Here is a 115,343-nt window from a genome sequence, read left to right on the forward strand (position 1 = left end):
TCGAAATATTTTTGGTATTCGTCCAAAGTCGTCGCTCCGATGGCACGCAATTCACCTCTCGCCAACGCCGGTTTCAGGATGTTCGCCGCATCCATCGCGCCCTCGCCACCGCCGGCCCCGACCAACGTATGGATCTCGTCGATGAACAAAACGATGTCGCCTTCACTCGTCGTGACTTCCTTGACGACCGATTTCAGGCGTTCCTCGAATTCGCCTTTGTATTTTGCTCCGGCTATCAAAGCGCCCATGTCGAGCGAATAAATGATTTTGTCCTTTAAGTTTTCGGGAACGTCTCCATCGACGATCCGGTGCGCCAAACCTTCGGCAATCGCGGTTTTCCCGACGCCGGGTTCTCCGACGAGCATCGGGTTGTTTTTGGTACGACGCGTCAAGATTTGCAACACTCGCCGAATTTCCTCATCGCGCCCGATCACGGGATCGAGTTTGCCGTTGCGCGCGAGTTCATTGAGGTTCTTCGCGTATTTGTTGAGCGAATTGTACGTTTCTTCAGCCGATTGTGACGTGACGCGTTCGCCTTTTCTAAGTTCGTCGATCGCAGCTTTAAGACCTTTTTCAGTTACGCCCTGATCTTTCATGATCTGTGCGACTTTGCTCGAAGACTTGAAAATGGCGAGAATCAAATGTTCGACCGAAACGAATTCGTCGTTCATGTTCTTGGCTATGATCTCTGCTTCGTTCAATGTCTTGGCGCCTTCGCGTGAGAATTGCAGATCGCCTCCCGAGACTTTTGGGAAATTTTGGATCGTCGCGTCCAGAATTTGCTGGAACAACGGCAAGTTTACGTTGAGCTTTTTGAGCAGGAAAGGAGCGACGTTCTCGTCGACCTCGAAAATCGCCTTGAGCAGATGTTCGTTCTCGATCTGCTGCTGGCCCAGCGACTGCGCGATCTGTTGCGATTGCTGCAGCGCTTCCTGAGATTTGATGGTAAATTTATTGATGTTCATATTTTCGTTTTTGTTTAACTAAGTGTCGGAATTAAATTGGTTACTTTTGGTTCGAACGCCTTTAGTCAACTTTTGTTCCGATACGGTTTTTCTGACAAAAATTCAGTTCCGAATGAAAACGAAATGACAAATTGGCTTAAATCCTGACGATATGAGTTTTTTCAATAAAGTGTTCGGAGATTCCGATCATAAAGATACGCGGCAAAACGCATTGGCGTGGAACGATTTAACAAGTTTGAAACAGTTGGAAGACATCCTTGAGGAGTCGGAGAACATTGCAGTCGTAATTTTCAAGCACAGTACGCGTTGCGGGATCAGCAAGATGTCGCTCAAAGGTTTTGAGAAAGAATATAACATCCCTGAATCCGACGCGAAATTCTATTTTCTTGATCTGCTGAACCATCGCGACATCTCGAATGCGATCGCCGAGAAATTCAACGTCTATCATGAATCGCCCCAATTGATATTGATCAGGAACGGAAAGGCCGTTTTCCATAGTTCGCATGGGGATATTTCGGCTGGGGATTTGGTGGAAAAGGTGAAGTAGGAAACGCTATGCTGGAAACGCTACGCTGGAAACGTTATGCTGGAAACGCTTCGCTTTAGAAACGCTTCGCTGGAGATTTGATACTGGATATGGAAAATCCCGCTTCGAATGAGAGCGGGATTTTTTATGTGCTTAAAAATCTACGTACGAAATTTATCGAAAATAAATCCCAGCGTAGCGTTTCCCAAATGAAGCCTTTCTAACTTCTAATTTTATTCCTCGTAATAACCGTCTTGAGTTTCCCTTTCAAATCCTCGCCCGTATCAAAAACCATCTGTTCGTTGTTCGGGAACGGCAACGCACGCTGGTTGAACATCGGCAAATAATCATTCCCGATCGCGCGTTTGTCGCCGCGGTACGTCGCGTATCGGTTCTCGAATACGAACTCGCTCGATACGGGGAATGTCTGCAGTAATTGATTGGTCTTAAAATCGATGTAATCCACTTTTGCGATGACTTGCGTCGCCTTTTGCTGCGTGAATTCGCGTACAGAGCATTTTACGGTCTTGAAAACATCGACATAGACCGGACGACCCAAACTGTCGAGCACGACGCGATTTCGGACCACTTTCTTTTTTCGGCCGACCTTGATTTCCTTTTCGCGCACGAATTGGCGTTCGGTGACCTGTTCGGGCGAAATATTGATCGTCCTGAAATTGATGATCACGCCGTAATCATAATCATATCCGGGTTGGCGGTTGCTGTGATAGATCGTCCATTGGTCGTTCAATCCGTATGTGCTGAAGTCGAGCAAATCGCTCTCGAGACGTTTCGGGATCATCATGTTCGTCTCGTTCTTCGTATAAACGCTCACGTAATCGCTTCCTTTTCGCTTAGCCGTATTGATGAGTTCGGGTACATCCTTGTAACCCGGCGTGATTTGGTTCAGGTAATTCAAATCGTCGAACGCTCGTCTGAAATTCATCTTGTCGTTCGTGGCGAGCAATGCCTTCGTATTGTCGTACAGATATTTCGAAAGCGCGTCCTTGCTGCTTTTTATCTGGTCGCTGTAATTTCCGAATTCGAATTTCGCTTCGCGGTTTTCCTTCAAAAGCTTTAAAGGCAACAGCGGACGGATCTTCTCCTGGCGGTTGTTGAGCTGTAAATATGTGTTGAAAATGCGCTCGAGATTTCTCGGACTCGCGTCTTTCATGAGCATGTCGATATCGCGCAAGTCACGTTCGCGCGCCTTCGCATAGGCTTCCTCCAAAATGTACACGAAATCCTGGTTGCCCTTTTTGTCCTTGTTGTTCCGGAGTCCGTAAACCGCATTGTCGATCGCGCTGTCGTAATCGCCGCTGCTCAGCATTTCCTTGGTTTGCTTGACCGCACAGGACGCGAGACAAAGCACGAAAAGCAGTATAGTAATTTTTTTCATTTTGTTTGTTTTGGTGATGTAAAAGTAAAGATTCCGTCTATCCGATTGACGATTCAGGCTCGAATTTGGTTGCACCGATCTATTTTTTTGCGCCTTTTCCGGCTGTCCGTTGCAAGCTCTTGCACAAAACCTTTGTTTGCAAGCGGCCCGCGGGGCTTCCGTCGGTCGCCCGCTTGCCGCGACAAACAATAGGTTTTCGCGCCGCGAGGCTTTTCACTGCCATCCGGGGCGAAATTTCAATACTGCTTCACGAGTTTTCTTGAAACGGAACCTGAGTCGGTCGAAATCCTGATGAAATATATTCGCGTGGAATGGAGGCGCATATCGTTACTCCAAATTCAGCCTCAACCGAACAAACGCGTTGTCCCGGCGTATTGAAGTCGAACGTTAAGTTCCGGGATGGAAGTAATTGCTACAAAAACGTGAATGTAAAAAGTAGAAATTTTCATAAGCCTGGCGTTTCAGCGAAATACGATTTGTCGTGAAATGGGAGCAAGGAGGTCGCTTGGTTGTGGTTTTTGTACGTAATGTTTTTAAAATTGTTTGTACAACCCTTTAAGAGTTTCAAACTCTTAAAGGGTTAAATATATCCCAGATTTTTCAAAGCTCATTACACATTTCCCTCAATATTTGTTAACTAAAAAACAACCATGTCTCAGCCTTTACCAATGAAAACTCTCACAACACCACAAAAAAAAACGTCCCGACATAATCGGGACGTTTTGCAACATAAGCGGTTTCTGCTGAACTGCTATTATTGTCCTTTTTGGTTTTTCATTTCTTTCTCGATCATGTCGTAGAACTGGTCGATCTTAGGCAAGATCACGATCCTGGTTCTGCGGTTTGTAGCGCGATTCTCGGCCGTATTGTTGTCGACCAACGGAATGTACTCGCCACGTCCTGCTGCGATCAATTGTTTAGCCGGAACACCCAAATCTTTCGTCAACACGCGAATGATTGAAGTCGAACGTTTAACCGACAAATCCCAATTGTCAAGCAAAGTTCCGTTGCTGATGTACGGCACGTTGTCAGTGTGACCCTCGACCATACATTCAAAATCAGGCTTGCTGTTGATGACTTTCGCAACTTTCGCCAAGACTTCTTTCGCGCGGTCGCTCACATTGTAACTTCCGGATTTGAAAAGTAATTTGTCTGAAATCGAAATGAAGACGACACCTTTCTCAACATTCACCTGAATGTCAGGATCATTCAACCCGACTTCGCGTTTCAAGCTCGTGACCAAAGCCAACGTTACACTGTCTTTACGCGTTAGCGCATCTTGCAAACGAGTAATTTTCAAGTCTTTTTCCTTGAGGCTTTCCAATGATTTTTCAAGATTTGCGGCACCTTTTGACGAAAGCGTCGTGATGTTGCCCACGTTGTTGATCAAATCGGAGTTGTTCTTTTTAAGGAACTCGATTTGCGTATTCAACGCTTCTTTTTCTGAAAGGCATGTGTTGAGTTTTACGGTCGCCGTGTTCAGCAAATCCTGAATTTCTTTATTTTTCGCTTCGCATTCCGCAAGCTTTTTCTTCGTTCCACATGACGTCATCAATACGCCAACGACAGACAATGCGATGAGGGCTTTTTTCATAAATTTTCTATTTTGTCATTTACACAAATTTAGCCCTTTCGATTTTTTAACACGGTTTGCCGAGGCATAAACTATTGTTAAAATAAAGAATCGAAAGTCTTTTTGCCATCGACGAAATACGCCTTCACGATGCTTTTTAACTTAAAATAATTCGTTTTTTGCAAGGATCTACGCTTTAAATAATTTATCCTGAATAATTTATAAAACATCAGATGCGCCTTCGCTACAGCCCAAAAGTGTTGGAACTTCCTTTGAAACAAAAACCGAAACGCGGCGACTCCATCGAGTAACATTCTTACAAATAACACTTGGAATAATTGGTTCGATGGTACGTTCTTAAGTAACATGAGCAGCGAATTCCTGAAATTCAGATGCGCCTTCCTCGGGCTGTCTTCGTTCAATGTCGCGCCACCGACATGGAATACAGTCGAACCCGAAACGTATTTTATTACATGGCCTTCATTGAATGCGCGCCAGCACAAATCGATTTCCTCCTGATGCACGAAAAAGTCGGCGTCAAAACCACCAAGCGAATCGAACACGTTTTTTCGGATAAAGAAACAGGCGCCCGAAGCCCATAAAATCTCACGATCATCGTCGTATTGCCCGTTGTCTTTTTCAAGCGTGTCGAACAATCGTCCGCGGCAGAACGGATAGCCGTACTTGTCCAGAAAACCTCCAGCGGCGCCCGCGTATTCAAAATATTCCCGGTTTTTGAAATCCCGGATTTTCGGCTGGATGATCGCCGTTTTCGGTTCGTTTTCAAATGTCGAAAGAATAGGAGCGAGCCAATTTTCCGTGACTTCGATATCCGAATTCACGAGCACATAAATGTCAGCTTCAATGTTTTTCAACGCTTCGTTATAACCGCCCGCAAATCCAAGATTGGTAGCGTTTCGCACGATTTTTACCGACGGGAATGCGGTTCTCGTAAACGCCACCGAATCGTCGGACGACGCATTGTCGGCAAGCCAAATCTCAGCGCCCTGCGAATGTTCGATCACCGACGGCAGGAATTGCTCGAGCAGGCGTTTCCCGTTCCAGTTCAAAATGACTATTGCGGTTTTCATGGGCGATATTCGATTAGGGAAACCATATCGGTGTCATTTCCGACAAGGTAATTCTCAAGTTTTTTATACACGCGCTTTTCAGGATAAATCATGATTTTTTTGTTCGTTCCGGCCCATTCTGAAAGCAGGATATAATCTTGTCCGTCTTTTTGGCGCAAGAACGGCTTGGCTTCGGTCGGTAACTTTTCGATGATTTTTTTGTCATTGAAGTAAATTGCCGCGTAAACCGGTTTTCCCGACATGATGCTGAACGACAGGAAATGATCGTACCATCCGAACAAGTTCAACGTCGGAAGCAACCAGGCCGTGGCTAAGATCGCTCCTTTCTTGAAATCGAATCCGTAAAAAATCGAAACATCGGAGCGATAAATCACGAGCAGTAAAATCGAAATCATCAAGAAATTCAACGGAATCACGTTATAACCGCCCGTTTCCTTTACCAGAGTGGCGATGATGATCAAATGCATCACGACGAGCACGATGCTTGCAAACCGTCGCGTTTTGAGCCGAAGCAACATCAAACCTGCTGCGGCTTCTATAAACGGAACCGCGTACGTGAAGGCGATCCGAAATTCGCGCGGCACGAACGGAATGCGTTTGTCCAGTCCGCCGAGCCATTTTTCGAGGAAATACGCGTTGAATTTGTGCGTTCCGCTCCAAAAGTAAATGCCCGCGAAAAGCAATATCATAAGCGTCTGCGGATGTTTCCTGCTCACCTGGCAAAGCAATATCAGCAGGAAAATATAATACGTCGGCTGCAACCGGTTGATATCGGTTTGGATGAGCACGCCGAACAGACACGCGATGGCCACGAACAACAACATATCCGGTTTGAAACTGAACGGCAAAAGCGAGAATGCGAGCAAGACCAACGCGATTTTTGAAATCGACGCAGGCAGGACGGGCAACGCGTCAATCGCGGGAATCAAAGGGAAACTTTCGTCGGGCAACCAAAGCCTGTACGAGATGAACAGCGTAACCAAGATACAGACCGCCGTAAAATAACGCGCGATGATCAAGTAGTTCTCTGTCGTCTTTTGGTTCATCTCGAAGGGATTTCAGGAAGGAAAACATAGCGTTCGTTTTCATAATCCATGCTGCAAAAATAGTGATTGCGGCCGTTGGTGACCATCAGGTATTGCGAGCGCATCGATAAATTATAACGAGCGATCTGATCGAACGTGGTCTGGTCGATCTTAATTTCGGGCGCTTTGCATTCCACGAGCAGGAAGATCGATCCATCCGAATTGAAAACCACGGCGTCGTACCGCTTCGTCAATCCGTTTATTTTCAACAGCTTCTCGACGTTTACGAGTGATTTCGGGTATTTCCTATCGTGCAGTAGAAATTGGACGACGTGTTGCCGAACCCATTCTTCGGGCGTACAAACCACGAATTTGCGCCTCGTCTCGCAGAATATCGAAACTTTTCCATCGGTGTTTTTAAACCGAAAATCATAAGCGTTAAAATTCAAGGATTGCATGGCGCAAAGAAACGAAATTTCAGGGCAAACTTGTCGTTGGTATGTTCAAATCCGCAACTGGTGTATTTTATATTATATTCAAGATTTTTATACTGCAAATTTGACCAAAAGCGCAAAAACCCAACTTTAAATATACCTAATAATAGGGATTTTTTAGTAGATGCCTAACTGTTACATTTGTCGCACACGGCTGTAATTGTGTGGTATCTTTTACAGTCGTTTTGACTCTCCGGCCTCGTCGGAGAGTTTTTTATTTGTGTCCGTTCCGCCGCAGGATTGCCCGAAACCACAGTTGGTTTATTTAATTCGTACATTTAAAACGACAATGTGTAGGTTTACTGCTCGTCTTACTCGAATGGATACCTTTTATCTTCAACGTCTTTTTGTGTTCTCGCTGCTGATTTGGCTCGTGCCCGCGCGTGCGCAGAAAGTCTGGCACGACGAGTTGATCCGTTCTTACCAAGGATTGCCGAGCGATATCGTGCTCAAGACCCAAACTGATGTGAACGGTTTCCTGTTCGTCGCCACGGCAAAAGGGCTTTCGCGTTACGACGGTTATCGCTTCATTGAGAGCAAATCGGTCAAATCGGGGATTACCGATGTTTTTCAATGCAAAGGCGACTTCTATTTCCACAATCCCGCTTTCGGCTTGGCATCTGTCGGAAACATTCACGCAGAACCGTCGGTCATACAGAAAAACCGCTATGAGGACGAAAATCCGAACAACGACCATTTCGAGAACATTTTCCTCGACTCGCGCGACAGGATCTGGTGCAGCGATTTTTCAGGCGTAAAATATTTTTCGTCCGACAAGAAAAAATTGACCGCTTTCCCGATCGGAAACCAAAAAGCCGAAAACCTCAAGGTGCAGCTCATAGAAACGACGCGCGGTTCAATCTGGGCGTTCACCTCATCGGGCGTTTTCGTATGGGACGAGAAATCGAATGCGTTGAGGAAACATGCGAATCCCGCAATCGCGAGCCTTTCGTGCGCGGCTTCGATTCGATTGTCCAAGAACCGAATCCTCGTTGCGACCAACGACAACCGCATTTTCAAGCTGGATCCGACAACCGGAAACCTTGAATTTCAATGCACGACCGACGAACGTGCTATCGGGTTCGCACGACTTCCGGGACGCGCGCCGATCGCGTATTCGCGCAACAAGATCTACGAATTGGGCACGACGGCTGTTTCATTCTACGTTCCCCAAAAAAGCCAGATCAACCACGTTTTAGCCGACGCGAACGCCGAAATTCTATGGGTTTCCACGAACAAAGGCCTCGTCAGGCTTTCTCCCGTCGACGCGGTTTTGAATTACAGATTACCGACACAAATTTCAAACAAGGTCGTGATTTCAATGGCGCAGGATGCCCAAAACACGACGTGGTTGCTCGACAATAAATATGGGATATGGTCGCAATCGACGTTCGGGATTTGGAAAAGCCATGATATTTCCGGCGTCCGTCCCAAAACAATCGGCGCTTGTGGAAATGTCGTTTTAGTCGCGACCGACAAAGGCGTGTATCGGATCATGTCGGACAGAATAGAGAAACTAAACCTCGAATCCTCTCCCGATGCCGCGATTAAAAAAGCATTGCTGACCAAAAAAAACGAGCTGTGGCTGCTGTGCGAAAATGCGCCTGTCCAAAGATATTCGTGGCCGGAACTCCAAAAGCTTACACCGCTTTCAAACAAGCCCGATTTCTGGACAAAAAATACATGGAACGATCTGTTCGAAGCGTCCGACGGCAAAATCTGGATGTGCGGCTGGGCGCCGAGCACATACGGAATCGACATTTTCGACCCGAAGAAGAACGCATTCGTCGAAATTTCCGATCTGCCGCTGAATAGGAACCGTGACAAATTTTTCGGCGATTACGTGAATCGCATTGCCGAAGACGACGATCACAACCTGCTTTTTTCAGGTTACGGCGGTTTTGCGATCGTCGCACCAAACGGAAATCTTCTCAAGAAAGTCGATGTCAATACGTATCCGATTTCAGACGGGCATTTTGAGGGAATCGCAAGCGACGAGCGCGGAAACATCGTGTTCGCGACGGGCGACGGCTTGCATGTCTACAACAAGAAACGCGATCAGGTGTTGCGGCTTTCTCAGGCCGACGGGCTCCCATCGGACGATCTGATCTACGGTTTTTTGAAACGGAATGACGGTAAAATCGCGGTCGGAACTGAAAGCGGCTACGCGGCGGTAAATCTCCAAAAACTACTAGAGCCACAAAACAAACGCGGGCTGCGGCTTAGCAGCGTGGTCGTCGATGGTAAAATGCGCGATCAGGAATCGGGCGTGATCGAATTAAATAAGGACGAAAGCGATGCGACGATCGCGTTCTCGGATTTGTCGTTTTCCGATCGGAACAAGGTTTTCTATCGGTACAGATTCGACGACGAAAACCGCTGGAACGAATTGGGCAACACGCCCGAAGTTTCGCTGAACCACATCTCGCCCGGAACGTACGAGCTGCTCATCCAGAAAGGAAATGGGCTCGGCGATTGGCAAAGTGAAACACTTGAGCTCACGATGATCGCACATCCGCCTTTTTACCGATCGCCTTTGTTTTATGTGCTTTGCGTCGCGCTCATGTTGCTTTGCATCACGGCGGTTTATTCGTATTTTCTGAACCGGCAACGCAAGGAAGCGCGTTACCTGCAAAAGATCCGAGAGGCCGAAATGACGACGTTGCGCGCCCAAATGAACCCGCATTTCATGTTCAACACGCTGAATTCCATCAACAGTTACATCATACAGAACCAGACCGAGGCCGCGAGCGATTACCTGACGACATTCTCCAAGTTGATGCGCAACATTCTCGAATACTCGAAGGAAGAACTGATTCCGCTCGAGAACGAACTGCAGGCGCTCAAATTCTATATGGAACTCGAGTCGATGCGTCTGGAACAGTCGTTCGATTATACGATTAAGATCGACAAGGAAATCAAGGGAAATCCGCTCGTAAAAATTCCGCCGCTCGTTATCCAACCGTTCGTCGAGAATGCGATCTGGCACGGATTGCTGCACAAGTCGGAACCCGGAAATTTGTTGATTTCGGCCGAACTGATTTCCGATGACAAATTCACGGTGCGCATCGAAGACGACGGCATCGGGCGTGAAAAAGCAGGATTGCTCAAGAAGAACCAAACGTCGCATAAGTCCTACGGCGTCGAAATCACGACCGAAAGACTCGCGATGCTGCATCCTGAAAACGCGATCGAAATCATAGATCTCAAAGATGAAAAAGGCCAACCCAAAGGAACGGCCGTGATATTGACCATAAAAATGTAAGCCATGATAAAAGTAATTTTGATTGACGATGAAAAGCACGCGATCGTGACGCTGCAACACATGATCGAAAAATTCGACGATGTTGAGATTCTCGCCACGACCCAAAAAAGTACCGAAGCCAAGGAACTCATCGAGAAGCACAAACCCGACTTGGTTTTCCTCGACATCGAAATGCCGTTCATGAACGGTTTCGAAGTCCTGGAACAATTCGCCGACATCAATTTCAAGGTTATCTTCACGACCGCCTATAACCAATATGCGATAAAGGCGTTGCGCGTGAATGCGCTCGATTACCTCATGAAACCCGTCGACAAGGACGAATTGCGCGAAGCGCTCGACAAGTTCGTGAACAACGAATTGTTTACGACGCACGAGCAGTTGCAGCAGGTCAGCCAGTTCTCGTCGGGGAAAATCCAGGACACGCTCGCGCTTTCGACCCAGGAAGGTTTGCATTTCGTGAAGGTCGACGACATCATGTATCTCGAGGCGAGCGGCTGTTACACGTATATCATCATGAACGACGGCGTAAAACATTTGGTGAGCAAGAACCTCGCGATCTTCGAGGACGTGCTCAAAGGGAATTCGCTGTTTTTCCGACCACACAAGTCGCACGTGGTGAAAAAACGTGCGGTGAGCGCCACCTCAGGGAGTGAAAATTATCCCTATGCTTACGTTAATGGTGAAAAAGGGCTTCCGGCTTCGGCAACTGTCGATGGCGCGACAGTTATCTACACCTATACGGATTGATGATCAAAAATCTGTTTGCAATAAGGTTCGGTTTACGCCGGGCCTTTTTTTATGGTCGGAACCCGGCGAATCTCTATGGGCGACGCATTTCCTTTATTGGTCTCCGCATTTGCTTTATCGGCGTTTCAAAAAACCGCACGTGTCAACTATTATTGCCGTGTATTAACTAACACAGCAAATCATGAAGAAATTCTTTTTACTCGCGATCACAATGGTTTTGTGGTCGTGTTCGGGCGACGACAGTTCGTCTGGCATCAAAACGCTTCCGACTTCAATTGCGATTACGACCAATATCGACGACGAGACCGAAACGCGTTCGTTTTCATACGACGAAACGGGCAGGCTTACCTCGGCGACGGTTTATGGCGTTACGTACGCGATCGGGTACGACAACAAAAGTCGGTTCAATGTGATCACATCGGCACAAGGATCGGCGACCTTCACGTACGGGTCAAACAATAAATTGTCAAGCGCGACGGGCGTTGACGGCGATGTGATTCCAATCGTTTGGACGTCGAACAACACGTTAGCGATAGATGGCACGACGTATACGTATGCGTCGAACAACGACTTTAGCGCCGTGGGTCAATCCCAGATCGCAAGGGGAAGCGGCAAAGGCGTTTTCGCCGATGTGCGAAGCTTCGATCCGTTAATCGTGGCGTTCATGGACACTTGGGCTCCGATCTATGCTTCCAAAAAAGTAGCGACTTCTTACACGAATCTTGGCGAACAGGCCGTCGTGGCGACAGCGACCGTCAATGAAGACGGATTTCCATCGACGTATGTCTTTGTCGATGTGGCGACGATGGCGATCACGTATATGCAGCAATAATCAACATACAACTCCTAAATCTAAAACCATGAAAAAGATCATCTTCATTTTCGCGACAGCATTTTCGCTGTTCTCTTGTTCCGACGACGATTCGTCAGGGTCGGCATTGAAACCGTCGACCGTTAATTTTTCAGTCGACGGTGTTACTGAACTGCGAGCCTTCACCTACGATACAAAAAACCGGATATCGACCTTTACAGCCGGCGGAGAAACCACGACGTTTACCTACACGAATAAAAACCAGGTGGAACGATTGACGGGCTCGGACAGCTTTCTCGAATTCTCTTATGATTCGAGCGGGAAATTGACGGGATTGGTCGATCAGGACGGAGTCGCCGTGAATATTACGCAAACAGGCGATTACAGCTATGTCGTCGAAGGCATCACATATTCGTTCAATCCCAACGGCGATTGGAATCTATACGAGTCCGTCACGTATACGTATTCTTCGTCAAAAGGCCCGTTTGCGAACGTCAGGCACCTGAATTTGCTCGCATTGTCATTCGTCGATAATTACACATATCTGTACGCTTCAAAAAAGGCGTTTTCGACCGCATTTAACCAAGGCCTTGAATTTTCATTCGCGATTACGACGGGCGATAACGGGCTTCCGCAAACATCGACCGTCGACACTTTCTCAGCAACTTACACCTATTCGAACTAATGAAGACACTAAAAATGATTATTGGCGCGATGCTCGTTTTGGCCATCATGTGGTCGTGCGGAGACGACGATTCCAGCTCGGGTTCCAAAAAACTCCTGAGTATGAACATGCAATCAGACGACGTCAACTATGACAACATCTACAATTTCCAATACGACGACAAAGGCCGGTTGTCACAACTCAATCGAGTCGGCGCGACTTCGTATGCGATGACGTTCAATTACGCGAGTGGCAACAAGCCGTCCACGGTAGACATCACGGGCGATCTCGAAGGCACGGTTTCGTTTACGTACGACAATAAAAAACGCATCACAAGCTATTCTTTTGACGGACAGACCGCGGCCATTACATATACCGACGCCGGTTTCACGATCTCAGGCCAAAGCTGCACGCTCACCTCAAACGGGGATTTGGCGACGTTCGGCACACTTGCATTTTCGCGAGACGATTCCAAAAAAGGCCCGATGGCCGACGTGAAAGGGTATGACGCTCTTGTACTGGCGATTCTCGACGGAGGTTCTCCGTTTTTCTATTCCAAAAAAGCGTTGACGGCGCTCACGAGTTCCTCTGATCCGAATACGTCGCTTACGGTTGCCAATATCTATTCGGGAAATTATCCGTCTCTGGCCACCATTTCGGGCGGGAATGACATCACGATCACGTACCAATATTCGAACTGAAATTTTGGGTTAGTTTTTTTGTTAGGCTCCGAGGGCAGAAACGTCTTCGGAGCTTTTGCATTTCAGTAAGCCAATCCCGCAGTTGGTTTATCGGCGTTACGACAATGATTTTTCGCGATGTAGATTTGTTCAAAACCACGACGATGAAAACTGTATCCCTACTATTAATGGCGTTGGCGGCGTTCTCATGCGGAAGCGACGACAAGGAAACGACCGCGTTCCAAGGCCGATTGCTCAAACACGTGACCGTCGATGCGAATTACGACGATCTCGACGAGCAACTCGACTTCACATATGATTCCAGGAATCGCATCGACAAAATCGTGCTGGCCGGCAATGTCGACGACACGTTCACGTATTCCTACAACAACCGTGATCAGGTCACGGCGATCAGCAAACTCAACGGCGACGATCTGACGTTCGAGTACGACAACGACGGCCGATTGTCGAAATATACGGAAGGCAATCTCGATCACGAAGTCACGTACAACGCGGCGACGGCGAGTTATGAGATTCTTGGAAACCAATTCGTTCTTAAGGAAAACGGCGATATTTTATCAGAAAGCGGGAAAGTCTATGGTTACGATACGTTCAATTCGCACGCGCTTAAAGGCCCATTGCGCGACGTCGCGGGAAATTCGTATCAGCTGACGACATATATCGCGTATTACGACGGCATCATCATCATGGCCAAAGATGCGTTCAACGGCCGAAACTTGCCCGGAAATCCCAACGACGCCACGAACTTTTCGTTCACGAACTCGTATGATTACGAGGATTACCGCGTCGGTTCACAATACAGCACGTACGGCGTGAATTATGTGTATTCGTATGAATATTTCGACAATCAATAGACAATTAGACAATTAGACGATTAGACGATTAGACGATTAGACAATTAGATAATTGTCGGGATAAAGAACTTGCTTTTTACAATTTTGAGTTCGGTGGTTCGTGAACGAGTTGTTTTTCGCGATAGTTCGGATTACCGAAAAGCCAATTTTCTAATTTTCAAATTAAGAAAAGCCTGCAGGTTGTTAATGCAAATTGAGTGAATGCAGGCCAAAACCCCGGATGCGTGGTGGCAATCCGGGGTTTTTATTATGTTTCAATATTAGATAATTAGTCAATTATATTAGATAATTGTCGGGGTAAAAGGACGAGCTTTTTTCAATTGTGGTTTACGTTGCGTGAACGCGTTGTTTTCTGCGAAAGTCCAGGTTACCGAAAAGCCAATTTTCTAATTTTCTAATCATCAAAATTCGTTGATAACTGTCGCCCGATAAATTGGCGCATTGCCATCCGAATTCCTATTTTTGACGTCAATCAAAACCACTATGGACGAAGCCGTCAAAATCGTAAACGACATCAAATCGGGCAAGATCGCGCCGTTGTATTTCCTGATGGGCGAGGAGCCGTACTACATTGACAGGATTTCCGATTATATCGAAGCTAACGTGCTGTCAGAAGAGGAAAAAGGATTCAACCAAACGGTTTTGTACGGGCGAGATGTTTCGATGGAAGACATCATCTCGTCGGCGAAACGATATCCGATGATGGCCGAACGCCAGGTCGTGATCATAAAAGAAGCCCAGGAACTCTACAAGACCATCGAAAAACTCGAGAGTTACGCCGACAATCCGACGCCGACAACGGTTCTTGTGTTCTGCTACAAATACAAAACCTTAGACAAACGCAAGAAAGTCACGAAAAATGCCGACAAGAACGGCGTGCTTTTCGAAAGCTCGAAATTGAAGGATTACCAAATTTCATCGTGGATCGAACGCGTCCTCAAGGGGAAAAGTTTCGGAATCGAACCAAAGGCTGCGGCGATGCTGGCCGAATTCCTCGGTACCGATCTGAGCAAAATCAGCAACGAGCTCGACAAACTCGCGATCGTGTTGCCCAAAGGAACTACGATCAACACCAAACACATCGAGGACAACATTGGATTCAGCAAAGACTTCAACGTGTTCGAACTCAGGAAAGCGATAGGTGAAAACAACCGTTTCAAAGCGTTCCAGATCGCCAAGTATTTCGCCGACAACCCAAAGGACAACCCTATGGTCGTGACGACAAGTCTGGTCTTCGCGTTCTTCTCTCAGTTGTTGCAATATCACGGCCTCAAAGACAAAAAAAGCGCACCCTCAGTGCTCAAAGTCAATCCGTACTTCATAAAGGATTACGAGACCGCCGCTAAGAATTATCCGATGAAAAAAGTGAGCGCAATCGTTAATTCACTGCGTTCAATCGACGTGAAAAGCAAAGGCGTCGGCGCGAATATCGGGCAGGATGATTTGTTGAAGGAGATGTTGGTTGGGATTTTTAATTAGAAAATTAGAAAATTAGCGGATTAGCGAATTGATTTTTGGTTGAGATGACGTCACGGATTTGATGGACAAGTGAATGTTTTCAGGTGTTAAGTCATCTTAGTTTTTTTAGTCGAACCAAAATTTCATCGCCTTAAAGAACAAATGTTCGCGTTATACGTAATAATCGAGTCGACAATCTAGTATGTTGATCGAGTTGGTTTCGACCAAACACTAAATCTTTTATGCCAATCGCGTCGTTTCTAGCCCGAACCGAAGAATATTCCTCTCCGGAAGACAAGCATTCAAATCAACAAATCAACAAATCAACGCATCAACAAAACCAAATCAACCACGGAAGGCAAGTATCCAAATCAACAAATCAACAAATCAACGCATCAACAAAACCAATTCAACCACGGAAGACACGCATTCAAATCAACAAATCAACAAATCAACAAAACCAATTCAACCACGGAAGGCAAGTTTCAAATAAAAAATCACTTCCTCAAACTAACAACCCCGCCCGCAACAACCAACAGCGCTCCAATTCCAGTCGCGAACATTCCGGTCGTGTCTTCTTTCCCGAAGAAATCCTTGATTTCAGATTCGGTCGATTCCATGTGGTTCAATCCGTAGATGATGAGTCCGATCCCGATGACGAGTAGTACGATGCCAAAAATTTTCTTGTCCATGATTTTATTTTTTTGGCAAGTTGCGACAATTCACAACCGTTTATGTTATAAACATTTTGGGAATACTTATAATATTGTGCGATGCAACGCTTCGTAAATTTCGATCGTGAAAGTCTATGCGAATAAGAAAGGTGATTCAGGCGTGCTGGCTTATGAAGTCGGGCGCGATTTCATCAGATTGCGTTTCCGTGATTCCGACAAAATTTACACGTATTCTAACGAATCGGCCGGAATGCAAAATGTGACATCAATGAAGCGACTCGCCGAATCGGGCAAAGGCCTGAGCACTTTCGTCACGCGGAACGTGCGCGACAAATTCGAAAAGTGAGCAGAAACCAAGACTATTTTTTATAAATTAGAACACCATATAAAACAAAATTACTTGCCACAACAACCAACAGATTATCGCACTATTTTCAGCGCCATGCCGGGAGCGAGCGGACTATTATTGCCCAACGATCCAAAATTCACGATCATTGCCGCGACAAAGGAATTCGCCGAATTTGCCGGTGCCGACATGGGCAAATTAATCGGAAGCAGCTTGTTCGAATATTTCCCCGACAATCCTGAAGCACCGATAAGTTCAGGCGATATCCGGAAATCGTTGGCCAAATGCATGGAAACCAAACAGGTAAACGAGCTCGAAATACAGCGATATGACCTGACTGACGCGAACGGCATTTTTCACGAGATGTATTGGACGGTAATCCATACGCCGATATTGGACGAAAGTGGAGACATATCATTTATCATCCACACGGCCGTGAATAAAACCGAGTCCGTGTTATCTGAAAAGAAAGATCTTAAAATCGAATCGCTTGAGTTCGCCGGAAATATTTTCAGGCAGTCGTCGATCGCCATCCACATTTTTTCAGGGCCCGATATGATCATCACGCTCGCCAACGACGCTACGCTCAATTTTTGGGGTAAAGACTCGTCGATCGTCGGTAAACCGCTATTGGAAGTTATGCCCGAGATTAAAGAGCAAGGCTTTCCTGAAATCATACGCGACGTCTATACGACAGGGAAACCGTTCGAAGCTAAGGAAAAGCGCGCCATTTTGAACCATCACGGTGAAGCCCGCGAGTATTTCCTCGATATCATCCTCCAGCCATTTTACGAATTCGACAACAGGCGTCCCGCGGGAGTAATGGCAATGGTGAACGACGTTACGCAAAGCCACCATTCGATGCGCACGCTCGCCGAGAAGGAAAAAGCGCTCGAATTGGCGGTAGAGATCGGTGACCTGGGCGTTTTCAACATCGACCTGACACAAAATGTCGTAAATTATTCACACCAAATCATGGAGTGGTTTGGAGTTGAAAGACTCAATCTTCCCTTGACGGAACTTTTCAAGAAAGTGCATCCGGACGACATCGCCCTTGTAAGCGACACGTTTAGAAATACGGCAAAAGGCAAAATAAACCACGATATAACATTTCGTGTGCCGCACGCCAAGACCGGAAAGAATCAATATTTGCGATCTATCGGACAACTTCAGACCGAGGAAGGAAATTACATTTATTTATCAGGTATAATCCAGGACATCACGAACGTCGTCCGCACAAGGGTCGAAGTTGAGGAAAGCGAGCAACGTTTACGCAGCTTTATCCAAAGTGCTCCTTTCCCGATCGGAATATACATCGGCCGTGAAATGCGTGTCGAGATGGCGAATCAGGCAATTATAGACGTTTGGGGAAAAGGTCCGGACATCGTCGGGAAAACGTATTTCGAAAACCTTCCGGAACTTGCAGGAACCGGAATCTATGAAAGCCTTGAACGCGTCTTCGATACGGGTGAAGCGTATCATGCCAATAATCAACGAATTGAACTTGTGGTCGATGGCATAAAAACACCATTTTATTTCAACTACAGTTTCACGCCATTGATCGACGGCGACGGCAAGATTTACGGCGTCATGAACACGGCAGCCGACGTTACCGATCTCAACATCGCCAAGAAAAAAGTCGAGGAAAGCGAGGACCGTTATCGGACGCTGATTGAGGAATCGACGGTCGCCGCGGCCTTATACCTCGGAAACGACCTTGTGATACAATACGCGAACGACCTCATGATTTCATATTGGGGAAAAGACAAATCGGTGATCGGTAAGACCTTCCGCGACGCGATTCCCGAACTGCAAGGACAGCCTTTCGAACAATTTTTGCAACACGTTTTCGAATCGGGCAAGACCTACAGCGGCCTTCAGGAAAAGGCGGTGCTCGACGTGGGCGACGGGCTCAAGGATTACTATTTCAATTATACGTATAAAGCGTTGCGCGATGCCGATGGCGCGGTTTACGGAATCCATCACATGGCCGTGGATGTCACGGCTGAGGTTCATGCGAAGCAAGCGATCGAAGAAACTGCGCGTAATTTCAGAAACATGATCCTGCAGGCGCCTGTCGCCATTTGCATTCTTCGGGGCGAGGGACTCGTTTTCGAGAACGTGAACCGAATGATGGAAGAAGTCATCGGCAAAAAAGCAGCTGAGGTAGAAGGCAAAAGCATATTCGAGGCGATGCCCGAACTCGAAAACGAAGGATTGCAGCCCGTTTTACAACGCGTCATGCGCGAAGGATTGTCGTATATAAGCGACGAACAGGAATTCCATTTGCTGCGCGACGGCAAGATCGAAGACGCTTACATTCGATATATTTACGAACCGATGATCGATTTATCAGGCCAGGTCGAAGGCGTGATGGTCGTCGCGACCGATGTGACGCAACAAGCGCTCGCCCGACGCAAGATCGAGGAAATCGTTTCGATGCGCACGCGCGAACTCGCCGAGGCCAACCAGCATTTGCAGCGCTCGAACGCCGAACTTGAACAATTCGCCTACATAGCGTCCCACGATTTGCAGGAACCGTTGCGCAAGATCAGCCTGTTCACGCAAATGCTTGAAAGCAGTCTGGGCGACGTCAGCGATCGCGCGAGAAACCAGATGGAACGCATCAACAATTCGGTCGGGCGCATGACGAATCTGATCCGCGACATTTTGGGATATTCGCAATTGTCGCGCAAGAACGACGTATTCGTAGAGGTCGACCTTGAAAAAGCGTTCGAGGAAGCCGTGGCCGATTTCGACCTGATCCTACAGGAAAAAGGCGGAACCATCGAACACATCGGGCTTCCCGTGATCGAGGCGATTCCGCTGCAGATGATCCAATTGTTCAACAATCTCGTGTCGAACGCGCTCAAATACAGCAAACCCGATGTCTCGCCGCGAATAATCATAAAAGGTGCGACGCTTACCGACGAGGAACTTTCCATACATAAATTGCCGACGAATGGAAGCGGCTACGTGAAACTCAGGTTTTGCGACAACGGTATCGGCTTCGCCCAGGAATACGCCGACAAGATTTTCCAGATTTTCCAACGCCTTCACGGTAAGATGCAATACGAAGGAACCGGAATCGGACTGGCGATGTGCCGAAAGATAGCCGAGAATCACAAAGGATTGATCTACGCCGTCGGACATGAAGGGAAAGGAGCGGAGTTCGTCGTGATCCTGCCTGTGAAACAACTTTAGATTTCTTGTTTTTATGGTTTGTAAAACAGCTGTTTATGAATGCTTCCGAATTTAAAAACATAGACGAATACATCGAAGGTTTTCCAAGCGATGTCCGGAAAATATTGGCGCAGGTCAGGCAAGCCGTTCACGAAGCGGCGCCAAAAGCGAAAGAGAAAATAAGTTATAAAATGCCGGCGTTCGAACTGCACGGGAATCTCGTGTATTTTGCCGCATTCAAGAATCACATCGGTTTTTATGCCTTGCCCTCGGGAAATGCGGAATTTCAAAAAGAACTCGCAAAATATAAAACAGGCAAAGGTTCTATCCAGTTTCCGATCGGCGAGCCGATGCCTGTCGAACTCATCAAAAAAATAGTAAAGTACCGCGTTGTCGAAAATATGGCGAAAGCTGAAAAAAAATCGAAATAGGTCGGTGAATCCGTGCACTTTTTCCTTCAGTTTTAATTCACGATATTTGCGGTCGAAACAGCAACTATGAAGACAAATAAAAATACGATATTAGGCTGGGCGACGCTGATCATGGTCATCATGGGATTGCTGCTCGTCGGTCTTGGGATTTTCCGATATGATGATGTTGCGGGCTGGGGATTCGGCGCCGTCGGATTGGGCTTTTTCGCCAACGCGTGGGTTTTCAGTTCGCTGAAAGGACGCGTATAATTTTATTGTATTGTCGGTCCCAACGCTTTTTGAAAAATTGCGGCCACGACTTTTTCCGGAAGCAGATTTTCATTGAAGTAAGCCAACGCATTTTTTTCGAGCGTTTCCCTTAATTCTTTCGACGATTGTAACGCTCGCAGGTGGCCCGCGATATTTTCCTCGGAACCGTCGGTATACAAAATATGGACGCCGTCCAAAAGCGGCTGGGGCAGTTCGCGCGTCAACGGAGTGGAAATGACTGCTTTTCCCATCGCCAAAAATTCTCCGATTTTCCATCCATGGCATTTTCCTACCGCCGGAGTGCTGAATGTCGTAATCGAACGTTTCGTCAGATCGAGATATTCGTCGAAATCGATTCGGCCAGCCATCGTAAGGTGCTCGAATCCCGGAATGTCATTTTGTATGCGCGGGGAGAATCCGCCGACGAAATCAATTTCGTTGTTTTTCTTCGCGGCGTTGATGAAATTTGCCCTGAACAAATTTGTTTCGGGTTCAAGTTTCCACAAAGACGAGGCGAAAAATACCATCCTGTCATTTGATTTCTTGTTGTTTTGGTAATCTTCGACCCGACGACGTTTGAGTTGCGCTTTGTAATCGGCGAAAAAATATCGCACATTTTCGATGCGTTTGCGGCCTTTGATGTAATTGCGCAAACTGAGCGCCACCGTTTCTGGGAATGAAAACACGCGAATTCCAAAACTCGGGCCGATGGATAACAACTTGTCATGACGCGCGAGGCTTTCGAAATCAATGTTGATTTTTGCGTAATGGTCGCACCATTCGTATCCTTTCTGATCGATTACGGAAACGTCGCCGAAATCAATGATTATTTTAGCCGACCGCTCGCCCTGTTTCACGATAAGCGCGACATGACGGCCATTGTGTTTGAACTGTGAAAAATATTTGGATGTAAATCGTATCGAATTCTTGCCATAAAGCCTGCGCATTCCTTCCAGATAATAGGATGCGTAATTCACATTGCAACAAGGATCGATAAAGATTCTAAGCCGATTTTGATTTTCCATGCGCGGTTTTCCAAATTGCCGACAGTCTTGACCGCGACAATCCTCGTTATTCGGTTGTGTTGTTTGTTTCGTCGGTGAAAATAAGCATTTGTCCAAAACCAGCGTTAATAAATATAAAACGAAGTGATTGGCTTGCCCGACATTTGGATTAAAGATTATCTTTGTAATCGTTCGATTCGGTTAGAGGCGAAAATAAGAAACTATCGCAACCCTATCGCAAAAATCCGATTAAATAGTAATAAACACCAATAAATACAGGTAGAATGTCAGACGATAAGAAAGTCATTTTCTCGATGTCAAAGGTTTCCAAAACCTATTCATCAAGTAACAAACAAGTCCTCAAGGACATTTATTTAAGTTTCTTTTACGGCGCGAAAATCGGAATTCTCGGTTTGAACGGATCAGGTAAATCCTCACTTTTGAAGATCATCGCCGGAGAAGACAAGAATTTTCAGGGCGATTTGGTCTTCGCACCGGGTTACACGGTCGGATACCTGGAGCAGGAGCCGAAACTCGACGAAACCAAAACCGTGATCGAAATCGTGCGCGAAGGCGTTTCCGAAACGATGGCGGTACTCGAGGAATTCAATAAGATCAACGACCTGTTCGGTTTGCCCGAAAATTATGAGGACGCCGACAAGATGCAGAAACTCATGGATCGCCAGGCCGAATTGCAGGACAAGATCGATGCGTTGGGCGCGTGGGAAATCGACAACAAGCTAGAAGTCGCGATGGATGCGTTGCGTACTCCGGATCCCGATACGCCGATTTCAGTACTTTCAGGTGGTGAAAAACGCCGAGTCGCCTTGTGCCGATTGCTGCTCAAACAGCCCGATGTCTTGCTTCTCGATGAGCCGACGAACCACTTGGACGCCGAATCGGTGTTGTGGTTGGAACAACATTTACAGCAATATCCCGGAACGATCATCGCCGTAACGCACGACCGTTATTTCCTCGACAATGTAGCCGGATGGATTTTGGAACTCGACCGCGGCGAAGGCATCCCGTGGAAAGGGAACTATTCGTCGTGGCTCGACCAAAAAGCCAAGCGTCTTGAAATGGAAGAGAAGACCGCTTCGAAACGTCGAAAAACTCTCGAACGGGAATTGGATTGGGTACGACAAGGAGCCAAAGGCCGCCAAACCAAGCAGAAAGCGCGTTTGCAGAACTACGACAAACTCTTGAACGAAGACCAGAAAGAACTCGACGAGAAACTCGAGATCTATATCCCGAACGGACCGCGTTTGGGAACGAACGTGATCGAGGCCGAAAAAGTCGCGAAAGCCTTCGGGGAAAAATTATTGTACGACAACTTGAACTTCACGTTGCCGCAAGCGGGAATTGTCGGAGTAATCGGGCCGAACGGTGCCGGAAAGACCACGATCTTCAAAATGATCATGGACGAACTGCAGCCCGATGGCGGGGAATTCAAAGTGGGCGACACCGTGAAAATCGCGTACGTCGACCAATCGCACTCGAACATCGATCCTGAAAGATCGATCTGGGAAAATTTCGCCGACGGACAGGAAATGATCATGATGGGCGGCAGGCAAGTGAATTCGCGCGCATATCTGAGCCGATTCAACTTCGGCGGATCCGACCAGAATAAAAAAGTCTCGATGCTTTCAGGTGGAGAGCGAAACCGCCTGCATTTGGCGATGACGCTAAAAGAAGAAGGCAACGTATTGCTTCTCGATGAACCAACGAACGACCTCGACATCAACACGCTCCGTGCGCTCGAGGAAGGTTTGGAGAATTTTGCGGGTTGTGCCGTGGTAATCTCGCACGACCGCTGGTTCCTGGACAGGGTTTGTACGCATATCCTAGCATTCGAAGGGAATTCCGAGGTGTACTTTTTTGAAGGAAGTTTCTCAGATTACGAAGAGAACAAGAAAAAACGTCTCGGCGGCGACCTAACCCCGAAACGAATAAAATACAGGAAGTTGATTCGAAACTAATTGAAAATGAAATCCCGGAAATTACTCCGGGATTTTTATTTGTGCATTATAAATGTATATTTGGGCATACCAAATCTGCTGAATGCCCATAATTCGAAACATTTTCCTACTGTCAATGATTTTCTCGGCTGTTGTTTGCACTGCCCAAAGCGAGCAATATACCAAGAAGTCGATCGCTGACCTCAATACGAAGGCCGACAAATACCTCGAGGATCTCAACTTCAAGGAATCGCTGAGGCATTCGCGAGAAGCGTTGAAACGCGCGATCGCGATCGACGACGATTATCTCATCGCGTATTCCTATAATACGATTGCGGGCAACTACGACGAACTTTCAGAAAACGACAAGGCCATATATTACTATGACAAAGGCTTATCGTACGCGATGAAAACCGAGAACGACACGCTCAAGAACTGGCTCAACAACAACCTCGGGAACATGTATTTTTTCGAGAAGAAACAGTATGAGAAAGGAATCGCGTATTATCAGACGTCGATAAAGTACAGCGAGAAGATCGCCGACACGTCGCAAATCCTGTTCACGAAATTAAATCTCGCGTGGGCGTATTTCGACATCAAGTTGTACGATAACGGAGGCGTGTATCTCGATTATGTCAACAAACACTTCGACAAGTACGGGCGCACGAACATTGCGGCCGCGCGATTTTTGCTCAACGGCATCTACCAAAGCCATCTGAACAACAACAAATCGGCCGAGGCGTTTTTCAAACAGGCGATGGCCAAGTCGATCGAAACCAACGAGAAACTCGATTTGTCATATACGTATGAAGAATATTCAAAGTTCCTAAGCAAGATCGGCGACCATAAAAATGCGTATCGTTATCTCGAAATGTTCGGCAAGATAAAGGATGAGGTTTACGACGGAGAAAAACTCAAACGGGCCGCGTCGGAAGGCGTGAATCTCGAACTCGACGAATACAAACGAGCCGTGGAGCGCATCGAAGCCGAGAAGGAAGTGCAGGCGCTCAGCTTACGTAAATCCCAAATCATCGTGATTTTGTTCATCGTGAGCCTGCTCGCGCTGTCGTTGCTGACGTATATACTTTACAAGAACATCAACTTCAAGAAACGTATCAACGCCGAATTGATCGCCACGAACGAACAATTGCTCGTCGCGAAGGAAAAGGCCGAAGAAGCCGCGCGTCTCAAGACCCAATTCGTTTCCACGATCAGCCACGAGCTGCGAACACCTTTGTACGGAGTCGTCGGGATTACCGACATGATTTCGGACGAACACAAGGAACTCGCTAACAGCCCGCATCTGAATTCGCTCAAGTTTTCGGCGAAATACCTGTTGTCGCTCGTGAACGACATCCTGCAGATCAATAAGATAGAGGAGAAGCGCGTGATCCTTGAAAGTCATACGTTCAACGTGTCCGACGAATTGCATACGATAAAAGATTCGCTTCAATTCATAGCCAACCGAAACAAGAATCTCATCACGATCGAAATGGACGATGAGATTCCCGAATTTCTCATCGGAGATAAATTAAGGTTGTCGCAAATCTTCATGAATCTGGTCAGCAATGCGTTGAAATTCACGGCCAACGGCGAAATCACGATCAAGGCCGAACGCGTCAAGATCGAGCAGAACAAACACTTCATCAAATTCTGCATCAAGGACAACGGCATCGGGATCGCGCCTGAGGACCAAGAGAAAATCTTCGAGAAATTCGTGCAGATCGAACGCAAGGAAAACGATTATCAGGGAACGGGATTGGGATTGTCGATCGTCAAACGATTGATAGAACTTTTCGACAGCGAAATCCATCTCGAAAGCAAACAGGGCGAAGGAACCGAATTCACTTTCACGATCGCGCTCGAATACAATCCGTCGAAAACGCGCGAGATCATCAACAACATCGAGGTCGATTTGACGTCGGGTTCGGTGCACGAAGTCTTGGTCGTCGAGGACAACAAGATCAACCAAATGGTCACGCGCAAAATCCTCGAAAGCAACAATTTCAAATGTTATGTCGTGGACGACGGTCTGGCCGCGATCGCGTTATTACAGCGCCGCAAGTTCGACATCGTGCTTATGGACATCAACATGCCTGTCATCAACGGATTCGAAACCACAAGACGCATCCGAACTTTCGATACGGAAACCCCGATCGTCGCGCTGACAGCTTTCGACAAGGAAGAAATCAGCGAGGAAGCGATCTCGTCGGGAATGAACGACGTGATCATTAAGCCTTTTGAGCCGGTGAAGTTGTTTCAGATTATTTCGGCACAGATCAACAAGAGTTGATTTGTTTATGCGTTGATTTGTTTATTTGAAGTCGGTCCGTCGCGTTCGGCGTTTGAGTCCGACTGGAATACAATGTCTCAAATAAACAAATCAACAAATCAACGCATCAACAACTAATACCACCGCTTCTTATTCTGCTTCGAACCCGCCGATTTTCGCGAATTGTTAGGCTTTCCACTGCGGTTGTTGTGTTGTTGCACGGGTTGCGTCTCGATTTCTCCGGGCGCTTCGCCTTCCTTCCAAGGATACGGATGTTCTGAGATGATTTTCACATCGACCTTGATGAGTTTCTGTATGTCTTTCCAATACGGCGCTTCGTCGCGGCTGCAGAACGAAATCGCAACACCACCGTTTCCGGCGCGGCCCGTCCTGCCGATTCGGTGCACGTACGTTTCAGGAATATTCGGTAGATCGAAGTTGATCACGTAAGGCAATTGTTCGATGTCGATGCCACGCGCCGCGATATCGGTAGCGACCAAAACCCCGACTTCATTCGCCTTGAACGCCTCGAGTACGCGCTGGCGAGCCGATTGGGATTTGTCCCCGTGGATGGCTTCGGCGGCGACTCCGCGTTTGCGCAAGGCACGGACCACATTGTCGGCTCCGTGTTTGGTCCTTGAAAAAACAAGTACGTGACTGAGATTTTCATTTCGGATCAAATGATACAGCATATTTCGCTTTTCGGTCTTGTCGACGAAGTAGATGCGCTGGTCGACTTTCTCGGCCGTAGATGAAACCGGCGTGACTTGCACGCTTGCGGGATCGGTCAGGAAAAGTTCGGCGAGTTCGCGGATCTGCATCGGCATCGTGGCCGAAAACAGCAACGTCTGGCGGTTGTCGGGCGTAAGTTTCACGATTTTCTTCACGTCGTTGATGAAACCCATGTCGAGCATCTGGTCGGCTTCGTCCAAAACAAGCGTGTGTAAATGGTCAAGGTCGATAAAACCCTGCTTGTGCAAATCGAGCAATCGGCCCGGAGTCGCGATCAAGACGTCGACGCCCTTGCGCAATTGGTCCACTTGCGGGATTTGGGAAACGCCTCCAAAAATCGTGAGTTGGCGGATGTTCGTGTATTTTCCGTACGTGTCGAAACTTTCACCGATCTGGATCGCGAGTTCACGTGTCGGCGTTACGATAAGCGCGCGGATAACCTTGTGGCGCTTCGACGTTCCGATGTTCCGGTGTAAATTATGTATGATCGGAATGGCGAACGCGGCCGTTTTTCCCGTGCCCGTTTGCGCGCAACCGACAATGTCGCGGCCTTCCAATAAAATTGGGATCGCTTGTTCCTGGATGGGCGTGGGAGAAGTATAACCTTCTTCAGACAACGCCTGCAATATGGATTTTGATAAATCTAAGTCTTCGAATTTCATGTGTATGTTCCTGCTTTAGCGCAAGAAGCGGCAAAGATAGTGTTTTAAAATTAGGTGGGTTTTGTGCTGGAAGATTGCCGTTATTGTAATTATTATTATTTATTGAGATCGAACCTTTATTGTCAGCATTTATTCAAAACCTTACGCAATAAAAAGAGTGTCGATAGTCCGAATCATCTCTAAACTACTCTCAACTATCTCAATTGTTTAAAAATACTATTTGGTTCATTCCGCCGATTTGGCTTTAATGAAATCGGTAAGCAGATACCCGATAAGTTTCCCGATCAAATGCTTGTTCTTTTCGTCGCCCAGATCCGGCGCGCCTTCGCAGATGTGCAGATAGGCCGCGTGTTCCTGAGTTGCAAAATAATGCACGAACTGACGCGCCTTCCGAACTGAAAATCCGCTGTACGTCATCGTGCTGCTCGCCACATCGGGAATCGCATCAAGGTCGACCTCGATCCCAAACGTTTCATTGCCGACGAATTCAAGTGCGCGTTCCATTTCTTTGTCGAAGAATTTCTCGGCACGGATCGCGATCTCGTCGTAAGTCGTGTATTGCACGCGTTCATCCAGTTTCTTTATGTTTTGGAGCACGTTCTTCGAGACGTAATTTTCGTGCAACCCGAATATGAAGTATTTTTTGAGGAAGCCTTCTTCGAACGCGTAATGGAACGCGTTGCCGTTGTGTCGGCCTTCGAGAATCCTGAAATCCGATTGGGAATCGAAGTTCACGGCGTTTATCGGCTTTCCTTTTGCGAGCGCGGTTCCTTTTATATTGCCGTAGGCGTTGTTCTGTCCGCCGCCGATGACGATCGGGATTTTGCCCGCCTTGATGATCGAAAACATGATGTGCGAAACTTCCTTGTCGATATCCTGTACGATTTTACTCATCGAAACACGATCTTCGATATCGTTGAAGTCCAGTTTTTCAGCTTTTTGCATTTCGTCCGACAGGTTCAGATGTCCGAGCACAAGAATTCCGTCGCCTTTGCAGAAACGGTTATGTTGGATATTGGCGATGCTTTCGAGCGCATTCTGCCAGGCCGAAGCCGCTCCGGGACGACCTGAATTGGCTCGGATGCCGATGTCTTCGGGAATTCCGAACAATACGAATTCGGCGTCACAATTGGCCATGAACGATAGGGCGTCGGCACTTTTCGGGACGGTCAACATCTTCTCCCCGAAGCGGATTTCGCCGCTGCGATGACGTGTCATTTTTGCCAAATCGCCCGCCCTTAGCGGGATTAGCTTTTCCATGTATTGCAATTTCTTTCAAAAATACTATAATAATATAAACTTTCGTTAATTAGGTTGTCGTGACATATTAATAATTTAAATTTGTTAAAATTTAACATTTAACCCAACTTAAAACCAACACGTTATGGAAAACCAGAACAGCAATTCCAAACTAAAAGCCATCGTGGTGATTCTCGCGATCCTACTCGCCGGAAGTTTGGCCTACATGTATAAAATGAGCAGCGACGCCAAGTCTACACAAACCGTTCTCGTGAAAGAGAAAGACAAAGTGATGGACGATCTTCAGGCATTGAAAGCTACTTATGATACAGCGATTGCCGAAAATACCTCGATGAGTGACGAACTTATCGCCGAAAGGGAAAAAGTCGTAAAACTCATGGAAGAGCTTAAACAATCTAAAGGCGATGTTGCCGCACTTTCGAAATATCGCGACCAATATCGCGCACTTGAAGGCCGCATGAAGTCAGTGATGGTCGAAGTCGAAAACCTCAAGAAGGAAAACGCAGGCCTTGTCGTACAACGTGACAGCGTCCAGAAAGCATTCGGCGAGCAAAAACGTTTCAACGACACATTGGTCGTCCAAAACGAAAATCTTGCCAAGACAGTCGAGAAAGGATCGCAACTCGTCGTGATGAACCTTCGTACGCAAGCCATCAAACAAAGAAGTTCAGGCAAGCAGATCGAAACCGACAAAGCCAGCCGCGCCGACAAATTGAAAGTGTGCTTCAGTATTGCCGAAAACAAAATCGCCAAATCAGGAGATAAAACATACTATGTTCAGGTGATCGACTCGAAAAACAACGTATTGGGCGACAAGCAGACCGAAACCTTCGGAGCCGACACGCTTACCTACAGTTTTACGACGACCGTTTCATACGACAACAAATCGATGGACGTCTGTGAATTCCTTGACGGAAAAGGCAAGGACTTCGAGAAAGGAACATATTTCGTAAACATATTCGACAAAGGAGAACTGGTATCGAAAACATCATTCAGCCTGAGATAAGGAATCTGAAATCTAAAATCAGAAATCCTCAAATATAAAAGCCCGTCCTAACCAGACGGGTTTTTTTATGCGACAGATTGTCCATTTATGATGACCTGATCGATCAGATTGCTCCCGAACCGATACGGAATCTCATAAAACGACGAGATTTCATTTGTGATGATAAGATTTGCTTTCTTGCCGACGGTTATGCTGCCGTGAGTCGCCGATAATCCCATCGCATACGCGCCATTGATCGTGGCCGCGTTTACCGCTTCCTCGGGCGTCATTTTCATCTTGATGCAGGCCGTTGCGACCACGAGATTCATGTTTCCCGATGGCGTCGTTCCCGGATTGAAATCAGAAGCCAACGCCAACGGCAATCCCGCATTTAGCATTTTTCGCGCAGGCGTGTACGGAATGCTGATGAAATACGAGCACAGCGGCAAGGCGACAGGCATGGTTCGCGTGTTTTTAAGGACTTCGATATCGTCGTCGGTCACGATTTCAAGATGGTCGACTGAAAGCGCATCGTGTTTTACACAAGCTGCAATTCCACCGATCGCGTTGAATTGGTTCACGTGGATTTTTGGCGTCAATCCGTATTTTTTTCCTGCTTCCATAACGCGCTCGGTCTGTTCCACCGAAAAATAACCGGTTTCACAAAACGCGTCGATGTAGCAGGCGAGGCTGTCTTTTGCGATTTCGGGCAGCATCTCGTTGACGATCAAGTCGACGTACAAATCGGGATTCGATTTATATTCGGACGGAAACGCGTGAGCGCCGAGGAATGTCGCCTTGATCGCAACGGGATAATTTTCGTTTAGCTTTCTAATCACGCGCATCATCTTGAGTTCGCCTTCGACCGTTAATCCGTAACCTGATTTGATTTCGACCGCGCCCGTTCCTTGTTTGATTACTTCTTCGAGACGCAGTTTGGATTGTTCGTATAAATCTTCCTCAGACGTTTCGTTGAGCTTTTTCGCCGAATTCAAAATGCCGCCACCGCGATTCGCGATTTCCTCGTAGCTCAATCCGTTGATGCGGTCGACGAATTCCTGGGTTCGATTCCCCGCGTATACGATATGCGTATGGCTGTCGCACCAGGCGGGAAGGACGGTTTTTCCGGTCGCGTCGATGATTTTCGCGTCGGGATAATCTGGAAGGTTTTCCATGTTTCCGAAGGCCGCGATGGTTTCATCCTCGATTAGCAGCCATGCGTCTGAAATCGACGGAAGTTCGGCCATTTCCAATCCGGAGACTTTCTCGACCGATGCGTCTCGAATCTGGAGAAGTTGTTTGATATTGACAAGTAAGGTTTGCAAGCCGCTGTTTTTTTAGCCGAAATTCGCGAATTCGCGGCTGGTTTATGTATCGGAACCCGAAGTTTATTTCGGGGAGAAATCTGCGTTCAAAAGTAATCCCTAAACTTAAAAACTCCTATCTTTAATTCAAATTATTCCCGTGAGACGCATCAAATACAAGAAAGTCCGTAAAGTCCAACCCAATTTCTATGAATATACGGGCACGTACAAAACCGATCCCGTCGACATGCAATTGTTCGTGTACAACGCTGAAGGTTATGAAGAATACAAAAACGTAACACCGATGCGCATCGGTAAGGAATTGACCGACCTGGACCAGGAACACGACGTAAAATGGCTCAACATCCACGGGTTGCACAACATCGAACTGATCAGGGAAATAGGGGAAATGCTCGACATAGAACCCGCGATCGTGGGCGATGTGCTAAACGTGACGAAGCGCGCCCGCATGGAAGAAATGGACAATGTGCTTTTCTTCAGCATCAAATCCATCTTGCCCGATGAGGCGACTCAAACCTTGCGCGTCGAGCAGATCAGCTTTCTGCTGAAGGGAAATCTGTTGGTGTCGTTCCAGGAAAAACGCAGTGATTTTTTTGCACATTTGCGCGAAAGGATCCGCACGGGCGGCGGAGTCGTGAGGAAACGCAAAAACGACTACCTGTTGTATTTGTTGCTCGATGCGATCATGGAGAATTTCTACATCACGATCGAAGGTTTCGAGGACCAGATCGAAAAAATCATCGTCGAGGCGAAAGTGAATCACCGCGCTGTCGTCTTGGAACGCATCGAGAAAATCCGCGAAAACCTGCACTTCGTGAAACGCTCGGTCGTGCCGTTGCGCGATTCGTTGTACAACATCAAAAGTATAAAGGACGACAACGACTACGACGGAATCGAGAAACAGAACTACACGTTTTTCGCACGTCTTCACCAAAAATGCCTCGAGATTTTGGAGCAGATCGATTACGACATGAATTCGCTCGAAAGCGCGTCGAGCATCTTTTATTCTTCTCAGGCGCAGCGCATGAACCAGATTATGAAAACGCTCACGATCTTTTCAGTGATCTTCATGCCGCTCACGTTCATCGTTGGCGTGTACGGAATGAATTTCGACAACATGCCCGAACTGCGCACCCAAAACGGCTATTATTACGTTTGGGGTTTTATGATCGTAACCGTCGTGGCGATGGTGATTTACTTCCGACGCAAAAAGTGGTTCTAATTCTTGACGAGATATTCGGTCAGGACCAAACCAGAGTCGTATTTGGTGACGTCCTTGAGTTCGAGTTCGATTTCGCCCGATTCCTCGAAGAACTTGAGTCCGTTTCCTAAAATTATCGGGCAGGTCCTCAAATGGATTTCGTCAACCAATCCCGCATCGAGAAAGGTTCGTGCAAGCGACAGGCTTCCCCAGAGGATCATGTTTTTGCCGGGTTCGCTTTTGAGTTTGCGCATTTGTTCGATCGCGTCGCCGCTTATGATTTCCGCGGGTTCGAATTTTCCCCATTCGGCGCTTTCAAGCGAATTTGAAAACACGATTTTCCTGGTTTCGTTAATGGGTTCGGTCATTATTTCTTCGTTCGGATCGGAAGCCGGCCAAAATTCCACGAAAATCCTGTACGTATTTGCGCCAAGCACGATCGTGTCGGTGGTTTTCATGAATTCTATCATTTCCTCATCGACCTCATTTCCCCATTTTCTACTCCCGAAAAAATCCGTCGAGCCGTTCGATTCAGCCGCATAACCCTCGAGCGACAGCCATTCTTCAATTATTAATTTTCTCATCTTACCCGAATTTTACCCGAATTTCTCTAAAATCTCAAATCTCAAATCTCACATCTCAAATCTCAAATCTCAAATCTCACATCTCAAATCTCAAATCTAAAATCTAAAATCAATTAATCGGCGTATACTTATCCACCCAATCCGTACTCTTAATCGCCGTCACCTTATTATCCTTATTCATGATCACACGCAATTCCTTGTTCGCGATCTTCTTCGAATAATCGGCTTTGTAACGATAGACGTTCGTGTCGTCCTTTTTGTTGTGTACGATTTCGACGAGGTTCAAGTCTTGAAAATCCCCGTATTTCAAACGGAATTTCAGACATGTTTTCGTGATTTTTGATTCCGACGTATTTGCGATTACATTCGGGGTCGCCTCACTCGAGTTGAACGGCTTGAATCGCGATGTGTTGCACGCATTGAGTACGCGTTTCCCGAAGTCGTAGGCGCGTTTCATCTGCGTCTGGTCAGCATCGGCGATCGGGATGCGCGCGTCGGTGACCACTTCATTCTTCGGTTTCGTAGGCGCTTTCGTCGTTGCTTTCTGCTTTGATTTACACGACGCCATCAAAGCGACGAGGCTGAGTATGATTGCGAATTTTTTCATGTGTTTGTGTGTTGTATTTTCAATAAAAGATTAGGGTCGGGGCAATTCCGGAGATAGAAATCACGATCGGATTCGCTGCAGACACCGGGATAATCACCGAAGTTGTCTTCAATATCGATGATGATCTGGAAATGCAAATGTGGCGGATAATCGCCGTTCACCGATGCATCGCCCAATTCCCCGATCTCAGCTCCTTTCTTAAAGGAATCGCCGATCTCGATATCTTCGATGCTTTCCACCGACAAATGGCCGTAAAGCGTGTAAAACGTATTTCCTTCGATATGGTGTTTCAAGATAATCGTCGGTCCATAATTCCCTTTCCCGACATTGAAATCGAAGCCGTGAACCGTTCCGTCAAGTGCCGCGAGGACAGGTGTTTCGGCTTCTGTCCAAATGTCGAGACCGATGTGGATGTCGCGTTCTTCCTCGACATCGTCTTGGAACAAATCACTGCGTTTGTACAACTTGCGCTTTTCATTGTAGCCGCCGAAAGCCGCAAGCGCATCCGATTCTGTGAGAAAATCATTCACGTAATTACCGAATTCGTCGGAATCCGAAACCAAATCCTCAGAAATCGCCTTGTTATTTTCAGACAAGTCCAAAGGAACGTATTTGCCGTACGGAATGTTTTTGTCGATCACGAACACGTCGCGCTGCGCTTTCAAGATATCGGTCAGTCCCATTGAGAATCTTCGTTTATGAGTTCGTGGTTGATACAGATTCCGGCCGTGTTTCCTGCGGCGATCGATCTTGCGAGTGAACGCATCGCCATCGTGTTGTCGCCCGCCGCGAAGACGCCTTTCACGTTCGTGCGTTGTGAATGATCGACGACCAAAAAACCGTGATCGTCAAGCTCGCAGCCCATGTCGATTGGGATCATCGTGCTTTGTCGGACGCCGGCACGTGCGTAGATCGCGTCGAAATCCTCGGAATCTCCGTCGGCAAAAACGACTTTCGTGACTTGTCCGCCATCGTGCAAAATTTCAGCGATTGCCTTTGGGAAAACGGGAATTTCCTTGTTCTTGAGCTTTTTAAGTTCGTCGAACGTAAACGGTTCGTTGTCGTTCGTAAGCAAAGAAATCGATTTGCTCCAATTGCGCATGAGCCGCGACATTTCAAAACCCGCTTCGCCGTGCGCATAAATCCCGATCTTTTGATCCTTGATCTCGTACGCGTGGCAGTATGGGCAATGGATGACGGTTTTGCCCCAGCACGCGCTGAATCCGGGAATGTCGGGAATGATGTCGGTGATTCCCGTGGCAAGCAAGATCTTTTTGGCCAAAAACGAAAGTCCCGCGTCTGTCGTGACCTGGAATTCGTTGTCGTAGCCCGAAACTGCCGTCGCATGCCCAACTAGATACGTGACTGAATGGTATTTCAGCACTTGCTCTCGCGCTTTTTCAGCGATTACGGCAGGCGATTCCCCGTCGAACCCGATCAAATTGTGCGAGTAGGGCGAATTCCGATTGCAAGGCGTGCCCGAATCGATCAACAAAACCGATCGAAGCGAACGTCCAAGCGTCATCGCAGCCGAAAGACCCGCGTAACTCCCGCCGATTATAATTACTTCGTATGCCGTAGTTTCTTCCATTTAATGTCGTGGATATTGGCTTATAAAGTTATTTGTTAAAACGGATTCGACGCGCGGTTTCAATGAACTTTACTATTTTTTTAACGGATTATTTAACGTTGATTTTCGGTCGCGGCGGAGGCGGAGGCAATTCACCCGGTCTTGGCGGCGGAGGCGGAGCGGGAACGTTGATTTCGACTTTGTCGTCACCGCTTTTTATCGTCACGTCTTTCTCAGGCGGCGGCGGTGGCGGCGGAACATCTACTGTAACAGTGTCCGGATCGATCGGTTCGCCCGGTGCAGCGGGATCGTTTTTCTTGCATGAGGCGAGGCTTATCAGCAGCGCGCCCATTATTAGGAGTGATTTTTTCATGGGATTATTGTACTTCGACTTTCGCCTTTTCGTCTTTTACTTCAACTTTGGTTCCTCCAGCAGGATTTTTCGTGTCGACTTTCACGCCGTCCGAACCGACTTCAACCGATGTTCCCGTCGTGTCCTGGGCAGGCGTTTCAACCGCAGGCGGCGGCGTTTCTACCGTACTGGCTTCAGTCGTGGTTTCGGTGGTCGTGGTTTTCTTTTCGCACGAGGCGAAAGCGAATGCAGCGATTGCCGCAAGATAGAATGGTGTTGCTTTCATGATCTGATTTATTTAATGATTAGTGTCGATGAATTTCGACAGATAAATCCGAATTACAATGAAAGTCTTAAAACCATGTAAAAGATAAACGTAACCATAAAAAATCCTGCCAAATCAATGGCAGGATATTATTCTGAAATCTAAAATCTAGAATTAATATAACGTCGGAAACTTCGCTGGATCGTTTTCATTGAACATCGCGTAAATTTTCTCGTAAATATCCTCAGCCGACGGTTTTGAGAAATAATCGCCATCGGTTCCATACGCCGGACGGTGTGCTTTCGCTGCCAACGTCTGTGGCTTGCTGTCAAGATAGTCGTAGGCACTTTGCTCGTCGATAATCTGCTGTAGAATGTAGGCCGAAGCGCCGCCCGGAACGTCCTCGTCGATCACCAAAAGACGGTTCGTCTTCGCGACACTTTTCACGATGTCATGATTTAAGTCGAACGGCAAAAGAGATTGAATGTCAATGATTTCACATTCGATCCCGACTTCCTGCAATTCCTTTGCGGCCTGTTCCACCAATCGCAGCGTCGATCCGTACGAAACGACCGTTATATCACTTCCTTCACGTATCGTTTCCACGACTCCGACCGGTGTCCTAAACTCGGCCAAATTGCTCGGCATTTTCTCTTTGAGGCGGTATCCGTTCAAACATTCCACGATCAGTGCAGGTTCATCGGCTTCCATAAGTGTGTTGTAAAAACCGGCGGCCTTGGTCATATTTCTCGGAACCAGAACGTGGATGCCGCGGATCGCGTTGATGATCATTCCCATCGGAGAACCCGAATGCCAGATTCCTTCGAGCCTGTGACCGCGTGTCCTGATGATAAGCGGTGCTTTTTGGCGGCCTTTCGTACGGTATTGCAACGTCGCAAGATCGTCGCTCATGATTTGGATCGCGTACAATAAATAGTCGAGATATTGGATTTCGGCGATCGGACGCAAACCGCGCATCGCCATTCCGATTCCTTGTCCGAGAATCGTCGCCTCACGGATTCCCGCATCTGAAACGCGATATTCGCCGTACTTTTCCTGCATGCCTTCGAGACCTTGGTTCACGTCGCCGATATTTCCCGAATCTTCGCCGAAAACCAACGCGTTCGGATATTTCGTGAACAACGCGTCGAAGTTGTCGCGCAACACCAAACGTGCGTCGGCGTCTTCGGCATCGTCGTCATACGTCGGATTTACTTCGGCGATCGATGCGGCATTCCGGTTCGATTCCGAGAAAAGATGCGAACTGAAATGCGGTTGTATTTTTTCCTTGTACGATTCGATCCAGTCGGCCAACTGCAGGCGCAACGCATTTTCAGGCAGAAGCATGCGCAGCACTTTGCGGGCCGTGACCAAAATGTCTTTTCGGATCGGTTCTTTTATGGTCGATAAATCGGACGCGTGTTTTTGGATGAAGACTTTGTTCGCGCTTTGTTCGGCGAGCGAATTCAGCAAATCCACAAGCTCCGACTGCTCGTTTTTGATCGGGTCGAGATACGCGCTCCAAGCGGCTTTCTTGCCTTCAAGCGCGAGTTTTTTGGCTTCGGCTTCGACCGCATCGAGTTCGTCGGACGTCGCCAAATTATACGAAAGCATCCATTCGCGCATCTTTTTGATACAATCGAAATCGCTTTCCCATTGCAAACGGTTCGAATCTTTGTAACGTTCGTGCGATCCTGAGGTCGAGTGGCCTTGCGGTTGCGTGACCTCGGTGACGTGGATCATCACGGGAACGTGTTCGGCGCGTGCGATTTTGGCGGCTTTCTCGTAGGTCGCGATCAATTCGGCGTAATCCCAACCTTTGGCGCGCATGACTTCGTAGCCTTTCGAATGCTCGTCGCGTTGTAGTCCTTTCAGTATTTCCGAGATATTTTCTTTCGTCGTTTGGTGTTTCGCGTGAACCGAGATTCCATATTCGTCGTCCCAGATTGAAATTACCATCGGCACTTGCAACACACCGGCTGCGTTGATGGTTTCAAAGAACAAACCTTCAGATGTGCTCGCGTTTCCGATCGTTCCCCAGGCGATTTCATTTCCGAGTATCGAAAAATTCGTCGCGCCCGAGATATTCTGCACATGGCGATACACTTTTGACGCCTGAGCCAATCCGAGCAAACGCGGCATTTGGCCTGCCGTAGGCGAGATGTCGGCGCTTGAATTTTTTTGGACGGTGAGGTTTTTCCACGATCCGTCGGCATTCAAGCTGTGCGTTGCGAAATGCCCGCCCATTTGGCGTCCGGCGCTCATGGGTTCCTGTTCGATGTCGGTGTGGCCGTAAAGCCCTGCGAAAAATTGTTGCACCGATAATTGACCGATCGCCATCATGAACGTCTGGTCGCGATAGTAACCCGAACGGAAATCGCCGTTCTTGAACGATTTTGCCATAGCGAGCTGCGGCACTTCTTTCCCGTCCCCGAAAATTCCGAACTTCGCTTTGCCCGTCAATACTTCCCGTCGGCCCAGCAAACTGCACTCGCGGCTGATCACGGCAATGCGATAGTCGTTGTTCACTTCGTTCTTGAAATCTTCGAAAGATAATGCGGGAGCGGTTTCGGCTTGGTTCATGTGTGAAAATCGGTTTGGAACAAATGTAAGAAAATCAGCGTTTACAATTCGTGCCGGCTTTTAACTTTTCGCAGTCAAAATAGGTTTTTTGACGATTATTTTGCGATATGTGAATTTTTAGGAATGAGATATGAGTTTTTAGTCGTGAGATTTGAGATTTGATTCGTCGCTTCCAAAAAACGACAAGCGGTCATTCTCCCGCACTCAAAACTCATATCTCAAAACTCAACACTAAAAAGTCAAAACCACTTCCTCGTAAACAAATTCACCAACGTCTTCGGATCAATCGTTACGATAAACCGAATCTTTTCCCCGTAATTCGGTTGCGCGATTTCCCATCCGAGATTCGAATACACGGGGAAATACAACTCGAAGTAATCGGTGACGAGATTGAGTCGGACGCCACTGTCATAGACGAATTCAGGATTGAACGTCTTACTTTTCACGAAACCGGCGTCTCCATACAACTCGATCCAATTCCAGACGTTGAAACTCGCGTTCACGGTCGTGATCCATTGGTTGGCGAACTGCTGCTCAAGTTTTGATTTGAAGCCGCCTTCTGACAAGATCAACTGCTGACTGAACAATCCGCTACTTTCGGAACGTCCGTAGTAATTGTAATCGAACAGGTAATCGGTAGGTCGGTCGAGCGCGAAACTGAAGAAATCGTTCGACGTTTTGTTGTATAAAAATGCTCCCGCGTAAAACCTAACATTGATTTGCCGGTTATTTTCGAACAAACGTCGATATTCGAATTCGACTGCGGTTTTCCCGAATTTACCCGCGAATTGCACATCGGTCGTGAAGTTGACCGTGTTCGTGACCTCGGATCTCGAATTCCCATATCGGATGTTGAACACCGAATAGTTCTGGTTCTCATCGGGATTGTCCAAAACGAGTTCCGACGCTTCGCGGTGCACGACCACGTTTCGAAAAATGATGATCTCCTTGCGGTTGTCGCGGAAGTTATTGTCGCGAATCCGCATCTGTATCATCGGATTTATCTTGTAATAGGCCGCGTCAGGCGCGTAATGGAAATAGTTTCCGCTAAGCGAATAGCGCATGTTGTACAATTCGCTGTTTCTGAAATTTTGGTTAAACGCGATCGCGCCGCTTCCCGTGAGCGAATTTGTTTTGGTCGACCAGATCGGGTTTAAGTCGAACGTAAGCGGTTTGTCGAGCAGCGTTTTGTTGAACAGTCGCATGCCGACCATCAAGCCGTCGTATAAGTTATAGTTGGCTGTCGGAACATACAAGATTTGGTTGTAATACGGATCTTCGAGGTCTTTGAGGAAATTGAATTTGATCGGTCGGTTGCTGATCTTAAAGCCTTTGAGCGATTTCCAGTTGTTGCGCAGGTTGTATTCGGGAACTTCGTTCTTGTAGTTGATCACGATCTTGTCGGCGTCTTTGCGTTCGAACGTGAATGTGCTGTCGTTCCTGACATTTTCGATCCATTCCTTCCACAAGACCTGTCCTTTCTTGACGCCGTAAACCGGAATCGGCACCGTTGTTCCCGTGCGGTTTCGCATCGTCACGGTAACCGAATCCTTGTCGCGTTCAAGGTCGACGAACTTATAATCGATGATGTCGCGCGAATTGATGATCGTCTCGAAAAACCAATCGATGTTCTTGTAAGCACGCGTCTTCAACAAGAATTCGAAATCGGTCTGGTCGGTTTGGTATTTGGTCGCGAGCGCGTAAAAATCCTTGATCGTCGTCGGGACGACATCGCGCTCGAGGAAATTATCGAGGTAACGCATGCTAAGTCCCGCGCGGTATTTCCCGGCGATCTGTTCGTTGAACTTGATGAGCTTGTTCTTGTCGTAACCGATCGGCTGGTCGAGATTCCGCCTCGCCATGAGCATGTAAAAATAACTGTATTGCTCGTTGAAATCGAGGTTGACCAAGTGATAACCTTTGAGAATTTTGAGGGACGAGACGCTTCCCATCATCTTCGCGCCCGGATATTGCTCGTCGATGTATTTCATCATCACGTAAATCTGCATGCCGTCGTACACCCAGTTGTCGCGGCGCGGGTCGAGGCGCATGCTCGCGAGCAAATAATTGTGCAGATACGTCTTGAGGAATTTGATCTCGTACAGGTACGAATCGGGAAACGGGCTGATGAAACTCGGCAATTGGTTGAGGCCGTAAAACGGATTCTTCGAATAATCGGCTTCCGAAACCGTAATCTTCTTGTACGGATAAGCGCCGATGTTCTCGTTCACGAACTTTACGATGCGATCCACGATCACGGCCTTTTGGATGTCGGTGACTTTCTTGCCTTCGATGCCGTTCTCGACTTCGACGATGTCGTTCCTGAAACTGTGGAAATCCAGCTTGGGCGCAATGTAAAGGCTGAACGTATGTCGGTTCTGGCCTGAAAACACATATTTCGAACCGCTGATTTCCTTCACCGACGATTTGCTGTCGAGATCTGACACGACATCCATTTTTCCAGGAGTCGAAATCTCGATCTCAAAATCGCTCAAACCATTCGCAATGTCGTCGAGGTTTCCGTTGCTGTAGCGCACGAACGCGTGATCTTCATATCGTGCCGGCGTGACGAACCAATCGCGAAGATTATAGCTTCCGTCATTCGAATAACCCGATTTCGTGAATTTATTGATCGGGATTTTGCTCGTATACAAAAGCTTGAGCGTGATTTTTTCGCCCGGAGCGACTTTTTGCCGCAGGTAAATCTCGATCAGATCGGGATGTTTGTCGGGTCGGAACCACGAGAGTTGGTTGCCCGACGCGTCGTCGATCGACATGTCTTTCGTAGCGCCTCGTTCGTAATCCTTTGCGAGATGGAAACTGCGCACGAATTCGTCTGAAAACCGCTTGGCCAAAGGCGTCGACTTACTCGAGAACGCGTGGTTCCAATCGTTCAGGATAATGGTAGTAATCGTATCGGGCGTCTGGTTGTAGAACGTAAGTTCCTGGGAAATCGAAAGTGTTTTTTTCTCGTCGTCGAGCGCAGCCGAAATTCGGGAACTATGCTGGCCAATAGCCGCGATCGGCAGCCATAGCAAAACGGCGATACTATATCGGAAGAGGTTCAATTGGAGTGATTCGATTTCTTAGCAAGCATTATAACGTCGGGGAAAGATACATATTGTTTTGAGATATGAGTCTTGAGTTTTTAGTAATGAGTAATGAGTCTTGAGTAATGGGTACTGAGATCAGACTTACGTATTCCGCCCAAACGCGGATTTAAAAAAATGGCCGCCCACTCAGGCAGCCACTATCTCAATACTCAAATCTCATAACTCAAAACTAACTACTAAAAATTCGGACTAAGCGTATACTTCTTATAAAACTTATCCAAAACCTCCACGACTTCATCTTCCGTATCCACGATTCGCACAAGGTCAAGATCGCCGGGACTTACCGTGGCGTGTTGTTCGACCAAAACGGCCTTGACCCATTCGAACAAGCCTTTCCAGAATTCGCGTCCGACCAAAATAATCGGAAACTTCGCGATTTTCTTCGTCTGTATCAACGTGATCGCCTCGAACATTTCATCGAGCGTGCCGAAACCTCCGGGCATGACTACGAATCCTTGGGAGTACTTGACGAACATGACTTTTCGGACGAAGAAATAATCGAAATTCAAATTCTTGTCGCGGTCGATATACGGGTTGAAATGTTGCTCGAACGGCAATTCGATGTTGAGTCCGACCGATGTTCCGCCACCCAAGTGAGCGCCTTTGTTCCCGGCTTCCATGATTCCGGGACCGCCGCCCGTGATCACGCCATATCCGGCTTTGCTGATCTTGAACGCGATTTTTTCGGCGAGCAGGTAAAAAGCGTCTTCGGGTTTCGTGCGCGCCGACCCGAAGATCGATACGCAAGGCCCGATCCGGCCCATGGTTTCATATCCGTTTACGAATTCGGCCATGATCTTGAAGATCGCCCAGGAATCGTTGGAACGGATCTCGCTCCAGGTTTTTTGTTTCAATCGATCGCTGATGATGCGGTCTTCCTCGTTCTCAAAATCTTCTAAACGCATTTGTATTCGCTGATTTGGTTATCGCCTGATTGCCCGATCGCGTGCGCCTTCTCGAAAAAAACAAGCGCGCTAAAGTACGCTGAAATTTGCAAATTGCCAAAAAAGCATGTAAGCCTCGCCTGAAATACTGTAACAACGCAAATGCGGTTTTTATTATCTTGTGCCGCTCAAGCACACCAATACATATGATTACGCCCGAACTGGATTTGATTGAAAATAGTCGCATGGACGAACTTCGGGAACTCGATATCCTCGATTCACTTACTGAAAAAGATTACGACGACATAACGAAACTCGCCTCGATCATATGCGAAACGCCGGTTGCGCTGATCAGTTTCGTCGATACGCAGCGACAGTGGTTCAAATCGACAATAGGCGTCGACGGTTTGACCGAAACGCCTCGCGAATATTCGTTTTGTTCGATCGCCATCCAAAATCCGACCGAAACTCTGATCGTCGAGGATTCGCGACTCGATCACCGATTCATGCACAATCCGCTCGTGACGGGCGAAACCGGAATCGTGTTTTACGCAGGCGTGCCGCTCGTGACCCAAAACGGATTCGGGCTTGGCAGTGTTTGCGTGATCGACAAAAAACCGCGAACGTTGACGTCGGGACAGATCGACGGGCTCCAAATTTTGGCGACACAGATCATGAACCTGCTCGAACTCCGGAGGGCGAATCTGGGACTGAAGCGAGCCGAAGAAACGCTCGACCGAAGCCTGACCGACCGGACCCGCGAACTCGCCGAGAAAAACCTCGTCCTCGAGAAAATGAATTCGGAACTCCAGGCGTTCACGTACATTTCGAGCCACGATTTGCAGGAACCGCTTCGGAAAATCCAAACGTTCACGTCCTGGATCATTGAAAAAGATTCCAAGAATCTGACAGAGAAAGGGCAGGAGTATCTTTTCAAGATCGGACAATCGTCATCGCGAATGAGCACGTTGATCAGCGATTTGCTCAACTATTCGCGTGCAACGACCACCGAACGCGTGTTCGAGACGATTTCACTCAGGAAGATCGTCGATCATGTGAAAGAAGATCTCGAGGACGAAATAACCAACAAAAATGCGACGATCGAGTTGCTGCGTGATAGCGAAATGCGCATTATTCCGTTTCAATTCCGACAACTTATCTATAATCTCGTGTCGAATTCGCTTAAGTTTTCACGGCCTGAAGTCGATCCGACAATTACCATATCATCCGAATTCAAGTCGGGAAAAATTTTCAACGACGACAGGTTGACGCCTGAAAAAATGTACCACCGCATTTCCATTTCCGACAACGGCATCGGTTTCGACAGCAAATACAGCGAGAAGATTTTCCAATTGTTCCAACGCCTCGGAACGCGCCAGGTCCAGATCGGAACGGGAATCGGACTGGCGATCGTCAAGAAAATCGTCGAAAACCACAAAGGCCTGATCGTGGCCGAAAGCGGCGAACTCGAGGGCGCGACATTTCACGTCTACATTCCCGAACACATCGAACAATAAATAATGGAAACAGAAAACTACTCAAAACTGCAAAACACGGCGCGGATCATATTGGGCGTAATGATGGTCATCGCCGGAACTTCGCATCTCACTTTCGCACGGATCGAGTTTCAGGCGCAAGTCCCGAATTGGGTTCCGATGGACACCGATCTGGTCGTCCTGCTATCGGGAATCGCCGAAATCGCGTTCGGGCTTTCATTGATTTTCGTCAAAAAATACCGCAAACAAATCGGATGGTTCGGAGCCGCGTTATTCGTCGCCGTCTTTCCCGGAAACATTGCGCAATACTTGAATCAGTACGACGCTTTCGGCTTAAATTCAGATAGTTTGCGATTCGCGAGATTGTTTTTTCAACCTGTTTTGATTCTGTGGGTTTTGTGGTCGACGGGAGCGTGGCCCAGGAAGATGTGAGATATGAGTTATTAGATATGAGTATTGAGTATTGAGACGTCTCAATACTCAATACTCAATACTCAATACTCAATACTCAATACTCAATACTCAATATTCAATATTCAATACTCAAAACTAAGAAAGTTCCTTTTTCAAAAACTTCGCCGTATAACTTTTCTTATCCTTCGCCACTTCCTCAGGTGTTCCTTTCGCGACGACTTTTCCGCCGCCTTGTCCGCCTTCAGGACCGATGTCGATGATGTAGTCGGCGAGTTTGATCACGTCCATATTGTGTTCGATGATCAGGATCGTATTGCCTTTGTCGACGAGTTTGTTGATGACTTCCATAAGTACGCGGATGTCTTCGAAATGCAGTCCGGTCGTGGGTTCGTCCATGATGTAGAACGTGTTTCCGGTGTCTTTTTTTGACAATTCGGTGGCCAGTTTGATGCGTTGTGCTTCGCCTCCTGACAATGTTGTCGATTGTTGTCCGAGCGTTATATATCCGAGCCCTACGTCTTGTATCGTCTTGACTTTTCTATAAATTTTCGGAATGTTCTCGAAGAAATCAACGGCTTCGTCGACCGTCATGTTCAACACGTCCGAGACAGATTTTCCTTTATATCGGATTTCCAATGTTTCCCGGTTGAAGCGTTTTCCCTGACAGGTTTCGCATTCCACGTAAACATCGGGCAAAAAGTTCATCTCGATCGTTCGAACGCCCGAACCTTCGCAGGTTTCGCAACGTCCGCCTTTCACGTTGAAGCTGAAGCGCCCGGCTTTATAACCACGGATTTGCGCTTCACTCGTCATCGTGAACAAATTCCTGATTTCAGTAAACAAATCCGTGTATGTCGCGGGATTCGAGCGAGGCGTGCGTCCGATCGGGCTTTGGTCGATGTCGATTACTTTGTCGATATGTTCCAAACCTTCGATCGTCTTGTACGGTTGCGGCTTCTTGACGCCGTTGAAATAATACGCGTTCAAGATCGGATATAATGTCTCGTTGATCAGCGTCGATTTTCCCGATCCTGAAACGCCCGTTACGCAAATCATCTTACCGAGCGGCAATTCGATCGACACGTTCTTGAGGTTGTTTCCGGTCGCTCCCGTTAATTTCATGAACTTTCCGTTGCCTTCGCGACGTTTCTTGGGAACCGAAATTTCGCGTTCGCCGTTCATGTATTGGGCCGTGAGCGTATGTTCCTTGAGCATTTCCTGTGGCGTTCCCGCCGAAATGATTTCGCCGCCATATTTCCCGGCTTTCGGGCCGATATCGATCACGTAATCGGCGCGTTCGATCATATCCTTATCGTGTTCGACTACGATTACCGAATTCCCGATGTCGCGCAATTGCTCAAGCGAATGGATCAGTTTTTCATTGTCGCGTTGGTGCAGTCCGATGCTCGGTTCATCCAAAATATAAAGTACGCCCACGAGTTGCGATCCGATCTGCGTCGCCAAACGGATGCGTTGCGCTTCACCGCCCGAAAGTGTTCTTGAACTGCGGCTCAACGACAAATATTCCAAGCCGACATTGACCAAGAAGTGCAATCGGTCGCGGATTTCCTTGATGATCTCGACGGCGATTATTTTTTGTTTTTCGGTAAGCTTGTCGTCGATTTCCATGAACCATTGAGTGAGATCGGCGATGTCCATGCTTGAAAGTTCGGCTATGTTCTTGTCGTTCACGCGGAAATACAGCGCTTCTTTTTTGAGTCGCGTGCCTTCGCAGACGGGACATTTCACCTCGTCCATGAATTCTTTGGCCCAACGGCGTATCGATGTCGATTCGGTTTCCTCAAATTGGTTTTTGATGAAATTCGAAATGCCTTCAAAATCGATCTTGTATTCTTTCGTGACGCCCGCGGCTTTTGATTTGACTTCGAATTTTTCCTTGCCGCCATTGAGGATCACGTCCATCGCTTCGTCCGAAATCTTGTCGATCGGGTCGGTGAGCTTGAACTTGAATTTTTCGGAAATCGTCTCGAGCTGCTTGAAGATCCAGCTCGATTTATATTCGCCCAAAGGTGCGAAACCGCCTTGTTTGATGGATAGTTTCGGATTCGGGATGATTTTCTTTACGTTGATTTCGTTGACCGTTCCAAGCCCGTTGCAGTTCGGGCAAGCGCCTTTCGGGGAGTTGAACGAGAACAAGTTCGGTTCCGGGTTCGGATACGAGATTCCCGTAATCGGATCCATTAAAGTACGGCTGAAAAATCGCGCCTCGCCTGAATCCTGATCCAAAACCATCAAAACATCCTCGCCGTGATACATCGCGGTCTTGATGCTTTCGGCCAAACGGTTGTCCGTTTCCGGAGTTTCATCGACAGCGATCCGGTCGATCACGATCTCGATGTCGTGGGTTTTGTAACGGTCGAGTTTCATTCCGGGCAAAATCTCGCGCACTTCGCCATTTACGCGGACGCGCACGAAACCTTGCTTGGCGATTTGCTGGAACAATTCGGCATAATGCCCTTTCCTGGCGCGGATCACAGGAGCCAAAACGTTGATTCGTTTCCCGTTAAAATCTTTCTTGATGAGATTCTTGATTTGCTCATCACTGTAGCTGACCATTTTCTCGCCCGTGTTGTAACTGAACGCGTCGGAACCTCTAGCGTACAAAAGACGCAAAAAATCGTAGATCTCGGTAATCGTCCCGACTGTGGAACGCGGGCTGCGGCTCGTCGTTTTTTGTTCGATGGCGATCACGGGCGACAATCCGTCGATCTTGTCAACGTCAGGCCGTTCCAATCCGCCCAAAAACTGGCGCGCGTAAGCTGAAAAAGTTTCTATGTAACGGCGCTGTCCTTCGGCATAAATCGTGTCGAAAGCCAACGATGATTTTCCCGAGCCCGAAAGTCCTGTGATGACCACAAGCTTTTCGCGCGGGATGCTGACGTCTATGTTTTTTAGGTTGTGTACGCGTGCGCCGAGCACTTCGATTGTTTCGTCTGTCTTCTGCATAAATTCCTTCGCGGATTCAAAGGTGCAAAGGTACGATTTTGTGACGATTTGTTGGCAAGGATATGTTAATAAAAGTGCCTGAGAACCTGAGTACCTGAGTGCCTGAGTTCGTTTTCGGAAAATGGCAGAATTCGATTTCAATCGGCTTTTGAATCACTCAATTGTCGGTCAACAAAGAGCTATAAATGTATAAAAAGAGTCAAAGTTTCAAATAAAAGCTTTTCCATTTTGTAATTTCCACTCAAGCACTCAAGCACTCAAGCACTCAAGCACTCAAGCACTCAAGCACTCAAGCACTCAAGCACTCAAGCACTCAAGCACAGCACTCAGGCACTCAGGCACTCAGGTACTCAGGCACTACTCAATCACCATCTGCTTCAACTGCTCCCGATACGCCTCAAGCACATTAACTTCACTCAAAAGCCCGAAATATTTCCCGTTTTTAAGCACTGGCAATGTCTTGATTCCAAGGGTTTCGAACTTATCGACCGCGATCGCGATGCCGTCTTCAAGCAAAATCACTTCGGGCGCAGGCTCGATGATTTCCGACAGCGTCGTGAATTTCACGCGGAATTGATTGAAAATGATCGGTCGGATCGCATCGAGGCTCACGATGCCGAGTAAATTGAATTTCTCATCGAGCACGGGAAAAATTTCCTGTTTGGTTTCCTGAAGATATCCGATGAGCGTTTCCATAGAATCGTCGGGTTTAAGCCATTTCGCGTCGTGGTTCACGAGTTTGAGGATGTCGATGCTGAGCAATATATTCTTGTCTTTGTCGGACGTGAAAACTTCGCCCTTGTCGGCCAGATGTTTGACGTCCATCGAATGTTTTTCAAACGATTTTGCGACCGCGTAACTTATGGACGAAACGATCATCAACGGTACCATCAAATCGTAACCGCCCGTGATTTCCCCGATAAGGAAGATCGCGGTCAAAGGTGCATGGAACAATCCGCTGAGAATTCCGGCCATTCCGACGATCGTGAAATTCCCCACGGGAAGCACGTGCGTCCAGCCCAGCAAGTTAAAGAACTTCGACACGAAAAAACCAAGGTAGGAACCCACGAAGAGAGAAGGAGCGAAGTTGCCGCCGTTTCCTCCGCTGCCGAGCGTCAATCCCGTCGCGAACGCCTTAAGCAACATCGTCGCGCCAAGGAAAACAAGCAGAACCCATTCGTTGTCCTGAAATTTCTCAAGCAGCGTATTGTCGAGCAACACGCGTGGATTGTCGTTGCTGAGTGTTTTTATGCTCTCATAACCTTCGCCGAAAAGTTGCGGGAAAAAGAAAATCAGCACCCCGAGTAAAGTCGCTCCGAACAATGCGCGCTTATACGCCTTGTTCTTGAATCGGCTGAAAAATTTCTCGACGCGCTGGAAATTTTTCGCGTGGTACAACGAGATGAATCCCGCGAGAATGCCGAGCAAAACATAAAAAGGAATGTTCCGGTAATCAAAATGCTGTTGCTGCTTGAACGACAAAAGCACTTCTTCGTTCAATAAAATCGTCGAGACCAATGCGCCCGTAGCCGCCGAGATGATGATCGGGACGAAAGCCGAAATCGTGACATCGGTCAAAACGACTTCGATCGCGAACAAAACGCCTGCAATCGGCGCGTTAAAAGCGGCTCCGATTCCAGCCGCGACGCCGCAGGCCAAAAGTAGCAATCGGTCTTTTTGCGACAATCTATATTTCTGGGCGAAGTTCGAACCGATCGCGGCTCCCGTGATCGTAATCGGGCTTTCGAGTCCCGCTGATCCACCGAGTCCGACTGTAAGTGAACTCGTTACGATTTGCGCGTACATCTGTTTTCGCGGCAAAATCCCACCTTTTTTGGCGACGGCGTATAGAATGCGCGAACTTCCTTTTTCGAGGCTTCCGCCAAGGAAATTCCGAATCACGAAAACCGTAAGTAAAATACCGATGATCGGGAAAATCGAGTTCACGTACGGAAGCTTGAGGTAAACGTTCAGGTTGGTCGCGAAAACGAAAACGTAATGCGCGAAACTTTTTAGGATGATAACCGCGATCGCGCAGCTGAACGCCACGACCACGCACGCCAAATACATGAAATGCCGTTCCGACAACATGGTTTTCGCGATGAAGAACAACCGCTCGAACTGGCGGGAAATCTTCCTCAAAAAAAGCAAAAACGACGAAATTTTCTTAGCTGGCATGGATATTTTTTACGGACGGCTAAAATACGCCATCGCACAAAGAAATCACAGCAAAATGGTTATAAATTTTTGAGGGCTTCACGTTTGCTTAACGGTGAAAGTTCGGTTTTAAAGACGAAATCCTTTACCGAATCCGGATCGGTTTTCGCGTATTCCCGCAACGCCCAACCGATCGCTTTCCCGATAAAAAACTCCTTGGTATGGGCATGTTTGGCACATTCGTGAAATAATATAACGGCATCGGTTTGGCGTTTATAGCCCAATTGGAACAAGATCGCGGAACGATTCAGCCACATATTTTCGGAATCTGAAAACCGCGAGATGACGTTCGATGTCTGATCCGGAAACGCCAAAAGATAGTTTCCTAAAATATGCTTCGCCAGAAAATCGACCGAATCCCACCAGCTTTTCGTCGCAATCAGTTTTTCGATGAGCACCGAATCGCCTTTCTCAAACTTGCGCCTTATTTCTTTTTGCAGGATTTCCATCGCGCAATACTGGAATTCGCGCTCGGGTTTTTTGAAAAGTTCAAGCGTGACTTGTCGGAAATCGGATTTGATTTCATCGGAATGTTTGAGCCAAATCGGCTTGAGCAACGCCTTTCGCCTTTCGTTTTTGATGCCTAGAAACGGAAACAGGTTTTTCATGTAGGCTTGCATCGGGACAGCGGTTTCGTCCGAAGCATTTTTTCGTAAAACAAACTCAAGTTCGTCGATGAATTTCATGGCCTTCAAAGTTCTTTTGACAATTCCAAAAGCACGTCCAACATCCTTTTGCTTTTTAGCGAAATGTTGTACTCGAAATTCAGGTTTGTTTTCCCGTCGGATTCCTTTAATATGTCAAGCTCGTTGAATTTTTTAACAAGATTGGTTTTGGCGTCCACGATTGAGAATTCCCAGGAAATGCCGTCATGCCTGACGATTGATAAAGATTTTTCTTTGCTTTGATCGTAATAAGTGAACAGTTTCGTTTTTTCAGATTCGAATCGTTTTTTATCGCCGAAATAAAATTGCCACAGGTCGATTTCACCTAAATCTACAGCGACCGAATTTCCGCAATAGTCAAATCGCTTACCAAAAGTCTTGTCGTCGGCCAGCCAAAAAAAGTAGATCGTTCTGGGTTCGATGCAACAGCACGGACTTTTCCTGAACTGTTCTGTCGTGAATCCGAAAGAATATCCCAAACTCCGTTGTTCGAATAAACAATAAAGGGTAACGTCATTTTCAATCAAACTGTGCGTGAAAATCTGTACATTCTTTTCAAACGCCGATTCGATTTCGGCAAATTTTGCAACGATCGTATCTGAACGTGTCTGGCAAACGCAGTTCATCGTCGTCGAAACGAGCAAAAAAAGGAAAATTTCTTTAATCTTCTGCGAATATATCATTCAGTTCTTTATAATCTTTAACTGATTTGTTTCGAACGCCTAACTCACTATCGATCTTAATTTTTCAAACTCCCAATCCAAAAAATCTAAAATCCAACAGCCGAATCGTCGCCACGGCCATCAGCGCCACTTTCGCGTTTCCCCCCGGGCCCGATCTTGATCGCGTCGACCTTTCCCAAAACCGACCAAAATCGCTGGTCAATCTCATAACCTTTGGATTTGAGCGCGTCTATGATTTTCAGATCGAAACGATCCGGTTCCATGATAACCAGATCAGGCAACCATTGGTGATGGAAACGCGGCTGGTCGACCGCCTTTTGCATCGGCATATCGAATTCGTATACATTCAAAATCGTCTGCAAAACTGACGTGATGATCGTCGATCCTCCGGGCGAACCCAGCAACATAAAGAGTTTTCCGTCTTTTTCGACGATCGTGGGCGTCATCGAACTCAGCATGCGTTTTCTGGGCGCGATGCTGTTGGCCTTAGTTCCCGTGAGTCCGAACATATTCGGGCTTCCGGGTTTCGCGCTGAAATCGTCCATCTCGTTATTGAGGAAAAAGCCGAGTTCGTCGCAATACAGTTTCGATCCGAAGGCGCCGTTCAATGTCGTGGTCACCGCGACCGCGTTTCCTTTGTCATCTACGATGGAAAAATGCGTCGTCTCGTCGCTTTCTGAAAATACGATGTCGCCATGCGAAACGTCACTCGATTTCGTCGCCTTTTCAAAACTGAAATCCTTCATCCGATTTTTGAGATACGCCTTGTCTTGCATCTCATTAAGAGGAAGTTGCAGGAAATCGGGATCGCCCAAGAAATGATTCCTGTCGGCGTATGAACGGCGCTCGGCCTCGACCAGCAACTGGATGAATTTGGTCGAGTTGTGTCCGAGTTTTTTCACGTCGTACGGTTCGATCATAGCCAAAATCTGCTGCAGACAAATCCCGCCGCTGCTTGGCGGGCCCATCGTGACGATATCGAGTTTCCTGTATTTGAACTTCAACGGATCGCGCCATTTGGTTTCGTATGCAGCGAGATCGTCGATCGTCATGATTCCGCCTTTTTTGGAAATGTGCGCCACGAGTTTTTGAGCGGTTTCGCCTCGGTAGAATTCAGTGCGTCCATTCTGTGAAATGCGTTCCAAAGTTTCGGCAAGCGCGTTATATTTTATAGTATCGCCAGTTTTAAAAGGCTGGGCGAGAAGCGTCTCTTTGCCGTTTAACCGCACGATGTCGTTATGGTATTCCTGCAGGTGTTCAAAATCGTGCTTGGTCACGACGACGCCTTTCCTCGCAAGCGCGATCGCGGGCGCGAATAGTTTTTCGATAGGCAGCGAACCGAACTTGGCGTGCACGTCGAACAAGGCCGCGACCGAACCCGGAACACCGATTGACAGCGCGCTTTCAGTGCTTTTTCCTTCGATCACGTTTCCGTTCGCATCGAGGAACATATCGCGTGATGCTTTGATCGGGGCGACTTCGCGAAAGTCGAGCGTGCCCGTTTTTCCATCGGCCATCCTATAAACCATGAAACCTCCGCCGCTGATGTTTCCCGCATACGGATACGCGACGGCGAGCGCCAATTGTGTCGCGATCATAGCATCGAACGCGTTACCGCCTTGTTTTATGATATCGGATCCGATTTGCGAAGCCTCGACGCGAGCCGAAACGACCATCGCTTTCGACGCGGTCTTTGTGGTTTGAGAAAAAAGTAGGGTCGGGAATAATAAGAAAACCAGGATTTTCCGCATCATAGTTCTGAAAGTTTTTGTGACGCGAACGCGCGTAGATCCTCGAAGAAAGTCGTGAATTCGTTCTCGAAATCGGCGTAGAATTCCTTGAGTTCCGCAGTCGAAAACCGCATTTTGGAATCGTTGCGCGTGCGTTGGTCCATCTGCGTCAAAATACGCTCGATGCCGTCGACGAACTGGTAATTCCAAAGCCAGTTGTGCTTGATCATGTACGGCATCATGTCTCGCGTCTTGTCGTTGAGCAACTCGTAATTTTGCTTGAGCGATTCGTAAAACGCGTTCACGTAGATGTCGAGTTTCACGTGCGAATAGGCGGCAAAATTCTTCGCGAGGAAATGATCGTAAAAAATGTCGACGATCACGCCCGCATAATGGTGGTATTTTTCGTGAAGCCGCTTCGTGCTTTGCCTGAAGATCGGGTGAGAGTCAGTAAACGTGTCGATGCCGCGGTGCAATAAGATGCCTTTTTGGATTTCAGGATGCATCGTTTCGTATTCTTTTCCGCGGACGCCGTCGGCCATGAGGTTTCCGATTTTGATCAGGTCGTTGTCGCCTGAAAGGTAAATGTGCGCGAGAAAGTTCATGTCTTAAATGTAAGCAATATTGTCGAAAGTCGAAAGTCGAAAGTCAAAAGGACTGCCAATCTCGGCCTAAAACCGTCACTCGTCGAAATTATCGCTCAAAACAACGAATGGTTAAATCACAATTTCAACAAACTGTTATCTTTGAGCTTCCAAATCAGAAATCTAAAATCCTAAATCTAAAATCGTACATGACCTTAATCAAATCCATATCAGGAATCCGCGGCACGATCGGCGGCAAGACCGGAGACAATTTAACACCGGTCGACGCGGTCAAATTCGCGTCGGCTTACGGAACCTGGCTTAAGAATTACAGCAAAAAAGACAAGTTGACGGTCGTGATCGGTCGCGATGCCCGAATTTCAGGCCCGATGATCCACAATCTCGTCGTCAATACATTAATAGGTCTCGGAATCGACGTGATCGACCTCGGGCTTTCCACGACACCGACAGTCGAAGTCGCGGTTCCACTCGAAAAAGCTGACGGAGGAATCATCCTCACCGCGTCCCACAACCCAAAACAATGGAACGCCCTTAAATTGCTGAATGAAAAAGGCGAATTTCTGAACGGCGAAGAAGGCGCGAAAATCCTTGATATCGCCGAGCGCGAAGCTTTCGATTTCGCCGATGTCGATTCACTCGGGGAAATCACACCGAACGACGCGTACATGGACATTCACATCGACGAGGTTCTCGAACTTCCATTGGTCGATGCCGAAGCGATCAAAGCCGCGAAATTCAAGGTCGTCGTCGATGGCGTGAATTCGTCGGGCGGCATCATCATCCCGAAATTATTGGAAATACTCGGCGTGGAATGCGTGAAATTATATTGCGAACCGAACGGACATTTTCCGCATAATCCCGAACCGCTCAAGGAACATTTGGGCGATATCTGTAAACTCGTCGTCGAAGAAAAAGCCGACTTTGGAATCGTCGTCGATCCTGACGTCGACCGTTTGGCGTTCATATCTGAGGACGGGGAAATGTTCGGCGAAGAATACACATTGGTTGCCTGTGCCGATTTCGTATTGGGGAAAACGCCCGGAAACACGGTCTCGAACATGTCATCTTCGCGCGCGCTTCGCGACATCACGGAAAAGCACGGCGGAACATATGAGGCCAGCGCGGTAGGCGAGGTGAACGTCGTCGAACTCATGAAGAAGAACAACGCGATCATCGGAGGCGAAGGAAACGGCGGTATCATTTACCCGGAATTGCACTACGGCCGCGACAGTTTGGTCGGGGTTGCGCTTTTCCTCACGCATTTGGCCGAAAAGAAAATGAAGGTTTCGGAACTGCGCGCGTCGTATCCCGAATATTACATGAGCAAAAACAAGATCGAACTCACGCCCGAACTCGACGTTGACGCGATTCTCGTTGCGATGACCGACAAATACAAATCTGAAAATATCTCCACGATTGACGGCGTCAAAATAGACTTCGCTGAAAATTGGGTACATTTGCGAAAATCAAACACGGAACCGATCATCCGCATCTACACCGAGGCGAAAACCCAACAATCGGCCGATGACCTTGCGCTACGAATCATCGACGAGATCAAAACCATCGCCGGAATATGAGGAAACATTATTTTGCAGCTTTCGCGTTGCTTTTCATGACCTGCCTGTTCGCCCAGGACAAAGCCTGTGGTTGGTACGGAACGCTTGCCGCCGACAAACGACGCGCGATGCCGCCGTTCGCGTCCAGCCAGAAAATCGTGTTGATCTCCTACTTCACGACGGCATATTCCGAGAAACCAATCGTGGACGACAAAGGCGAACAGATCATCGCCGAGGACAGCGCCTCGGTTGCCAAAAAAATGGAAATGAAAGTGTTGCGCGAGTACGATGTATCGCACATTTTGGGTAAGCCGAAGAAATTCGCCGCGCTCGAAGTAGCCGAACTCAATCCGTCTGAAAAAGATTCGTTGAGCCGTTGGTTCTTCAATTACCGATCGAAACCAGGCATCGATCTGAACATGCAGACCAACAAATGCTTCACGCCTCGAAACGCCGTGTTGTTCATAGACGATTCGGGCAAGGTTTTCGCGTACATCGAAGTCAGTTTCGAATGCAACAGGTTTGTGATCAGGCCTGACGTGGCTTGGTTCAACCAATTGAGTCTGTTGTCGGATTGCGACGGGAAATACAATATTTTGCGCGATATTTTCAGACAGAAGAAAGTCGGATACGGCATAAATATCTTGAAGTAAAACACAAAAAAATCCGCCTTTCGAGCGGATTTTTGTTTGTGGCAATCGTATAAATTATTGACGAAACTTCGCCGGATCTTACTTAAGATCGTCGCCACGTTTCGGTCGATCGGGTTTGGTGGGAACGGCCTTCAACGCATTCGTATCCATCATTTCCATCATCTTCATGCCGAGCAGTCCGCTGATAGGCGAGTCGGCACCTGAACTTCCTGAAATCAATACGTCAGGAATTACCTTTATGTTGCCGCGCCCGATTTCCTCGGTGATCTTGTATTTCGTAAAGTTATCGCCGCCCATGGCCGCAACCTGTAATTGGTAGGCTTCGGCCGTGGATTTACCGATCGCCATGATTTTTTCGGCTTCGGCGTTACCCGTTTTCGAGATGCGTTCGGCTTCGGCGCTAGCGTTTAGTTTCGTGGCTTCGGCTTGTGCTCCGGCCCTGGCTTTGGTCGCTTCTGCTTCGGCGTTGGCGCGCATTTTCGTGGCTTCGGCTTCGGCGTTCACATTCAACTTTAAACTCGTCGCGTCACCTTCGGCTTTCTTGACGGCCGCATCGGCTGTGCGTTGTGCGATCTCGACACTTTGTGAGGCGCGCACGATTTCTTTTTGCATGTCGGCGATCGCGGTTTCTTTTTCGACGCCCTGACGCTGTTCCTGCGCCATGCGTTGGGTTTGATAGGTTTTTTGTTCTTCCTCGGCGATCTTACGGTCGGTCAGGGTTTTCATCAAAGATTCGGGCGGAACGATGTCGCCGATCAAAGTATCGACCGCGTTCACGTTGTATTCGTCGAGCACGGCGCGAATGTGATTTTTAGCCGAATCCTGGCGTTCCTTTCTCGTGCTCAGGAACGAAATCACGTCGCTGTCCTGGGCGGAATTCCTGAAATAGTTTCCGATAGTCGGTTCAAGAACCTGGGAAACCAAGTTGTTCATCGATCCGAATCGTGCGATTACCTTGGGCGCTTCGTTCGCGGGAACGTGGATGATCTGGGCAACATCGAGATTGAACGGGAAACCGTCTTTGGAACGCACCGTTATCGTCGAAAGATTTTTGTCGAGGTCGTGTGATTCGCTGCGCGCGTTCGCCCAGTTCAATACGAGATTCGTCGTCGGAACCGCCTCGAGCTTGGTCGTGTATTTGTTGAGCGCGTATTTTCCGGGGCCAAGCGGTTCGAACCAAACGCCACGTTGTCCTTTCGAGACGATGTTTCCGTGTTTGAACGTGTCGCCCGTGACGTCTTTCCCGTCTTCACCGATGTACGAGATCACGACTCCGACATAGCCGATCGGAACGTCGGTCATTGGCGTCTGCTCAATCTGGACGGCCCAGGTGTTCAGGTAATACGAACCCGCAAGCATGACTTGAGGCTGCAATCCACGGTTTCCGCCATTTGACAGGAAGCCGTCGAAATCCTGGAAGTTGTTGTGTCCGTCGACGAATTTACCCGCGATCTGTCCGATTGGGATCGGTTCGCCATCGAGCGCAGTCACGATTCCGACCATGTTCTCGAAAATCTTGACTTGTTCGGTGATTACGATCTCGAACAAATGCGTGTTGATTCGGTACGATCCCGTCGTGATGAACGCCGTCTGGCGACCTTTTTGTCCGCCGTTGTCGAGAAAGGCTTTCGCATCCTGGAAATTGTCCGATTCGACCTTGCGCGCCAAAATATGACCCGTCGGGATTTCGTGTCCGTCCTTACTCAGTACGAGTCCGACTTTTCCTTCGGGAATGATGATGAACGCGGCCATGTCGACCGTGTATTGCCAGAACCACATGCCCCAATATAGCCCCGGAGCGAGCGTTTGTGCCTGAAAACCCGCTTCGCCTTTCGTGGCGATGATGCGGCTGTCGGGCAATGCTTTGTCAGTTCCGAAGATTACGAATTTCTTCGTGACCAACCCGATTTTATCTTCAGGTACGATGACCATCCCAAAGAAGACGCGCAATACGAATTTGTAAAGCACGATGCAGATGACCACGGGAATGACCCAGGCCAATAACGTAAAATTTATCATGATGTTTTGATGTTTGTTCGGGGCAAATATATAGGCTTAACTATATTGGTTTTTCAAAAATCGTCGAAATTTAACACTAGGAAAATCGGCGTTGGAAAACTTGAAAAAATGCCTCGTTTTTGGCCTCAAATTGTCGAGCGGTGACACGATTTGTTGCGACGCCAACTATGTTTGGTAAAATCGATTTTAAGAATTTCTCGTGGCGATATTTCGGGTAATCGATTTCGCTCTCAACATCGAAAGCGAAGGTTATTTGTTTTTCTAGCGAATTTTTATCGGCCGCCGACGCGGATTTCGTGGGATTTCTTGTCCTGAAGCGATCAGTCGAAGCGACACGCCGTCGATCATAACGTCGTCGATTACAGCTTCCCCGTTTTTCACGAAGATGTTCGCGTACGTATTCGCATTTGGATTTTGAAGGGAATTTCGGTGCGCGGTTTCGGCTTTTTCGGCCTTAGATTCTTCCATGTAAAATCGGTCGAAATCGAATCGGATAACCAATTCACCTTCGACGGGAGAATACGAAGGAATCACTTTTACATAGTCGCCCGATTTGGGTGCCGACTTGGACAAAGCGACGATTTTCGCATAACCCGAAGCGGTTGTATCAAGCAGGCCGTAACACGATTGGAGTTCCGACCATTTTTGAGAATTGTCGACTTTGAATCGTCGGGCTTCGAACTGGAGCGCAATATATTTCCCGCGGAATGGGTCGTTCGGATCGATTGGCTCGGTTTTGAATTTATAGAGTTTGCCATGCGATGTAATGCTTTCGCGACCCAAAACCATTTGTGCCGGAACATATAATTGCAGCGCGAACGCTAAGACCACCAAAAGAATGGACGCTTTAGTTTTCATGTGTACGACGTTTTTTGAGCAGTTTGGAATTCGCGACGATAAACCCGACGCCGACGCCAATGAACAGCAGGCCGCGCACGACGAACGTCAAGTTGGTGTCGAAGAATCGGCATGCGACCAGAATCGTGATAATCAACAATCCGTAATTCAGGATGCCGAGATGATCTTGTTGGGCGCCGCGCCGTATCGTCAGCAGTCCGATTGTGAAGACGATAATATTGATGATGATATACGCCTGAGGTACGCGATATCCGATGAAAAAGGTAATCGCGAACACTATGAACACGGGTTCGATCGGAGTGATATCGAAAATCGATTTCGCGCGTCGGTGCCGGATAAATAGGGCAAGTGCTGCGATTCCGAGAACTAAGGCCGCGATAAATTCGGGACTTTTAAAAAGCGTCGGTTCGATGCCCCGGCGTTGCATGTCGGTCCAAAACCATGAAAATGTAAGCGGCATCAGGATGCAGACCGTGCCCAGCGAACCCAGGAACAGCCACGCGTTCGAGAACAATCGTTTGTCGCTGAATATGTCGAGATTTCCTATCAGGTAAAAAATCGCGAGCAGATTTACGTATGCGATAAACATATATTCTTCGTGCGAACGCGCAAAAGTGCCAAGCGAAATAAGCGTCGACGCACATAAAAACCAATGATGCCAGGCCGTGAAGTTGCTGCCGAACCGATTCTTGACGAGCAGCCAATAATTCGGAACGATCGCGGCCAATAGCAACAAATACCACCAAGGCGTCTCGGACGGATAACCGTAGCCCGAACTCGTCGCATACACCGTGATTCCGATGAGATATAAAAGCGAGGTCATGTTCGAACGCATCACGTAAACCAGCGGAAGGGCAAGTGCGCTCCACGTGAACATAAATCCTTTGAAATCCGACGGCATGTTATAAATCTGGGCGATAAGCGCGATTGCGGCTCCGATTCCGATCGTCAAAAATGTGCTGCTGCTTTCGCGCCAGGCTGTCGACTGGGTTTGTTTGAGCAGCGAATACGTGCAAAGCGCCTGGCCGAGTACAATCGGGACGAATGCTAACGTTACGCGGACCATTTTTGGAAAGTCGTCCCAGTTGTGTGCGAGAATCAGGATAATTCCAAGCCCGATGAGCAACTCGCCCAGAATCGCGAATATCGTGAACAGTCGGTTGGGCGAGGAGTTGCTTTTGTTTCGGTAATACGAGGCGATGTTTTGCGCGACATCGCTTGAGATCACGCCGGCCGATTCGAGTTCGCGCAGATCTTTGTCGTGTATGCTCATGTTTTTTGATTGTGAGGTTGTAAAGTAGTGATTGTTTTTTGAAGTTTGGAAAATATCTGTAACTAACTATTTACCAATTGTTTAAAAGACACCCTGTCAGGGTTAAATCTTGAAAATTGATTTTTCGCTTGCCATCAAATTATCCAAACCCAATTATCCACAGCAATCCAAACCGAGATTAAAAAAGTCAATTCAACAATTCAACAAATCGACTAACTTTGCATCAAATTCACGATCATGATCGCAAGCCCATCCATATCAACCGAACTCGAGCAGTATTTCTCAAAATTCCGAAACAACATAATTGGCATCGAACAGGAATTCGAATCGCCGTTCGGGAAAAAGAAAATCGTCTACACCGATTGGACTGCGAGCGGCCGCCTGTATCGCCCGATCGAAGAAAAACTCATGAACGAATTCGGTCCGTTCGTCGCCAACACACATACTGAAACCACCGTATCGGGAACAGCGATGACGATGGCGTATCACGAAGCGCGACACATCATCAAACATCACGTAAACGCCGGGCCCGATGATGTTTTGATTACCGACGGAAGCGGCATGACGGGCGTCGTGAACAAATTCCAACGCATTTTGGGAATGAAGGTTCCTGAAAATCTAAAAGCGTTCACGAATATCCCCGATGAAAAACGCCCCGTGGTTTTCGTCTCGCACATGGAACATCACTCGAACCAGACGTCGTGGCTTGAAACAATAGCCGATGTCGTCGTCGTCCCCGCTTGTGAAAAAGGTTTATTCTGTTTGAATACGTTTTCCAATCTGCTCGAACAATATAAGGACCGACAATTAAAGATCGCATCGGTGACATCGTGTTCGAACGTGACCGGAATCAAGACGCCTTACTACGAGATCGCGCGTTTGATGCACCGGAACAACGGTGTCTGTTTCGTGGATTTCGCCTGTTCGGGACCGTATGTCGAGATCGATATGCATCCCAAAGACGAGGAATGTTCTTTGGATGCCATCTTTTTCTCACCTCATAAATTCCTGGGCGGCCCCGGAACTTCGGGCGTCTTGGTCTTCAATAAAAAGCTGTACAAAAACATGGTTCCCGATCATCCGGGAGGCGGAACGGTAAGTTGGACAAACCCTTGGGGCGAACACAAATACATTGAAAATATCGAGGAACGCGAAGACGGCGGAACTCCCGGATTTCTTCAGACGATCAAAGCCGCGCTCGCGATAAATCTCAAAGAAGAAATGGGCGTCGACAACATTTTGAAACGCGAACATGAAATCGTCGAATACGTATTCTCGGAACTCGGCGACATCGAAAACTTGAATATCCTCGCGGGTCAACACCAAAAAAGGCTTGGCGTGATTTCATTTTATATCGACAAACTGCATTTCAATCTTGGCGTGAAAATGCTCAACGACCGGTTTGGGATACAAACACGCGGCGGTTGCAGTTGCGCCGGGACTTACGGACATTATCTGCTTCATGTCGATCAGGCGACTTCGCATTATTTGACCGACAAGATCACGTTGGGCGAACTGCTCGAAAAACCGGGATGGATCCGAATGTCTATCCATCCGACGACTACCAACGATGAAATCGCGTTCGTGTGCAAAAGCATCCGCGAACTCGCCGAAAACCACGTGGAATGGACGCTCGAATACAGCTACAACAACAACACGAACGAGTTCACGCACAAAAACGCGAAACCGTCTGAAGCCGAAATGGTAAAAAACTGGTTTAAGAAGTAGTACGCTTGTGTTTCCAGCGTTTGTGCGTCCATAAGTAATATTCGGGCGCGGCAAGGATTTGCTTTTCGACGCGTTGCATGAAATCGTCGGTGATTTCGTAATCGGGAATCGAGCGCGCGTCTTCGGTCAAAATTTCGAACGTCGCTTCATAATAACCGCGTTTCACTTTCTCGGTTTTCACGTAAATCATGTTCATGTCGAATTTCTTGGCGAGCATTTCGGCTCCCGTATGGACAGGCGTTTCAATTCCCATGAATTTCGTCCAGTGGAACGCTTTTCCGGCCTTGGGCGATTGGTCGCTCGCGAATCCGTAAACGCCCAGTTTGTGGTCGGCTATGTTCTTGATGATGGTTTCGCCCGTTTCTTTCGTGGTGATCAGATTAGCGCGGAATTTCGATCGGATATCGCGCACGAGCTTGTCGAAATACTTGTTTGCGATTCGTTTGTAGATCGCATATCCGCCAAACGAAATATAATAATTCATCGAAATCATCCATTCGTAACTCGCGTAGTGTGCGATCATTACGGCAATATTCTTGTTTTTCTTCTCGAGGCCGAGATACACGTCGAGGTTCGTGAATTTGAAGCGTTTTTCCATTTCGGCCTGGGAAATCGTCATCGTCTTGATCATCTCGAGAAACATGTCGCACATGTGATGGTAGAATTTCTTCTCGATAACCAATCGTTCCGACTGCGACAAATGCGGCAAGGCCATCGCAAGATTGTTCCGAACCGTTTTTTTCCGATAGCCGATGACGCGATAAATAAGGATGTAAACGCCATCTGAAAATAAATACAGCAGTCGAAACGGCAATATCGAAATCAGCCAAAGCGCAGGATAGACAAGCAAAAACAGCAGTAACTGCATCCGTTAAATTTTTCGCAAATATACGGCAATATGCGTCGGGTCGCGAATCGCTTTAACAATTCGTGCGCAAAGATTCGTACTTTTACGCAACAAAATTTCTACTATGGATATCGTCCTCATTGCGATTATTGCGATCACCGTTCTGGTAAGTATCAAGGGCTTCAGTGACATTTTATTTTTCAGGAAATACGAGTTTCATGTCGGCAGCATCAGGGCAGGCGAGCAGTACCGCATGTTCTCATCGGCGTTCTTGCATGCCGACGCGATGCACCTGGCGTTCAACATGCTCACGCTGTATTTTTTCGCACCGATCGTTATTGAATACCTGGGAGATCTGTCGTTCATTCTGATCTACGTCGGAAGCCTCGTGTTTGGAAGCCTGCTCACGCTATTACTTCACAAAGACGACTACGGATATCGCGCCATCGGAGCTTCGGGAGCCGTAACGGGCGCTTTGTATTCGGCGATCTTGCTGCAACCGAACATGTCGATTTATATGTTTTTCATACCGATCGGAATTCCGGCATATATCTTCGGAATAGTCTATCTTTTGTATTCGATTTACGGCATGCGCGCCAAGAACGACAACATCGGCCACACGGCTCACTTTGGCGGCGCGATCGGCGGTTATGCGATCACGCTCATGTACCATCCGTCTTTATTCGTCGACGATACGCTGACAGTCATTTTGTTAGCGATTCCGATCGTACTTCTTTTCATTTTGGAGCGCACGGGCAAGCTGTAATGGCACAATAGTTGAAAAAAGCACAACACAACAATAAAACTTTTTACCATGAAAAAGATTTTCCTACTACTCGCAGCGGTTACTTCGATGGCCGCATCGGCACAAATCCAGGTCGTCGACCAAAAGCCCCAGATTTCAGTTTCAGGCGAAGGCAAAGTGAAGGCGACACCTGATCAAGCCCGAATCTCAGTAAGCGTCGAAACGCGCGGCACGAACGCCACCGATGTCAAGAAACAAAACGACGCGACGACCGAAAAAGTCGTGCAATTCCTCAAAAAATTCGATTTACCTAAAGGCGATGTCCAGACACAGCGCGTGTCGCTTCAGCCGGAATACGAATATGAAAAGAAAAAATATACGCACGTCGCATCGCAAACCATCACGATTTTCCTGCGCGACCTTAACAAGTACGACGCGTTGATGGGCGGATTGGTCGATACGGGCTTGAACCGAATCAACTCGGTCACGTTCGAATCATCAAAAGAAGAACAATTCAAATCGGAGGCTAGAAAACTCGCGATGAAAGACGCAAAGGCCAAAGCCGACGATTACGTTTCGGCCCTCGGCTCACAAAAAGTCGGGAAAGCGTTGACGATTAATGACAATACGCAAGTCGTGTATCCGCAACGCATGATGATGATGGCCAACAAAGAAATGGCCGACGGAAGCGGAAATAGAGAAACGATCGCGATTGGTGAAATTGAAATTACCGCCAACGTGTCGGTGAGTTTCCTTCTCGATTAGCATAAATTCAAGTGAATATAAATTCCTGGTTTCGACCGGGATTTTTTTTGTCCGGAATTTCAGATTCGTGATTTTATTCAAGGTCCGCGCGCATCCGCTAATCCGCTAATTTTCTAACTAACTAATCAAGTCAAATTAATTCCTCAACGTGCTTCCGAATATTCTCCGAAATCTTCCTCGTCGGTAAATCATTGTCGTCATCCCCGAACGGATCCTCGATTTCTTCGGCGATCAATTCCAAGCTCGCGAGTACGTAAAAGATGAAAACCACGACGGGCGCGACGTAATATCCCAAACTGAACGCGTATCCGAACGGCAACGTCATTACGTAAAAGAAAATGAATTTCTTGATGAACGCGCTATACGAATACGGGATCGGCGTATTTTTGATGCGTTCGCACGCGCCGCAAATGTCGGTGAACGAAAGCAGTTCGGCGTTGAGCACGATAAGCTGGTCGCCCGTGATTTTTCCGGCTTCGTACAACGCATTTATTCGCGCGAACATCGAAGCCGCGATCTGGTTGGGTTTGTGTTTGTGATGGTCGATTTCAAGGTCGAGCCCGTCGAAAAGCTGGCGCGCCGTATCGCTGTCATTCAGATGTACATGCAGGACCGCGGCGTAATCGGGAATTCCCTTCCTGAAAAATGCACGGTCTTCTTCCGACTTCAAGATCGAGCAAAGTTTGAGCGCCAAATTACGGCTGTTGTTGACAAGCGCGCCCCAAAGCCGTCGGCCTTCCCACCAACGGTCGTAAGCCGTATTCGTCCTGAAAACCAACAACAACGAGATCACGAACCCAAGCATGCTGTGCATCGTGTTGATGTTCCGGATGTAATTTTTCTCGGACAACTGCCAATATTCGACCTCCAAATAACCCAACACGCCCGAATACAAACCAATCGCGATCATGATCGGGAAAAGTTTGCTGAACGTGTCCGATTTGTGGAAACGGAAAATGAATGTGAACCAATCTTTTGTGTTGTAGGAAAGCACGGGGTTGATTATTAATAATTGACAATTGATAATTGACAATTGACAGTTGACAATTGACAATGACAGGTGTTGTGAAAATCGTTCTCAAATATATTGAACTTTTCGCTGACGAAGAACGCAACAGCATCAACAACATTATTAATCATTAATTATTCACTATTCATTATTCATTACTAATTAAAAAGACAAATTCCCCGCCAATTCCCTCAAAGTAATCTCCGAAATCTTCGCGTTGTACTTAGCGATGCTGTACCGCAATTGGGCGTTCAGGAAATTGAGTTGTGCGGTTCGGTATTCGATTGTCGGAATCGTTCCGATGCGATACTTTTCCATCGTGATGTCAAGGTTTTCACGCGCGATTTCCTCGTTTCGGGATTCCAGATCGATGAGACTGATATTGGTCAGATAGGTCTGATACGCCGTTCCGAGTTGCGACAAAATCGCCTGGTTCTGCTGTTCGACGAGCACTTTTGAATTCTCGAGCTGGATCTTGGCTACTTTTTCGTTGCGGTTCTGGTTGAATCCGTTGAATATGTTCATCGTCGCCGCGAATCCATACGTCAGTCCATTTGCAGAACTTTGCGAGGTAAATCCAAGACTGTTCCGCGTTTCGGCAAAATTATAACCCGTACTCACACTGACGACGGGATAGCGTTGTGATTTGACCGCCTTGAGCTGCAGTTCGGCCACGCGTTTTGATATCAGCTGCGCCTGTACCGATGGATTTTGCTTGAGTGCCAATGTTTCCAAATCGGGAAGGAGCAAAGCGCTGTCGACCGTAAATTCGTCGGTCACCGTAAAATCGATTTTGGTATCTCGGGCAAGCAATTGGTTGAGCTGGATTTTCGTGTTGGCATAGGTTTCCTTGGCACGTAATAACGAAGTTTCGTCGGTGTTCATGTCGACTTTTGCATTCAGGACTTCGAGTTTACTTGATTTCCCGATCGTAAACCGGTTGTTTGCAAGTTCCACGCGAGCTTTTGAAATCGCAAGCGTCGTGTCGAGTGACGCGATCTGTTGCTTTTGTTGCACGAGGTCGTAATATGTGGTCGAAACGTCCGAGACGCGTGTCAATACGACCAACTGCAGTTCGGCCTGACCTAATTTCTGCAGTTCCTTGAGCTGATCATAACGCGCGAACATTCCCAAACCATCAAAAATCGTCCAGCCAAGACTGACACCGTAATTTAAATTGCTGTTTCTCGCATTGTCGAGTTCTTGGACCGTCCCATCTGACCGTGTTTGCGAACTATTCTGCACACTGTTGTTGTCGGTCACGGCGGCTTCTACATTTGGCAACATACCTGCGTTACCGATCGTCGTGTTGGTTTGATCGATCCTCAGGTTGTTTTTTTCTATGCGAATGTCATAATTGTTTTCAAGCGCAATCTTTACCGCTTCTTCTGCTGTGAGCAGTTCCTGTGAATTGGCGGCGATTGCGGTTAAAAATAGGAGTAGGGTGGCTAATTTTTTCATAACGATGACCTGCTTTCTTTTTCATATTCGTCGGCGTGGTCGAATTCAGGGCGATGCACGCGTTCTTTCGACCAAAGCGAGTAAATGGCGGGGATCACGAATAACGTAAGCACGAGCGAAAATACGGTTCCGCCCACAATCACGATTCCCATTCCCATGCGGCTTGTGGCGGCGGCTCCGAGCGACATTGCAATCGGTAATGCGCCGAGTGAAATCGCCAGGCTCGTCATAAGGATCGGACGCAAACGCGCTTCCGAAGCTTCAATGATCGCATCCATTTTGTCCTTGCCTTGTTCGCGTAATTGATTCGCGAATTCCACGATGAGAATTCCGTTCTTCGTCACGAGACCGATGAGCATGACCGTTCCGATCTGGCTGAAAATATTCCATGTCTGACCGAATAACCAAAGCGACAACAACGCACCCGCAACAGCCATCGGTACCGTCAGGATAATGATGAACGGATCGAGGAAACTTTCGAATTGCGCGGCCAGGATCAAATAAATGAGCAACAATGCCAATCCGAAAGCGAATAACGTATTCGACGAACTTTCCACGAAATCGCGGGATTCGCCACCAAGATCGGTCGTGAACGTATCGTCGAGCACTTTTTCCTTGATGCGGTCCATGGCCTCGATTCCGTCGCTGATACTTTGGCCCGGTGCGAGTCCGGCCGAAACCGTCGCCGACATATAACGGTTGTTGTGGTACAATTGAGGCGGGCTGCTTTGTTCGTTTACCGAAACCAGGTTGTCGAGCTGGATCAACTGTCCATCGGTATTCTTGACGAACATCGACGTCAGGTCAAGCGGCTTCGAGCGGTCGACTTCTTCGAACTGGCCCATTACCTGATATTGTTTTCCATTTCTCATGAAATATCCGAAACGCTGTCCGCTCAGGGAAAGCTGCAGCGTCTGCGCGACGTCGAGCACCGAAACGCCTAAGCTCTCGGCCTTTTCGCGATCGATCGTCACGTTGATTTCAGGTTTGTTGAACTTTAGGTTGACGTCGGAATTCGAGAACGTTTCATCTTGGCTGACCTCGTCCATGAATTCCGGGATTTTCTTTTGCAATTGCTCGAAATTCTGCGCCTGGATAATGTATTGGATCGGGAATCCGCCGCGACGGTTTACGGCGATCGTCGGGGATTCCGATACGTTCACGCGCGCCTCAGGATATGCTTTCGTCCATTTGGTCAGGTCGGCGGCGATTTCTTTTTGGGAACGCTCGCGGTCTTCGGGTTCCTTCAAAGCGATACGGACACGACCCGCGTTCACGGCGCTGGAACCGAATCCGGGCGAGGTGATGACCAAACTGACTTTCTTTTCAGGAATGGAATCGTTGATCAGGCGTGTCATTTCCTGCATGAAGCGATCCATATATTGATACGTCGCGCCTTCAGGCCCGGTCACGTTGACCCCGATGAAACTCCGGTCGTCATAAGGCGCCGTTTCCTTGGGCAGGATCGAGTAGAATAACGCGATGAATCCGATACAGATGATGATGATCGGGAAACTCAACCAGCGTCGGCCCATGAATTTCTTGAGCGATTCGGCATAACCTGAATTGAGTTTGACGAAATACGGTTCGGTAAGATTGTAGAATTTCGATTTTTTCTGTTCGCCTCCTTTCATCAGGTAAGCGTTCAGCATCGGCGTCAACGTAAGCGATACGAATGCCGAAATCAAGACCGCGGCCCCGATCACGACGCCGAATTCCCTAAACAATCGGCCCACGAAACCTTCAAGGAAAATAATCGGCAGGAAAACCGCCGCTAGCGTAATCGAAATCGAAATTACGGCAAAGAAAATCTCGTTCGAGCCTTTGATCGCGGCCTCGATGGGCGACATGCCTTCCTCGACTTTCTTGAAGATATTTTCAGTGACCACGATCCCGTCGTCGACGACCAAACCTGTTGCCAACACGATCGCGAGCAATGTCAATACGTTCACCGAGAATCCGAGCAAATACATGATGAAAAAAGTCCCGATAAGCGAAACCGGAATATCGATAAGCGGTCGGAACGCGATCGCCCAATCCCTGAAAAACAGATAGATGATCAGGATTACGAGCACGAGCGCAATGCCCAACGTCTCGACTACTTCGGTCACCGATTTTTTGATGAAAACCGTATTGTCGATCGCAATGTTGAGTTTCAAATCCTTGGGCAGCGTATTCTCAAGTTGGTCGAACTGCTTGTAGAATTCGTCGGCGATGTCGATGTAATTCGTACCGGGTTGCGGAATGATCGCAAGTCCCACGAGCGGCAAACCCGATTCGCTCATTTTAGTCTCGAGGTTTTCCGGCCCGAGTTCAGCGCGTCCGATGTCGCTGAAACGCACGATTTTTTCGCCTTGGGCAAGAATGATTATGTCGTTGAATTGGCTGGCTTCGGACAAATTCCCCATGGTTTTCACCAAAAGTTCGGTGTTCGCGCCTGTTAATTTTCCCGATGGAAGTTCGATGTTCTGCGCATCGAGCGCCGCCCGAACGTCTGAAACCGTAACGCCGTACGAGTTCAGTTTTATCGGATCGAGCCACAAGCGCATCGCGTAGCGTTTTTGTCCCCAGATCTGTACCGACGAAACGCCGGGAATCGTCTGAAGGCGCTCGGCAATCACATTCTCGGCATAGTCGCTGAGTTCCAGCGCGTTTCGCGAATCGCTTTGCACGGTCATCGTGATGATCGGTTCCGAATCGGCGTCGGCTTTTGAAACCACAGGAGGCGCGTCGATGTCCTGCGGAAGCGAACGAACGGCTTGGGAAACCTTGTCGCGCACGTCATTCGCGGCTTCTTCAAGATTTTTCTCGAGGTTGAATTCGACGGTAATGTTGCTCGAACCCTGATTACTCGAAGACGTGATGTTTCGGATGCCGTCGATCGAGTTGATCGCTTTTTCAAGAGGTTCGGTGATTTGCGATTCGATGATGTCGGCGTTCGCGCCCGTATAATTGGTCCTGACCGAAATCTGGGCCGGGTCGATCGACGGGAATTCGCGGATTCCCAAATACGTAAACCCGACGACCCCGAACAAAATGATCGCGAGGTTCATCACGATCGTCATGACCGGTCGCTTGATGCTCAGCGTGGAAATGCTCATGATTTCGTCGCTTTTTGGACTGTTACCTTGATCGGCGCGTCGTTCTTAAGTGTCATGACGCCCGTCGTCAACACCGTGTCGCCCGATTTTAATCCTGACAATACAAGAATCTCGGCTTCGGTTCTCGTAGCGGTTTCAACCTTTACTTCCTTGGCTTTACCGTTGGCGGCGATAAATACTTTCTTTCCGCCCTGGATCGGAACCACGGCTTCGGTCGGGATCACGATCGCGTCCTTGATTTCCTGAAGCGGCAAGTCGACGTTCGCAAATGTTCCGGGAAGCAGTTTTCCGGCTGAATTGTCGGCGATGGCGCGCATTCGTAATGTTCTTGTATCGACGGCGATTTCAGGTTCGATCGCGTAGATCTGTGCCGTGAATTTGTTCGACGGGCCGGCGACCGTAAAACTAACGGTAGAGCCGATCTTCATTTGGGACGCATATTTTTCAGGAACTGAAAACGTGATTTTTACTTGCGAGCTGTTGACGAGTTTCGCGACGAGCGTTTCGGCCGTGACGTAGGTTCCCGGAGATATCGAACGCAATCCGATCTTGCCTGAGAACGGCGCGCGAACCGATGTCTTGCCCAACTGTGCATTGATCAACTGGGTTTCAGCCTTTGCCGATTTGAAGTCGGCGCTCGCAATGTCGTATTCCTCGCGGCTGATCGCTTCTTTCTCGAGTAGGAGTTTTGCGCGTCTCTCGTTTTCAGACGCTAAATTTTGTGCGGTTTGCGCCTTTGAAAGTTGGGCGCGTAATTCGACGTCGTTTACCTTGAACAGCACTTGTCCTTTGGTGACGTTCGTTCCCTCGCTAAAGAAAATTTTCTCGACGATGCCTGAGACTTCGCTTCGGATATCGACCTGCTCGTTGGCTTCTATCGAACCGGAAAGCGACAACTTATTTTCGAAATTTTGGGGCTTTGCGACGACCGCCGAAACGGGTTGTGGCATTTTTTTGCCCTTATCGTCTTTCTTGCTGTCTTTGTTGGCCGAGATTCGGTGAAAAACGAGCGCGCCTATGCCGACGGCGATCAAAGTGTAAACTATGTATTTTACTTTCATAATGCAGGTTAAATCGAGCGAAAACGCTTTGGCAAATCTAAGAGATAGCGTTTCGGAATCGGGAACTGTTAATTTTTATTTAACAGGTGTTTCGGGATTATTTCGACGAGTGACCGTTTGTCGTCGATAAGGTTTAACCGCAGAAAATAAATGTTGCCGAAAATCCTAAATCCCACGTCGGGTCAAAAACTTTCCAAAAATGTGACTCTTAAAGTAAAGAGCGAGAAAATCAATAAGACAGCCGCAGTGAAAAACAACAATCTTCGCGCCCAAAGGATTTTTTTCCTGAGGAACAAAATACCAATAACGATAAGGATTGCGATTATTATCGGAACGGTAAAGACGGCCGTTATTACAAGCAAAAAAAACCAATCCTGGGGCGAGTCCGACAAATCGAACCAACGCGTCACGATCGGTTCCAGATTTTGGTCTTCAATCACTTTTTTCCAATCGGACTCGTTCTTGAACGTTTTATATTCTTCCGATTTCTCGTCGAACACGAAATAATAACCGGTTCCTTTCCCGATGATGTGATCGCGATAGAAATACCATTTCTCAAGTCTTTCGAGTTTGTCGAATCCGATTAGGATCGGTGTCTGCGCATCAGGATACGGGTCGCAATGACAAATCGTGTGGCCGCCCGGCGTCTCGAAGAAAATCTCGGCCAATCCGACGCGAGCGTTTGCTGCAGTTGACAGAAACAGAGTCGCAAATAAGGATAGCGTCGTCAGATTTTTCAACTTATGTAGTTCCAGATATTTTTTTTCTTGGTCATTTCGATGTAGGCGTTGCGCATGGCCGCATATTCGGGTTTTTGCATGCTCGGATCGTCTTTGAGCAGTTGCATCGCATAGTTGCGCGCGAGTTGCAGGATGTCACGGTCGCGTACGATGTCGGCAATCTGTAAGTTCAGGACACCGCTTTGTTGCGTTCCCATCAAATCTCCGGGGCCGCGTAATTTGAGGTCGACCTCGGCAATTTCAAAACCGTCGTTCGTGCGCGTCATGGTTTCGATTCGCGTTTTGGTGTCGTTTGAAAGTTTGTGGCTCGTCATTAAAATACAGTAACTCTGTTCGGCTCCACGACCGACGCGACCACGCAATTGGTGTAATTGCGACAGGCCGAAACGCTCTGCCGATTCGATGATCATCACCGACGCATTGGGCACGTTCACGCCGACTTCGATTACCGTCGTGGCGACCATGATGTTGGTTTTTCCTTTTGAGAAACGCTGCATCTCGGCATCTTTTTCAGACGGTTTCATCTTGCCGTGCACGATTGAAACAGAATATTGCGGCAACGGGAAATCGCGCGAGATGCTTTCGTATCCGTCCATGAGATCCTTGAAATCCATTTTTTCAGACTCTTGGATCAGCGGATAGACGATGTAGATTTGTCGGCCTTTCGCGATTTCGTCGCGTATGAATTTCCATACTTTGAGCCGGTTCGCGTCGTAGCGATGCACGGTTTGTATCGGTTTTCGTCCCGGAGGCAATTCATCGATCACCGAAACGTCGAGATCGCCGTACAGGCTCATCGCCAACGTACGCGGTATGGGCGTGGCGGTCATGACAAGCACGTGAGGCGGGATTTCGTTTTTCTTCCACAATTTCGATCGTTGCTCGACACCGAAGCGGTGCTGCTCGTCAATCACGGCCAAGCCTAAATTTTGGAATTTTACCTTGTCTTCGAGCAACGCATGCGTGCCGATCAATATGTGAAGCGAACCGTTTTCGAGCTCTTCGTGAATGATTTTCCGATCGGCAGTTTTGGTTGAACCCGTGAGGATTTTTATGTTGATTCCCAGTCCGATAGCCAATTCGCTCAAACCTTTGAAATGTTGGTTCGCTAGGATTTCGGTCGGCGCCATCAAGCACGATTGGAAACCGTTGTCGAGCGCGATCAGCATGCTCATGAGCGCGACGATCGTTTTGCCCGAACCGACGTCGCCTTGCAGCAAACGATTCATTTGGGCGTTCGTTCCCATGTCGTTACGGATTTCCTTGATCACGCGTTTTTGCGCATCGGTCAAATCGAACGGCAAATGGTTTTTATAGAAGATGTTGAAATACGTGCCGACCTGCGTGAACGGATGGCCTTTGATCTTGTGTTTCCTGATCAGGTTTTTCGTGATGAGTTGTAATTGGATGAAGAACAATTCCTCGAATTTGAGCCGGAATTGCGCCATCGCTAGCGCTTCGGAGCTCTTCGGGAAATGGATGTTGAACATCGCGGCTTTCTTGGGAATGAGCTTTGCGTCGCGCATCAGATTTTCGGGCAACGTCTCGGTGAAATTGGCTTGGGTTTCGAGAAAAAGCTGCTGCATCATTTTATTGAATGACCGGTTGCTTACGCCACGGTTGTTGAGCGTTTCAGTGGACGGATAAACCGGTTGCAGTGCCGTTCTCAGGCTTTGTTCGTGTTCGGCAAGTAATTCCATTTCAGGATGCGCCATGCTGAACTGGCCGTTGAACGATGTTGTTTTCCCGAAAATCACCATGGGTGAATTGATCTTGATGCCCTCGCGGATCCATTTGATGCCTTGGAACCAGATGAGTTCCATTTGGCCCGTGTCGTCCACGAAAGTCGCGACGAGACGTTTGCCGCGTTTTTGCTCGACGGTTTTTACGTTTATTATTTTGCCGATAATCTGGACCTCGGCCGTACTTTGGTTGAGCTCGTTGATCTTATAATAGCGCGTGCGGTCGATGTAGCGGTTCGGGAACAGATTCGCGAGATCGGCGTATGTATGGATGCCCAATTCCTTGCGCAACAAGTCAGCGCGTGCGGGTCCGACGCCTTTAAGGAATTCGATCGGTGTTTGGAGTAAACCGGACATTTTGTTTTGAATTTTGAATTATAAATCGTGAATGGCGCGTATGATCCGGGAAAAGTTTGGTGTAGCGAATATAAGTTTTTTATTGTGGAATTTAAAGCGTTTTTTTGCTTCGGATGTCGTGAAACCGCGCGTTGGTTGCAGACCTAACAGGTTTTCAAAACCTGTTAGGTCTTACAAAAAAGCACAATTTTTTTTAATCCCCAGTACACTTTTTATACCTATTTTCCTAAAATCATCCAAAAGCAAAATCTGCCGACGCAACTCATTTTCGTATATTTGAAAACTTTCCATTCTCCAAATGAAATATATTTTCCTGCTTCTTTCGGCGTTTTCGTTCGCCCAGCAAACCCAATTCGTCGATTTCAAGACCGTTACGGGCAATTTGTTTCCCGATTACCACAAACGTTCGATCCACGGTTCGGCCTCGTATGATTTCGACGTGCTGAAACCCATCGACACCATCAAAATCGACGCGATCGCTATGGATTTCACCGATGTCCTGCTCAACGGAAAACCCATAAAATTTCTCAATTCAGGCAAACAGCTCCAACTCGTTTCAAAGTTCAGAAAGAGCAAGAACATGCTCACGTTCAAGTATTCGGCCAAACCAAAACAAACCCTGTATTTCGTGACCGCGGGCACCGACCACCAAATCTGGACACAAGGACAAGGAAAATATACGAGCCATTGGTTTCCGAGTTTCGACGACGTGAACGAAAAGGTCTTATTCGGGCTTACGATCACATATGATAAGAATTACAAAGTCGTATCGAACGGCGTTCTCAAAAACGAATTCATTGCGAACGAGCGTGAAACCACATGGGAATATCGCATGTTCAACCCGATGTCGTCGTACCTGCTCGTGCTTGCCATCGGGAAATTCAACGTGCATACGATTACCGCCGAATCCAAAACCGCGAGCGAGTTGTACATCGAACCCGGAGACGAGGCCAAATTCGAACCGACATATCGTTACTCAAAACAAATCTTCGACTATTTCGAAAAGGAAATCCAGGTTCCGTATGCGTGGAATGTGTACCGACAAATTCCCGTACGCGACTTCCTCTACGGCGGGATGGAAAATACGACGGCCACGATTTTCACGCGCGATTACGTATGCGACGACATCGCGTTCAACGACCGAAACTACGTGAATGTGAACGGTCACGAACTCGCGCACCAATGGTTCGGCGATCTCGTTACGGCCAAATCGGGCAAACACCATTGGCTGCAGGAAGGTTTCGCGACGTATTACGCATTGTTGGCCGAGCGCGAGGTTTTCGGTGACGATTATTTCTATTCGAAATTATACGACAACGCGATGAACCTGCAACAGGCTTCGAGGACCGACACGATCCCGATCCTAAACGAAAAAGCGAGTTCACTGAGTTTCTACCAGAAAGGCGCTTGGGCATTGCATGTGTTGCGTGAAAACGTCGGTGCCGCAGCTTTCCAAAAAGCCGTAAAAACGTATCTCGAAAAACACAAATTCAAGAATGTCGAAACCGATGATTTCCTAAACGAAGTCGCGAAGGTTTCCCCGTACGACGTCAAGGCGTTCAAGAAACGCTGGCTTGAAACGGGCGGATTCGAGGTCGCCGAGGCAATCGATCTGCTCAAGCGAAACGCGTTCATGAAACAATTTTTCGAAACCGGGGAATTGAGCCAAAAACCGTTCGCTCAAATCAAACCGCAATTGGAAACCATCTTAAAGTCTGACGCGTATTTCCCGGTGAAGGAGCAAATCGTGTACATGATCGGGGATTTGCCGTTCGATGAAAAAAAGGATGTTATTTTGACCGCTATGCAAACGGGCGACGTGAACGTGAGACAAGCCGTGGCTTGGACGCTAAAGAAAATCCCATCGGAATTCCAAAGTGGATACGAAACGTTGCTCGACGACAAATCCTACATAACCCAGGAAATTTCATTGAACGCGTTGTGCCGTGATTTTCCCGATAAGCGCGCCCAATATCTCGACAAGACTGACGGCCGAATCGGCATGAACGACAAGAACATCCGATTGCTGTGGCTCGCGCTCGCGTTGTCGACCAAGGAATATCGCATGGATAAGAAAGCGGCGTATTACGATGAATTGCTCGCGTATGCGCAATCGGGTGAGGAAGCGTCGGTGCGACAATCGGCGATAGAGAAATTGTTGTACATCGACAAAGGCGACCAAAACGTGTTGCCGCTGCTGGTCAATGCGACCGTGCATCACAAATGGCAGTTCACGAAATTCGGGCGCGACAAGATCCGCGAAAAACTTAAGCTCACGAATACGCGCAAATTCTACGAGGATTTGTTGCCGAGTCTGCCAGAAGCTGAGAAAGCCCAACTCCAACGACTACTCGACGAAAAATGAGAGCACTTGTAATTTCAGGCGGCGGCAGTAAAGGCGCGTTCGCAGGCGGAGTCGCGCAATATCTGATGCAGCAGAAAGGCTATCGGTACGATTTGTTGCTCGGAACCTCGACGGGAAGTCTGCTGATCCCGCATTTGGCGCTCGGCAATGTCGAGAAGATCTATGAAATCTATACGAACGTCTCGATGGGTAAAATCTTCAACGTGAATCCGTTCGTGGTCAAGAAACGCAACGGCGTCGAGTCGGTCGCGATCAACCATTTCAATGTGATTTGGCAGTTTTTACGCGGAAAGCGCACGTTCGGCGAAAGCAGGAAATTGCGAAAATACATTCGGAAGAACTTCACCAAGGCCGAATTCGAAGAACTCAAGGCCTCGAACTGCAACATCGTCGTCACGGTCACGAACCTTTCGAAAAACGAATGCGAATACAAATGCATAAAGGATTACACATACGATCAATTCTGTGACTGGATCTGGATTTCGTGCAATTACGTGCCGTTCATGAGCTTGGTCAAGAAAGGAAAATCCGAATATGGGGACGGCGGATTTTCAGCCCTGGTTCCGATCCGGGAAGCGATCGATCGTGGCGCGACCGAAATCGACGTCGTGATTTTGGAAACCGAAGTATTGTCGTCACCGAAAGCCGTCGGAAAAAATCCTTTTTCATTGATGGTGAATCTTTTCGGAACCTTGCTCGACCAAGTGGAAAAGCACGATATCGTCATCGGAAAACTAGCCGCGAAAAACAAAAACGTGAAACTGAATTTATATTACACGCCGACCTCGCTTACCACGAATGCGTTGGTTTTCAATAAGGAAAGCATGAAAAAATGGTGGCACGAAGGATATGAATATGCGCAGAATAAGAGTGAGTTGATGAGTGAGGTGAAGGAGATGTAGTTGTTGTTGAATCGGTTAATCGGTTAATTGTTGATTTGAATCGCTGTCTTCCGCTCAAATTTTTGGGTACTTTTGAAAGGAGATTCGTCCAATTTTACCTCTCGTCTAAAACCCTAAACTCTAAACCCTAAACCCTAAACTCTAAACCCTAAACTCCAAACCCTGAAATCAAACTCCAAAACATCCAAGAAATTCAAAACCAAAAAGAAGCCAAAAAAGGAATACAACTCCTATTTCCTCGCGTTCGCGTTGTTTTTGGTCGTGGTTCTACTGTATCCGTCGGGTAAGCAACCGATTTCCGATGTCAGCGTCGTAACCGGAAAGTTATACAAAGAGCCGCATAGTCTGGGAGCGCGAGGCTCGTACGATTACTCGTTCTGGCTGCAAGGCAAGGAAGCCCAATTCGTTATCGACAACGGCATTCTCATCAATGGACTTTCTGAAAAATTCGTCGACTTGAAACCGGGAACCCAACTGGAACTTGGCATTTTGGGCGATGAGCGGCGATTGATGGAAAAGGATAAGATTCGCGTCTATTCGTTGAAGGCCGGGAACGAAACGATTTACGACGTGGAACTTTACGATCGGAATAATTCGAAATACCGTTTCAGGCTTGGTTTTTTCGGATGGACGTTAGTACTGTTTCTTACGGTGAACGGCTTGAATGTGATCAGTAGCCGATGGAACAAAATTTTAGCGATTTCATTTCTCGCATCCGTTATTTTTATGCGCGTGTATCATTTTGGAATTTTTTAATCCGACGAAAAACTTGGAAATCAAGAAAATTCCACAACCACAATTTTATAGATTCACGAAAATAAGCGCGTCCAACTTCTTGGTTCTTTCGTGCTACTTGGTCGTCTCTTATTTCCTGTATGTATTTTTTGTAACATCCGAAAATCCGAAACTCCCAAGCAATATCCTATTTGTTTATGGTTTTTCAACCCAGTTTTTTCTGTATGCCTTTCAATACAGATCGCTTAGGAATTTCAATTATTACATATGTTGGATAGTCGTCGGGATCGCTCACTTTTTTATTTATTTCGAAATCAGTGACGATCCTCGGATTATTTTACCCAACGCCAACGCCGCCGTCGAATTGAGAAATACTTTCTTCTCGCTGATCTTATTTCAAATACTGAGATTCATCAGCCTAAGACTTCAGAAAATGGAGCTCGTAATGATTGATCGCAGCGGATTTAATTACGGCGACAACAGAAAAAACACTACGGTCGATATTATTCTATTTATCATATTTTTCATCTACTTGGCGCTGGTTTCATTTTGAGCCGATGCGCGCAAAAGATTTTTAGTCAAACTTTTAATGGCAAAAAATCTCCGACCGACTCAAACAGACGCCTCATAACAGGTTCAGGTCGAAATTTTCCAACGGAAGACAACGTTTCAAATCAACAAATCAACAAATCAACAAGATACCCAAAACGTCCAACGGAAGACACTGATTCAAATCAACAAATCAACAAATCAACAAATTACCCCAAAACGTCCAACGGAAGACAACGTTTCAAATCAACAAATCAACAAATCAACAAATCAACAAAATCAAAAATCCCCGCCAAAGGCAAAAAAAGCACGCAAAAGGTAGGGTTTTCCCAAACACGCCTGTTTCACAACAATAAAACCATATTCATCATGAAAAAAACAAAACTACTTCTAGCGCTATTCTTCGTAGCAAGCCTGTTTATCAGATGTAATCACGACGATTCAGGTTCAGGAACCGACGACGGACCGTCTGATTCCGATTTCGAACAAAACTTCGGCGCGACCGCTTCCCGTGATTTCATCGGCGAGGTCGTCGACATGAACAACCAGCCCGTACAATCGGCCACCGTAAAGATCGGCGCGTTGAGTGTACAGACCGACTCGAACGGAATCTTCGTGATCAACGGCGCTTCGGTCCACCAGAAATTCGCCTACATCACGGCCAACAAAACCGGGTACTTTGAAGGTTCACGTGCGATGGTTCCAACATCGGGCAAAAACAACGTGAAAATCATGTTGATCCCGAATGCGCCAATCGCGACGGTCTCTTCGGGCCAGGCGAGCGAAGTCACGACCGATTCGGGCACGAAAATCATTTTCGACGGATCGTTCCAGGACGAGAACGGCGCCGCGTATTCAGGAAATGTCGCGGTATCAGTGTATCATTTGAGTCCGTGGAACGCGAACCTCGACAAATTGATGCCCGGAATGATGTATGCCGAGAGAGAAAACGGCGATGAAGCCACGCTTGAAACGTTCGGCATGATCAACGTCGAACTTCGAGGTGCAGGCGGACAAAAATTACAACCTGCCCAAGATCATCCGGCGACGATCGAAGTAATGCTCGACGCCGCTCAAATGGCGAATGCGCCTGCGTCAATCCCGTTGTGGCATTTCGACGCCGCAAAAGGCTGGTGGAAAGAAGACGGGGTTGCGACGCGCCAAGGCAACAAATATGTGGGCGAAACGTCACATTTCTCATGGTGGAACTGCGATGCGCCATTCCCGACAGTACACTTCGACGTGACCGTAACCAATCAGGACGGAAGCCCTGTCTCGAATGCTCCCGTGTTCATTACGATGGCCGGGCAAAACTGGCCGACTTTGGGTTACACGAATTCAAACGGGCAGGCGAGCGGGTTGATCCCATCGAACGCAGCATTGACGATCAGCGTGAAAGACGTTTGCGGAAACATCGTGTATACGACGACAGCCGGTCCTTACACCGCCGACGCAACGCTTGCGATCACATTACCCGTGAGCAGTGTCGAAACCGCAACGATACAAGGAACATTGTTGAGTTGCGACGGAAATAACGTCACGAACGGCTACATCTTGTTGCGCTACGCAGGTGTAAGTCAAGTCGCCGAGGTGACCAATGGCGATTTCAGCTTCACCGCTTTGGTTTGCACCGCGGGACAAACGTTTACGCTTCAGGGTGCCGATTTCGATTCGCTCCAGCAGACGGATTCCATCAGCTATACATTCCAGGCGCCAGTCACGAACGTGGGGAATCTACAGGCTTGTAGTACGGTCGACGAATTCATCTCGTACCAGATCGACGACGAACCGACCGTATTCCTGATCCAGGAAGTGAACGCGAGCTTGGGAAGCCAGGGACAAACCAATGGCCTTTCAATTTCAGGTTTCAACGAAGGAAATACGCCGACAGGTTTCGCATCGCTTTACATCTACAGCGGAAGCGTGAGCACGCCGGGAACATATACGACAGCGCAATTCTCGCTTGAAGGAACCTTGGGTTACATCTTCTCGGGGACGACGAACGATGTGGTGTTCACGTTGACGAACGTAGGCGCGCCGGGAGAATACATAGACCTGACCTTTAGTGGAACGTACGTACAGGAAGGCGAAACGCATACCCTATCAGGTGTTGCGCACGCGATTAGGAATTGATGAAAAAGAATGTTGGAAAAGAGCCTCTCGGAAACGAGGGGCTTTTTTTTTGGACGCAACCATTTCAGGATTAAACCATCTCAAAAGTAACCAGTAAAAAAAACGCTATGAAAAAACTACTTTTACTCGTGCCCGTCGTATTGGCGGCGCTCACTTTTTTTGCATGCGATCCTGATCGCGAAGATTCCACTCCGGGTGGCGGAAATAATGTCTCCGACGAAGAATTCATGGAAAACTTCGGGAGTGCTGTTTCCCGAGATTTCATCGGGCAAGTCGTAGATGCCAATGACGATCCAATCCAGAATGCCACGGTCAAAATCGGTTCCTCGACCGTCCAGACCGACGAAAACGGCGTGTTCATCATCAACGAAGCGCAAGTCCATCAAAAATTCGCGTACGTAAAAGCCTCGAAATCGGGTTACATCGACGGGTCGCGCGCTTTGGTTCCGACATCGGGCAAAAACAATGTCAAGATAATGTTGTTGCAATCGGGCGCGTTGGAAACCATTCAATCGGGAGAGGAAAGTGTCGTGTCGATCTATTCGGGCACACAAGTTAAATTCGACGGCGCGTTCGAGGACGAAAATGGCGTTCCGTATTCAGGCAGCGTCGGCGTTTTCATGTTCCACTTGACGCCTTCGAACGAGAAAATTTCAGAACTGCAACCCGGAATGTTATATGCCGAAACCGAAACGGGCGACGAAGCCGTATTGCAAACATTCGGCATGATAAACGTTGAACTGCGCGGTTCAGGCGGACAAAAACTTCAGATAGCCGAAGGTCACACGGCCGAAATCACGATGCGTATCGACGACGGCCAAATCGCATCAGCCCCGGCCACGATCCCGCTTTGGCACTTCGATGAGAATGCGGGTTGGTGGAAAGAAGACGGTTCGGCGACCAAACAAGGGAATTATTACGTTGGGAACGTAAGCCACTTTTCTTGGTGGAATTGTGATGTTTTTGAATCGGTAGTTATGCTTACAGTGACTGTAAAGGACGCCAACGGGAATGCCGTTCCAAACGCTGTTACGTACTTGGAAATAGCGCAAAATAATCTTTTTAGCGGAACAATTACGACGGGTTCGACCGGCACGGCTGCAGGAATAGTTCCGTCAAATGTCGCACTGGACCTTTCGGTTGCGTTACCTTTTTGCCCCACGACAGTGCAGTCTGTCAGCATTGCACCAACTTCCACTGATTTAGCCGTTACCGTTGTTATGGTAGACTATTCTCCTGAAATATTTTCAATATCTGGCGAATTAGTGTCATGTTCGGGTTCTTCAACAAATGGATACCTTCAGGTAAAAGTAAACGGTTTCATAAATCTATTCCCGGTCGAGGGAGATTTTCAAATAAGTATCGGAAATTGTGAAGCACCCGAAATTTTCCTTGTTCGTTCCAATAATTCTTCTTGGACACAATTTTTGGTGAATGGAACTGAAAATAATATTGGTGTACTTCCATTCTGTTCATCGACCACAGAATTTCTTGTTTATAAAATTGATGACCAAGTTGCCAATGTTTACGTGGCAGGAATCAGTGCGACTTTTCAAAACGGGCAACTTAACGTAAACAGCGGAGGCACGAATCCTTTGGGAATTACTACCAGTGTGACAACGCCCGGCGTATACGATTCGGCCCAATTCTCATTACAATACAATGGCGTCACGATTCCCGCTGCCGCCATGCAACAAACCTACGTACTCAATAAATTCGGAAGTGTCGGCGACTACATCGACCTTGTGTTTTACGGAACCTACACGGATCTCACGGGAGCACACAATCTCGTAGGAACCGCTCACGTGCTGCGCGACGAGTAAGATTATATTGCCATGAAAAAGAAAAGCCTCCAATCACGGAGGCTTTTTTTATATCAATTCTTTCACTTCATTCCGAATGTAAGCGAGTGCCGCCGAACTCGGGCTCGGATTGTCGAACGACAATGTCAGTACTTTTTCGCGGAAATTATCGGCGTCCGAAATATCTTCGCTTGCCGCGGCTTTACGCAACGTCTGGATCGTGGCGTTCTTGGCGGTTTGTATGATTCCCCAACATTCGTCCGAAACGTAAATCTGTTGCGTCAGATTGTGCTCGAATTCCTGCTCGATCTGTGCGATGATGTAATTTGCGTAATCTTCTTTCTTCTCTGAAATCGGAGCGACGCGGATGAGCAATTTCGCAGGATCGATGCGTTCCAAAAACAACGTCATGCGTTCGTATGCCTGTAATTTCAACGGCAGCGAATCCTTCCTGTTCTGGCGCAACAGCATGAAACGCCTCTTGTTGTCCTCGTTCTTGGCGAAGGTCTGGAAAAAATAGTAGGCGACTCCGCCCGTGATGGCCGCGGGAAGGCAGAAAAATAGCAATTCGATTATCTTGTCGGTGTTCATTGTTTGTGAATTTGGAAACAAAAGTCGACATATTTACCGAATCTGCAAATCGGGAATCAAATTTCCCAGGCAACTATTCACGCTTTGCCACGTCTTGTATTTGTATTACTTTTAAGAACCAAACCAAACAACATGAGAATTTTTTTGATAATCGCATTACTCGCGATCGGCGTTCCGATGTTTTCACAATCGGTTTCCATCCAGGGAAAATTGGTCGACGCCACGAACAACGAACCCGTAATCGCCGCGTCGATAGGAGTGAGGAACCATTTCGCGGGAACGATAACCAACGATGAAGGCGTTTTCCAGTTGAACGCACCCAAGGATTCTGACATCGGGATCACGTGCATCGGATACAAAGACATCGTATTGCCGATTTCGAAATTCACGTCCGAAATTACCGTCATCAAACTCGAACGCAGCGAGGAAATGCTCGAGGAAATCATCGTATCGACAATTCCGATGAAAGACTTGATCAAACTCGTGATCGAAACTTCCCAAAAACGATTCAACAAACCCATCCAGCTCGATACGTATTACCGAGAATTCGTGAAGCAGAACGGCGCGTACACGAAATTCAGCGACGGATTGCTCGAATATCACCTCGACGGAAGTACGAAAAACACGACCTCTGATTTGATCGTAAGCCAATCCCGCGCGTTCCAGATCGCAAAACCCGCCGATGAGGAATTCGATTTCGATTCGGTCATCGGGACAGAAAAAGCCGTCGAAAAATATTACGACCTCAAATTCCTCAAGTCGATTGCGAGCGACCAGAAGAAATACGATTTCGTGCTGAAGCGTTTCATGTCGGAAGGAAAGGAAATGCTCAAGATCGTCTGGACGCCAAAGGAAGACGCCGACGAAATGCTCACGACGGGTTCGGTCACCTACGATCCCGAAACCAAACTGATTTTCGCGTTCGACGCCCATGTCGACGAGAAACACAAGCCGCTCGCCAAAACAATGAATATTTTGTTGTTCCGCATCGAAATCCAGGACATCGACCTTGACGTGAAGTACAAAATGTCGGGCACCAATTATTTGCTTTCGTACAACAAACGTTACGCGAAAATGCGCGTCTGGAAGAAGAACAAATGGAATTACGTGCTCGAATCAAAGACCGATCTGCTCGTGACCAATTTCTCGAAAGACGACAAAACCTACGACAAGAAAGCCGTAAACAAAGAACGCGGCCTGTATCAAAGCGGCAGCAAATACACGTTCCCGTTCTGGAAACAAAGCAATGCGATCGTGCTGACGTCGGCCGAGGAAAAGATCGTCGCGGATTTGGAGAAGAGCGGAGATTAGGTTGATGTTTGTTGTTTAATCGGTTAATGGTCGGTGCTTCTTGCCGAAGGATTCAATTGTCATTGAACTGACTATAAATCACAAGCCATCTCGAAAAATATTTCCTCTATCGGACGATTCGATACACAAGCGATCACTGGTCGTTTCGTCATAATTGTCTGACTCGATTTTAACCGATTAACCCGACCCAATATCCGCGGCACGCAAAACACGACACAACAACAACTTAAAATCCTGTAACGGTTTCACGTTTTCGATTGGGTAAATTGTACGTCTTATTCACGTACGATGGCTGCATTCGATCACACTTCAGGAAAACATTTCGAAATAGACGATGCCGCAATCTACTTTCACCGAATTCCGAATCGAGGCAAACCGACGCTGTTGTTTTTACACGGCGGCGGCGGGACGATCGAGGATTTCAATCAGATCCTTCACGATTTCACCGATGATTTCGATGTACTCGGCATCGACAGTCGCGGACACGGCGCGTCATCGGTCGGATCCGGAAAACTCAGTTACGAACGGCTGCAGCGCGATGTGGAAGCCATTTTGAAATCATTGGACATTTCAAGCGTCACGATTGTCGGGTTCTCCGATGGCGGAATCGTGGGCTATCGATTAGCGTCCGACGATAAAATAATAATCGACAAACTCATCACCATCGGCGGGACTTGGAGCAAAAAAGACCTGAGGGAAACTAAACATCTTTTAGAAAGTTTCACGGTTTCGAAATGGCGCGAGCTCATGCCCGAAGCTTTTTCGACCTACCAAAAGACCAATCCTGAAAAAGACGCCCGGAAATCACTCGAGAAAATCATTTCGATGTGGACGGACGATTCCGATTCGGGTTATCCGGATTCGTCGGTCGAAAAAATAAAATGTCCGACGCTGATCATCCGCGGTGACGAAGATCATTTGTTCTCCCGTGAAAGCGCGTTCAGGCTCGCCGAGTCGATTGCCGATTCGAAACTCCTGAACATTCCGTTCGCGGCGCACGTGGCGTTTGTCGACCAAAAAGAAATCATACTTCAAATAATCACACAATTCCTAAAACAACATACAAATGCCAACGACCAAGAAAACTAGGATCATCGCGTTCTCGGGAAGCCTGAGAAAAGAATCGTACACGACGCAATTGTTGCGCGCATTCGCGAAAGTCACCCCGAAAAACGTCGAATTCGAGATCATCGATATTTCCGATCTGCCGTTCATCAACCAGGATTTGGAAGAAAATTTGCCGACGTCGGTCAAAAACCTGCACAAAGCCATCAAATCAGCCGACGCGGTCCTTTTCGCGACACCCGAATACAACCGTTCGTATTCGCCCGTCGTCAAAAATGCGATCGATTGGGGTTCCCGACCTCAAGGCAAGAACGCGTGGGATGGAAAACCCGCCGCGGTAATCGGGTGTTCGCCTTACAGTTTGGGCGGATTTGGAGCCGTGAATCATTTGCGTCAGGTCATGTTGTATGTGAATCTCGCGACGATGCAGCAACCGGAATTTTATTTGTCGTTCGCTGATGATAAGATGGATAAGGACGATAATATTACCGATAAGGAAACGCAGAAATTCGTGGGTGATTTTTGGAAGGCGTTTTTGGAGTGGACGGTGCGGTTTGTTTGATTGTTTGCTTTTTTAAACCATTTGGATAGTTAAGGAAGTTAGGGTTGGGCGCAGTTTGTTGTGGGCTGTTGCTTCGCAAGTTTTTTTTTGTTGCTTCGCAACTTTTTTTGACACGAAGACACGAAGGCACGAAGGCACGAAGGTTTGGTCGTTTTGATTTTTGCGTGTTGTAGTTTTGTGCTTTTTGTTTTTTTGTTTGTGCGCGTGTACTTTTCGCCTTGCACTTTGCACTTTGCACTGATGCATTTACCACACGAATTTTCCAATCAAAAAGCAACGTATACGCCAACGGAAGACACGTATTCAAATAAACACCCGAGGCGCAGCCGAACTGATGGAGCGCAGCGGAATAAATCAACAAATCAACGAATCAACGAAAAAACCAACGTCCACGGAAAGGCAAGAATCAGATAAACAATTCAACTTTTTGGTTGCTTCGCAACTTTTTTAACACGAAGTCACGAAGGCACGAAGACTCGAAGGTTTGGTAGTTTTGATTTCTATGTTTTGCAGGTTTGTGTTTAATCATTCATGCACTTTGCACTTTGCACTGATGCATTTACCACACGAATTTTCCAATCGAAAAGCAACGGAAGACACGTATTCAAATAAACAAATAAACAAATCAACGAATCAACGAATTATCGAATCAACAAATCAACGAAAAAACCAACGTCCACGGAAGGCAAGAATCAAATAAACAATTCAACTTTTTGGTTGCTTCGCAACTTTTTTAACACGAAGGCACGAAGGCACGAAGACACGAAGGTTTGGTAGTTTTGATTTCTGCGTGTTGTGGTTTTGTGTTTAATCATTCATGTACTTTGCACCTTGCACCTTGCATCTTGCACTTTGCACTGATGCATTTACCACCACGGATTTTTTCATTAGAAAGCAACGTATACGCTAACGGAAGACACGCATTCAAATAAACAAATCAACGAATCAACAAATCAACAAAAAACTAAAGTCTACGGAAGGCAAGAATCAAATAAACAATTCAACTTTTTGGTTGCTTCGCAACTTTTTTAACACGAAGGCACGAAGGCACGAAGTTTTGGTAGTTTTGATTTCTACGTGTTGTGGTTTTGTGTTTAATCATTTATGCACCTTGCACCTTGCACCTTGCACCTTGCACTTTGCACTGATGACCTCCACGGATTTTTTCATCAAAAAGCAACATATACGCCAACGGAAGACAGGCATTCAAATAAACAAATCAACAAATCAACAAATCAACAAAAAAACTAAAGTCCACGGAAGCCAAGATTCAAATAAACAATCAAACGATTCAACAATTAACCAACAAATAACTATTTTTGCGTCCTTGGAATCCATACACAAATACATCGACCAACTCAACGACGCCCAGCGCGCGCCGACCTTGCAGAAAGACGGTCCCATGATCATAATCGCGGGTGCCGGCTCGGGTAAGACGCGGGTGCTTACGATCAGGATTGCGTACCTGATGGCGCAGGGCGTGGACTCGTTCAACATCCTCGCGCTCACGTTTACGAACAAGGCGGCGCGTGAAATGAAATCGCGAATCGCGGCTATCGTCGGCAACAACGAGGCGAAGAATTTGTGGATGGGAACGTTCCACTCGGTGTTCGCGAGGATTCTGCGCGCCGAGAGCGACAAGTTGGGTTACCCGTCGAACTTTACGATTTACGATACGCAGGATTCAGTGCGGCTCATCGGGTCGATCATCAAGGAAATGCAATTGGATCGCGATATTTATAAGCCGAAGCAGGTTTTGGGTCGGATCTCGTCGTACAAGAACAGCCTGATCACCGTAAAAGCGTATTTCAACAATCCCGAATTGATGGAAGCCGACGCCATGTCCAAGAAACCGCGTCTGGGCGATGTCTACCAAAATTACGTCGACCGATGTTTCAAGGCGGGCGCGATGGATTTTGACGATTTGCTGCTCAAAACCAATGAACTTTTGGCGCGTTTCCCCGACGTGCTCGCGAAATACCAAAACCGTTTCCGCTACATTCTCGTCGATGAGTACCAGGATACGAACCACTCGCAGTATCTGATCGTGCGCGCGTTGAGCGACAAGTTCCAGAACATTTGTGTCGTCGGTGATGATGCGCAGAGTATCTATGCGTTCCGGGGCGCGAACATCAACAATATCCTGAATTTCCAAAAGGATTACGACGGCGTGCAGACGTATCGCCTCGAACAGAACTACCGCTCGACCAAGAACATCGTCGAGGCCGCGAATTCGATTATCGATAAAAACAAAACCAAGCTCGACAAGATCGTCTGGACAGCTAACGACGACGGGCCAAAAATAAAAGTACACCGTTCGATCACCGATGGTGAGGAAGGCCGTTTCGTCGCCGGGGAAATCTGGGAGCAGAAAATGCAGCAGCAGCTCGACAACGGCAAATTCGCAATCCTATACCGAACCAACGCCCAATCGCGTGCGATGGAAGACGCGCTTCGCAAACGCGATATCCCGTACCGAATCTACGGCGGCTTGTCATTCTACCAACGCAAGGAAATCAAGGACGTATTGAGCTACCTGCGATTGGTGATCAACCCGAAGGACGAGGAAGCACTCGTTCGCGTGATCAATTATCCGGCACGTGGCATCGGCGATTCGACGATCGAAAAACTCACCGTTGCCGCGAACCACTACAAGCGCCCGATTTTCGACGTGATGGAAAACATCGATAAGATCGATCTTAAACTCAATTCGGGCACCAAACGAAAGCTCGACGATTTCGTCACGATGATCAAGAGTTTTCAGATATTGAACGAAACCCACGACGCGTTTTTCATAGCCGAACACGTGACCAAAAAAACCGGTCTCGTCATGGAACTTAAGAAAGACGCGACGCCTGAGGGAATCGCGCGCATCGAAAACATCGAGGAACTTTTGAACGGTATGAAGGATTTCATCGAGGGCCAAAAGGAAATCGACGGAGCCCGAGGTTCGTTGTCGGAATTCATGGAAGATGTCGCGCTTGCAACTGATTTAGATAAAGACACGGGCGACGACGATCGCGTGGCGCTGATGACGATTCACCTCGCGAAAGGGCTGGAATTTCCGTACGTATTCATCGTCGGGATGGAAGAAGATCTGTTCCCGAGCGCGATGAGCATGAACACGAGAAGCGAACTCGAGGAAGAACGCCGACTGTTCTACGTCGCATTGACAAGGGCCGAAAAACAAGCGTACCTAACGTATGCCCAATCGCGTTATCGCTGGGGAAAACTCACCGATAGCGAGCCTTCGCGTTTCATCGAAGAAATCAAACCCGAATATATCGAATATCTTACGCAGCCTGAAACCGGCTATCGTTACAAACCGATGATCGACGCCGATATCTTCGGTGATGTCGACAAATCGAAACTGCGACAGACCAAACCCGTAACGGGAACGCCGCCCAAATGGATCACCGACAACCAGCCGAAGCCTGATTTAAGCATCCGGAAACTAAAACCCGTCGGAACGAGCAAACCGTCATCGAATGGAGCGAATCTGTTTGACGGCAACCTGATAATCGGGAATGTCGTGATGCACGAACGCTTCGGAAAAGGGGAAATCTTGAATCTCGAAGGCGTCGGAGGCGATAGGAAGGCTGAGATTCGCTTTGAAGTCGGCGGAATTAAGAAATTGTTGTTGCGATTTGCGAAGCTTGATGTGATTGGTTGAGATTTTAGAATTGAGATTTTGAGTGGGAGCGATGTTTACATTTAAGAAAGGCCGGTTCAAAAAAAATTGCGGGCAATCAAATTCACCAAAAAAACATTTAATTTTTACTATTAAGAGCATTAAGCTCATTAAGGAAACAAATTCTTAATGAACTTAATGTTCTTAATGGTCAAAAAAATAAATCAAAAGTTTCCGCAATACAATTCCCGACCAAAATCTTAACTAACCTTAACTTCTTAATTGTTAAAAGCGAAACACTCGTTTTCAATTAAGCGACTTCCTAACGAACTGCGATTTCAAGTCCGAAATCACCGATACCAAAATCATCGGCCACAACTTATCCTTACAAGCGCCAAAATTTCGGACATAACTTAAATCAAAAAATTCGCGGGCAATCAATTTCACCAAAAAAACATTTATTTTTTCCAGTAAGAGCATTAAGAGCATTAAGAGCATTAAGGAAGAAACTCTTAATGAACTTAATATCCTTGATGGTTAAAAAAAATAAAACTTCACTTACAATACAAGTCCGACCAAATCTTAACTAACCTTAACATCTTAATTGTTAAAAGCGAAACACTCGTTTCAAATAAGCATAAAGTGCATCGACAAAAAGAAACTCTTAATGAACTCAATGTCCTTAATGGTTAAAAAAAAATTACAATTTCACCTACAATCCAAATCCGACCAAAATCTTAACTAACCTTAACTTCTTAATGGTTAAAAACAAAATTGCACCAACCATTAAATCACATACCGCTAAAATCAAAATCAATTAAACGACTGCCGAAACCCCAAAGGCGAAAAACTCGTCTTCATCTTAAACAACTTACTAAACGACTGCGGATGTTCAAACCCCAACTCATACGCGATCTCACTCACGCTCAAATCACTCCCCGACAATTTCTCCTTAGCCTTTTCAATCAACTTATCATGTATGTGTTGCTGCGTGCTTTGTCCTGTCAAAATCTTAAGCAATCCGCTGAGGTAATTGGGCGAGACGTTTAGCTTGTCTGAAACGTATTGAACCGTCGGCAACCCTTTTTCATGCAACTTATTATCGTCAAACCAATCGGCGAGTAATTCCTCAAGCCGTTCAAGGATTTTGTGGTTAGAGATTTTACGCGTTAGAAACTGTCGGTGGTAAAATCTATTCGCATAAGTAAGCAGCAATTCCAATTGCGCGATGATCACATCCTGGCTGAAATTGTCGATGTTCGACCGGTATTCCTTCTCAATGTTCTGGATGAGATCGGCAATCGTATTCTCTTCTTTTTCTGACAAATACAACGCTTCATTGACCGCATAACCGAAGAATTCGTATTGCTTGATCGTCTTCGCGAGTGGCGTGTTCCAAAGGAAATCGGGATGTATCAAAAGCGACCATCCAGTATGCCTGTAATCGCCGTCGACCTCGATCGAATACACTTGTCCGGGCGCCATGAAAAACATGATGCCTTCGTCGAAATCGAACTCCTGCTGTCCGTATTTCATCTTCGCCTTGAAGTCGCGTTTGAGTGCGATCGTGTAGAAATTGTTCACAAGTGTGATCGGCTGGTCCGGAATCCGGCTCTTCATTTCGCCCGAACTGATCACGCTCACCAATGGATGCGACGGTTTTGGCCAACCGCGTAGTTTGTGGAATTCGGAGATCGTGTTGTTAAGATGAGGTTTGTTGGGCATGTCTAAAGATAGTTAATTTGATTTTTTTTGAACCATAGCATTAAGAACATTGAGATTGGAGCGGATAATTGCGGCGCCGAAGCTTTGCGTCGGTTTTTTAGTCACAGATTACTTCGTCAGTTCGCTTCGCTCGGGTCACAAATTTTTAAATAGATTTTTAAAGATCTGTAAATCTGTGGCTTTCAAATAAATACCTTTCTGTGGTAAGCTGTTTAAGCGTTATTCTGAGTCCAAAAATTTCTTGAAATCGACCGCGTAATCGACGAGTTTTGTCTTTCCGAGCGGATTCGGACGGTTTTTGAAATAATCCTCACCGAGCAATCCCGTGTTCAACGCCGAATACATCTCGACCAAACCCGCGGCAATTTTTGGGTTCATCCCGGCTTTTGTCAATCCGTCGAGCATCGTTTGGTCGGAAATTATTACCCATTTCAGATTCGGTTTTCCGATGGCCGGCCCAAGGATTTTTGCCGTTTCATCGCCCGTCAATTCCTCGCTCGCAACGTAGCGGATCTTGCGTCCCGAAAATGGCGTCGTGATTTCGTCGGCGATGGCAGACGCGATATCTACAGGTGCGACCCACGGAATTTTCGTTTCGCCATGGTTCGAATAAATCGTGTCCTCGCTCTTGATGCCGCGCACATAAGCGTTGAGGTTGTAGAAAAACGACGTCGGACGCATGTGCGTGATCGAAACGTCTGACGGAAGTTCGTCGAGAATCAAAGCCAATTGATGCGCTCCTTTCAAAATCCCGTTTCCTTCGCTCAAATGCGCGCCGATCGTACTTAAATTCACCACGCGTTTCACGCCCGAATCGGCGATCGCTTTCGCGTAATTACTACCGAGCCTGCGATAATAGGCGAGAAGGTCGAGGCTGTGGTCGAAGTAATTGTTGGGCGGAACCATCGTGTAGACCGCGTCGGCGCCCGTAAATGTCTCGGTAAGGAAATCCACGTCTTCGAGCGTGCCTATTGCGGCTTTCGCACCCAGAGTTTCGATTTCGGACGTTTTTTCAACATTGCTGCTGATTACGGTAACGTTGTGGCCTTTCTGCGCCAATTCGGTCGCAAGCGGTTTGCTGATATGTCCCAAAGAACCTGTCAAAATGATTTTCATGATAGTTGATTTATGTTTGGCAAAGTTGGGGCGAAACGGGTGAAACGACGTAGCCGAATCTATTTTCGTCTTAGCTGAAAATAAGGTGCCGATTTGCAAAACTCGCCTCGAATGGGTAGCTTCGGACGAAATTCCGCTCTATGTCCATCAAGAAATCAATTCTGCTTTTACTGTTTTTCGTGTTCCAATTCGGGTTTTCGCAGGATTATCGCGAGCAGTTCGGCGGCTTCGTGAAGGCGAGCGATACGGTGAACCAACTCAAAATATTGCAGCAATGGGAGAAGAAGAATGCGTCCGATCCTGAATTATATGTGGCGTGGTTCAACTATTATTTCATAAACGCGAAGAAGGAAATGTTGCATCTTGGTGACAATCCTGAAGGCAAGGAAGCGCTTGAAATAACCGATACGACAAGCAAAAAACCCGTAGGATATTTGTACGGGACGGATCATTACGACGACGCCAAAGTCGAAAAAGGAATCGCCAAAATCGATGCCGCCATCAAGAAATTCCCGACGCGGCTCGACATGCGTTTCGGGAAAACCTACGTGCTTGGCGAAATGAAAAATTGGTCCGATTTCACGACCGAAATCATCAAAACCGTCGAATATTCGGCCAAAATCCAAAACAAATGGACGTGGCGCGACGGCAAACCCGTTGAAGACGCGAAGAATTTCATGCTCGGCAGCATACAGGGTTACATAAACCAATTGTATGAGGCCAACGATGATTTGCTGCTCGACGACATGAAACGCATTTCTGAAACCGTCGTGAAATATTATCCCGACCACGTCGAAAGTTTGTCGAACGTTTCGATCGTATTGATGATCCAAGGCGATTTCGACAAAGCGCTCACGTATCTTTTGAAAGCCGAAAAACTCGCGCCGAATGATACGGTCGTACTCGGAAACATCGCGCACGCCTACAATTCAAAGGGCGATTCGGCCAAAGCGATCGCGTATTACGAGAAAATCCTCGCGATCGGAGATGAGAACACGAAAGCATTCGCCAAAGACCGAATCGAGAAAATCAAAGCTAAAAAGTAGTGCCTGAGTGCCTGAGAACCTTAGTGCCTGAGCGGATTTCGTAAAGAATTACGTTTTTGATAACATTTGAGTTGGGGAAAAGGGGTTAATTTGATGTTGTTGATATGTTGATGTTGATGTGTTGATTCGTTGATTCGTTGATTCGAGCAATCGATGGGCGAAAAGTCCTTTCAAAGACAAAACATCAAATAAACACATCAACGCATCAACGCATCAACGCATCAACATCAAAAAGTCCCGTCAAAGACACAACAGCATCAAATTAAACTAAAATGTCACAGTTCATCAAAATATACGAAGACAAACCCAACGAAGCAGCCATCCAACGCGTCGTAAAGACTTTGCGCGACGGCGGTTTGGTTATTTACCCGACCGACACGGTTTACGGTCTGGGTTGCGATATCACGAACACGAAAGCGCTCGAAAAGATCGCGCGCATCAAGGGAATCAAGCTGGAAAAGGCGAATTTCTCGTTCGTGTGCAGCGATTTGAGCAACCTGAGCGACTATGTGAAACAAATCGACAGCGCGACTTTTAAGTTGCTCAAACGCGCGCTTCCGGGACCTTACACGTTTATTTTACCCGGAAACAACAGCCTGCCAAAGGAATTCAAGAAGAAAACCACCGTCGGTATCCGCGTGCCCGACAACAACATCGCGCTTGAAATCGTGCGCCAATTAGGCAACCCGATCGTGTCGACGTCTATCCACGACGAAGACGAAGTACTCGAATATTCCACCGATCCGGAACTTATTTTCGAAAAGTGGCAAAACCTCGTAGACGTCGTCATTGATGGCGGTTACGGCGGGAACGAAGCCTCGACGATCATCGACCTTTCGGGTTACGAACCCGTCGTCGTGCGTGAAGGCAAAGGCGATCCCGATATTTTTTAACCGTTCACACAATTATAATTCATCAATCAAAAAAACATGGCAAATCAACCTGAGGAAACAATCAAAAAAGCCTACACGGCATTCAACGACCGCAACATCGACAACGCTTTATCCACGATGCAGAATGACGTTCAATGGTCGAAAGCCTGGGAAGGCGGCTATATAATCGGGCATGACGAGGTAAAGCAATATTGGACGCGCCAATGGAGCGAAATCGATCCAAAGGTAGAACCCGTCGGTTTTGACGAGCGCGACAACGGCAGCCTCGAAGTCAGAGTCCATCAAAACGTGAAGGATCTTCAGGGAAATCTGATGTTCGATGGGCTCGTGAAACACGTTTACACCTTTTACGACGGCCTGATCAAGACCATGGACATCGAACTCCTCGAAAGCAACTGAATGTCTCGCAGCAATCCGTATTCGAATCGGGCAATTCGCGTCTAAAAACATTTCCAATCATCGTCAAGCGCCGTAACTTCGCAGCATGAACAATTCCCGTTACTACTTTTCAGCGATCTCGGCCTTCAGTATCTGGGGCGTTTTTAGTCTGGCATTGCGTCCGATAAAGGAATTCGCCCCTCTCGATATCTTGTTCTACCGCATTTCGTTGTGCTTGATCCTGCTTTTGATTCTCGTGTTCGCGATCCGACGAAAGCAACTCAACGAAACGCTTCGCACATTCTCGGCCTTTGACAAAACAAAGAAGCGAAAACTGCTGTCGATCAATGTAGTCGCGGGATTGCTGCTCACCTCAAACTGGTTCCTGTTCATTTACGTGATGAATTTCGTGAGCGTAAAAGCAACCGCGCTTTCTTACTTGGTTTGTCCGATCCTGACCGCCGCACTCGCCGTCATCATCCTTAAGGAAAAAATGAAAAACATCCAATGGATCGCGCTGCTCGTGGGTTGCGCAGGTTGCGGAATGTTGGCGGCCGGTCACTTGCGCGATTTGGTTTTGAGCGTGTTGATCGGGGTTTCGTATGCGCTTTATCTGATCATCCAAAAGAAAAACGCGGGTTTCGACAGTTTCTGCATCCTCACATTTCACGTTTGCGTAGCGGTCGCGACATTAGGAATATTGTTCCCGTTTCTTGATATCGGTGTTCCTCAAAGTCCGAAGTTTTACGGTTTCATCGCGATCATCGCAGTGTGTTTCACGATTTTGCCGATGTTTCTGAGTTTGCTCGCACTCAAAGGAATCAAGTCGTCCACGGTTGGAATGTTAATGAACATCAACCCGATAATCTCGTTCGCGCTGTCGGTGTTCTACTTCGATGAAAAGGCCGACGCCTGGCAATACTCGGCGTATTCGATCGTTTTTGTCTCGGTCATACTCTTCAACATTCCCGCGATTTTAGGCAAGCGGAATACCGAACCGGCAACGGCCGAATGACCGTTCACTCGCCTGAATTTTCCATTCGCAATTTTATATTTTAGGATCGCCGACTGTAGTTTTAGGTTTGTCGAAAATAATCGATCATGACAAAACAAATTATCACACAAAATCCCAAAACACTCTCGAGTAACGTCAAAGCCTTTTTTTGGCTCTGGCTCGCGCCTTTGGCGGCATTGATAATTATTCCCTTACTGATGGGAAATTTCGAATCCGTCCTATACTGGAAGTTCAACATCTTCTTGGCCGTATTCTTTTCGATTAGCGCAGCAACAAATGGCTTCCTCGTGCCTTTGCTGTCACGGAACTTCTCGATTTTCAAAAGTGTTTTTATCGGGATGTTGGTCGTGTTGCTGCTGTCGTTTTTATACGACGCGCAATTCGCACTGCATTTCCGCGACCTCAAATATCAAAACATTCAAGTTTCGGTGATCCGCTCGATTTTGAACGCATCGGTGTTCGTGCTCGGACATTTTTCGATCCGGCTTTTTTCACGCCAAAAAAGCGAACGCGATTTCAATTTGCCCAAATCGGCGTCGTTCTATAAGAAAATCGTGCTGTGGATTTCAGTTCCCCAAGGTTTGTTGATCGGATTTATATTTGTGACCGAATCGCTTCACAAATCATCGTCCCTTGACAACATCGTATACGTTTTGGGCGCGCTCGGATATTCGCTTCTAACAACGGGAACTGCTGTACTTGCCGTATTTTTGTTGACCAGGTTCTCGTTTCTCAAATCCGAAACGGCTGTTTTGGTCGCTGCGACAACGGTGCTTTGCGTGTTGGCGGGTTCCGCGTTTTCGATGGCGACGCTGGACCGATTCACATTGACGTCGGCCTTGGTCACGGTTGTGTTTCCAAGTTTCTTCACGGCAAGCGGCGTGATATTTTTATTGCTTCATTTCAATTCCGACGCCGCGAAAAACAAGACGATAAATGCGCTCGACCGATCGTTCCGAAAACAGTATTCCGAACTGCGCTATTTGAAACAGCAAACCAACCCGCATTTTTTCTTCAATAACCTGAACATGCTGATCTCGCTGATTGAGTCCGATCCTCAAAAAGCCGCGGTTTTCGGCAAGCAACTCGCCAATGTCTATCGGAAATTCCTCAAGGCCGATGATGTTGACTTTGTAAGTATTTCCGACGAGATCGAATTCATCTCGGAATATCTCGAGATCTACAAAGCCAAGTTCGGAGCGTCCGTTTCCATTTCGATCGATGTAAATTCCGACGGATTTCTACTTGCGAATTCACTTCAGGAAATCATCGACAATATTTTTAAGCACAACGTCTTATCGGACGAAAATCCAATTGAGATTTCTATTTTTTCAACCGACGATTACCTGATCGTGAGAAATTCGACGCGACCTAAAATCGCCGAACATTCCGACAAGAAAGGACTCTCGAATATTCTACGCCGACACGAATTACTCGTCGATCTGCCCTTCATAGTCAACGCTGAAACGACGTTTTTCGAAGTAAAACTTCCAATCCTCAAATCCGAATGATCAAGACAGCGCTCATAATCGAAGATGAAATTCCCGCGGGTTTGCGTTTGGAACGCTTGCTTCGATCGCGTGGTTTTTCGGTGCTCGCAATCTTGCCGTCGGTTGCAAAGGCGACGCGTTGGCTGACTGAAAATCCGCATCCAGATTGGCTTTTCGTCGATATCGAACTCCGCGACGGAAACATATTCGCGTCACTCGAAAAGTTACGGCCGAAGTCGCGAATCGTGTTCACGACGGCCTACGAAGACCGGGCGCTCGAAGCATTCCGACACGGTGCGATCGACTATTTGCTAAAACCGATAGACGAATCCAAGCTCGACGCGGCAATCGAGAAAATCGAAAGAATCGGGAATGTGCTGCAACCGCAAAACGCTTCATCTGAAGTTCAGAAATCGATGCTGGTTTCGGCGGGAAAAACGATACGCAAAGTAGCGCTTGATGAAATCGCATATTTTTCAAGCGTGAACAACATGACGTTCGTTCATTCGCAAAACCGCGATTATCCGATAGGGAAGTCGCTCGAAAAGCTGGAGTCGGAACTCGACGAGCGATTGTTTTTTCGCGTGAGCCGTAAGCATATCGTGAATCGCGGATTCATCGACCGCATTTCATCGACCGAACTTTTTCTCAAAAACATATCCGATCCGATATCGGTAAGCAGGCAACGCGCCAAGAGTTTCAAGGAGTGGTTTTCACAGGTTTAGCGCCCAAAATGTGAAACCATTTCGTTGATTTCCCTGGTGTTTTCCTCGATCTTCGATTTGTATTTTACGTTTTCCTCGTCGATCATCTTGTAAAGCAAGTCGTTGTTTTCAAGCCTTAGTTGTACGTATTCGCGCATCATTTTGATTCGTTCGTAATACGGTTCGGGCAATTCCATGTCGTCCATCTGTTCGGTGATGGCGAGATTTTCATCCCAATAATAGTCGCTGCGGTCGCGGATTTCCTTCAGGGCTTGATGTTTTTCGACATAAGCCGTCGATAGGACTTCAAGCGCCAAACGTTCGTGGGTGATGAATTCCCCAAGTTTCTGGTTGAAAAGGATGGTGTCGTCTGAAACCGTTTTTGACATCCCGAATGAGACGATGCCGAGAAAAACGCCTAATGCCGTGAGCGAAATATATTTCGGCAACGACACATTCGGACGCGAAAAACTCGGAAGAATCGCGAAACCGCAGAGTATCCCAAAAAGTAATCCGCCGATATGAGCGGCGTTGTCGGTCTGGCCTTTTAATCCCGAAAGCAGGTTCAGCACGACATAAATGAGCAATCCGGGCAATACGTTTTTCCGAAATTCCTTGCGTACGAGATTCGTCGTGAGCAACGCCAGGAAGACGCCGAACATGCCGAAGATCGCGCCCGAAGCTCCGGCACTCGCGGTTCCGACGTACCACCAAACGCTCGCGACTCCTGATGCGGCGGCACATAAAAGATACAGACCGGCGAATCTTGCCTTGCCCAAAATAGGTTCGAGCATGCTGCCGATGTAGCCCAAAGCGACCATGTTGAGCAACAAATGAAGCAATCCGTAATGCAGAAAACTCGACGAGATGATGCGCCACCATTGGTTTTCTCCTATCGTAAGCTCGCGCAGGTCGCCGCCCCATTTTAAGATCGTTTCCGCGCCGGGATCCAGGAAATCCACACCGAAGCCGATCATGATGAGATAAACGGCAATGTTCAGGTAAATCAAAGACGGCGTGACTATGTAGCCTTTGTAAAAAGTAAAAAATCCGAGGAAATTATGGTTGAGCGACGGATGTTTCATTTCAATTTCTCCAGAAACGACCGCAACGTCATCCTCGGCAGGTTTTTCGACCTCGACCTCGACTTGCGGTTCGTGCAGCAAAGCGTCGATGTCCTGTGCTAAAAATTCGCGCCGGACGACTTCGTACATCTCGATGAACTTCCTAACGTTCTTGCGGTTTCGGTCGAGGTCGAACATTTCATTTCCGAGTGATTCGCTTGTAATGAACGCGGCGTCAAAATCGGGCGTCGCGCTGATCTCGGCATTGTGCGAAAGCTCGTCGTTATTGGTCCGGGCGACGAGACTTCCGTCGTTTATCGCAATTGATCGCAAGCCGAGCCTGTTCGCGGTTTCACGTGCGAGAAACAGGAAATGGGACGCGGGAAGTCGGTTCAACGATATGCCTTCGCTGTACTTTGGCGGGAATCCGATGGCCATAAAATACGTTTGGTTTAAACTGCAAATTAAGTTTTTTTCGCAAACGCCGGAATGAAGGCATAAAAAAAGCGCCTCTTTCAAAGCGCTTTATATTAGTTTCTCACGAAAGGCGGCAGCAATTTGCTTTTGACTTCCCCGAATCCGATTCGGATGTCGTTGTTCTTGCAATGCCCGCGCATGATCACGGTGTCGTTGTCGTTTATGAATTTGCGTTCGCTTCCGTCGCTGAGTTTCAGAGGGTTTTTTCCGCCCCAGGTGAGCTCGAGCATCGATCCGAAACTGTCTTCGGTCGGGCCTGAAATCGTTCCCGATCCCATCAAATCGCCCGAATTTACGCGGCAACCGTTCGACGTATGGTGCGCCAACTGTTGGCTCATGCTCCAATACATGTATTTGAAGTTCGATTTCGACACGAGGTTTTCATCGCCGTTTTCAGGTTGTATGAACGTCTCGAGGCAAATATCGAACGCGTGTTTCCCTTTTTGCTGCAGATAGGGAAGTGGAGACGGGTTTTGTTTCGGTCCTTTCGCGCGGAACGGTTGCAACGCGTCCATCGTCACGATCCAAGGCGAAATCGACGTCGCGAAATTCTTCGCAAGGAACGGCCCGAGCGGCACGTATTCCCATTTCTGCATGTCGCGCGCGCTCCAGTCGTTGAGCAAAACCATGCCGAAAATGTGGTCTTCGGCTTCGTGCACGGGAATGTTTTCGCCCATGATGTTGGCATCGGTCGTAATGAAACCGGTTTCCAATTCAAAGTCGACCAAACGCGAAGGCCCGAAAACAGGAGTCGTTTCACCGTTTGGCAGGGTTTGTCCCATCGGCCTGTGGACCGGAATTCCTGACGGAACGATCGTCGAGCTGCGTCCGTGGTAGCCTACGGGAATGTGAAGCCAGTTGGGCAACAATGCATTCTCAGGATCGCGGAACATTTTCCCCACGTTGGTTGCGTGCTCGCGGCTTGAATAAAAATCGGTATAGTCGCCGATGAGCACCGGCAATTGCATCTCGACGTCGGCTATATTAAAAATGACGGTGTCGCAATGCGATTTGTTGTCGCGCAATTGCGGGTTTTCGGCATCAAAGATATCGGCGATCCGATTGCGTACCTGGCGCCAGGTTTTTTGTCCGTCCGATATGAAATCGTTAAGCGTGTCCTGCATGAACATGTCGTCGGTGAGCTCGATTCCTTCAAAGTAATTAAGTTGTTGCAGTGCGCCGAGGTCGATCGCGAAGTCGCCGATACGGGTCCCGATCGTGACCACGTGATCTACGGTCAAAAAGACGCCGAACGGAATGTTTTGTATGGGAAAATCGCTGTCGGAAGGCACTTCGAGCCACGATTTCCGACGCGGGTCATTTGCTGTTATAGGCATGGTTTGTTTGTTGTATATGGTGTGGAAAGGTTGTTAAAATTGGGCAATCAAATATAGAATTAACATTCATTTTACCAAACGTATTTCGTATTTTTGGCCTCACTTTAACTTAAATTTATAAGATGCGCAACGACCAGGAAATTTTCGATTTAATCTTAGAAGAACAAGACAGGCAAGTACACGGGCTAGAGCTTATCGCGTCCGAGAATTTCGTGAGCGACCAAGTCATGGAAGCTGCGGGTTCATGCCTTACGAATAAATACGCCGAAGGTTATCCGGGCCGTCGTTATTACGGTGGTTGCGAGGTGGTCGACGTGGTGGAACAGATCGCGATCGATCGTGCGAAGGCGCTTTTCGGTGCCGAGTACGCGAACGTGCAACCGCATTCGGGATCACAGGCGAACACCGCTGTTTACGCGGCATGTTTGAAACCCGGCGACAAGATTTTAGGTTTCGACCTTTCTCACGGCGGACACTTGACGCACGGTTCGTCGGTGAACTTCTCAGGCAAATTATACGAGCCGTCGTTCTACGGTGTCGAAAAAGAAACAGGTCGTTTCGACTATGATAAAATACAGGAGATCGCAACGAGAGAGCAGCCGAAAATGATCATCGCAGGCGCTTCGGCTTACTGTCGTGACATGGATTTCAAGCGGTTCCGCGAGATTGCCGACAGCGTCGATGCTTTGCTTTTGGCCGACATTTCGCATCCTGCGGGATTGATCGCGAAAGGCTTGATGAACGATCCTGTTCCGCATTGCCATATCATCACGACCACGACACACAAAACCCTTCGCGGGCCACGAGGTGGAATGATCCTGATGGGCAAGGATTTCGAAAACCCTTGGGGATTGACGGGGCCGAAAGGCGATATCCGCATGATGTCGGCGTTGCTTGATCTTGCCGTTTTCCCTGGAAACCAAGGCGGACCGTTGATGCACATCATCGCCGCGAAAGCCGTTGCATTCGGCGAAGCGTTGAGCGACGAGTTTTTCCAGTATGCGATGCAAGTCCAAAAAAATGCGAAAGCGATGGCCGAAGCGTTCATGGCACGCGGTTACAACCTGATCTCAGGCGGAACCGACAATCACATGATGCTGATCGACCTTCGCAACAAAGGAATCACGGGCAAAGAAGCCGAGAACGCATTGGTGAAAGCCGAAATCACAGTCAATAAAAACATGGTGCCGTTCGATGACAAATCGCCGTTCACGACTTCGGGAATCCGCGTTGGAACTCCGGCGATCACGACTCGCGGCCTTGTCGAATCGGACATGGAAACCGTAGTCGAATTGATCGACCGCGTATTGATGAACATAAACGACGAAGCCGTCATTGAGGAAGTCGCTGATGAAGTGAATGCGATGATGAGTGAGCGTGCGATATTCGTGTTTTAAAAGTTTATTTGTTGATTTGTTTATGCGTTGATTCGAGTCAGTGTCTTCCATTGTCGGCCCTGTCTCAAATCAACGCATAAACGCATAAACGCATCAACCATGCTACGTCTCCAACTCCCAACCGATCCACGCTGGGTAAACATCGTCGAAACGAATATAGGGGAAATCCTTACCGATCACGCCTGGTGTGAGCAGAAAGCCGCGACGAACGCGATCACGATCGTCACGAACAACCCGAACCTTTCAGATTTGGTAACGGATATGCTTGCGATCGCGAAAGAGGAAATTGAGCATTTCGACATGGTGCACGAACTCATCAAGAAGCGCGGCCTTACTTTGGGCAAGGAGCGCAAGGATGATTACGTCGGGGAGCTTTTCGGATACATGAAACAGAATTTGTCAGGTGAGCGCGATTCGGGATTGGTCGAGCGACTGCTGTTTTCGGCCATGATCGAAGCGAGAAGTTGCGAACGATTCAAAGTGTTGTCGGAAAATATAAAGGACGAAGAACTCGCAAAATTCTACCGCGACCTGATGGAAAGCGAAGCCGGACATTACACGACTTTCATAACGCACGCGCGAAAATATTCACATAATATCGACGTTGAAAAACGCTGGCGCGAGTGGCTTGACTTCGAAGCGTCGGTGATTGCGAGATATGGGAAAAAGGAAAGTATACACGGATAGTTTTTTGTTAATTCGTTAATCGTTTAATCGGTTAATCGAAACCACCGCTAACCAATTAACTAATTCAACTATAGTTGTCCGATTAAACAATGAAAATAAAGTTCGCTTTCCCCAACGAATTCAACATCATCAAAGACCTCGCGGAGCGCATCTGGCCTGTGACGTATGGCGAGATAATTTCGTCGGAACAGATTGATTACATGATGGGAATGATGTATTCGATCGAAACGCTGAATGCGAATCACGAGAAAGGAGTGGAGTTCCTGCTAGTTGAAGAAGACGGGAAATATCTCGGATTTTCAGCGTTCCAACACGATTTTAAGGAAAAAGGACGTTCTCACGTCCAAAAGATTTACGTGCTTCCTGAAGCCCAGGGAAAAAACATCGGACGCATGCTCATGCATTTCATGGAGCGGCAGTCACTTGAAAAAGGCGCTCAAAAAATGACGCTTAACGTAAACAGGTTCAACAAGGCCCGGCATTTTTATGCGAAACTCGGTTATGAGGTCGTCGAAACCGTCAATATTGAAATCGGAAACGGTTATCTGATGGAGGATTTCGTAATGGAGAAAACGCTGTAATCAATTCGAACGCTGGTTTGGAGGAGTTCCCGGTACCGCATCGGGGATCGGATCGTCAAGCTTGGGCTTATCCTGGTCGGTCGTCGTCATGCCTGAACCTTTTTCATTCGGATCATTTTTACCGGCGGTATTTGCTTCTTTTTTAATTTTCTTGGTTTTTTTCTTGGTGATCTCATTAGGAGCTTTCTTCATGATTTGCACTGGTGTCGTTTTTCTTGCCTTGGCTTGAGCCGACGAGATGCCGAACGTCAGCATCGCGAAAATCAGGAACATGATCGTTTTCATAATCGTTTCATTTAGGTGTCGAATAAAAATACTGATAATCGTTTTCCCGACTGTTGAATTTAAGTAAAATTTATATCGAAACGTTTGATAGTAAGCCAGACTATGCGTATTGTGCAATTCTTACAATTAAAGGTGTAAGAACACATAACGCTAATTATCGTCAATTTGTGAGGCACGATGGCTATTCTTCCATCTTAAAAAACAAAATGCCATGGAAACTGATCACACGTCAACGTTAACCGTCAGAATCAACGGGATGATTGAAACGCCTCCTGCGGCGAATCGCGAAAATTTCAGACAAAGCGTTATTGAAACCATTTTGTTTGTTTTAAAGACACAGGACGTCGATGTCGAATACATCGGTTACAAACCTGACCGTCTAGGCGTACATCATCTGGATTCGGTAACCACCGATTATGAGGACTGTATTTATGCGAGTCTCAGCGTGAGTGAAAATTTATTGTCGAGATTTGATGAGAACCATCGTAAAGAAGATATCATCCAGGCTTTCGTAGAAGCTTTTGAAAACAAAACCCACCGACATCTGGAGGTGGATTCGACGCTGGAATTAAAAGGCAAGAAGCATCGGATTATCGAGATGAGCAGCGATTGGAAGTTGTATTTGAAGCAAGGTTAGTTTGATTGGAAAGTGAATTTATTTTTTTGAAGATATTTCATCCTGACATTTTTGTTGGGATTTTTTTTTGGATTTAAGTTTTCCGATGAGACGTTGGCAATTTGGATTTGAGGCGGATGTTTGAGGGGATTACTTCGTAATCCGGGGTGAAGTTTGGGCTGGAAATGTTAGTGTTTTGGAAAATAGAAGGATTTGATTGTTTGTGACTGGATTACTTCGTGATCCAGAGTGAGCTCCGGGTTGAAAAAGGAAAATCCCATTGCTTTTGAAAAAAAAGCAATGGGATTTTTTGCTTCCCAAGAAACTCGAAAGCGAAGCTTTCGATTTCTCGGTAAACAAAAAATCCCGCTCTCTGAGCGGGATTTTCCTTTTATTCGTGACCTCGACTGGATTCAAACCAGTAACCTCTTGAGCCGTAATCAAGTGCGCTATTCAGTTGCGCCACGAGGCCTTATTGCGGGTGCAAATATAGGCAAGAAACTCTAATTTGCAAATCAATTTCAGTGAAAATTATTTCTTTTTTTCCAAAGCTCTGGTTGTCACATAATAACGCCAGGCAATTAATGCCATTTGCCATTTGCTTGCCTTTGCCAAATCGAGTTTTTGGCTCGTAAGGCTCGGCAACAGCAGTTTGTTCAGTTTGGCAAGCAGTCGAAACATAACGGCGTCGGTTTACCCAAATATAGCGAATCGAGCGCAAATAAGCCAGAACTATCGGCTCTAATTCGATAAAATTCTTGACATTCGCACCAAAAAAAAATGTCGCTTGAATACATCCAAAGCAAAGATTTTTCCCAGAAATTCACGTTCGACGACATCGCGTACACCGATTTCGAGAATTGCATCTTCACCGATTGTGATTTCACGATGGCCGATTTCACGGGAACTGCATTCATCGACTGTACGTTCAAAGGCTGCAATTTCCAATTCGCAAGGATCAATTACGTGGCGTTGCGCGGTGCGGCGTTCACCGATTGCGACTTCAGCGACGTGAATTTCGCGATGGTCGACCAACTGCTTTTCGACATCAGCTTCACGGGTTGCATTCTCGATTACGCCAAATTTTATACGCTCAAGTTGCCTAAGACCGTTTTCGGCAACTGCAGCATCGTTGCCGCCGACTTCATGGCTGCCGACCTTACCGAGGCTGTATTCGACAATTGCAACCTGCACAAATCCGTTTTCATGGACACGATCGCCAACAAGACTGATTTTTCAACGAGCTACAACTTTACGATCGATCCTGAAAAGAACAAACTCAAGAAAGCGCGCTTCTCAAAAGACGGTCTCGCCGGACTGCTCACCAAATACGAAATCATCGTCGCATAAAAAAATCCCGCCTGTGAAGACGGGATTCCCATTTAAAGGTAACATCGTTTATTTTCCTGACGCGGCGCGTTCCTTTGCGAGTTCCTCACGCATCTTGCGGATTTCTTCCTGAGCTTTCTTGATGTCTTCGCGCGCGGCCTCGATATCCTTGCGGGCTTGCTCCATATCGTCTTTTTTGTAGCCTTTTGCCACGATTTCCTTATCTCGGCTCCTTTGGCTGGCTTCGATCTCCTTATGAGCGCGTTTGATTTCGGCGGCAGAACGTTTGATTTCGGCTTTTGCGCGTTCCAGTTCAGGACGGGCGGCCGCGATCGCTTTTTGGGCTTCGGCGAATGCCTGGCTTGAAATTTCGCGAAGATCTTCAGACGTAAAGACCTCGTCCCCGTTCACACTGATGATCATGTCTTCGTTTCCGTTTTTGGAGCGCGAAAAACTTCTGATTTTAACCGGATCGATGTCGAACATTATTTTGTCGGCCTCGGCACCCGTAACTTCTTTGCCGTTGACGATGACCGTGCGTTTGTTTCCGTTGCGTGTCGCGACGACGATTTTTTGGTCGGCGACAAGAGAATCGGTGTCGAAATCAAAGTCGAAATTGAAGTTCAAGTTTTCAGTCACGTCTTCGCCCTCGTTTTCATCATCGTCTTCCGAATCATTACGTGTGAATGAAATGTGCGTTTGCGGTTTGTTCTCGTTTTTGTTGAAGATGTGAAATCTGTTTCCCGTAAAACCGATCGCGCCGTCATTTTCCTTGTAGAATCGGATTGGTTCTATGGGTTTGTCGCTCGCGAACATGGTCGTTCCTTTCTTTCCGTCGGCATCCTTGAACTCGGCCTTGATCGCGATTATTTCGCCGTTGCCGTTGCGTTTTACCTTTGAGAATTTGAGTTTGATACCGTGGTCTTTCTTGAGTTGTTCGGACTTGGCTTTGAGTTCGGCGTCCGACGTATTTTTGTCGACGACAACCTCGACGCCTTCCTGGGCCGCGACGATCATAGGATCGATGTTGCGCTGTTGTGCGACCACTTTCACCTGAAAATAAAGCAGGAACGCGGCCAAAGCGGGCACGATCAACAAATACTTCCAGGAATTCCACTTGCTCGATTGATTTTTGTTAAGCATAACGATTCGTTTTTTGATTAATGATTGAAAAAAATGATTGGTAACCGCAACGCAACTTTCGTGCGTCGTTATTTTTAAAAGCGTGAACTGATATGACTTCAAGTCCGGGATTTTCTTCGCGGCCTCGCTATCGGCGATGAACTCGAGATTTTGCAGGATCGCTTTTTTGTAGAGCCAGGCAAACGGATTCCACCAGAACGCGATGCACATGAAACGCGCGATCAGGACGTCTAACGTGTGCTGTTGCGCGCTGTGGACTTTTTCGTGTTCGAGGATGTTTATAAGTTCATCGGTGCTGTAAAGCGATGAATTGTACACGATGTAACTGAAGTACGAAAACGGCGCGACATTTTCGGCAACGTCTACAAATTTATAATCCAATTGGCGTTGCACGGTCTTTCCCTTTAGTAATTTCCGAAGCGAATAAAAGTCTCGTAAAAAACTAACAATCAATGCCAAAGTAATCAATGCATAAACCGATGCTGCAACCAAAAACCAATTGACTTCAAACGCTTCTGCGGCAGGCGTGACCGTCGAATAAGCAATCGAATCCAGTTCTGAAAGCGAGCCGTTGTCCCAATTCACAATCGGTTCGACAGGCGTCGGATCGACCCAGACCACTTTCCTAAAAGTAACCAAAGGCAGCAAGACCGACGTGACTAACCCGAGCAGCAAATACCAACGGTTACTCTTAAAAAACGTCTCGCGGCGCAACAACAGATAATACGCGACGAAGAACAGCGCCATGAGCGCGCCTGATTTTGCGAGATACAAGGCCAGCGTTTCCATTATTTGTCGCGTTTTTCGATGGTCGCCAGGATCTCACGCAGCTCGTCGGCTGAAATTTTTTCCTCCTTCGCAAACATCGACACCATATTCTTGTACGATGAATTGAAATAATTGTCGATCGCGGTCTTCATGAAACCCTTGCGATAATCTTCTTTTTTCACGATCGGGAAATACTGGTGCGTATTTCCGTAGGCCGTGTGCGACACATAACCTTTTTCCTCGAGGTTGCGCACGATCGTCGACAGCGTGTTGTAATGCGGCTGTTCATCGGTGATTTCGGCCATCACATCTTTCACGAATGCCTTTTCGAGCTTCCAGATGATGTGCATGATTTCTTCTTCTTTGTTGGTCAGTTTTTGCATAATTAAGTTTGAGTCGAAAGTCTAAAGACTGACGAATTTGGGTGGATATTATTTTAATTTTTTGAGCATCTCTAGGCTGCGATCGTAACTTATCGGATAAGAATTCGCCGCGTCCGAACCAGCTTTGGAGTAGTAAACCAAAGCGTTTTTCTTATCGCCTCGGAGCAAATGGAGATACGCGATCATTTCATATTCGAAGTTTTTGATTTTGATGTCCGACTCAGATTCCGACAGTTCTTCAAATATCGATTCGGCAACATCGAGGCGTTCGTCAGCGTACGCTTTTAAATTGAATCCGTTTTGAAATCCGAACCAATATTCCCAGACCTTCCCGCCTGACTGCTTGTTGTTCGCATCGCGCATCAATTGGATGGCGACGTCGAGAATTTGCGTTTTTTGTTTCGCGTCCAGCGGATTTCGGGCGATCGACAAATAGTGTTCCTTCGCACGTTCAAATCCGATTTTGTCTATTTCGGCAAGCCACGATTCCTTTTGATACAATTCGTGGTTTTGGACGTAACTCGAATAAGCGAAAGTAGGAGCGAAGCGGGTTGCGAGCGATTCAAGTCGATAACCGTTCGCGAGTTCGGTTTCCAGATCGATCTCGAATACATTTTCAAAATCGTGGAACAGATACACGTAAACCTTCTTGCGTTTCAAGTCGTAGATCGCCGAATATTGGGTTGACAGATTTCCCTCTTGATGCGTGGCGTTCAACACCGATTTCATCATTGGAACAGAAACTGTTTTGGCATTTGACAGCATATTTTCAGCAGTCGTATAACGGAAACAGTTGAAACCTTTTTCGAGATCGAGAATGTTGAAATTGGTATTGATCTGATAGTTGTCCTGCTTCAAAACCTTTCCACCCGGATTGATTACGATTGATTTTCCGGTCGCATCGGCCAACAAAACTTGGGACGAATTAATGTAGTCGTGGGTTTCAAGGAGCTTCAGCGCCTCATCGACCGTTTTGCATTTGCCGATGATTTCAAAAAACAAATCGCCTGAAAATGGGTTTTTAAATTTCATCTCCGACGTGTCAACACCGTATTGTGCCGTGTAATCGTAAAACAGCCCGAATTCGTTTATCGCCGCGGCAACCTGCAAATCGGGAGCACCGAAACAAACCGACCCAAATCGCTCTTTCGTGGCTGGGTTAAACCAAACGCGGGTAAAAGGAGTATAATCGTCTTCATTCGCAGCGGCGAAAACCTCACCGTTTATCGCACATGAAAATATCGTACAACTATAGCCGCTTAAAGAAGTCGCCGAAAGCACAATCAAAAATATGTCGCGGATGATTTTCATTGATCCAAACCTACAACTATATTTTTAGTTTGCAAACTATATTTTTAGTTATTTAACGATTTTTTAGGAATATTTGATTGCTAAGATGTTGAAGTACAAAACAAACGAAAGTGTAAGCAGCAAGTAGAAAAGCTACGAACTAAAATAGTGCGAAGCACTTTAATGGAAAAAAAACGTCGCGCCTTCGTGCCTTCGTGGCAAAAAATCACTTCCAAAAAAACTAAACTTCCTTCCTCGTCAACTTCAACAAATAAGCTGACAACGCACAAGCGACCAACCCGAATCCCGCCATCGCCATCCAATTCGCACCATAACCAAATCCAGAAACAATCGCCATCCCGATTTTCGAATTGACCATGTGCGCCAAACTGAACATCATCGTAAATAATCCCATGTATAAACCCATGCGTTGTTTCGGCGCGCGATTCTGGGCGAAAGCGTTCGAGAACGGGAACGCGAAGATTTCCCCGAACGATAGAAATATAATATTGAGTACGAGCAATCCTGCCCAATCGTCGGGCAACAAAACCAAAAATCCGAATACCATGCAGATCGCACCCAGCAAAAAAGGTTTGAGTTTGTCGATTTTCTTGCGTTCGCAATAACCCACGATCGGCATTTCAAAAAGAAAGACGAGCAATCCATTGAACGTGAGCAGCAATCCGGTTTGTACTTCGGTCAGTCCGTAACGCTCGAAGTGATAGAGCGGGAGCGTGGTCAGAATCTGGAAAAATACCATCGAAACCAAAAAACTCGCGACCAGAAAAAGCAGGAATATCTTGTCTTTCATCACCGACGGAATCGGCTTTTCGTCAATTTCGTGCTGCTCCAAAACCACTTTTTTCTTTTCCTTGACGAGCAGCGCGAACAATGCTACCGAAAGAATGCACGTCGATCCGTCAATCCAGAACAAGCCCTGGTATCCGATTCCCATGATAATAAAGCCGCCAAGCGCAGGCCCGGCCGCGAAGCCTAAATTCACCGCGAGTCGTACCAGCGTAAAGGCGCGCACGCGGTTTTCAGGTTTCGCATACGTGCCGATCGATACGAACATCGCGGGCCGGAACATGTCGGCGATGACCATGATCACGAACATGCTCGCGCACAATTGTTCGAACGTGCGCGCGTATTGAATCACGAAAAACAGTAAACCGGTCGTGAGCATGCTTGCGACCATAATTTTATAGAATCCGATCTTGTCGCTGAGTCGTCCGCCGAGCCAGGAACCGATAGCCGAACCCAATCCGAACCAAACCATGACCGTCCCGACCTGTTCATAAGAGAATTTCAGATCCTCATACATGTATTTTGTCAGGAACGGCAACACCATCGTGCCCGCGCGGTTGATGAACGTAATGATCGTAAGGATCCAAATCTCGCGCGAGAAACCTTTGAAGTTGTTGATGTAACGCGAGAAGGCGGTTTGGAGCATTGGGTTGATTAGATGATTAGAAAATTAGATGATTAGAAAATTAGCGGATTAGCGGATTAGCGAATTAGCGAATGTACAAATTGGAGGGACGAATCGTGTTTTAAATGGCGTAAAACTTCCGGTTGGAGGAAAAGGTGTAAATATTTGGAAGATTGAATTCGCTAATTTCTAATTTCGAATGTACAAATTGGATGCATGAATTGTGTTTTAAACCGCGTAAAATTATAATCGAAGGGAATACGCGTAAGCGGTTGGAACAACGAATTTGCTAATTCGCTAATTTTCCAATCCGCTAATTTTCAAACGTACAAATTGAAAGAACAAATGGCTTTTAAACCGCATAAAATCATAATCGAAGGAATAGGCGTAAATGTTTAAAAGATCGAATTCGCTAATCCGCTAATTTTCCAATCCGCTAACTTTCAAACGTGCAAATTGAAAGAACAAATGGCTTTTAAACCGCATAAAGTCATAATCGAAGGAATAGGCGTAAATGTTTAAAAGATCAAATTCGCTAATCCGCTAATTTTCCAATCCGCTAATTTTCAAAACGCACAAATTGAAAGAACAAATGGCGTCTAAACCGCGTAAAATTATAATCGAAGGAATAGGCGTAAATATTTAAAAGATCGAATTCGCTAATCCGCTAATTTTCTAATCCGCTAATTTTCCAAACGTTCAAATTGAAAGAACAAACGGCGTTTTAAACCGCGTAAAATTATAATCGAAGGAATAGGCGTAAATATTTAAAAGATCGAATTCGCTAATCCGCTAATTTTCTAATCCGCTAATTTTCAAAACGTCCAAATTGAAAGAACAAACGGCGTTTTAAACCGCGTAAAATCATAATCGAAGGAATAGGCGTAAATGTTTAAAAGATCGAATTCGCTAATCCGCTAATTTTTAAAACGTTCAAATTGAAAGAACAAATGGCGTCTAAACCGCGTAAAACTATAATCGAAGGAATAGGCGTAAATGTTTAAAAGATCGAATCCGCTAATCCGCTAATTTTCCAATTCGCTAATTTTCAAACATACTTGTAAAAACGAATCGCTTTTAAACTGCGTAAAAGTTCCAATCGAAGGAATAAGCGTAAACGTTTAGAACAACGAATCCGCTAATTCGCTAATTCTCTAATTCGCTAATCCCCCAATTAATACATATTTTTGTAAAAAAAGCAACTATGAAGTCGCTATCAATTTGTTTACTTTTCGTCTGCCTGAGTGGATTTTCGCAGGACAAATACGATGTCGCGGCGGCCGAAAGCTACCAGAAGCAACTCGATTCCGAATACGCCGACCCAAAGGAATCGCCTTTGCTGGACTCGGATCGCGAGCATTTCAAAGGATTGGATTTTTACGCGATCGATGCGAAATACATCGTCAATGCGAAATTTTCCCAGGTCAAGGAAGCAAGGCCGTTCGAGATGAAAACCACGGGCGCGCGACGTCCGATGTACGTGCTTTTCGGAATCATCGAATTTTCGATCGACGGCAAACCGTTGAAATTGAACGTATATCGCAACATCGAACTTTCTAAAAAAGACGAATATAAAGATCACCTTTTCCTGCCGTTTTCTGACCTGACAAGCGGAAAGGAAAGTTACATCGGCGGGCGTTACATCGATTTGCGGGTTCCCGCGGGCGATACGATCGTCATCGATTTCAACCGAGCGTACAATCCGTATTGCGCGTACAATCCGAAATATTCGTGTCCGATCGTACCGCTTGAAAACGATTTGTCGGTCGAGATAAAAGCCGGCGTAAAAAAATTCCACGATTGATGAAATTCCTCAATTTACATACGCATTCGCAAACCGGAAATGCTGGGATTTTTGAACTCGTGAACCAGTATCCCGATGAGTTCGACGATTCGGTGGATCATTTTTCGATCGGAATTCATCCGTGGCGCGTCGACGAGAACCGGCTCGAATCCGATCTGAAGTTTCTCGAAGCGAAATTGTCTGACGAGAAGTGTCTGGCGGTCGGCGAATGTGGTTTGGACAAACGCATCGAAACGCCCGAAGCATTGCAGCTTGAAGTTTTCGAACTTCAATTGTTGCTAGCCGAGAAATACAAAAAGCCCGTGATCATCCATTGCGTCGCGGCGTATCAGGAAGTGATCGATGTGAAAAAGCGCATGAAAATCTCAGTTCCGATGGTCATTCACGGTTTTTCAAAAAACGCCCAGGTGGCGAAATCCTTGGTCGACAACGGGTTCTACTTGTCGTTCGGGAAATGGTTGCTCCGGAATCCCGAACTGGAAACCGTGTTTCAAAGTGTACCCGACGATCGATTTTTTCTGGAAACCGATACGGCCGAGGAAAGTATTTTACAGGTTTATGAACTCGCCGCGAAATACAAGGATTTGAGTTTGGACAAACTGAAAATCTTGGTAACCAATAACTTTGAAAGAGTTTTTAATTTAAAAGTTTAAGGTTTAACGTTTTGCGTGGTTAAACTTTAAACCCTAAACAAAAACAGCAAAAAAAATGGCACAATGGACCGAAAGAGCCGAACTGCTCTTTAAACCAGAAGGACTTGAGAACCTGAAAAAATCCAATATATTGATCGTCGGGCTTGGCGGCGTAGGCTCGTTTGCGGCCGAATTCATTGCACGCGCGGGCGTCGGTAAAATGACGATCGTGGACGGAGATGTGGTCGATATCACGAACATCAACAGGCAATTGCCGGCCTTGCATTCGACCGTAGGAAAACTAAAAGTCGATGTCGTGGGTGATCGTCTGATGGACATAAATCCCGAACTCGAGCTCACGCGCCTGAACGAATTTTTGTCGCCCGAACGCGCGTACGCACTGGTTTCGAAGGAATTCGATTATGTCGTGGATTGCATCGACAGCGTGACGCCCAAACTCAATCTGATCGTATCGGCGAAACGCCAGAAAGTCAAGGTCATTTCGAGCATGGGCGCGGGCGGAAAACTCGACGCCGCAAAAGTCAAGGTCGCCGACGTGAGTAAAACCGAGAACTGCATGTTCGCCAAAGCCATCAAAAGACGCCTGAAACGCGAGTATAAGATCGACAAGGGAATCAAGGTCGTGTTCTCGTCCGAAATCCAGGACGTCGCGAGCGTAAAAGTCACCGACGGCAAGAATTTCAAGAAGTCGTTTTACGGCACGAGCAGTTATATGCCGGGATTGTTCGGGTTGTATTGTGCGGAAACGGTGATTCGTTATTTGTTGAAGAAAAGTGCGTGAGTGCTAAGGTGCTGAAATGCTGAAGTCGTCAGGACAGCGTTTACGCCGCGTTAGGGATTTTAGTGGAAATCCTTTTGTAACGCAGCCTGCGCAGTGACGAAAGATTGGAACGGAAGCCCGACGGCGGCTTTATTCGTTGTTTGAAGCAGATATTTCCTGCCGCCGGAACGCCCAAAAAATGTTTAATCGGTAAATTATTTAGTTGGTTAAACGAAAAGCTCGCCCATTATCCTATTAGCCGAATAAACCAAAAAACATCCTCGGAAGGCAAAAATTCAAATGAACAAATGAACAAACCTCAAATGAACAAAAAAACAGTAATCTTCGACATGGACGGCGTCATCGTCGACACCGAACCCGTGCATCATTATGCCTACCACGAGCATTTCAAGCAATTAAACATCCAGGTTACGCCCGAATTGTACCAATCGTTCACGGGAAATTCTACGAAGAACGTATACGAAAAGGTAAAGCAATTGTTCGGGATCGACACTGAAACCTACGATTTGATCCAAGTGAAACGCGGGTTGTTCAACGATGCGTTTGACACCAAGGAAGATTTGTACCTGTTGGAAGGCGTCGAGGATCTGATCAAGGATTTGCACGCGAACGGAATGCAGTTGATCTTGGCGTCGAGCGCCGCGAAGGTTACGATTAACCGAGTTTTTAAACGCTTTGGATTGTATCCGTATTTTTCTCACATCGTGAGCGGCGAGGATTTCCCGAAGTCAAAACCCGATCCTGCGATTTTCGTTGAGGCGTGGCGATTGTCGGGGCATGAAAAAAGCGAATGCGTCGTGATCGAGGACAGTACGAATGGAATCAAGGCCGCTAAAGGCGCAGGTTTGTTTTGCATCGGATACGACAGCGAACATTCGAAAGGGCAGGATTATTCAGAAGCTGATTTGGTTGTGAGTCGGTTTGATGAATTGAATTTTGAAAGGATTCGAAGTTTAGGGTTTGGCGTTTAGCGTTACGATTGGTTCCTAACGTTTCGAAATTTTGTTGTTGCTGATCGCGCGTTGCCGTGAACATTTGAAGCGCGACATATCGGGTTGGGCTTTGTACAAATGTTTTACGCCGACGCCCGACGATACGCGTTTCCGCCATCTTTTGAAACTCGAATGCCTGAGTTCTTTGCGCATCAGTTTTTCGACCTCGCCCTGTGAAAGCCCGAACTGGAATTTGATGGCATCGAACGGCGTGCGGTCTTCCCATGCCATTTCAATGATCCTGTCTATTTCGTAAATGTCGAATATTCTTGCGTTTTCAGTCATGGACGTTGATTCTTCTATCGGTTCAATCCTTCTTTATATACTTTGAGGCAACGTTCGCGTGCTTCTTTGTGGTCGACCATCGGTTCCGGGTAGTCGAACGTTTCGTATTCGGGAATCCATTTTCGCACGTATTTCAGATCCTTATCGAACTTTTTGATCTGTTCCGACGGGTTGAAAATCCTGAAATAAGGCGCCGCGTCGACACCGCTTCCGGCCGCCCATTGCCAATTCCCGACGTTGCTCGACTGTTCGTAATCAAATAATTTCTCAGCGAAATACGCCTCGCCCCAACGCCAGTCCAAGAGCAGATGTTTGCACAGGAAACTCGAAACCACGAGGCGTACGCGATTGTGCATGTAACCCGTTTCGTTGAGTTGGCGCATGCCCGCGTCGACCATCGGGAAACCCGTTTCGCCTTTGCACCATTTTTCGAATTCCTTTTCGGCATATCGCCATTTGATGCGGTCGTAATCAGGTTTGAACGCGTGCGAAACGGTCTTTGGGAAATGCCACAGGATCTGCATGAAGAATTCGCGCCAGATGAGTTCCTTTAAAAAAGTATTATTTTTCTCGGCCGACGCTTTCTCCACGACTTTCCTGATGCTGAGCGCGCCATGACGCAAATATGGGCTGATCCGCGACGTGCCTTCGATCGCCGGGAAGTTGCGATGGTCTTCATATTCGCGAATGATTTCGGGAGTCAGGTGATAATCGAAAACCTTCATTTCGGATTTCTCGAAACCGATGTCCTTGAGCGATAGAAACGGATGTTTGTGTTTTGCGACGTTTGCCAAATGCCGCTCGGACGGGAAATGGTTGATCTCGCACGTATTGAATTCCGCAAGCCAACGTTTCGAAAACGGCGTATAAACCACATAAGGTTCACCATTGTCTTTCACGATTTCTGATTTCTCGAAAATGACCTGGTCCTTGAAAGTCGCGAATCCGATGTTTTCTTTTTTAAGGAGTTCGGAGATTTCCTCGTCCCGTTTGGTCGCGTACGGTTCGTAATCGTGGTTCGTGAACACATTTTTGACGTCGTGTTCTTTAATGAGTTTCTTGAAGATGCTCTCCGGATCGCCGTGGAAAACCGCGAGTTTCCGGTCGTGTTTTTTGAGATCGGCGTTTACGTTTTCAAGCAGGTCGTGTATGAACATGACGCGCGCGTCGTCTTTCTTGAGTTCGTCGAGGATGTTTTTGTCGAAAATGAAAATCGGCAACACGTCGTCGACCCCGTTGAGCGCGTGGAAAAAACCGCAATTGTCGTCAACGCGCAAGTCGCGCCTGAACCAGAATATCGTCATAATTCGCCAAAGATTTCAATTAGTTTTTTGCGTCGGAACTCGAAAATTTCGTCGAGTTTGGGCTTGACGAGAATAGGGTGGACCAATTGGCCGAGAATTCCCATCGGAACCTTATAATGCAACGAGTCGATCATTTTGGTCCCGCCGTCGACTTCTTCAAGGAAATGTTTGTGATGCCAAAACGAGTAAGGCCCGAAGCGTTGCTCGTCGACGAAAT

The 115,343-nt window shown here is 47.3% G+C and carries 96 protein-coding genes and 1 tRNA gene (1 of these 97 running past the window's edge); 47 read left to right on the forward strand and 50 right to left on the reverse strand.

Translation table 11 applies throughout. The features are described from left to right. Positions 1–965: ATP-dependent Clp protease ATP-binding subunit (locus EOO50_RS01820; protein ID WP_290837309.1), on the reverse strand; the 965-nt coding region annotated here is incomplete at its 3' end. A gap of 151 nt (positions 966–1,116) precedes the next feature. Here EOO50_RS01820 and ytxJ point away from each other — a divergent pair. Further along, on the forward strand, positions 1,117–1,512 hold the full coding sequence (ytxJ, locus tag EOO50_RS01825) for a bacillithiol system redox-active protein YtxJ (protein WP_290837311.1): 396 nt from the start codon (positions 1,117–1,119) through the stop codon (positions 1,510–1,512). 199 nt (positions 1,513–1,711) lie between these two features. On the opposite strand, the gene EOO50_RS01830 is transcribed toward ytxJ, so the two are convergent. The 5 genes from EOO50_RS01830 to EOO50_RS01850 all read right to left on the reverse strand — a co-directional run bounded on the left by EOO50_RS01830 (position 1,712) and on the right by EOO50_RS01850 (position 7,037). Continuing rightward, positions 1,712–2,890, reverse strand: coding sequence for a hypothetical protein (locus tag EOO50_RS01830; protein WP_290837313.1), 1,179 nt, complete (start codon positions 2,888–2,890; stop codon positions 1,712–1,714). Between the two features lie 754 nt (positions 2,891–3,644). Beyond that, positions 3,645–4,484, reverse strand: a complete 840-nt coding sequence (locus EOO50_RS01835) for a flagellar motor protein MotB (protein WP_290837315.1) — start codon at positions 4,482–4,484, stop codon at positions 3,645–3,647. 77 nt (positions 4,485–4,561) lie between these two features. Further along, positions 4,562–5,554 (reverse strand): glycosyltransferase family 2 protein, encoded by a 993-nt coding sequence (locus tag EOO50_RS01840; protein ID WP_290837317.1) that lies wholly within the window; start codon positions 5,552–5,554, stop codon positions 4,562–4,564. Continuing rightward, positions 5,551–6,600 carry a MauE/DoxX family redox-associated membrane protein gene (locus EOO50_RS01845; RefSeq protein ID WP_290837319.1) on the reverse strand — a complete coding sequence of 350 codons (1,050 nt, stop codon included), beginning with the start codon at positions 6,598–6,600 and terminating at the stop codon, positions 5,551–5,553. The genes EOO50_RS01840 and EOO50_RS01845 overlap by 4 nt, the downstream gene beginning before the upstream one ends. After that, positions 6,597–7,037, reverse strand: coding sequence for a type I restriction enzyme HsdR N-terminal domain-containing protein (locus EOO50_RS01850; RefSeq protein ID WP_290837321.1), 441 nt, complete (start codon positions 7,035–7,037; stop codon positions 6,597–6,599). Before EOO50_RS01850 ends, EOO50_RS01845 begins: the two co-directional genes overlap by 4 nt. Before the next feature lie 355 nt (positions 7,038–7,392). On the opposite strand from EOO50_RS01850, the gene EOO50_RS01855 reads away from it, so the two are divergent. The 7 genes from EOO50_RS01855 to holA all read left to right on the forward strand — a co-directional run bounded on the left by EOO50_RS01855 (position 7,393) and on the right by holA (position 15,594). Then, positions 7,393–10,338 carry a histidine kinase gene (locus EOO50_RS01855; RefSeq protein WP_290837323.1) on the forward strand — a complete coding sequence of 982 codons (2,946 nt, stop codon included), beginning with the start codon at positions 7,393–7,395 and terminating at the stop codon, positions 10,336–10,338. Positions 10,339–10,341: 3 nt separating this feature from the next. Then, the gene (locus tag EOO50_RS01860; RefSeq protein ID WP_290837325.1) at positions 10,342–11,085 is read left to right on the forward strand and encodes a LytTR family DNA-binding domain-containing protein; all 744 of its coding nucleotides are present in this window, start codon (positions 10,342–10,344) and stop codon (positions 11,083–11,085) included. Between the two features lie 181 nt (positions 11,086–11,266). Beyond that, entirely contained in the window at positions 11,267–11,917 is a 651-nt protein-coding gene (locus EOO50_RS01865) for a hypothetical protein (RefSeq protein WP_290837327.1), read from the forward strand. 28 nt (positions 11,918–11,945) lie between these two features. Continuing rightward, on the forward strand, positions 11,946–12,581 hold the full coding sequence (locus EOO50_RS01870; RefSeq protein WP_290837329.1) for a hypothetical protein: 636 nt from the start codon (positions 11,946–11,948) through the stop codon (positions 12,579–12,581). Next, positions 12,581–13,261, forward strand: a complete 681-nt coding sequence (locus EOO50_RS01875; protein ID WP_290837331.1) for a hypothetical protein — start codon at positions 12,581–12,583, stop codon at positions 13,259–13,261. The genes EOO50_RS01870 and EOO50_RS01875 overlap by 1 nt, the downstream gene beginning before the upstream one ends. 143 nt (positions 13,262–13,404) lie before the next feature. Continuing rightward, positions 13,405–14,115: a hypothetical protein gene (locus tag EOO50_RS01880; protein ID WP_290837333.1), complete on the forward strand. Its 711-nt coding sequence runs from the start codon at positions 13,405–13,407 to the stop codon at positions 14,113–14,115. 483 nt (positions 14,116–14,598) lie between these two features. Further along, the gene (gene holA / locus EOO50_RS01885) at positions 14,599–15,594 is read left to right on the forward strand and encodes a DNA polymerase III subunit delta (protein WP_290837335.1); all 996 of its coding nucleotides are present in this window, start codon (positions 14,599–14,601) and stop codon (positions 15,592–15,594) included. A gap of 476 nt (positions 15,595–16,070) precedes the next feature. Here the strand turns inward: holA and EOO50_RS01890 are convergent, their stop codons facing one another. Next, a complete protein-coding gene (locus EOO50_RS01890; RefSeq protein WP_290837337.1) occupies positions 16,071–16,265 on the reverse strand; it encodes a DUF3185 family protein in 195 nt (64 codons plus the stop codon). Between the two features lie 106 nt (positions 16,266–16,371). Here EOO50_RS01890 and EOO50_RS01895 point away from each other — a divergent pair, with 106 nt between their 5' ends. The 4 genes from EOO50_RS01895 to EOO50_RS01910 all read left to right on the forward strand — a co-directional run bounded on the left by EOO50_RS01895 (position 16,372) and on the right by EOO50_RS01910 (position 20,456). Continuing rightward, positions 16,372–16,593, forward strand: coding sequence for a hypothetical protein (locus EOO50_RS01895; protein ID WP_290837339.1), 222 nt, complete (start codon positions 16,372–16,374; stop codon positions 16,591–16,593). Positions 16,594–16,647: 54 nt separating this feature from the next. Beyond that, a complete protein-coding gene (locus EOO50_RS01900; RefSeq protein WP_290837341.1) occupies positions 16,648–19,797 on the forward strand; it encodes a PAS domain-containing protein in 3,150 nt (1,049 codons plus the stop codon). A gap of 35 nt (positions 19,798–19,832) precedes the next feature. Then, positions 19,833–20,207 carry a DUF1801 domain-containing protein gene (locus EOO50_RS01905; protein ID WP_290837342.1) on the forward strand — a complete coding sequence of 125 codons (375 nt, stop codon included), beginning with the start codon at positions 19,833–19,835 and terminating at the stop codon, positions 20,205–20,207. A 66-nt stretch (positions 20,208–20,273) separates the two neighbouring features. Next, complete coding sequence (locus EOO50_RS01910; protein ID WP_290837345.1) at positions 20,274–20,456, forward strand: CAL67264 family membrane protein; 183 nt, start codon at positions 20,274–20,276, stop codon at positions 20,454–20,456. A gap of 2 nt (positions 20,457–20,458) precedes the next feature. Here the strand turns inward: EOO50_RS01910 and EOO50_RS01915 are convergent, their stop codons facing one another. After that, a complete protein-coding gene (locus tag EOO50_RS01915) occupies positions 20,459–21,433 on the reverse strand; it encodes a hypothetical protein (RefSeq protein ID WP_290837347.1) in 975 nt (324 codons plus the stop codon). Positions 21,434–21,744: 311 nt separating this feature from the next. Here EOO50_RS01915 and ettA point away from each other — a divergent pair, with 311 nt between their 5' ends. Further along, the gene (gene ettA, locus EOO50_RS01920; RefSeq protein ID WP_290837349.1) at positions 21,745–23,439 is read left to right on the forward strand and encodes an energy-dependent translational throttle protein EttA; all 1,695 of its coding nucleotides are present in this window, start codon (positions 21,745–21,747) and stop codon (positions 23,437–23,439) included. An 82-nt stretch (positions 23,440–23,521) separates the two neighbouring features. Next, positions 23,522–25,711, forward strand: coding sequence for an ATP-binding protein (locus EOO50_RS01925; RefSeq protein ID WP_290837351.1), 2,190 nt, complete (start codon positions 23,522–23,524; stop codon positions 25,709–25,711). Positions 25,712–25,824: 113 nt separating this feature from the next. Here the strand turns inward: EOO50_RS01925 and EOO50_RS01930 are convergent, their stop codons facing one another. Next, positions 25,825–27,084, reverse strand: a complete 1,260-nt coding sequence (locus EOO50_RS01930) for a DEAD/DEAH box helicase (RefSeq protein WP_290837353.1) — start codon at positions 27,082–27,084, stop codon at positions 25,825–25,827. Between the two features lie 225 nt (positions 27,085–27,309). Next, a complete protein-coding gene (locus tag EOO50_RS01935; protein ID WP_290837355.1) occupies positions 27,310–28,344 on the reverse strand; it encodes a formimidoylglutamase in 1,035 nt (344 codons plus the stop codon). Positions 28,345–28,468: 124 nt separating this feature from the next. On the opposite strand from EOO50_RS01935, the gene EOO50_RS01940 reads away from it, so the two are divergent. After that, entirely contained in the window at positions 28,469–29,350 is an 882-nt protein-coding gene (locus tag EOO50_RS01940; protein WP_290837357.1) for a hypothetical protein, read from the forward strand. Between the two features lie 65 nt (positions 29,351–29,415). Here the strand turns inward: EOO50_RS01940 and hutI are convergent, their stop codons facing one another. Beyond that, the gene (gene hutI, locus EOO50_RS01945; protein WP_290837359.1) at positions 29,416–30,654 is read right to left on the reverse strand and encodes an imidazolonepropionase; all 1,239 of its coding nucleotides are present in this window, start codon (positions 30,652–30,654) and stop codon (positions 29,416–29,418) included. Between the two features lie 139 nt (positions 30,655–30,793). Between hutI and corA the strand changes: the two genes are divergently transcribed. Then, the gene (gene corA / locus EOO50_RS01950) at positions 30,794–31,876 is read left to right on the forward strand and encodes a magnesium/cobalt transporter CorA (RefSeq protein WP_290837361.1); all 1,083 of its coding nucleotides are present in this window, start codon (positions 30,794–30,796) and stop codon (positions 31,874–31,876) included. On the opposite strand, the gene EOO50_RS01955 is transcribed toward corA, so the two are convergent. The 9 genes from EOO50_RS01955 to EOO50_RS01995 form a co-directional block, all read right to left on the reverse strand. Continuing rightward, positions 31,873–32,439, reverse strand: a complete 567-nt coding sequence (locus tag EOO50_RS01955; RefSeq protein WP_290837363.1) for a dihydrofolate reductase family protein — start codon at positions 32,437–32,439, stop codon at positions 31,873–31,875. The genes corA and EOO50_RS01955 overlap by 4 nt on opposite strands. A 109-nt stretch (positions 32,440–32,548) precedes the next feature. Continuing rightward, positions 32,549–33,046, reverse strand: a complete 498-nt coding sequence (locus EOO50_RS01960) for a hypothetical protein (protein WP_290837365.1) — start codon at positions 33,044–33,046, stop codon at positions 32,549–32,551. After that, positions 33,043–33,729 (reverse strand): peptidoglycan DD-metalloendopeptidase family protein, encoded by a 687-nt coding sequence (locus tag EOO50_RS01965; protein WP_290837367.1) that lies wholly within the window; start codon positions 33,727–33,729, stop codon positions 33,043–33,045. Before EOO50_RS01965 ends, EOO50_RS01960 begins: the two co-directional genes overlap by 4 nt. Continuing rightward, entirely contained in the window at positions 33,720–34,637 is a 918-nt protein-coding gene (locus tag EOO50_RS01970; RefSeq protein WP_290837369.1) for an NAD(P)/FAD-dependent oxidoreductase, read from the reverse strand. The genes EOO50_RS01965 and EOO50_RS01970 overlap by 10 nt, the downstream gene beginning before the upstream one ends. An 88-nt stretch (positions 34,638–34,725) precedes the next feature. Beyond that, positions 34,726–34,989 carry a hypothetical protein gene (locus EOO50_RS01975; RefSeq protein ID WP_290837371.1) on the reverse strand — a complete coding sequence of 88 codons (264 nt, stop codon included), beginning with the start codon at positions 34,987–34,989 and terminating at the stop codon, positions 34,726–34,728. A 4-nt stretch (positions 34,990–34,993) separates the two neighbouring features. Beyond that, entirely contained in the window at positions 34,994–35,254 is a 261-nt protein-coding gene (locus EOO50_RS01980) for a hypothetical protein (protein ID WP_290837373.1), read from the reverse strand. 153 nt (positions 35,255–35,407) lie between these two features. Beyond that, positions 35,408–37,816: an alpha-ketoacid dehydrogenase subunit alpha/beta gene (locus EOO50_RS01985; protein ID WP_290837375.1), complete on the reverse strand. Its 2,409-nt coding sequence runs from the start codon at positions 37,814–37,816 to the stop codon at positions 35,408–35,410. Positions 37,817–38,055: 239 nt separating this feature from the next. Further along, positions 38,056–40,884, reverse strand: a complete 2,829-nt coding sequence (locus EOO50_RS01990; protein WP_363331695.1) for an aminopeptidase — start codon at positions 40,882–40,884, stop codon at positions 38,056–38,058. A 221-nt stretch (positions 40,885–41,105) separates the two neighbouring features. Next, entirely contained in the window at positions 41,106–41,834 is a 729-nt protein-coding gene (locus EOO50_RS01995; protein WP_290837377.1) for a TIGR00730 family Rossman fold protein, read from the reverse strand. 185 nt (positions 41,835–42,019) lie between these two features. On the opposite strand from EOO50_RS01995, the gene EOO50_RS02000 reads away from it, so the two are divergent. After that, positions 42,020–43,330, forward strand: a complete 1,311-nt coding sequence (locus EOO50_RS02000) for an ATP-binding protein (protein ID WP_290837379.1) — start codon at positions 42,020–42,022, stop codon at positions 43,328–43,330. Positions 43,331–43,333: 3 nt separating this feature from the next. Then, positions 43,334–43,741 (forward strand): DoxX family membrane protein, encoded by a 408-nt coding sequence (locus EOO50_RS02005; RefSeq protein WP_290837381.1) that lies wholly within the window; start codon positions 43,334–43,336, stop codon positions 43,739–43,741. Between the two features lie 117 nt (positions 43,742–43,858). Here EOO50_RS02005 and uvrA read toward each other — a convergent pair whose 3' ends face one another. The 6 genes from uvrA to EOO50_RS02035 all read right to left on the reverse strand — a co-directional run bounded on the left by uvrA (position 43,859) and on the right by EOO50_RS02035 (position 52,590). After that, positions 43,859–46,690, reverse strand: a complete 2,832-nt coding sequence (gene uvrA, locus EOO50_RS02010) for an excinuclease ABC subunit UvrA (protein ID WP_290837383.1) — start codon at positions 46,688–46,690, stop codon at positions 43,859–43,861. Positions 46,691–47,047: 357 nt separating this feature from the next. Beyond that, positions 47,048–48,868 (reverse strand): chloride channel protein, encoded by a 1,821-nt coding sequence (locus tag EOO50_RS02015; RefSeq protein ID WP_290837385.1) that lies wholly within the window; start codon positions 48,866–48,868, stop codon positions 47,048–47,050. A 59-nt stretch (positions 48,869–48,927) separates the two neighbouring features. Next, positions 48,928–49,593 carry a DNA alkylation repair protein gene (locus EOO50_RS02020; protein ID WP_290837387.1) on the reverse strand — a complete coding sequence of 222 codons (666 nt, stop codon included), beginning with the start codon at positions 49,591–49,593 and terminating at the stop codon, positions 48,928–48,930. A gap of 5 nt (positions 49,594–49,598) precedes the next feature. Continuing rightward, a complete protein-coding gene (locus EOO50_RS02025; protein ID WP_290837388.1) occupies positions 49,599–50,255 on the reverse strand; it encodes a hypothetical protein in 657 nt (218 codons plus the stop codon). An 86-nt stretch (positions 50,256–50,341) separates the two neighbouring features. Beyond that, positions 50,342–52,006 carry a gamma-glutamyltransferase gene (ggt, locus tag EOO50_RS02030; RefSeq protein WP_290837648.1) on the reverse strand — a complete coding sequence of 555 codons (1,665 nt, stop codon included), beginning with the start codon at positions 52,004–52,006 and terminating at the stop codon, positions 50,342–50,344. Next, complete coding sequence (locus EOO50_RS02035) at positions 52,006–52,590, reverse strand: acyl carrier protein phosphodiesterase (RefSeq protein ID WP_290837390.1); 585 nt, start codon at positions 52,588–52,590, stop codon at positions 52,006–52,008. Before EOO50_RS02035 ends, ggt begins: the two co-directional genes overlap by 1 nt. Before the next feature lie 188 nt (positions 52,591–52,778). Here EOO50_RS02035 and glmM point away from each other — a divergent pair, with 188 nt between their 5' ends. Both glmM and EOO50_RS02045 read left to right on the forward strand, forming a co-directional pair. Continuing rightward, positions 52,779–54,167, forward strand: coding sequence for a phosphoglucosamine mutase (gene glmM / locus EOO50_RS02040; protein WP_290837392.1), 1,389 nt, complete (start codon positions 52,779–52,781; stop codon positions 54,165–54,167). Next, positions 54,164–54,799 carry a hypothetical protein gene (locus tag EOO50_RS02045; protein ID WP_290837394.1) on the forward strand — a complete coding sequence of 212 codons (636 nt, stop codon included), beginning with the start codon at positions 54,164–54,166 and terminating at the stop codon, positions 54,797–54,799. The genes glmM and EOO50_RS02045 overlap by 4 nt, the downstream gene beginning before the upstream one ends. A 78-nt stretch (positions 54,800–54,877) precedes the next feature. On the opposite strand, the gene EOO50_RS02050 is transcribed toward EOO50_RS02045, so the two are convergent. The 3 genes from EOO50_RS02050 to EOO50_RS02060 all read right to left on the reverse strand — a co-directional run bounded on the left by EOO50_RS02050 (position 54,878) and on the right by EOO50_RS02060 (position 58,949). Next, positions 54,878–56,818 (reverse strand): SPFH domain-containing protein, encoded by a 1,941-nt coding sequence (locus EOO50_RS02050; protein WP_290837396.1) that lies wholly within the window; start codon positions 56,816–56,818, stop codon positions 54,878–54,880. A gap of 261 nt (positions 56,819–57,079) precedes the next feature. Next, positions 57,080–57,676, reverse strand: a complete 597-nt coding sequence (locus EOO50_RS02055; RefSeq protein WP_290837398.1) for a GDYXXLXY domain-containing protein — start codon at positions 57,674–57,676, stop codon at positions 57,080–57,082. Next, entirely contained in the window at positions 57,666–58,949 is a 1,284-nt protein-coding gene (locus EOO50_RS02060) for a DUF2157 domain-containing protein (protein ID WP_290837400.1), read from the reverse strand. The genes EOO50_RS02055 and EOO50_RS02060 overlap by 11 nt, the downstream gene beginning before the upstream one ends. 237 nt (positions 58,950–59,186) lie before the next feature. Here EOO50_RS02060 and EOO50_RS02065 point away from each other — a divergent pair, with 237 nt between their 5' ends. Continuing rightward, the gene (locus tag EOO50_RS02065; protein WP_290837402.1) at positions 59,187–60,677 is read left to right on the forward strand and encodes an aminotransferase class V-fold PLP-dependent enzyme; all 1,491 of its coding nucleotides are present in this window, start codon (positions 59,187–59,189) and stop codon (positions 60,675–60,677) included. Here the strand turns inward: EOO50_RS02065 and EOO50_RS02070 are convergent. Then, positions 60,667–61,545: a lysophospholipid acyltransferase family protein gene (locus tag EOO50_RS02070; RefSeq protein ID WP_290837404.1), complete on the reverse strand. Its 879-nt coding sequence runs from the start codon at positions 61,543–61,545 to the stop codon at positions 60,667–60,669. The two genes, EOO50_RS02065 and EOO50_RS02070, sit on opposite strands and share 11 nt — an antisense overlap. Before the next feature lie 103 nt (positions 61,546–61,648). Between EOO50_RS02070 and EOO50_RS02075 the strand changes: the two genes are divergently transcribed. Next, the gene (locus EOO50_RS02075) at positions 61,649–62,290 is read left to right on the forward strand and encodes a rhomboid family intramembrane serine protease (RefSeq protein WP_290837406.1); all 642 of its coding nucleotides are present in this window, start codon (positions 61,649–61,651) and stop codon (positions 62,288–62,290) included. Between the two features lie 48 nt (positions 62,291–62,338). After that, the gene (locus tag EOO50_RS02080) at positions 62,339–63,034 is read left to right on the forward strand and encodes an SIMPL domain-containing protein (RefSeq protein WP_290837408.1); all 696 of its coding nucleotides are present in this window, start codon (positions 62,339–62,341) and stop codon (positions 63,032–63,034) included. A 130-nt stretch (positions 63,035–63,164) separates the two neighbouring features. Here EOO50_RS02080 and EOO50_RS02085 read toward each other — a convergent pair whose 3' ends face one another. The 6 genes from EOO50_RS02085 to recG all read right to left on the reverse strand — a co-directional run bounded on the left by EOO50_RS02085 (position 63,165) and on the right by recG (position 72,505). Beyond that, positions 63,165–64,028: a bestrophin family ion channel gene (locus tag EOO50_RS02085; RefSeq protein ID WP_290837410.1), complete on the reverse strand. Its 864-nt coding sequence runs from the start codon at positions 64,026–64,028 to the stop codon at positions 63,165–63,167. A gap of 177 nt (positions 64,029–64,205) precedes the next feature. Further along, positions 64,206–65,504: a TolC family protein gene (locus EOO50_RS02090; protein WP_290837412.1), complete on the reverse strand. Its 1,299-nt coding sequence runs from the start codon at positions 65,502–65,504 to the stop codon at positions 64,206–64,208. Then, the gene (locus tag EOO50_RS02095; protein WP_290837414.1) at positions 65,501–68,605 is read right to left on the reverse strand and encodes an efflux RND transporter permease subunit; all 3,105 of its coding nucleotides are present in this window, start codon (positions 68,603–68,605) and stop codon (positions 65,501–65,503) included. The genes EOO50_RS02090 and EOO50_RS02095 overlap by 4 nt, the downstream gene beginning before the upstream one ends. Further along, on the reverse strand, positions 68,602–69,666 hold the full coding sequence (locus tag EOO50_RS02100; protein WP_290837416.1) for an efflux RND transporter periplasmic adaptor subunit: 1,065 nt from the start codon (positions 69,664–69,666) through the stop codon (positions 68,602–68,604). Before EOO50_RS02100 ends, EOO50_RS02095 begins: the two co-directional genes overlap by 4 nt. A gap of 182 nt (positions 69,667–69,848) precedes the next feature. Continuing rightward, on the reverse strand, positions 69,849–70,406 hold the full coding sequence (locus EOO50_RS02105) for a hypothetical protein (RefSeq protein ID WP_290837417.1): 558 nt from the start codon (positions 70,404–70,406) through the stop codon (positions 69,849–69,851). Next, positions 70,403–72,505 carry an ATP-dependent DNA helicase RecG gene (gene recG / locus EOO50_RS02110; protein ID WP_290837419.1) on the reverse strand — a complete coding sequence of 701 codons (2,103 nt, stop codon included), beginning with the start codon at positions 72,503–72,505 and terminating at the stop codon, positions 70,403–70,405. The genes EOO50_RS02105 and recG overlap by 4 nt, the downstream gene beginning before the upstream one ends. A 298-nt stretch (positions 72,506–72,803) precedes the next feature. On the opposite strand from recG, the gene EOO50_RS02115 reads away from it, so the two are divergent. The 5 genes from EOO50_RS02115 to EOO50_RS02135 all read left to right on the forward strand — a co-directional run bounded on the left by EOO50_RS02115 (position 72,804) and on the right by EOO50_RS02135 (position 81,012). Then, a complete protein-coding gene (locus EOO50_RS02115; protein WP_290837421.1) occupies positions 72,804–74,870 on the forward strand; it encodes a M1 family aminopeptidase in 2,067 nt (688 codons plus the stop codon). Then, a complete protein-coding gene (locus EOO50_RS02120; protein WP_290837423.1) occupies positions 74,867–75,772 on the forward strand; it encodes a patatin-like phospholipase family protein in 906 nt (301 codons plus the stop codon). Before EOO50_RS02115 ends, EOO50_RS02120 begins: the two co-directional genes overlap by 4 nt. A 261-nt stretch (positions 75,773–76,033) precedes the next feature. Then, the gene (locus EOO50_RS02125) at positions 76,034–76,528 is read left to right on the forward strand and encodes a hypothetical protein (RefSeq protein WP_290837424.1); all 495 of its coding nucleotides are present in this window, start codon (positions 76,034–76,036) and stop codon (positions 76,526–76,528) included. Positions 76,529–77,425: 897 nt separating this feature from the next. Further along, the gene (locus EOO50_RS02130) at positions 77,426–79,189 is read left to right on the forward strand and encodes a hypothetical protein (RefSeq protein WP_290837426.1); all 1,764 of its coding nucleotides are present in this window, start codon (positions 77,426–77,428) and stop codon (positions 79,187–79,189) included. 107 nt (positions 79,190–79,296) lie between these two features. Beyond that, the gene (locus tag EOO50_RS02135; RefSeq protein ID WP_290837428.1) at positions 79,297–81,012 is read left to right on the forward strand and encodes a carboxypeptidase-like regulatory domain-containing protein; all 1,716 of its coding nucleotides are present in this window, start codon (positions 79,297–79,299) and stop codon (positions 81,010–81,012) included. Between the two features lie 48 nt (positions 81,013–81,060). On the opposite strand, the gene EOO50_RS02140 is transcribed toward EOO50_RS02135, so the two are convergent. After that, a complete protein-coding gene (locus tag EOO50_RS02140; protein WP_290837431.1) occupies positions 81,061–81,582 on the reverse strand; it encodes a hypothetical protein in 522 nt (173 codons plus the stop codon). 132 nt (positions 81,583–81,714) lie between these two features. On the opposite strand from EOO50_RS02140, the gene EOO50_RS02145 reads away from it, so the two are divergent. The 4 genes from EOO50_RS02145 to EOO50_RS02160 all read left to right on the forward strand — a co-directional run bounded on the left by EOO50_RS02145 (position 81,715) and on the right by EOO50_RS02160 (position 88,193). Beyond that, positions 81,715–82,893 carry a carboxypeptidase-like regulatory domain-containing protein gene (locus EOO50_RS02145; RefSeq protein ID WP_290837433.1) on the forward strand — a complete coding sequence of 393 codons (1,179 nt, stop codon included), beginning with the start codon at positions 81,715–81,717 and terminating at the stop codon, positions 82,891–82,893. Positions 82,894–83,181: 288 nt separating this feature from the next. Then, complete coding sequence (locus EOO50_RS02150; RefSeq protein WP_290837434.1) at positions 83,182–83,982, forward strand: alpha/beta hydrolase; 801 nt, start codon at positions 83,182–83,184, stop codon at positions 83,980–83,982. Beyond that, complete coding sequence (locus EOO50_RS02155) at positions 83,960–84,520, forward strand: NAD(P)H-dependent oxidoreductase (protein ID WP_290837435.1); 561 nt, start codon at positions 83,960–83,962, stop codon at positions 84,518–84,520. The genes EOO50_RS02150 and EOO50_RS02155 overlap by 23 nt, the downstream gene beginning before the upstream one ends. Before the next feature lie 1,336 nt (positions 84,521–85,856). Further along, positions 85,857–88,193, forward strand: coding sequence for a UvrD-helicase domain-containing protein (locus EOO50_RS02160; protein WP_290837649.1), 2,337 nt, complete (start codon positions 85,857–85,859; stop codon positions 88,191–88,193). Positions 88,194–88,964: 771 nt separating this feature from the next. On the opposite strand, the gene EOO50_RS02165 is transcribed toward EOO50_RS02160, so the two are convergent. Both EOO50_RS02165 and EOO50_RS02170 read right to left on the reverse strand, forming a co-directional pair. Beyond that, the gene (locus EOO50_RS02165) at positions 88,965–89,876 is read right to left on the reverse strand and encodes an AraC family transcriptional regulator (RefSeq protein WP_290837437.1); all 912 of its coding nucleotides are present in this window, start codon (positions 89,874–89,876) and stop codon (positions 88,965–88,967) included. Between the two features lie 219 nt (positions 89,877–90,095). After that, positions 90,096–90,992, reverse strand: a complete 897-nt coding sequence (locus EOO50_RS02170) for an NAD(P)H-binding protein (protein ID WP_290837439.1) — start codon at positions 90,990–90,992, stop codon at positions 90,096–90,098. 140 nt (positions 90,993–91,132) lie between these two features. Between EOO50_RS02170 and EOO50_RS02175 the strand changes: the two genes are divergently transcribed. The 6 genes from EOO50_RS02175 to EOO50_RS02200 all read left to right on the forward strand — a co-directional run bounded on the left by EOO50_RS02175 (position 91,133) and on the right by EOO50_RS02200 (position 96,539). Continuing rightward, complete coding sequence (locus EOO50_RS02175; protein ID WP_290837441.1) at positions 91,133–92,038, forward strand: tetratricopeptide repeat protein; 906 nt, start codon at positions 91,133–91,135, stop codon at positions 92,036–92,038. Between the two features lie 272 nt (positions 92,039–92,310). Further along, on the forward strand, positions 92,311–92,931 hold the full coding sequence (locus EOO50_RS02180) for an L-threonylcarbamoyladenylate synthase (RefSeq protein WP_290837443.1): 621 nt from the start codon (positions 92,311–92,313) through the stop codon (positions 92,929–92,931). Positions 92,932–92,967: 36 nt separating this feature from the next. Continuing rightward, positions 92,968–93,330, forward strand: a complete 363-nt coding sequence (locus EOO50_RS02185) for a nuclear transport factor 2 family protein (protein ID WP_290837445.1) — start codon at positions 92,968–92,970, stop codon at positions 93,328–93,330. An 85-nt stretch (positions 93,331–93,415) separates the two neighbouring features. Continuing rightward, positions 93,416–94,324, forward strand: a complete 909-nt coding sequence (locus EOO50_RS02190; protein WP_290837447.1) for an EamA family transporter — start codon at positions 93,416–93,418, stop codon at positions 94,322–94,324. An 86-nt stretch (positions 94,325–94,410) separates the two neighbouring features. Continuing rightward, the gene (locus tag EOO50_RS02195; protein WP_290837449.1) at positions 94,411–95,835 is read left to right on the forward strand and encodes a histidine kinase; all 1,425 of its coding nucleotides are present in this window, start codon (positions 94,411–94,413) and stop codon (positions 95,833–95,835) included. Next, positions 95,832–96,539 carry a LytTR family DNA-binding domain-containing protein gene (locus tag EOO50_RS02200; protein ID WP_290837451.1) on the forward strand — a complete coding sequence of 236 codons (708 nt, stop codon included), beginning with the start codon at positions 95,832–95,834 and terminating at the stop codon, positions 96,537–96,539. The genes EOO50_RS02195 and EOO50_RS02200 overlap by 4 nt, the downstream gene beginning before the upstream one ends. Here the strand turns inward: EOO50_RS02200 and EOO50_RS02205 are convergent. Further along, positions 96,536–98,020, reverse strand: coding sequence for a rhomboid family intramembrane serine protease (locus EOO50_RS02205; RefSeq protein ID WP_290837453.1), 1,485 nt, complete (start codon positions 98,018–98,020; stop codon positions 96,536–96,538). The genes EOO50_RS02200 and EOO50_RS02205 overlap by 4 nt on opposite strands. A 92-nt stretch (positions 98,021–98,112) precedes the next feature. Next, positions 98,113–99,396, reverse strand: coding sequence for a fumarylacetoacetase (gene fahA, locus EOO50_RS02210; RefSeq protein ID WP_290837455.1), 1,284 nt, complete (start codon positions 99,394–99,396; stop codon positions 98,113–98,115). A 122-nt stretch (positions 99,397–99,518) separates the two neighbouring features. On the opposite strand from fahA, the gene glyA reads away from it, so the two are divergent. The 3 genes from glyA to EOO50_RS02225 all read left to right on the forward strand — a co-directional run bounded on the left by glyA (position 99,519) and on the right by EOO50_RS02225 (position 102,061). After that, a complete protein-coding gene (gene glyA / locus EOO50_RS02215; protein ID WP_290837457.1) occupies positions 99,519–100,793 on the forward strand; it encodes a serine hydroxymethyltransferase in 1,275 nt (424 codons plus the stop codon). Between the two features lie 99 nt (positions 100,794–100,892). Continuing rightward, positions 100,893–101,480: a tRNA-(ms[2]io[6]A)-hydroxylase gene (locus EOO50_RS02220; protein ID WP_290837459.1), complete on the forward strand. Its 588-nt coding sequence runs from the start codon at positions 100,893–100,895 to the stop codon at positions 101,478–101,480. An 89-nt stretch (positions 101,481–101,569) separates the two neighbouring features. After that, on the forward strand, positions 101,570–102,061 hold the full coding sequence (locus EOO50_RS02225; protein WP_290837461.1) for a GNAT family N-acetyltransferase: 492 nt from the start codon (positions 101,570–101,572) through the stop codon (positions 102,059–102,061). Here the strand turns inward: EOO50_RS02225 and EOO50_RS02230 are convergent, their stop codons facing one another. Further along, entirely contained in the window at positions 102,062–102,346 is a 285-nt protein-coding gene (locus EOO50_RS02230) for a hypothetical protein (RefSeq protein ID WP_290837463.1), read from the reverse strand. A gap of 211 nt (positions 102,347–102,557) precedes the next feature. On the opposite strand from EOO50_RS02230, the gene EOO50_RS02235 reads away from it, so the two are divergent. Continuing rightward, positions 102,558–102,983: a hypothetical protein gene (locus EOO50_RS02235; protein ID WP_290837465.1), complete on the forward strand. Its 426-nt coding sequence runs from the start codon at positions 102,558–102,560 to the stop codon at positions 102,981–102,983. 377 nt (positions 102,984–103,360) lie between these two features. Here EOO50_RS02235 and EOO50_RS02240 read toward each other — a convergent pair. Further along, positions 103,361–103,434 (reverse strand) — tRNA-Arg (locus EOO50_RS02240). A gap of 308 nt (positions 103,435–103,742) precedes the next feature. Between EOO50_RS02240 and EOO50_RS02250 the strand changes: the two genes are divergently transcribed. After that, a complete protein-coding gene (locus EOO50_RS02250) occupies positions 103,743–104,312 on the forward strand; it encodes a pentapeptide repeat-containing protein (RefSeq protein WP_290837469.1) in 570 nt (189 codons plus the stop codon). Positions 104,313–104,360: 48 nt separating this feature from the next. On the opposite strand, the gene EOO50_RS02255 is transcribed toward EOO50_RS02250, so the two are convergent. From EOO50_RS02255 to EOO50_RS02270, 4 genes are all read right to left on the reverse strand, one after another. Next, positions 104,361–106,223: a M56 family metallopeptidase gene (locus EOO50_RS02255; protein ID WP_290837471.1), complete on the reverse strand. Its 1,863-nt coding sequence runs from the start codon at positions 106,221–106,223 to the stop codon at positions 104,361–104,363. Continuing rightward, the gene (locus EOO50_RS02260; RefSeq protein WP_290837473.1) at positions 106,223–106,585 is read right to left on the reverse strand and encodes a BlaI/MecI/CopY family transcriptional regulator; all 363 of its coding nucleotides are present in this window, start codon (positions 106,583–106,585) and stop codon (positions 106,223–106,225) included. Before EOO50_RS02260 ends, EOO50_RS02255 begins: the two co-directional genes overlap by 1 nt. A gap of 48 nt (positions 106,586–106,633) precedes the next feature. Then, positions 106,634–107,896 carry a hypothetical protein gene (locus EOO50_RS02265; RefSeq protein ID WP_290837475.1) on the reverse strand — a complete coding sequence of 421 codons (1,263 nt, stop codon included), beginning with the start codon at positions 107,894–107,896 and terminating at the stop codon, positions 106,634–106,636. A gap of 220 nt (positions 107,897–108,116) precedes the next feature. After that, positions 108,117–109,328: an MFS transporter gene (locus EOO50_RS02270; protein WP_290837477.1), complete on the reverse strand. Its 1,212-nt coding sequence runs from the start codon at positions 109,326–109,328 to the stop codon at positions 108,117–108,119. A gap of 1,183 nt (positions 109,329–110,511) precedes the next feature. Between EOO50_RS02270 and EOO50_RS02275 the strand changes: the two genes are divergently transcribed. The 4 genes from EOO50_RS02275 (at position 110,512) to EOO50_RS02290 (ending at position 113,516) form a co-directional block, all read left to right on the forward strand. Then, positions 110,512–111,111, forward strand: coding sequence for a DUF1684 domain-containing protein (locus EOO50_RS02275; RefSeq protein ID WP_290837479.1), 600 nt, complete (start codon positions 110,512–110,514; stop codon positions 111,109–111,111). Further along, complete coding sequence (locus EOO50_RS02280; RefSeq protein WP_290837481.1) at positions 111,111–111,764, forward strand: TatD family hydrolase; 654 nt, start codon at positions 111,111–111,113, stop codon at positions 111,762–111,764. The genes EOO50_RS02275 and EOO50_RS02280 overlap by 1 nt, the downstream gene beginning before the upstream one ends. A gap of 55 nt (positions 111,765–111,819) precedes the next feature. Next, positions 111,820–112,545 (forward strand): tRNA threonylcarbamoyladenosine dehydratase, encoded by a 726-nt coding sequence (locus tag EOO50_RS02285; RefSeq protein WP_290837483.1) that lies wholly within the window; start codon positions 111,820–111,822, stop codon positions 112,543–112,545. 302 nt (positions 112,546–112,847) lie between these two features. After that, positions 112,848–113,516, forward strand: coding sequence for an HAD family hydrolase (locus tag EOO50_RS02290; protein ID WP_290837485.1), 669 nt, complete (start codon positions 112,848–112,850; stop codon positions 113,514–113,516). A 15-nt stretch (positions 113,517–113,531) separates the two neighbouring features. Here the strand turns inward: EOO50_RS02290 and EOO50_RS02295 are convergent, their stop codons facing one another. The 3 genes in view from EOO50_RS02295 to EOO50_RS02305 are tightly spaced (at most 14 nt apart) and all read right to left on the reverse strand, a layout consistent with a single transcriptional unit that may run on beyond the window. Continuing rightward, a complete protein-coding gene (locus EOO50_RS02295; protein WP_290837487.1) occupies positions 113,532–113,822 on the reverse strand; it encodes a TIGR03643 family protein in 291 nt (96 codons plus the stop codon). Positions 113,823–113,836: 14 nt separating this feature from the next. Beyond that, the gene (locus EOO50_RS02300; protein WP_290837489.1) at positions 113,837–115,126 is read right to left on the reverse strand and encodes a deoxyribodipyrimidine photo-lyase; all 1,290 of its coding nucleotides are present in this window, start codon (positions 115,124–115,126) and stop codon (positions 113,837–113,839) included. After that, positions 115,123–115,343, reverse strand: the 3' portion of a protein-coding gene (locus tag EOO50_RS02305; RefSeq protein ID WP_290837490.1) for an SRPBCC family protein. The gene runs 241 nt beyond the window's last position; only the last 221 of its 462 coding nucleotides appear in the window; its start codon lies beyond the right edge, outside the window; it ends in the stop codon at positions 115,123–115,125. The genes EOO50_RS02300 and EOO50_RS02305 overlap by 4 nt, the downstream gene beginning before the upstream one ends.

The organism is Flavobacterium sp., from assembly GCF_004211145.1.
Classification (GTDB): domain Bacteria; phylum Bacteroidota; class Bacteroidia; order Flavobacteriales; family Flavobacteriaceae; genus Flavobacterium.

What these genes read in the sequence shown, in the direction of transcription:
- EOO50_RS01995 (WP_290837377.1), bottom strand. Translation starts at nt 41,834, where the DNA reads ATGCGTTTAGAAGATTTTGAGAACGAGGAAGACCGCATCATCAGCGAT.
- EOO50_RS01835 (WP_290837315.1), bottom strand. Translation starts at nt 4,484, where the DNA reads ATGAAAAAAGCCCTCATCGCATTGTCTGTCGTTGGCGTATTGATGACG.
- EOO50_RS02175 (WP_290837441.1), top strand. Translation starts at nt 91,133, where the DNA reads ATGTCCATCAAGAAATCAATTCTGCTTTTACTGTTTTTCGTGTTCCAA.
- EOO50_RS01975 (WP_290837371.1), bottom strand. Translation starts at nt 34,989, where the DNA reads ATGAAAAAATCACTCCTAATAATGGGCGCGCTGCTGATAAGCCTCGCC.
- EOO50_RS02000 (WP_290837379.1), top strand. Translation starts at nt 42,020, where the DNA reads ATGATTACGCCCGAACTGGATTTGATTGAAAATAGTCGCATGGACGAA.
- EOO50_RS02165 (WP_290837437.1), bottom strand. Translation starts at nt 89,876, where the DNA reads ATGCCCAACAAACCTCATCTTAACAACACGATCTCCGAATTCCACAAA.
- EOO50_RS02205 (WP_290837453.1), bottom strand. Translation starts at nt 98,020, where the DNA reads ATGGCCATCGGATTCCCGCCAAAGTACAGCGAAGGCATATCGTTGAAC.
- EOO50_RS02045 (WP_290837394.1), top strand. Translation starts at nt 54,164, where the DNA reads ATGAGGAAACATTATTTTGCAGCTTTCGCGTTGCTTTTCATGACCTGC.
- EOO50_RS02025 (WP_290837388.1), bottom strand. Translation starts at nt 50,255, where the DNA reads ATGATATATTCGCAGAAGATTAAAGAAATTTTCCTTTTTTTGCTCGTT.
- EOO50_RS02265 (WP_290837475.1), bottom strand. Translation starts at nt 107,896, where the DNA reads ATGAAAATCATCCGCGACATATTTTTGATTGTGCTTTCGGCGACTTCT.
- EOO50_RS02130 (WP_290837426.1), top strand. Translation starts at nt 77,426, where the DNA reads ATGAAAAAAACAAAACTACTTCTAGCGCTATTCTTCGTAGCAAGCCTG.
- glmM (WP_290837392.1), top strand. Translation starts at nt 52,779, where the DNA reads ATGACCTTAATCAAATCCATATCAGGAATCCGCGGCACGATCGGCGGC.
- EOO50_RS02180 (WP_290837443.1), top strand. Translation starts at nt 92,311, where the DNA reads ATGTCACAGTTCATCAAAATATACGAAGACAAACCCAACGAAGCAGCC.
- EOO50_RS02255 (WP_290837471.1), bottom strand. Translation starts at nt 106,223, where the DNA reads ATGGAAACGCTGGCCTTGTATCTCGCAAAATCAGGCGCGCTCATGGCG.
- EOO50_RS01965 (WP_290837367.1), bottom strand. Translation starts at nt 33,729, where the DNA reads ATGGGACTGACCGATATCTTGAAAGCGCAGCGCGACGTGTTCGTGATC.
- EOO50_RS01840 (WP_290837317.1), bottom strand. Translation starts at nt 5,554, where the DNA reads ATGAAAACCGCAATAGTCATTTTGAACTGGAACGGGAAACGCCTGCTC.
- EOO50_RS02150 (WP_290837434.1), top strand. Translation starts at nt 83,182, where the DNA reads ATGGCTGCATTCGATCACACTTCAGGAAAACATTTCGAAATAGACGAT.
- EOO50_RS02300 (WP_290837489.1), bottom strand. Translation starts at nt 115,126, where the DNA reads ATGACGATATTCTGGTTCAGGCGCGACTTGCGCGTTGACGACAATTGC.
- EOO50_RS02050 (WP_290837396.1), bottom strand. Translation starts at nt 56,818, where the DNA reads ATGATAAATTTTACGTTATTGGCCTGGGTCATTCCCGTGGTCATCTGC.
- EOO50_RS02295 (WP_290837487.1), bottom strand. Translation starts at nt 113,822, where the DNA reads ATGACTGAAAACGCAAGAATATTCGACATTTACGAAATAGACAGGATC.
- EOO50_RS02140 (WP_290837431.1), bottom strand. Translation starts at nt 81,582, where the DNA reads ATGAACACCGACAAGATAATCGAATTGCTATTTTTCTGCCTTCCCGCG.
- EOO50_RS02290 (WP_290837485.1), top strand. Translation starts at nt 112,848, where the DNA reads ATGAACAAAAAAACAGTAATCTTCGACATGGACGGCGTCATCGTCGAC.
- EOO50_RS02170 (WP_290837439.1), bottom strand. Translation starts at nt 90,992, where the DNA reads ATGAAAATCATTTTGACAGGTTCTTTGGGACATATCAGCAAACCGCTT.
- EOO50_RS01925 (WP_290837351.1), top strand. Translation starts at nt 23,522, where the DNA reads ATGCCCATAATTCGAAACATTTTCCTACTGTCAATGATTTTCTCGGCT.
- EOO50_RS02135 (WP_290837428.1), top strand. Translation starts at nt 79,297, where the DNA reads ATGAAAAAACTACTTTTACTCGTGCCCGTCGTATTGGCGGCGCTCACT.
- EOO50_RS01890 (WP_290837337.1), bottom strand. Translation starts at nt 16,265, where the DNA reads ATGGACAAGAAAATTTTTGGCATCGTACTACTCGTCATCGGGATCGGA.
- holA (WP_290837335.1), top strand. Translation starts at nt 14,599, where the DNA reads ATGGACGAAGCCGTCAAAATCGTAAACGACATCAAATCGGGCAAGATC.
- ettA (WP_290837349.1), top strand. Translation starts at nt 21,745, where the DNA reads ATGTCAGACGATAAGAAAGTCATTTTCTCGATGTCAAAGGTTTCCAAA.
- EOO50_RS01960 (WP_290837365.1), bottom strand. Translation starts at nt 33,046, where the DNA reads ATGAAAAAATTCGCAATCATACTCAGCCTCGTCGCTTTGATGGCGTCG.
- EOO50_RS01860 (WP_290837325.1), top strand. Translation starts at nt 10,342, where the DNA reads ATGATAAAAGTAATTTTGATTGACGATGAAAAGCACGCGATCGTGACG.
- EOO50_RS02195 (WP_290837449.1), top strand. Translation starts at nt 94,411, where the DNA reads ATGACAAAACAAATTATCACACAAAATCCCAAAACACTCTCGAGTAAC.
- EOO50_RS01905 (WP_290837342.1), top strand. Translation starts at nt 19,833, where the DNA reads ATGAATGCTTCCGAATTTAAAAACATAGACGAATACATCGAAGGTTTT.
- EOO50_RS02055 (WP_290837398.1), bottom strand. Translation starts at nt 57,676, where the DNA reads ATGAAAACTAAAGCGTCCATTCTTTTGGTGGTCTTAGCGTTCGCGCTG.
- EOO50_RS02090 (WP_290837412.1), bottom strand. Translation starts at nt 65,504, where the DNA reads ATGAAAAAATTAGCCACCCTACTCCTATTTTTAACCGCAATCGCCGCC.
- ytxJ (WP_290837311.1), top strand. Translation starts at nt 1,117, where the DNA reads ATGAGTTTTTTCAATAAAGTGTTCGGAGATTCCGATCATAAAGATACG.
- EOO50_RS02285 (WP_290837483.1), top strand. Translation starts at nt 111,820, where the DNA reads ATGGCACAATGGACCGAAAGAGCCGAACTGCTCTTTAAACCAGAAGGA.
- EOO50_RS01830 (WP_290837313.1), bottom strand. Translation starts at nt 2,890, where the DNA reads ATGAAAAAAATTACTATACTGCTTTTCGTGCTTTGTCTCGCGTCCTGT.
- EOO50_RS01940 (WP_290837357.1), top strand. Translation starts at nt 28,469, where the DNA reads ATGGAAAACCAGAACAGCAATTCCAAACTAAAAGCCATCGTGGTGATT.
- EOO50_RS02155 (WP_290837435.1), top strand. Translation starts at nt 83,960, where the DNA reads ATGCCAACGACCAAGAAAACTAGGATCATCGCGTTCTCGGGAAGCCTG.
- EOO50_RS02200 (WP_290837451.1), top strand. Translation starts at nt 95,832, where the DNA reads ATGATCAAGACAGCGCTCATAATCGAAGATGAAATTCCCGCGGGTTTG.
- EOO50_RS02185 (WP_290837445.1), top strand. Translation starts at nt 92,968, where the DNA reads ATGGCAAATCAACCTGAGGAAACAATCAAAAAAGCCTACACGGCATTC.
- EOO50_RS02235 (WP_290837465.1), top strand. Translation starts at nt 102,558, where the DNA reads ATGGAAACTGATCACACGTCAACGTTAACCGTCAGAATCAACGGGATG.
- EOO50_RS02280 (WP_290837481.1), top strand. Translation starts at nt 111,111, where the DNA reads ATGAAATTCCTCAATTTACATACGCATTCGCAAACCGGAAATGCTGGG.
- EOO50_RS01930 (WP_290837353.1), bottom strand. Translation starts at nt 27,084, where the DNA reads ATGAAATTCGAAGACTTAGATTTATCAAAATCCATATTGCAGGCGTTG.
- EOO50_RS01855 (WP_290837323.1), top strand. Translation starts at nt 7,393, where the DNA reads ATGGATACCTTTTATCTTCAACGTCTTTTTGTGTTCTCGCTGCTGATT.
- EOO50_RS02005 (WP_290837381.1), top strand. Translation starts at nt 43,334, where the DNA reads ATGGAAACAGAAAACTACTCAAAACTGCAAAACACGGCGCGGATCATA.
- EOO50_RS02060 (WP_290837400.1), bottom strand. Translation starts at nt 58,949, where the DNA reads ATGAGCATACACGACAAAGATCTGCGCGAACTCGAATCGGCCGGCGTG.
- EOO50_RS02020 (WP_290837387.1), bottom strand. Translation starts at nt 49,593, where the DNA reads ATGAAATTCATCGACGAACTTGAGTTTGTTTTACGAAAAAATGCTTCG.
- EOO50_RS02250 (WP_290837469.1), top strand. Translation starts at nt 103,743, where the DNA reads ATGTCGCTTGAATACATCCAAAGCAAAGATTTTTCCCAGAAATTCACG.
- EOO50_RS02270 (WP_290837477.1), bottom strand. Translation starts at nt 109,328, where the DNA reads ATGCTCCAAACCGCCTTCTCGCGTTACATCAACAACTTCAAAGGTTTC.
- glyA (WP_290837457.1), top strand. Translation starts at nt 99,519, where the DNA reads ATGCGCAACGACCAGGAAATTTTCGATTTAATCTTAGAAGAACAAGAC.
- EOO50_RS01935 (WP_290837355.1), bottom strand. Translation starts at nt 28,344, where the DNA reads ATGGAAAAGCTAATCCCGCTAAGGGCGGGCGATTTGGCAAAAATGACA.
- EOO50_RS02075 (WP_290837406.1), top strand. Translation starts at nt 61,649, where the DNA reads ATGGATATCGTCCTCATTGCGATTATTGCGATCACCGTTCTGGTAAGT.
- EOO50_RS02065 (WP_290837402.1), top strand. Translation starts at nt 59,187, where the DNA reads ATGATCGCAAGCCCATCCATATCAACCGAACTCGAGCAGTATTTCTCA.
- EOO50_RS02070 (WP_290837404.1), bottom strand. Translation starts at nt 61,545, where the DNA reads ATGCAGTTACTGCTGTTTTTGCTTGTCTATCCTGCGCTTTGGCTGATT.
- EOO50_RS01980 (WP_290837373.1), bottom strand. Translation starts at nt 35,254, where the DNA reads ATGAAAGCAACACCATTCTATCTTGCGGCAATCGCTGCATTCGCTTTC.
- recG (WP_290837419.1), bottom strand. Translation starts at nt 72,505, where the DNA reads ATGTCCGGTTTACTCCAAACACCGATCGAATTCCTTAAAGGCGTCGGA.
- ggt (WP_290837648.1), bottom strand. Translation starts at nt 52,006, where the DNA reads ATGCGGAAAATCCTGGTTTTCTTATTATTCCCGACCCTACTTTTTTCT.
- EOO50_RS02145 (WP_290837433.1), top strand. Translation starts at nt 81,715, where the DNA reads ATGAGAATTTTTTTGATAATCGCATTACTCGCGATCGGCGTTCCGATG.
- EOO50_RS02100 (WP_290837416.1), bottom strand. Translation starts at nt 69,666, where the DNA reads ATGAAAGTAAAATACATAGTTTACACTTTGATCGCCGTCGGCATAGGC.
- EOO50_RS02220 (WP_290837459.1), top strand. Translation starts at nt 100,893, where the DNA reads ATGCTACGTCTCCAACTCCCAACCGATCCACGCTGGGTAAACATCGTC.
- EOO50_RS02095 (WP_290837414.1), bottom strand. Translation starts at nt 68,605, where the DNA reads ATGAGCATTTCCACGCTGAGCATCAAGCGACCGGTCATGACGATCGTG.
- EOO50_RS01955 (WP_290837363.1), bottom strand. Translation starts at nt 32,439, where the DNA reads ATGAGAAAATTAATAATTGAAGAATGGCTGTCGCTCGAGGGTTATGCG.
- EOO50_RS02035 (WP_290837390.1), bottom strand. Translation starts at nt 52,590, where the DNA reads ATGAACTTTCTCGCGCACATTTACCTTTCAGGCGACAACGACCTGATC.
- EOO50_RS02275 (WP_290837479.1), top strand. Translation starts at nt 110,512, where the DNA reads ATGAAGTCGCTATCAATTTGTTTACTTTTCGTCTGCCTGAGTGGATTT.
- EOO50_RS01970 (WP_290837369.1), bottom strand. Translation starts at nt 34,637, where the DNA reads ATGGAAGAAACTACGGCATACGAAGTAATTATAATCGGCGGGAGTTAC.
- EOO50_RS01985 (WP_290837375.1), bottom strand. Translation starts at nt 37,816, where the DNA reads ATGAACCAAGCCGAAACCGCTCCCGCATTATCTTTCGAAGATTTCAAG.
- EOO50_RS01865 (WP_290837327.1), top strand. Translation starts at nt 11,267, where the DNA reads ATGAAGAAATTCTTTTTACTCGCGATCACAATGGTTTTGTGGTCGTGT.
- EOO50_RS01880 (WP_290837333.1), top strand. Translation starts at nt 13,405, where the DNA reads ATGAAAACTGTATCCCTACTATTAATGGCGTTGGCGGCGTTCTCATGC.
- EOO50_RS01910 (WP_290837345.1), top strand. Translation starts at nt 20,274, where the DNA reads ATGAAGACAAATAAAAATACGATATTAGGCTGGGCGACGCTGATCATG.
- EOO50_RS02120 (WP_290837423.1), top strand. Translation starts at nt 74,867, where the DNA reads ATGAGAGCACTTGTAATTTCAGGCGGCGGCAGTAAAGGCGCGTTCGCA.
- EOO50_RS02080 (WP_290837408.1), top strand. Translation starts at nt 62,339, where the DNA reads ATGAAAAAGATTTTCCTACTACTCGCAGCGGTTACTTCGATGGCCGCA.
- EOO50_RS02015 (WP_290837385.1), bottom strand. Translation starts at nt 48,868, where the DNA reads ATGCCAGCTAAGAAAATTTCGTCGTTTTTGCTTTTTTTGAGGAAGATT.
- EOO50_RS01870 (WP_290837329.1), top strand. Translation starts at nt 11,946, where the DNA reads ATGAAAAAGATCATCTTCATTTTCGCGACAGCATTTTCGCTGTTCTCT.
- EOO50_RS01875 (WP_290837331.1), top strand. Translation starts at nt 12,581, where the DNA reads ATGAAGACACTAAAAATGATTATTGGCGCGATGCTCGTTTTGGCCATC.
- EOO50_RS02230 (WP_290837463.1), bottom strand. Translation starts at nt 102,346, where the DNA reads ATGAAAACGATCATGTTCCTGATTTTCGCGATGCTGACGTTCGGCATC.
- uvrA (WP_290837383.1), bottom strand. Translation starts at nt 46,690, where the DNA reads ATGCAGAAGACAGACGAAACAATCGAAGTGCTCGGCGCACGCGTACAC.
- fahA (WP_290837455.1), bottom strand. Translation starts at nt 99,396, where the DNA reads ATGCCTATAACAGCAAATGACCCGCGTCGGAAATCGTGGCTCGAAGTG.
- EOO50_RS01850 (WP_290837321.1), bottom strand. Translation starts at nt 7,037, where the DNA reads ATGCAATCCTTGAATTTTAACGCTTATGATTTTCGGTTTAAAAACACC.
- EOO50_RS02115 (WP_290837421.1), top strand. Translation starts at nt 72,804, where the DNA reads ATGAAATATATTTTCCTGCTTCTTTCGGCGTTTTCGTTCGCCCAGCAA.
- EOO50_RS02225 (WP_290837461.1), top strand. Translation starts at nt 101,570, where the DNA reads ATGAAAATAAAGTTCGCTTTCCCCAACGAATTCAACATCATCAAAGAC.
- EOO50_RS01845 (WP_290837319.1), bottom strand. Translation starts at nt 6,600, where the DNA reads ATGAACCAAAAGACGACAGAGAACTACTTGATCATCGCGCGTTATTTT.
- EOO50_RS02260 (WP_290837473.1), bottom strand. Translation starts at nt 106,585, where the DNA reads ATGCAAAAACTGACCAACAAAGAAGAAGAAATCATGCACATCATCTGG.
- EOO50_RS02190 (WP_290837447.1), top strand. Translation starts at nt 93,416, where the DNA reads ATGAACAATTCCCGTTACTACTTTTCAGCGATCTCGGCCTTCAGTATC.